The sequence below is a fragment of the Acinetobacter sp. ABJ-A23_2 genome, assembly GCF_044538765.1.
GTDB classification, from domain to species: Bacteria; Pseudomonadota; Gammaproteobacteria; order Pseudomonadales; family Moraxellaceae; genus Acinetobacter; species Acinetobacter nosocomialis_A.
Map to the genome: position 1 here is coordinate 1 of NZ_JBIUCP010000001.1, position 115343 is coordinate 115343.

General features: G+C 38.7%; 115 protein-coding genes, 1 tRNA gene and 3 pseudogenes (1 of these 119 running past the window's edge). 62 read left to right on the forward strand and 57 right to left on the reverse strand.

Going from position 1 to position 115343, the window contains the following annotated elements:
- Positions 1–789: 789 nt before the first annotated feature.
- The gene (locus ACH63V_RS00005) at positions 790–1359 is read left to right on the forward strand and encodes a TetR/AcrR family transcriptional regulator (protein ID WP_233929942.1); all 570 of its coding nucleotides are present in this window, start codon (positions 790–792) and stop codon (positions 1357–1359) included.
- Between the two features lie 70 nt (positions 1360–1429).
- Here ACH63V_RS00005 and ACH63V_RS00010 read toward each other — a convergent pair whose 3' ends face one another.
- On the reverse strand, positions 1430–2293 hold the full coding sequence (locus tag ACH63V_RS00010) for a metal-dependent hydrolase (RefSeq protein WP_016805063.1): 864 nt from the start codon (positions 2291–2293) through the stop codon (positions 1430–1432).
- Between the two features lie 105 nt (positions 2294–2398).
- On the opposite strand from ACH63V_RS00010, the gene ACH63V_RS00015 reads away from it, so the two are divergent.
- On the forward strand, positions 2399–3019 hold the full coding sequence (locus ACH63V_RS00015; RefSeq protein ID WP_396462386.1) for a TetR/AcrR family transcriptional regulator: 621 nt from the start codon (positions 2399–2401) through the stop codon (positions 3017–3019).
- A gap of 116 nt (positions 3020–3135) precedes the next feature.
- On the opposite strand, the gene ACH63V_RS00020 is transcribed toward ACH63V_RS00015, so the two are convergent.
- The gene (locus tag ACH63V_RS00020; protein ID WP_396462387.1) at positions 3136–3741 is read right to left on the reverse strand and encodes a nitroreductase family protein; all 606 of its coding nucleotides are present in this window, start codon (positions 3739–3741) and stop codon (positions 3136–3138) included.
- Between the two features lie 33 nt (positions 3742–3774).
- Positions 3775–4560 carry an SDR family NAD(P)-dependent oxidoreductase gene (locus ACH63V_RS00025; RefSeq protein ID WP_396462388.1) on the reverse strand — a complete coding sequence of 262 codons (786 nt, stop codon included), beginning with the start codon at positions 4558–4560 and terminating at the stop codon, positions 3775–3777.
- A gap of 122 nt (positions 4561–4682) precedes the next feature.
- Here ACH63V_RS00025 and ACH63V_RS00030 point away from each other — a divergent pair, with 122 nt between their 5' ends.
- The gene (locus ACH63V_RS00030) at positions 4683–5249 is read left to right on the forward strand and encodes a TetR/AcrR family transcriptional regulator (protein ID WP_396462389.1); all 567 of its coding nucleotides are present in this window, start codon (positions 4683–4685) and stop codon (positions 5247–5249) included.
- On the opposite strand, the gene ACH63V_RS00035 is transcribed toward ACH63V_RS00030, so the two are convergent.
- Positions 5246–6403 (reverse strand): glycerate kinase, encoded by a 1158-nt coding sequence (locus ACH63V_RS00035; RefSeq protein ID WP_396462390.1) that lies wholly within the window; start codon positions 6401–6403, stop codon positions 5246–5248. The genes ACH63V_RS00030 and ACH63V_RS00035 overlap by 4 nt on opposite strands.
- Positions 6404–6797: 394 nt before the next feature.
- Between ACH63V_RS00035 and ACH63V_RS00040 the strand changes: the two genes are divergently transcribed.
- The 5 genes from ACH63V_RS00040 to epmA all read left to right on the forward strand — a co-directional run bounded on the left by ACH63V_RS00040 (position 6798) and on the right by epmA (position 12731).
- Positions 6798–9206: an FdhF/YdeP family oxidoreductase gene (locus ACH63V_RS00040; RefSeq protein WP_311086754.1), complete on the forward strand. Its 2409-nt coding sequence runs from the start codon at positions 6798–6800 to the stop codon at positions 9204–9206.
- Between the two features lie 78 nt (positions 9207–9284).
- Positions 9285–10076, forward strand: coding sequence for a formate dehydrogenase accessory sulfurtransferase FdhD (gene fdhD / locus ACH63V_RS00045; protein ID WP_263614416.1), 792 nt, complete (start codon positions 9285–9287; stop codon positions 10074–10076).
- Positions 10077–10195: 119 nt separating this feature from the next.
- The gene (locus tag ACH63V_RS00050; protein ID WP_209045448.1) at positions 10196–10588 is read left to right on the forward strand and encodes a YkvA family protein; all 393 of its coding nucleotides are present in this window, start codon (positions 10196–10198) and stop codon (positions 10586–10588) included.
- Positions 10589–10692: 104 nt separating this feature from the next.
- Positions 10693–11760 carry a 4-phosphoerythronate dehydrogenase gene (locus ACH63V_RS00055; RefSeq protein WP_396462391.1) on the forward strand — a complete coding sequence of 356 codons (1068 nt, stop codon included), beginning with the start codon at positions 10693–10695 and terminating at the stop codon, positions 11758–11760.
- Positions 11757–12731: an EF-P lysine aminoacylase EpmA gene (epmA, locus tag ACH63V_RS00060; RefSeq protein WP_343569063.1), complete on the forward strand. Its 975-nt coding sequence runs from the start codon at positions 11757–11759 to the stop codon at positions 12729–12731. Before ACH63V_RS00055 ends, epmA begins: the two co-directional genes overlap by 4 nt.
- 57 nt (positions 12732–12788) lie before the next feature.
- Here the strand turns inward: epmA and ACH63V_RS00065 are convergent, their stop codons facing one another.
- Entirely contained in the window at positions 12789–13775 is a 987-nt protein-coding gene (locus tag ACH63V_RS00065; RefSeq protein ID WP_263614413.1) for a Tim44-like domain-containing protein, read from the reverse strand.
- Positions 13776–13857: 82 nt separating this feature from the next.
- On the reverse strand, positions 13858–15246 hold the full coding sequence (gene radA, locus ACH63V_RS00070) for a DNA repair protein RadA (RefSeq protein ID WP_304402689.1): 1389 nt from the start codon (positions 15244–15246) through the stop codon (positions 13858–13860).
- Between the two features lie 175 nt (positions 15247–15421).
- On the opposite strand from radA, the gene ACH63V_RS00075 reads away from it, so the two are divergent.
- The 6 genes from ACH63V_RS00075 (at position 15422) to ACH63V_RS00100 (ending at position 21745) form a co-directional block, all read left to right on the forward strand.
- A complete protein-coding gene (locus ACH63V_RS00075; protein WP_396462392.1) occupies positions 15422–16840 on the forward strand; it encodes an amino acid permease in 1419 nt (472 codons plus the stop codon).
- Positions 16841–17141: 301 nt separating this feature from the next.
- Complete coding sequence (locus tag ACH63V_RS00080; protein ID WP_263614411.1) at positions 17142–18548, forward strand: amino acid permease; 1407 nt, start codon at positions 17142–17144, stop codon at positions 18546–18548.
- Positions 18549–18688: 140 nt separating this feature from the next.
- Positions 18689–18913, forward strand: a complete 225-nt coding sequence (locus ACH63V_RS00085; RefSeq protein ID WP_396462393.1) for a lipoprotein — start codon at positions 18689–18691, stop codon at positions 18911–18913.
- 22 nt (positions 18914–18935) lie between these two features.
- Positions 18936–20186, forward strand: a complete 1251-nt coding sequence (gene lysA, locus ACH63V_RS00090; RefSeq protein ID WP_396462394.1) for a diaminopimelate decarboxylase — start codon at positions 18936–18938, stop codon at positions 20184–20186.
- A gap of 5 nt (positions 20187–20191) precedes the next feature.
- Positions 20192–21037, forward strand: a complete 846-nt coding sequence (gene dapF, locus ACH63V_RS00095; RefSeq protein WP_263614409.1) for a diaminopimelate epimerase — start codon at positions 20192–20194, stop codon at positions 21035–21037.
- 102 nt (positions 21038–21139) lie between these two features.
- Positions 21140–21745, forward strand: coding sequence for an alpha/beta fold hydrolase (locus ACH63V_RS00100; RefSeq protein WP_396462481.1), 606 nt, complete (start codon positions 21140–21142; stop codon positions 21743–21745).
- Positions 21746–21794: 49 nt separating this feature from the next.
- On the opposite strand, the gene ACH63V_RS00105 is transcribed toward ACH63V_RS00100, so the two are convergent.
- On the reverse strand, positions 21795–22418 hold the full coding sequence (locus ACH63V_RS00105) for a LysE family translocator (RefSeq protein WP_396462395.1): 624 nt from the start codon (positions 22416–22418) through the stop codon (positions 21795–21797).
- Between the two features lie 163 nt (positions 22419–22581).
- On the opposite strand from ACH63V_RS00105, the gene xerC reads away from it, so the two are divergent.
- The 6 genes from xerC (at position 22582) to gyrA (ending at position 30730) form a co-directional block, all read left to right on the forward strand.
- Entirely contained in the window at positions 22582–23469 is an 888-nt protein-coding gene (gene xerC / locus ACH63V_RS00110) for a tyrosine recombinase XerC (RefSeq protein WP_396462482.1), read from the forward strand.
- A 465-nt stretch (positions 23470–23934) separates the two neighbouring features.
- Entirely contained in the window at positions 23935–24684 is a 750-nt protein-coding gene (locus ACH63V_RS00115; RefSeq protein ID WP_000646180.1) for an electron transfer flavoprotein subunit beta/FixA family protein, read from the forward strand.
- A 17-nt stretch (positions 24685–24701) separates the two neighbouring features.
- Positions 24702–25634: an electron transfer flavoprotein subunit alpha/FixB family protein gene (locus ACH63V_RS00120; RefSeq protein ID WP_272409704.1), complete on the forward strand. Its 933-nt coding sequence runs from the start codon at positions 24702–24704 to the stop codon at positions 25632–25634.
- A gap of 78 nt (positions 25635–25712) precedes the next feature.
- Complete coding sequence (locus ACH63V_RS00125) at positions 25713–26555, forward strand: helix-turn-helix domain-containing protein (RefSeq protein ID WP_396462396.1); 843 nt, start codon at positions 25713–25715, stop codon at positions 26553–26555.
- Between the two features lie 90 nt (positions 26556–26645).
- A complete protein-coding gene (locus ACH63V_RS00130; RefSeq protein WP_396462397.1) occupies positions 26646–27605 on the forward strand; it encodes an MBL fold metallo-hydrolase in 960 nt (319 codons plus the stop codon).
- A gap of 410 nt (positions 27606–28015) precedes the next feature.
- Positions 28016–30730, forward strand: a complete 2715-nt coding sequence (gene gyrA / locus ACH63V_RS00135; RefSeq protein WP_396462398.1) for a DNA gyrase subunit A — start codon at positions 28016–28018, stop codon at positions 30728–30730.
- A gap of 54 nt (positions 30731–30784) precedes the next feature.
- Here the strand turns inward: gyrA and ACH63V_RS00140 are convergent, their stop codons facing one another.
- The 8 genes from ACH63V_RS00140 to ACH63V_RS00175 form a co-directional block, all read right to left on the reverse strand.
- Positions 30785–32431: an ArnT family glycosyltransferase gene (locus tag ACH63V_RS00140; protein WP_396462399.1), complete on the reverse strand. Its 1647-nt coding sequence runs from the start codon at positions 32429–32431 to the stop codon at positions 30785–30787.
- Positions 32432–32440: 9 nt separating this feature from the next.
- Positions 32441–32821, reverse strand: a complete 381-nt coding sequence (locus ACH63V_RS00145) for a GtrA family protein (RefSeq protein WP_311069456.1) — start codon at positions 32819–32821, stop codon at positions 32441–32443.
- Between the two features lies 1 nt (position 32822).
- Positions 32823–33803 (reverse strand): glycosyltransferase family 2 protein, encoded by a 981-nt coding sequence (locus ACH63V_RS00150; RefSeq protein WP_396462400.1) that lies wholly within the window; start codon positions 33801–33803, stop codon positions 32823–32825.
- The gene (locus ACH63V_RS00155; protein WP_396462401.1) at positions 33800–34594 is read right to left on the reverse strand and encodes a ChbG/HpnK family deacetylase; all 795 of its coding nucleotides are present in this window, start codon (positions 34592–34594) and stop codon (positions 33800–33802) included. Before ACH63V_RS00155 ends, ACH63V_RS00150 begins: the two co-directional genes overlap by 4 nt.
- A 258-nt stretch (positions 34595–34852) precedes the next feature.
- The gene (locus tag ACH63V_RS00160) at positions 34853–35944 is read right to left on the reverse strand and encodes an ABC transporter permease (RefSeq protein WP_396462402.1); all 1092 of its coding nucleotides are present in this window, start codon (positions 35942–35944) and stop codon (positions 34853–34855) included.
- The gene (locus ACH63V_RS00165) at positions 35941–37071 is read right to left on the reverse strand and encodes an ABC transporter permease (RefSeq protein WP_396462403.1); all 1131 of its coding nucleotides are present in this window, start codon (positions 37069–37071) and stop codon (positions 35941–35943) included. The genes ACH63V_RS00160 and ACH63V_RS00165 overlap by 4 nt, the downstream gene beginning before the upstream one ends.
- Positions 37072–37074: 3 nt before the next feature.
- The gene (locus ACH63V_RS00170) at positions 37075–38196 is read right to left on the reverse strand and encodes an HlyD family secretion protein (protein WP_396462404.1); all 1122 of its coding nucleotides are present in this window, start codon (positions 38194–38196) and stop codon (positions 37075–37077) included.
- 12 nt (positions 38197–38208) lie between these two features.
- Complete coding sequence (locus tag ACH63V_RS00175; protein WP_396462405.1) at positions 38209–39696, reverse strand: TolC family protein; 1488 nt, start codon at positions 39694–39696, stop codon at positions 38209–38211.
- A 377-nt stretch (positions 39697–40073) separates the two neighbouring features.
- Here ACH63V_RS00175 and serC point away from each other — a divergent pair, with 377 nt between their 5' ends.
- Positions 40074–41153, forward strand: coding sequence for a 3-phosphoserine/phosphohydroxythreonine transaminase (gene serC / locus ACH63V_RS00180; protein ID WP_396462406.1), 1080 nt, complete (start codon positions 40074–40076; stop codon positions 41151–41153).
- A gap of 58 nt (positions 41154–41211) precedes the next feature.
- Here the strand turns inward: serC and ACH63V_RS00185 are convergent, their stop codons facing one another.
- Together ACH63V_RS00185 and ACH63V_RS00190 are read right to left on the reverse strand one after the other, a co-directional pair.
- The gene (locus ACH63V_RS00185; protein WP_019457296.1) at positions 41212–41358 is read right to left on the reverse strand and encodes a hypothetical protein; all 147 of its coding nucleotides are present in this window, start codon (positions 41356–41358) and stop codon (positions 41212–41214) included.
- 33 nt (positions 41359–41391) lie between these two features.
- Positions 41392–42333: a hypothetical protein gene (locus tag ACH63V_RS00190; RefSeq protein ID WP_304456461.1), complete on the reverse strand. Its 942-nt coding sequence runs from the start codon at positions 42331–42333 to the stop codon at positions 41392–41394.
- 257 nt (positions 42334–42590) lie between these two features.
- On the opposite strand from ACH63V_RS00190, the gene ACH63V_RS00195 reads away from it, so the two are divergent.
- Positions 42591–43076, forward strand: coding sequence for a YaiI/YqxD family protein (locus tag ACH63V_RS00195; RefSeq protein ID WP_079377047.1), 486 nt, complete (start codon positions 42591–42593; stop codon positions 43074–43076).
- A gap of 10 nt (positions 43077–43086) precedes the next feature.
- Complete coding sequence (locus tag ACH63V_RS00200) at positions 43087–43995, forward strand: DMT family transporter (RefSeq protein WP_396462407.1); 909 nt, start codon at positions 43087–43089, stop codon at positions 43993–43995.
- A gap of 29 nt (positions 43996–44024) precedes the next feature.
- Here ACH63V_RS00200 and ACH63V_RS00205 read toward each other — a convergent pair.
- Positions 44025–44105, reverse strand: a pseudogene (locus ACH63V_RS00205) (PilZ domain-containing protein); the annotation flags it as partial.
- 136 nt (positions 44106–44241) lie between these two features.
- Here ACH63V_RS00205 and ACH63V_RS00210 point away from each other — a divergent pair.
- The 3 genes from ACH63V_RS00210 (at position 44242) to ACH63V_RS00220 (ending at position 48672) form a co-directional block, all read left to right on the forward strand.
- Positions 44242–45477, forward strand: coding sequence for a lipoprotein-releasing ABC transporter permease subunit (locus tag ACH63V_RS00210; RefSeq protein WP_396462408.1), 1236 nt, complete (start codon positions 44242–44244; stop codon positions 45475–45477).
- The gene (lolD, locus tag ACH63V_RS00215; RefSeq protein WP_311069447.1) at positions 45470–46156 is read left to right on the forward strand and encodes a lipoprotein-releasing ABC transporter ATP-binding protein LolD; all 687 of its coding nucleotides are present in this window, start codon (positions 45470–45472) and stop codon (positions 46154–46156) included. The genes ACH63V_RS00210 and lolD overlap by 8 nt, the downstream gene beginning before the upstream one ends.
- Positions 46157–46239: 83 nt before the next feature.
- Entirely contained in the window at positions 46240–48672 is a 2433-nt protein-coding gene (locus ACH63V_RS00220) for a DNA internalization-related competence protein ComEC/Rec2 (protein ID WP_396462409.1), read from the forward strand.
- On the opposite strand, the gene ACH63V_RS00225 is transcribed toward ACH63V_RS00220, so the two are convergent.
- Entirely contained in the window at positions 48625–49608 is a 984-nt protein-coding gene (locus ACH63V_RS00225; RefSeq protein ID WP_311069445.1) for a lysophospholipid acyltransferase family protein, read from the reverse strand. The two genes, ACH63V_RS00220 and ACH63V_RS00225, sit on opposite strands and share 48 nt — an antisense overlap.
- 136 nt (positions 49609–49744) lie before the next feature.
- Between ACH63V_RS00225 and sppA the strand changes: the two genes are divergently transcribed.
- Complete coding sequence (sppA, locus tag ACH63V_RS00230; protein ID WP_233929962.1) at positions 49745–50761, forward strand: signal peptide peptidase SppA; 1017 nt, start codon at positions 49745–49747, stop codon at positions 50759–50761.
- A 19-nt stretch (positions 50762–50780) separates the two neighbouring features.
- Entirely contained in the window at positions 50781–51590 is an 810-nt protein-coding gene (locus ACH63V_RS00235; RefSeq protein WP_311069444.1) for an alpha/beta hydrolase, read from the forward strand.
- A gap of 64 nt (positions 51591–51654) precedes the next feature.
- Here ACH63V_RS00235 and purN read toward each other — a convergent pair whose 3' ends face one another.
- Positions 51655–52284: a phosphoribosylglycinamide formyltransferase gene (gene purN, locus ACH63V_RS00240; protein ID WP_311069443.1), complete on the reverse strand. Its 630-nt coding sequence runs from the start codon at positions 52282–52284 to the stop codon at positions 51655–51657.
- Positions 52281–53351, reverse strand: a complete 1071-nt coding sequence (gene purM, locus ACH63V_RS00245; RefSeq protein ID WP_000071984.1) for a phosphoribosylformylglycinamidine cyclo-ligase — start codon at positions 53349–53351, stop codon at positions 52281–52283. Before purM ends, purN begins: the two co-directional genes overlap by 4 nt.
- Before the next feature lie 135 nt (positions 53352–53486).
- Between purM and cxpE the strand changes: the two genes are divergently transcribed.
- From cxpE to ACH63V_RS00265, 4 genes are all read left to right on the forward strand, one after another.
- On the forward strand, positions 53487–54680 hold the full coding sequence (cxpE, locus tag ACH63V_RS00250; RefSeq protein ID WP_263614386.1) for a chloramphenicol efflux transporter CxpE: 1194 nt from the start codon (positions 53487–53489) through the stop codon (positions 54678–54680).
- Positions 54681–54700: 20 nt separating this feature from the next.
- Positions 54701–55399 carry a DnaA regulatory inactivator Hda gene (hda, locus tag ACH63V_RS00255; RefSeq protein ID WP_396462410.1) on the forward strand — a complete coding sequence of 233 codons (699 nt, stop codon included), beginning with the start codon at positions 54701–54703 and terminating at the stop codon, positions 55397–55399.
- A 328-nt stretch (positions 55400–55727) separates the two neighbouring features.
- On the forward strand, positions 55728–57578 hold the full coding sequence (rbtA, locus tag ACH63V_RS00260; protein ID WP_311069442.1) for a rhombotarget A: 1851 nt from the start codon (positions 55728–55730) through the stop codon (positions 57576–57578).
- Positions 57579–57593: 15 nt separating this feature from the next.
- The gene (locus ACH63V_RS00265) at positions 57594–60032 is read left to right on the forward strand and encodes a CSLREA domain-containing protein (protein ID WP_396462411.1); all 2439 of its coding nucleotides are present in this window, start codon (positions 57594–57596) and stop codon (positions 60030–60032) included.
- Positions 60033–60114: 82 nt separating this feature from the next.
- Here ACH63V_RS00265 and ACH63V_RS00270 read toward each other — a convergent pair whose 3' ends face one another.
- From ACH63V_RS00270 to ACH63V_RS00290, 5 genes are all read right to left on the reverse strand, one after another.
- Positions 60115–60504, reverse strand: a complete 390-nt coding sequence (locus ACH63V_RS00270; RefSeq protein WP_022575263.1) for a DUF3106 domain-containing protein — start codon at positions 60502–60504, stop codon at positions 60115–60117.
- Positions 60494–60814, reverse strand: coding sequence for a hypothetical protein (locus tag ACH63V_RS00275; RefSeq protein ID WP_002052599.1), 321 nt, complete (start codon positions 60812–60814; stop codon positions 60494–60496). Before ACH63V_RS00275 ends, ACH63V_RS00270 begins: the two co-directional genes overlap by 11 nt.
- A complete protein-coding gene (locus ACH63V_RS00280; RefSeq protein WP_000362317.1) occupies positions 60804–61418 on the reverse strand; it encodes an RNA polymerase sigma factor in 615 nt (204 codons plus the stop codon). The genes ACH63V_RS00275 and ACH63V_RS00280 overlap by 11 nt, the downstream gene beginning before the upstream one ends.
- 159 nt (positions 61419–61577) lie before the next feature.
- The gene (locus ACH63V_RS00285) at positions 61578–62354 is read right to left on the reverse strand and encodes a TrmH family RNA methyltransferase (protein WP_396462412.1); all 777 of its coding nucleotides are present in this window, start codon (positions 62352–62354) and stop codon (positions 61578–61580) included.
- A 57-nt stretch (positions 62355–62411) separates the two neighbouring features.
- Positions 62412–63383: a class 1 fructose-bisphosphatase gene (locus ACH63V_RS00290; RefSeq protein ID WP_396462413.1), complete on the reverse strand. Its 972-nt coding sequence runs from the start codon at positions 63381–63383 to the stop codon at positions 62412–62414.
- A 182-nt stretch (positions 63384–63565) separates the two neighbouring features.
- Between ACH63V_RS00290 and ACH63V_RS00295 the strand changes: the two genes are divergently transcribed.
- Positions 63566–63754: an NF038105 family protein gene (locus tag ACH63V_RS00295; protein ID WP_002052586.1), complete on the forward strand. Its 189-nt coding sequence runs from the start codon at positions 63566–63568 to the stop codon at positions 63752–63754.
- Between the two features lie 55 nt (positions 63755–63809).
- Here the strand turns inward: ACH63V_RS00295 and pal are convergent, their stop codons facing one another.
- From pal to ACH63V_RS00350, 11 genes are all read right to left on the reverse strand, one after another.
- A complete protein-coding gene (gene pal / locus ACH63V_RS00300) occupies positions 63810–64373 on the reverse strand; it encodes a peptidoglycan-associated lipoprotein Pal (RefSeq protein WP_396462414.1) in 564 nt (187 codons plus the stop codon).
- A 27-nt stretch (positions 64374–64400) separates the two neighbouring features.
- A complete protein-coding gene (gene tolB / locus ACH63V_RS00305; RefSeq protein ID WP_263614380.1) occupies positions 64401–65681 on the reverse strand; it encodes a Tol-Pal system beta propeller repeat protein TolB in 1281 nt (426 codons plus the stop codon).
- A 90-nt stretch (positions 65682–65771) separates the two neighbouring features.
- Positions 65772–67178, reverse strand: coding sequence for a cell envelope integrity protein TolA (gene tolA / locus ACH63V_RS00310; RefSeq protein WP_396462415.1), 1407 nt, complete (start codon positions 67176–67178; stop codon positions 65772–65774).
- A 3-nt stretch (positions 67179–67181) separates the two neighbouring features.
- Positions 67182–67634, reverse strand: coding sequence for a protein TolR (gene tolR, locus ACH63V_RS00315; RefSeq protein WP_002052868.1), 453 nt, complete (start codon positions 67632–67634; stop codon positions 67182–67184).
- Positions 67634–68332, reverse strand: coding sequence for a protein TolQ (gene tolQ / locus ACH63V_RS00320; RefSeq protein ID WP_311069436.1), 699 nt, complete (start codon positions 68330–68332; stop codon positions 67634–67636). Before tolQ ends, tolR begins: the two co-directional genes overlap by 1 nt.
- 23 nt (positions 68333–68355) lie before the next feature.
- Entirely contained in the window at positions 68356–68763 is a 408-nt protein-coding gene (ybgC, locus tag ACH63V_RS00325; protein ID WP_004699892.1) for a tol-pal system-associated acyl-CoA thioesterase, read from the reverse strand.
- A 211-nt stretch (positions 68764–68974) separates the two neighbouring features.
- Complete coding sequence (locus ACH63V_RS00330) at positions 68975–70309, reverse strand: M20 family metallopeptidase (protein WP_396462416.1); 1335 nt, start codon at positions 70307–70309, stop codon at positions 68975–68977.
- Positions 70310–70514: 205 nt separating this feature from the next.
- Complete coding sequence (gene ruvB, locus ACH63V_RS00335; RefSeq protein WP_002052424.1) at positions 70515–71519, reverse strand: Holliday junction branch migration DNA helicase RuvB; 1005 nt, start codon at positions 71517–71519, stop codon at positions 70515–70517.
- An 8-nt stretch (positions 71520–71527) separates the two neighbouring features.
- Positions 71528–72127: a Holliday junction branch migration protein RuvA gene (gene ruvA, locus ACH63V_RS00340; RefSeq protein WP_396462417.1), complete on the reverse strand. Its 600-nt coding sequence runs from the start codon at positions 72125–72127 to the stop codon at positions 71528–71530.
- Between the two features lie 8 nt (positions 72128–72135).
- Positions 72136–72804: a hypothetical protein gene (locus ACH63V_RS00345; RefSeq protein WP_396462418.1), complete on the reverse strand. Its 669-nt coding sequence runs from the start codon at positions 72802–72804 to the stop codon at positions 72136–72138.
- Positions 72804–74144, reverse strand: coding sequence for a deoxyguanosinetriphosphate triphosphohydrolase (locus tag ACH63V_RS00350; RefSeq protein WP_396462419.1), 1341 nt, complete (start codon positions 74142–74144; stop codon positions 72804–72806). The genes ACH63V_RS00345 and ACH63V_RS00350 overlap by 1 nt, the downstream gene beginning before the upstream one ends.
- Positions 74145–74453: 309 nt before the next feature.
- Between ACH63V_RS00350 and purL the strand changes: the two genes are divergently transcribed.
- The 4 genes from purL (at position 74454) to ACH63V_RS00370 (ending at position 80819) form a co-directional block, all read left to right on the forward strand.
- Positions 74454–78287 (forward strand): phosphoribosylformylglycinamidine synthase, encoded by a 3834-nt coding sequence (purL, locus tag ACH63V_RS00355; RefSeq protein WP_396462420.1) that lies wholly within the window; start codon positions 74454–74456, stop codon positions 78285–78287.
- 618 nt (positions 78288–78905) lie between these two features.
- On the forward strand, positions 78906–80111 hold the full coding sequence (locus ACH63V_RS00360) for a multidrug effflux MFS transporter (protein ID WP_396462421.1): 1206 nt from the start codon (positions 78906–78908) through the stop codon (positions 80109–80111).
- A gap of 199 nt (positions 80112–80310) precedes the next feature.
- Positions 80311–80436 carry a KGW motif small protein gene (locus ACH63V_RS00365; RefSeq protein ID WP_396462422.1) on the forward strand — a complete coding sequence of 42 codons (126 nt, stop codon included), beginning with the start codon at positions 80311–80313 and terminating at the stop codon, positions 80434–80436.
- A gap of 68 nt (positions 80437–80504) precedes the next feature.
- Positions 80505–80819: an NGG1p interacting factor NIF3 gene (locus ACH63V_RS00370; RefSeq protein ID WP_396462423.1), complete on the forward strand. Its 315-nt coding sequence runs from the start codon at positions 80505–80507 to the stop codon at positions 80817–80819.
- Here ACH63V_RS00370 and ACH63V_RS00375 read toward each other — a convergent pair.
- A complete protein-coding gene (locus tag ACH63V_RS00375; protein ID WP_311069428.1) occupies positions 80812–81612 on the reverse strand; it encodes an enoyl-CoA hydratase in 801 nt (266 codons plus the stop codon). The genes ACH63V_RS00370 and ACH63V_RS00375 overlap by 8 nt on opposite strands.
- A 109-nt stretch (positions 81613–81721) precedes the next feature.
- On the opposite strand from ACH63V_RS00375, the gene ACH63V_RS00380 reads away from it, so the two are divergent.
- On the forward strand, positions 81722–82288 hold the full coding sequence (locus ACH63V_RS00380; protein WP_396462424.1) for a nicotinate-nicotinamide nucleotide adenylyltransferase: 567 nt from the start codon (positions 81722–81724) through the stop codon (positions 82286–82288).
- Here ACH63V_RS00380 and ACH63V_RS00385 read toward each other — a convergent pair.
- Entirely contained in the window at positions 82280–83206 is a 927-nt protein-coding gene (locus ACH63V_RS00385; protein WP_396462425.1) for a LysR substrate-binding domain-containing protein, read from the reverse strand. The genes ACH63V_RS00380 and ACH63V_RS00385 overlap by 9 nt on opposite strands.
- Before the next feature lie 97 nt (positions 83207–83303).
- Between ACH63V_RS00385 and gstA the strand changes: the two are divergent.
- The 3 genes and pseudogenes from gstA (at position 83304) to ACH63V_RS00400 (ending at position 84530) form a co-directional block, all read left to right on the forward strand.
- Positions 83304–83923 (forward strand): annotated as a pseudogene (gene gstA, locus ACH63V_RS00390) (glutathione transferase GstA).
- A gap of 12 nt (positions 83924–83935) precedes the next feature.
- Entirely contained in the window at positions 83936–84148 is a 213-nt protein-coding gene (locus tag ACH63V_RS00395; RefSeq protein WP_167563163.1) for a 4-oxalocrotonate tautomerase family protein, read from the forward strand.
- Between the two features lies 1 nt (position 84149).
- Positions 84150–84530 carry a nuclear transport factor 2 family protein gene (locus ACH63V_RS00400; RefSeq protein ID WP_396462426.1) on the forward strand — a complete coding sequence of 127 codons (381 nt, stop codon included), beginning with the start codon at positions 84150–84152 and terminating at the stop codon, positions 84528–84530.
- A gap of 4 nt (positions 84531–84534) precedes the next feature.
- Here ACH63V_RS00400 and ACH63V_RS00405 read toward each other — a convergent pair whose 3' ends face one another.
- The 8 genes from ACH63V_RS00405 to dapD all read right to left on the reverse strand — a co-directional run bounded on the left by ACH63V_RS00405 (position 84535) and on the right by dapD (position 89609).
- Positions 84535–84897: a glyoxalase superfamily protein gene (locus ACH63V_RS00405; RefSeq protein ID WP_396462427.1), complete on the reverse strand. Its 363-nt coding sequence runs from the start codon at positions 84895–84897 to the stop codon at positions 84535–84537.
- Between the two features lie 12 nt (positions 84898–84909).
- Positions 84910–85479 (reverse strand): CAP domain-containing protein, encoded by a 570-nt coding sequence (locus ACH63V_RS00410; RefSeq protein ID WP_396462428.1) that lies wholly within the window; start codon positions 85477–85479, stop codon positions 84910–84912.
- A 120-nt stretch (positions 85480–85599) separates the two neighbouring features.
- Complete coding sequence (locus ACH63V_RS00415; RefSeq protein ID WP_396462429.1) at positions 85600–86061, reverse strand: peroxiredoxin; 462 nt, start codon at positions 86059–86061, stop codon at positions 85600–85602.
- 17 nt (positions 86062–86078) lie between these two features.
- On the reverse strand, positions 86079–86765 hold the full coding sequence (locus tag ACH63V_RS00420) for a diphthine--ammonia ligase (protein ID WP_396462430.1): 687 nt from the start codon (positions 86763–86765) through the stop codon (positions 86079–86081).
- Positions 86766–86856: 91 nt separating this feature from the next.
- Positions 86857–87273, reverse strand: a complete 417-nt coding sequence (locus ACH63V_RS00425; RefSeq protein ID WP_263614363.1) for a hypothetical protein — start codon at positions 87271–87273, stop codon at positions 86857–86859.
- Between the two features lie 13 nt (positions 87274–87286).
- On the reverse strand, positions 87287–87958 hold the full coding sequence (queC, locus tag ACH63V_RS00430; protein WP_001247780.1) for a 7-cyano-7-deazaguanine synthase QueC: 672 nt from the start codon (positions 87956–87958) through the stop codon (positions 87287–87289).
- Between the two features lie 40 nt (positions 87959–87998).
- Positions 87999–88709 carry a 7-carboxy-7-deazaguanine synthase QueE gene (queE, locus tag ACH63V_RS00435; protein ID WP_002052669.1) on the reverse strand — a complete coding sequence of 237 codons (711 nt, stop codon included), beginning with the start codon at positions 88707–88709 and terminating at the stop codon, positions 87999–88001.
- A gap of 78 nt (positions 88710–88787) precedes the next feature.
- Positions 88788–89609: a 2,3,4,5-tetrahydropyridine-2,6-dicarboxylate N-succinyltransferase gene (gene dapD, locus ACH63V_RS00440; protein ID WP_002052807.1), complete on the reverse strand. Its 822-nt coding sequence runs from the start codon at positions 89607–89609 to the stop codon at positions 88788–88790.
- A 285-nt stretch (positions 89610–89894) separates the two neighbouring features.
- Between dapD and carO the strand changes: the two genes are divergently transcribed.
- Positions 89895–90623, forward strand: coding sequence for an ornithine uptake porin CarO type 4 (gene carO, locus ACH63V_RS00445; RefSeq protein WP_396462431.1), 729 nt, complete (start codon positions 89895–89897; stop codon positions 90621–90623).
- Positions 90624–90717: 94 nt separating this feature from the next.
- Here the strand turns inward: carO and ACH63V_RS00450 are convergent, their stop codons facing one another.
- From ACH63V_RS00450 to ACH63V_RS00475, 6 genes are all read right to left on the reverse strand, one after another.
- On the reverse strand, positions 90718–91641 hold the full coding sequence (locus tag ACH63V_RS00450) for a CysB family HTH-type transcriptional regulator (protein WP_263614360.1): 924 nt from the start codon (positions 91639–91641) through the stop codon (positions 90718–90720).
- A gap of 71 nt (positions 91642–91712) precedes the next feature.
- Positions 91713–92774: a sulfate/molybdate ABC transporter ATP-binding protein gene (locus tag ACH63V_RS00455; RefSeq protein WP_002052588.1), complete on the reverse strand. Its 1062-nt coding sequence runs from the start codon at positions 92772–92774 to the stop codon at positions 91713–91715.
- 11 nt (positions 92775–92785) lie between these two features.
- Positions 92786–93670: a sulfate ABC transporter permease subunit CysW gene (gene cysW / locus ACH63V_RS00460; RefSeq protein WP_002052783.1), complete on the reverse strand. Its 885-nt coding sequence runs from the start codon at positions 93668–93670 to the stop codon at positions 92786–92788.
- Positions 93667–94500 (reverse strand): sulfate ABC transporter permease subunit CysT, encoded by an 834-nt coding sequence (gene cysT, locus ACH63V_RS00465; protein ID WP_004707527.1) that lies wholly within the window; start codon positions 94498–94500, stop codon positions 93667–93669. Before cysT ends, cysW begins: the two co-directional genes overlap by 4 nt.
- An 80-nt stretch (positions 94501–94580) precedes the next feature.
- Complete coding sequence (locus ACH63V_RS00470; protein WP_396462432.1) at positions 94581–95189, reverse strand: RBBP9/YdeN family alpha/beta hydrolase; 609 nt, start codon at positions 95187–95189, stop codon at positions 94581–94583.
- 30 nt (positions 95190–95219) lie between these two features.
- On the reverse strand, positions 95220–96227 hold the full coding sequence (locus ACH63V_RS00475; protein ID WP_261487971.1) for a sulfate ABC transporter substrate-binding protein: 1008 nt from the start codon (positions 96225–96227) through the stop codon (positions 95220–95222).
- Positions 96228–96489: 262 nt separating this feature from the next.
- Here ACH63V_RS00475 and pabC point away from each other — a divergent pair, with 262 nt between their 5' ends.
- The 4 genes from pabC to ACH63V_RS00495 all read left to right on the forward strand — a co-directional run bounded on the left by pabC (position 96490) and on the right by ACH63V_RS00495 (position 99536).
- On the forward strand, positions 96490–97302 hold the full coding sequence (gene pabC, locus ACH63V_RS00480; RefSeq protein ID WP_396462433.1) for an aminodeoxychorismate lyase: 813 nt from the start codon (positions 96490–96492) through the stop codon (positions 97300–97302).
- Between the two features lies 1 nt (position 97303).
- A complete protein-coding gene (mltG, locus tag ACH63V_RS00485) occupies positions 97304–98374 on the forward strand; it encodes an endolytic transglycosylase MltG (RefSeq protein WP_396462434.1) in 1071 nt (356 codons plus the stop codon).
- Positions 98375–98383: 9 nt separating this feature from the next.
- A complete protein-coding gene (gene tmk / locus ACH63V_RS00490; protein WP_000470764.1) occupies positions 98384–98983 on the forward strand; it encodes a dTMP kinase in 600 nt (199 codons plus the stop codon).
- Between the two features lie 136 nt (positions 98984–99119).
- Positions 99120–99536, forward strand: coding sequence for a PaaI family thioesterase (locus tag ACH63V_RS00495; protein ID WP_396462435.1), 417 nt, complete (start codon positions 99120–99122; stop codon positions 99534–99536).
- Between the two features lie 56 nt (positions 99537–99592).
- Here the strand turns inward: ACH63V_RS00495 and nadB are convergent, their stop codons facing one another.
- The gene (nadB, locus tag ACH63V_RS00500) at positions 99593–101236 is read right to left on the reverse strand and encodes an L-aspartate oxidase (protein WP_311069419.1); all 1644 of its coding nucleotides are present in this window, start codon (positions 101234–101236) and stop codon (positions 99593–99595) included.
- A gap of 230 nt (positions 101237–101466) precedes the next feature.
- Between nadB and ACH63V_RS00505 the strand changes: the two genes are divergently transcribed.
- The 12 genes from ACH63V_RS00505 to ACH63V_RS00560 all read left to right on the forward strand — a co-directional run bounded on the left by ACH63V_RS00505 (position 101467) and on the right by ACH63V_RS00560 (position 111768).
- Positions 101467–102843, forward strand: a complete 1377-nt coding sequence (locus ACH63V_RS00505; RefSeq protein ID WP_396462436.1) for a Do family serine endopeptidase — start codon at positions 101467–101469, stop codon at positions 102841–102843.
- Positions 102844–102963: 120 nt separating this feature from the next.
- Positions 102964–103416, forward strand: coding sequence for a thioesterase family protein (locus ACH63V_RS00510; RefSeq protein ID WP_016804958.1), 453 nt, complete (start codon positions 102964–102966; stop codon positions 103414–103416).
- 176 nt (positions 103417–103592) lie between these two features.
- Entirely contained in the window at positions 103593–105410 is a 1818-nt protein-coding gene (gene lepA / locus ACH63V_RS00515; RefSeq protein ID WP_004699962.1) for a translation elongation factor 4, read from the forward strand.
- 70 nt (positions 105411–105480) lie between these two features.
- Positions 105481–106308, forward strand: coding sequence for a signal peptidase I (gene lepB / locus ACH63V_RS00520; RefSeq protein ID WP_016804957.1), 828 nt, complete (start codon positions 105481–105483; stop codon positions 106306–106308).
- A gap of 23 nt (positions 106309–106331) precedes the next feature.
- On the forward strand, positions 106332–106706 hold the full coding sequence (locus ACH63V_RS00525) for a DUF4845 domain-containing protein (RefSeq protein WP_311069417.1): 375 nt from the start codon (positions 106332–106334) through the stop codon (positions 106704–106706).
- The gene (gene rnc, locus ACH63V_RS00530) at positions 106678–107370 is read left to right on the forward strand and encodes a ribonuclease III (RefSeq protein WP_004707545.1); all 693 of its coding nucleotides are present in this window, start codon (positions 106678–106680) and stop codon (positions 107368–107370) included. The genes ACH63V_RS00525 and rnc overlap by 29 nt, the downstream gene beginning before the upstream one ends.
- Positions 107371–107381: 11 nt before the next feature.
- Entirely contained in the window at positions 107382–108404 is a 1023-nt protein-coding gene (gene era / locus ACH63V_RS00535; RefSeq protein WP_080593587.1) for a GTPase Era, read from the forward strand.
- A gap of 18 nt (positions 108405–108422) precedes the next feature.
- On the forward strand, positions 108423–108623 hold the full coding sequence (locus ACH63V_RS00540) for an NF038104 family lipoprotein (protein WP_016804953.1): 201 nt from the start codon (positions 108423–108425) through the stop codon (positions 108621–108623).
- A gap of 9 nt (positions 108624–108632) precedes the next feature.
- Positions 108633–109346 carry a DNA repair protein RecO gene (locus ACH63V_RS00545; RefSeq protein ID WP_396462437.1) on the forward strand — a complete coding sequence of 238 codons (714 nt, stop codon included), beginning with the start codon at positions 108633–108635 and terminating at the stop codon, positions 109344–109346.
- 13 nt (positions 109347–109359) lie between these two features.
- Positions 109360–110085, forward strand: coding sequence for a pyridoxine 5'-phosphate synthase (gene pdxJ / locus ACH63V_RS00550; protein WP_396462438.1), 726 nt, complete (start codon positions 109360–109362; stop codon positions 110083–110085).
- A 6-nt stretch (positions 110086–110091) separates the two neighbouring features.
- A complete protein-coding gene (locus tag ACH63V_RS00555; RefSeq protein WP_002052437.1) occupies positions 110092–110736 on the forward strand; it encodes a tRNA-(ms[2]io[6]A)-hydroxylase in 645 nt (214 codons plus the stop codon).
- A 273-nt stretch (positions 110737–111009) separates the two neighbouring features.
- On the forward strand, positions 111010–111768 hold the full coding sequence (locus tag ACH63V_RS00560) for an SDR family oxidoreductase (protein WP_016804929.1): 759 nt from the start codon (positions 111010–111012) through the stop codon (positions 111766–111768).
- A 184-nt stretch (positions 111769–111952) separates the two neighbouring features.
- Here ACH63V_RS00560 and ACH63V_RS00565 read toward each other — a convergent pair.
- Positions 111953–112028, reverse strand: a tRNA-Asn gene (locus ACH63V_RS00565).
- A 25-nt stretch (positions 112029–112053) separates the two neighbouring features.
- Here ACH63V_RS00565 and ACH63V_RS00570 point away from each other — a divergent pair.
- Positions 112054–112222, forward strand: a pseudogene (locus tag ACH63V_RS00570) (hypothetical protein).
- A gap of 41 nt (positions 112223–112263) precedes the next feature.
- On the forward strand, positions 112264–112692 hold the full coding sequence (locus ACH63V_RS00575; RefSeq protein WP_396462439.1) for a hypothetical protein: 429 nt from the start codon (positions 112264–112266) through the stop codon (positions 112690–112692).
- A gap of 14 nt (positions 112693–112706) precedes the next feature.
- On the opposite strand, the gene ACH63V_RS00580 is transcribed toward ACH63V_RS00575, so the two are convergent.
- Positions 112707–113144, reverse strand: a complete 438-nt coding sequence (locus ACH63V_RS00580) for a PaaI family thioesterase (RefSeq protein ID WP_016804927.1) — start codon at positions 113142–113144, stop codon at positions 112707–112709.
- Positions 113145–113329: 185 nt separating this feature from the next.
- Here ACH63V_RS00580 and ACH63V_RS00585 point away from each other — a divergent pair, with 185 nt between their 5' ends.
- A complete protein-coding gene (locus ACH63V_RS00585; RefSeq protein WP_396462440.1) occupies positions 113330–113740 on the forward strand; it encodes a GFA family protein in 411 nt (136 codons plus the stop codon).
- Between the two features lie 50 nt (positions 113741–113790).
- On the opposite strand, the gene ACH63V_RS00590 is transcribed toward ACH63V_RS00585, so the two are convergent.
- The gene (locus ACH63V_RS00590) at positions 113791–115026 is read right to left on the reverse strand and encodes a pyridoxal phosphate-dependent aminotransferase (RefSeq protein ID WP_396462441.1); all 1236 of its coding nucleotides are present in this window, start codon (positions 115024–115026) and stop codon (positions 113791–113793) included.
- Between the two features lie 208 nt (positions 115027–115234).
- Between ACH63V_RS00590 and ACH63V_RS00595 the strand changes: the two genes are divergently transcribed.
- Positions 115235–115343 carry the 5' portion of a hypothetical protein gene (locus ACH63V_RS00595; protein WP_002118942.1) on the forward strand. Its footprint extends 71 nt past the window's final position, so the window shows 109 of its 180 coding nt (coding positions 1–109); it begins with the start codon at positions 115235–115237; the stop codon falls past the right edge of the window.

Consider the following 115343-nt stretch of genomic DNA (forward strand, 5'->3'; position numbering starts at 1 on the left):
ATCAAGAACAGATGTCATATAAGAGTCTCTTTAATATAGGAAATTCTTATATAAATAATTGTGCTATTCAATAGTTTAGTAAGTTTTCTAGTATATTTATATTAGCTAATTTAAAAATTAATATACTACATACATATTGTAAGCAATCCTCCAAGGCTGTTTTTTTCCCCTTTATAAACCCCCATTTAACAATAACTATCTCATTATTTATCCTTACTTTTTAATGATCTAATTTAAAACAAATGTCATTTTGTGTGCTTGACTGCAAAAGGGTTGAGCACTATTCTTTGCCTGCTGGCCACATTGCCAGTCGGTTTTAGCAGACCGTATATTATCTCCCGCATCAGAGCCATTCCTTCTGAGGAATACTCATATGTGGTAGCCACTCGTTCCTTTCCCGTAGCGGTAGGACGGGGAAGGGACACCTACGGGTGTGCTAGTTTGAGATAATACTAGTCTGCTAACCCTTTCTCGTTCTGCCACCATAATTCTATAAATGTCTGGCAGAACTCCCTATAAAAAGGAGTTGGCTTTGCACATCCATTATTTCTTGGCAACCTTTGCCAAAAGCTATAACAACACAACTTAGTTTTTAACAAGTTTGATCGCCATGCGGCAAATCAGGCTTTAAATCGTCACGACTAAAAACTTGCAGCAACAACAAAACTTGAGATGTGCCAAGCACAGCCTTTATAGGCTTTGCTACGCCTTTTTTTCAGCTTTAAAAAATTAAAAGGTTTTTATATCTCATTTATATACAACAAAAATTTAATTTATAACGGTAAAACTATGCCAAATTTAATTCTCCCAACACGTGCTTTTGAGGTGGTCAAAAAAGGGATCGATTTGTTCCACTACGGTGGCTTTCACATGGTCGGTGTCGACAAAATTGTGAGAGAAACCGAAGTGAATAAAATGACGTTTTATAACTATTTTCACTCGAAGGAACGCTTCATTGATATCTGTCTAATTGTGCAAAAAGAACGGCTGCAAGACCAAGTGGTTGCAATGGTGGAGTACGACCATGACACAAGCACAATCGATAAACTTAAGAATCTTTATGAGCTACATACCAACTTAGAAGGGCAGTATTACTTATTATTTAAGGCCATTTTTGAAACTAAAAACAGCTATCCAAACGCTTACCAAACCGCAGTAAGGTATAGAACATGGCTGACCAATGAAATTTATAGCCAACTTAGATTACTCAAAGCTGATGTTTCTTTTACTGATGCCAGACTGTTTTTATATATGATTGATGGCGCAATTCTTCAGCTTTTAATATCAGAACAGGCCGATGAAAATGATAGATTATTAATGCGCTTTTTAAAGCAGTTTAAATTTAGCGAACCTATGTAATCTCTACACTTTTTTTAAAGAGAATTAAGTCTGAAAAAGCCCTCAGATGAGGGCCTTATATATTGCTTTTCTAGCTCAGCGCTTCTTTGAGAAACCCTTGTTGGCCAAAAAGCTTTTCTCGAAATTCAGCTTCTAACTGTTCGGTTTGCATATGTAGAGGATTAAAACCTTCGTCTCTGACATCAAGCATATCTACAAATGCTTTCGATAAAATTCCTAACCGATTAACTCCGCCAAATCCTAAATAAACCCCATCCTTCAATTGTTTGAAGGTGAATTTTATATCTTTTCTTTTTAAAATCTTGATCCAATATTCAAACATAATAGGCATGATAAGTTTTGTGACTCTAGCTAAAGCGAGTTTTCTGTTTTTGCTAGAATTTCCTCCTATCGCATTTAATACATCAAACGCGACCGATTTATGCTCAAGTTCTTCAAGGGCATGCCACTCCCAAAGATTTCTGCTTTCTTGCGTAGTTTTTTCTTTAATTAACTGGTCTGTGAGCAATAGGCGAGCAAGTGTAGCTGTGTAATGTTCCATCACTACGGTAGCAGCGACTTGTTCGACTGCTGAAAGTTTACGTAATTTATCTAAACGGGCTTTGGTTTTAGCCTCAATTTCGACCACTTCAGGATAGTTAGAACGGAGGAAATGATTGTTCAATGTTTTATGTTCACGGCTATGAAAAGCTTCTTGAGCAATAAAAGCTCTTATATCTTCTAATAAGTTTTCATCCTTAATTTGGCTTCGAACGTTTCTAATACTTTCTATAAAAAACATTTCACCCGGAGGAAACATTGCGGAAAGTACAACAAACAAAGAAGTGACGACAGGATTTTCCTCATAATAAAAAGAGTAACTTTTATTCGCATCGTAAGAAAGCTCAACATTACGGCGAACTATTTTTTGATTTGATGCTAGAGCTGTATTCATTTTTCTAACTCATCTTTTAAAAAATAATTGATCAAATTTTGATTTCTATTAGAATTTATCAATGAATTTATACGGAAAAAAGCCGGATATTTATAAGGATAAAAAATGAAGGTAACTACAAGAAAACCAAAACAAAATAGAGCGAAAAATACATTTAAATCTATAGTGAGTGCAGGATTTATCTCTGTTATGAAAAATGGCTTGGAGCATACGACTGTACTTAAAGTTTGTGAGATTGCAGGCGTCGGATCGGGAAGTTTTTATGAATATTTCAAAAATAAAGACGCGCTTTTTATCGAGATGCAGCAACACTTCATTGTGGAGATATCAAAAGCCATTTATGAGGTGATTCCTGAAATTTTAGATTTAGAGATCCCTGAAGCAATCCGAACAATTTTTTTAAAAATTGGTGAACTTTTGGCGAAAGATAATAATAAATATTTTTATTGGCTCAGTGTTTCTTCTAAATACAGTACGGAAGCAAGTCAGGTAAAAGCTGTGAAAGCGATAAATGTATTAGCTATTGAATATGCGATGAAACATCCAGAAGTATTAAAAATCAAAAATTTAAAAATGATGGTTTATATTTTAATTCACTCAAGTATCGCTTTAACAATGAACTTTTTTACGTCTGAAAATATGGGTTTTACTTTTGAAGAGTTAGTTGACTGCTTAATTAATATTACGATGTCATACATAGAAGATGATAGGAATAAAGTCGCTTAATTTTCTATTCGCAAGTTTATAATTTTTAGCGCCTAAATGAATACTAAATTAAAGGCTTCCAGCTATTTATAATAAAAAGAACAAATAGGATGAAAGCCTAAAATTTGAATAACGACTTAGAATGTATTTTGAATAATCACATCGTCGTAAGGAAGTTTACCTACACGTGGGTAAGGCTCAGAAGCTGACTTACCAACAGCAATCATTAAACACACCACATGGTCTTCAGGCAAGTTAACGAGCTTCGCCATAGCGTCAAAGTCAAAACCATCCATCGGGCAGCTATCTAAACCATGTTCTTGAGCAAGTAACATGAGGGTTTGAGCAAAAATGCCCGCACTACGCATCACTTCGTCACGTTGGGTTTGTGGGCGGTCACGATAATACTGGTCAATTGCACCAGCCATAATATTTTGAACTTCTGGAGTCGCGCCATCCCATACACGTTTAGCATCAACTTCCCATGTATTTACTTTTGCACATAACACAATCAGTAAAGATGCTTCTGTAACTTGTGGTTGGTCCCAAGCAATGGCACGAATTTTTTGTCTTAACTCAGTGTCTTCAATAATCACTGGACGCCAATGTTGCAAGTTAAAAGCACTTGGTGCATTTGCTAAAACTTCTTGTAATAACTCTTTCTTGTTATCTTCAGATAATTCAAAAGAAGGGTCGAAGCGTTTAATTGCACGGCGCTTACGGAGAGCATCAATAACATTCATAAGATTTTCCTACTTAAGAGGTGGGTAGCAATACTAGTTAGCTTTATAACGTTGAGCTACTTCAGCCGAAGAAAAGTTTGGTAGTAAAGTGATACGTGATTTTTCAAAATTATTCCATTGATTTTCGTCTTTAAGCACAGGAATTGTAATTGTTTCTTTGCGATCAAAGCCGATTAGAGCAGCATCGACCAAATCATTGACATCCATTAATGGCGGAACTTGGCTTAAATCGATGCCTGAACGTTCCCAAATTTCGGTTTTAGTGGCAGAAGGCAATACGGCTTGCACATGTACGCCATGATCTTTTAACTCTAAATGTAAGCCTTGGCTAAAAAAATGTATGAAAGACTTACTTGCACCATAAATGGTAGAGCCAAATTCAGGGGACAACCCAACCACAGAACCTAAATTAATAATTGAGCCTTTACCTTTACGCACAAGTTGCTCTGAAACTGCATGAGACAATCGAACCACCGCCGTCATATTTAAAGTCATGAGTGTTTCAATTTCTTTAATATCCTGAGCTAAAAAGTTCCCGCTTAGTGTAATCCCTGCGTTATTTACCAAAATTTCAATATCAGCATCGTTTTTGAGTACATCTTCAATTTTACTGATGTCTTGATCCTTTGATAAATCGGCTTGAATGAACTCGACTTGTACACCGTATTTTTCTTGAAGATCTTTTGAGATTTTATCTAAACGGGTTGTGTCTCGTGCAACCAGAATTAAGTTATGACCACGTTGAGCAAATCGGTCTGCATAGACAGAACCAATCCCTGACGAAGCCCCTGTAATAAGTACTTTTGACTGAGCTGACATGTGATGTCTCCACGCTTTAATTTTTAGATGATGATCATAATCTAAAATAACTAATTTTTGATGTCAATCATAATCAATGTATAATTATGACCAGTAGGGTGAATAAAAGTGGGTGCGCCAACATGAAAGTCAGTAAAACTCAGGTAAAAGAAAACCGAGATAAAATTGTTGAAAAGGCGACTCAACTGTTTCGTAGCAAAGGCTACGATGGGGTCGGCATTGCCGAGTTAATGTCTAGCGCAGGTTTTACCCACGGCGGCTTTTATAAACATTTCAGCTCGAAGACTGACCTTGTCTCAATTACCGTTAAACATGGGCTTGAGCAGGTTTTAAAAAGAATCGAAGGTTTAAACTTAACTCAATTTATTCAGCTTTATGTGTCCCGCACTCATCGAGATAATCGAGATTTGGGCTGCACACTAACAGCGCTATCTTGTGATGCCGCAAGACAGCCAGACGAAGTAAAAGTCGAATTTGAAGAAGGCATTGAGCAACTTATTCAGTTCATTATGAACGAACGAGCCAAACAAGTTTCTTTGGAAACACCAGAGTTGAGAAAGCAAGCCATTAATATTCTTGCCCAATCTGTAGGGGCAATTGCCTTGTCTCGCGCATGCCTAGACCAATCAAACCTTAGCGATGAAATATTGGAAAGCTGCAAAGAAAGTCTTTTAAAATTAGCCGATTAAGCTTTGTTATCCGTTAAACTGGTTTGGCTAAACTGAATTAATCTCGCAATATCGACGGTTCTTTCATAAATAAGTTCTGCTGCATATTCGCAGGCCTGTTCTAATGTAATGGGGCCATTGGCGAGTGAAAAAGCAGCCGTAACGCCATGCTCATAAAGCGCTTGGTAACCTTCGCCTAAAGCGCCTGCAATAACAATCACAGGAACATTGTGCGCCTTAGCAATTTGACTCACCCCAAATACGGTTTTACCGCTTAAGGTTTGTTGGTCAAATTTACCTTCGCCTGTAATGACCCAATCTGCGTTAGCAATTTTATGCTCAAGTTGATTCAGTTCGGCTACGACTTTAACACCAGCTTTAAAGTCTGCATTTAAATAACTTTTGGCTGCAAAGCCTAAACCGCCAGCAGCACCTGAGCCTGCTTCATCTCGTTTGTCGAAACCTAAAAGTTGTGCCGTGACATCGGCAAAATGGGCAAGTGCTGCATCGAGTAACTGTACTTGAGCAGGGGAAACCCCTTTTTGTGGGCCAAAAATATGAGATGCGCCTTTTGGACCGCAGAGTGGATTGGTCACATCGGCAGCCAGTAAAAACCGTGTATGCTGAATGCGTGGGTCAAAGTGCGTTAAATCAATTTTGGATAGGTTGCTTAGAGCGAGGCCACCTGCGGGTAAAACGTTTTGATTGGCACCGAGTAAAACTGCGCCCAAAGCACTGAGTAAACCTGTGCCGCCATCATTAGTAGCACTACCGCCCACGGTTAAAATAATGTCTTTTGCGCCTGCGTCTAAAGCATCCAGAATGAGCTGGCCTGTGCCAAAGGTTGTGCTGTGGCAAGCATCCCGCTCAGACGGTGGAACTAACTGTATGCCGCTCGCTTGAGCCATTTCAATGATGGCGATTTTCTGATGCTCTAACCATCCCCATTTGGCTTGAACAGGTTGACCTAATGGCCCGACTACAGTTTTTTCACGCCATTGACCTTCGCAGACTTCTAAAACAGCTTCAATGGTTCCTTCACCGCCATCTGCCATTGGGCATAAAACAGTTTCTGCATGAGGAAAAACCGCTTGCCACCCTTCGGCAATGGCTTGCGCTACCTTCAAAGCAGATAAGCTGTCTTTAAATGAGTCAGGGGCGATCACAACCTTCATAAATGCTCTAATAAGGATAAGTTTCTCATTGTTTTATACTGCTTAATACCAAAAAACCATAGATAAACACATGTAAGTGTCAATTTTAAAACGCTTTCAAACTGTTAAAAATGAAACCCAATAATGTTTTTATCTGTAAAAAACACAGCCATTAAATTTTTAACCCATTGTTTTATATGTTTTTATATAAATAATGTGATTGGGTTGAATGATTGTAATTGTAAATAATATGGCACATATTATAAGAGCAGTTGAGCCAGCTTTTAAAAGATGAGCAATAACATAAAAAGCAGACTCTACTCATGGGTAAACAGCGGGTAGCTTTGATCAAACCATAATTAAATTGTGATTTCACTGAGCCTGTTGAGTGTAAAAAAGATAAGAGGATGAAAAAGTGGATAATTCAGAAGAACAAAAGCACATACAGGAAAATAATAGTTTTGCGCGAATTGAGCCATATACTCATCCTGCTGGCGGGTGGGGCGCACTGCTGAGTGTTGCTCGAAACCTAAAGCGACAAGATATTTTAGGCAAAGGCTCAATTACCTTACTCAACATTAACCAGCCGACAGGTTTTGACTGTCCCGGCTGTGCATGGCCAGAAAAGAAAGACGCTCACGCATTTAACTTTTGTGAAAATGGTGCCAAAGCGGTTGCCTTTGAAGCGACGAGTAAAACCGTTACTCCCGAATATTTCGCAGGACATACCGTCAGTTGGCTGTCAGAACAAAGTGACTTCTTCCTAGAAGACCTAGGCCGCTTAACCGACCCAGTTCGTTATGATGCTGCAACCGATAAATATGTGCCTATTTCTTGGGACGATGCATTTAAGCTCATCGCTCAACATTTACATGCACTAGACAACCCTGACCAAGCGGCATTTTATACGTCGGGCCGTGCCAGTAACGAAGCAGCATTTTTATATCAATTGTTTGTGCGAAGCTTCGGTACAAATAACTTTCCAGACTGTTCGAACATGTGTCATGAAACCACAAGTGTTGGCTTGCTTGACTCAATTGGTTTAGGAAAGGGCACAGTCACCCTAGACGACTTTGATATAGCCGATGCAATTTTTAGTTTTGGGCATAACCCCGGCACCAACCATCCGCGTATGTTAGGTACTTTACGTGAAGTGTCTAAACGCGGCGGCAATATTATTGCGATTAACCCAATTAAAGAACGAGGCCTAGAGCGTTTCCAAGATCCGCAAGCACCGCTTGAAATGATGACCAACGGCAGTACGCCAATTAGTCGTTATTATTTCCAGCCTAAAATTGGTGGTGACTATGCACTCATGTTAGGGATGTTAAAGCATTTAAATGAGTGGGATAAAAAAGCACTTGCCTCAGGTAAACCGAGTGTTTTTGACCGAAACTTTATTGCGGTGAATACGGTTGGTTTCGATGAAATGATTGCTGAGGTGGAAAGAACTGAGTGGGCAGATATTCATAAGCACTCAGGTCTGTCACCTGAACATTTAGAAAAACTCTCTAAACTCTTTTTAGAATCAGAGCGCTCCATTTTCTGTTGGGGTATGGGGATTACCCAGCACCGCCACGGAACCGCTAACGTACATATGTTGGCAAATTTATTGTTGGCGCGTGGTCAAATTGGCAGACCAGGTGCAGGACTATGTCCGGTTCGTGGGCACAGTAACGTGCAAGGCGACCGCACCATGGGGATTAATGAGCTGCCTAGCCCTAAACTACTCGATAGCATTGACCGTGTATTCGGTATTAAATCACCAAGAAAAAATGGGCATGGTGTGGTCGAAACCATTAAAGCTATGGCTGAGGGCGAGGTCAAAGTCTTTATTGGTTTGGGCGGAAACTTTGCGGTTGCAACTCCCGATACTCCATATACCCAAGAAGCACTTAGAAAATGTGATTTAACTGTTCATGTAGCCACTAAGTTAAATCGTAGCCATTTGGTATGTGGTAAAGACGCTCTTATTTTGCCATGTTTAGGCCGTACCGAAATTGATGAGCAGCTTCATGGCCCACAAGCGATTTCGGTTGAAGACTCCATGAGTAATGTTCACTTGTCGGCAGGGCGCAATACACCAATTTCTAAAAATATTTTGTCAGAACCAGATATTGTGGCAAGAATGGCTGAAGCAGTACTTCCAGACAGTCAAATTAAGTGGAAATGGTACATCGAAAGTTATGATCGTATTCGTGACTCAATTGCCGATGTATTTGATGAGTTCCATGACTTTAATTTACGTGTTTATAAACCGGGCGGTTTCCACCTAGAGCATCCAGCCAATCAGCACATCTGGAATACCAAGAGTGGTAAAGCGCAGTTTATGATTACGCCGCTGAGTGAGGTTTATGCCGATAAGGAAAATCAGTACGCTGCGGCATATACCGAAAGTAAGGTCTATACCTTAATGACCACTCGCTCTCATGACCAATACAACACCACTTTATATGGTCTAGATGACCGTTACCGCGGAGTGTTTGGTCAGCGCCGTGTGTTGTTTATGAACCAAGCGGATATTGATGAAGCAGGCTTTGAAGCAAACCAGTGGGTCGATATTGAAAGTGTGTTCTCGGATGGTGTGAAACGTATTGTGCATAGTTTCCGTATTGTGCCGTACAACATTCCACGCGGCAGCTTGGCGGCTTACTATCCGGAAACCAATCCTTTGGTGGCATTAAGCAGTCACGATAAATATGCCAAGATTCCGGCATCAAAAAGTGTTCCTGTGATTTTGCATCCCGGAAATGCACCTGAGCATTTTAACTTGGCAACAGCCGTTGACCCTGAAGATGCAGATAGAAAAGTCAGCAGCCTTTAAATCTAAGACGATATTTAAAATGTAATTCAAATAAATGGCGCTCTAAACAAGCGCCATTTTGAAATAAAGGAAATAATTTTGACACCACATTCTTATGGGGTTGAAACATTACAAGTACAGCGGTTTAACAAAACCGAATCTGAAAATGTTTTAGATCATATTGTGCAAGAGTACCCAATCGCCTTGGTGTATAACGGTATTTCACATGCGGTGATGATGGCAACACCAACCGATGTCGAATTATTTGCCAAAGGTTTTAGTCTCTCAGAAGGTATTTTGACCAGTTTAAAAGAGCTATATGCACTTGATGTACATCAAAATGAATTGGGCATTACGGTGGAAATGACCATTTCATCGAGAGCATTTGCCGCATTAAAAGAACACCGCCGTATGATGGTAGGTCGTACAGGCTGTGGCTTATGTGGAATTGAGAGCTTAGAGCAGTTTCAGTTAGATGTTCCGAAAATTACAACGCATGCATCAAAAAATTGGCTTGAGCAAATTCCGAGTGCCATTTCCCATTTAAAAGCCCAGCAAGAAATTACCGCTTTAACAGGTGGCGCACATGCCGCAGCGTGGGTGGTTGATGGTCAAATCGTGGCATTATTTGAAGATGTTGGCCGCCATAATGCCTTAGACAAACTAATTGGTTATTTGGCGCAAGAAAACTACGACACCAGTTTAGGTTTTGTGGTGATGACCAGTCGGGCAAGTTATGAACTGATACGAAAATGTGCCCAGTTGAATATTAGCTTACTCGCTTCAATTTCAGCACCGACCAGTATGGCCATTCACTTAGCCAAACAATCTGGCCTCACATTGGCAAGTTTCTGTAGGGGAGACAGGTTTGTTTTATATACAGAAATTTAAAATATATCGTTCAATATGATGGGCTTAAAACGAAGCTCATCTGACATTTCTGTTGCTTTTAAGCTAAGGATAGATTTTATAGATTATTATAAAACTCTAAAGGTTCAGAGTCTGTCCAAATGTCTTGGGTACAATCAATAAAAGAATGGGCAAAACGTCTAAAAAAACAAATTATTATGCTTTGGTTCGCATCAAGGCATCCTCAAATGCCGTGGTTACCCAAAGTGATTGCGGTCGTGGCTGTGGCTTATGCTTTTAGTCCCATCGATTTAATTCCAGATTTTATTCCTATATTAGGCTTTGTAGATGATGCCATCATTTTACCCATACTCATTTGGTTAGCGCTTCGTTTTACCCCTCAACAGGTTATTTTCGATGCGGAACAGCAAGCTAATGAATGGCTAGAAGAACATGAAAAAGGGCCACGAAATTATTTGGTTGCTGTACTTATTATTTTAATGTGGCTCACTCTTGCTGTGATGGCTTATTTTTATTTTGGTGGTGGTTTGTAGGTGAACTAACCTTTGAAACCTTGTTGTAATTTAACGCCCCGAACATTGTGCTTTGCTACAACTCAAAGGATAATAACGTTTTTATAAGCTATGAGTTGCAGACAATGAAAATCGTCGCAGATGAAAACTTGGCATTTACCGATTACTTTTTTTCAGAATTTGGCGATATTCAACACCATGCAGGACGCACCTTAACACACGCAGATGTAAAAGATGCTGAAGCTTTATTGGTTCGCTCAGTCACCGCAGTGAACGAAAGTTTAATTCAAAACACCGCTTTAAAATATGTGGGTAGTGCCACAATCGGAACCGATCATTTAGATATTCAAGCCTTAGAAAAACATGACATTACATGGGCCAATGCAGCAGGTTGTAACGCACAAGCCGTTGCTGAATATGTGATTACTGCTTTACTGCATTTAGATACAAACCTTTTAGAACGACAAGAAAAATTTACGCTAGGCATCGTTGGTCTTGGAAATGTGGGTAAACGTTTGGCTTATATGGCTCAGTTACTTGGTTGGAACGTAATTGGTTTTGACCCATATGTACAGTTAGATTCAATTGAAAATGTAAGCTTTAAAACCCTATTGCAACAAGCCAATGCCATTTCCATTCATGTGCCGCTCACCAAAAACGGTGAACATGCGACGTATCATCTTTTCAATGAACAAACTTTTGCACAACTTCAACCTAACACCATTTTAATTAATAGCGCTCGTGGTCCGGTGGTGAAAGAAACTGCTTTAATGCAAGACATTCAACGCACCCAGCGAAAAGTGGTGCTCGATGTATTTGAACATGAGCCAGTCATATCTGATGAGCTTTTAAATATGTTGGCGTTGGCAACACCGCATATCGCAGGTTATAGCTTGGAAGGTAAGGCACGCGGTACACAAATGATTTATGAAGCGTTTTGCCAAAAATTTGGATATGACATTAATAAGCGTTTCGAGACTCAGTTGCCTGCATGTGAAGACTATTTTTCAGGACATGATTTAAAGGAAGTGCTCAAGCAAAAATTAGCTCAAATTTATGATATTGCTCAAGATGATGCCAACATCCGTGCCTGTGTTAAAGACGGCAAAGTAGAGCAAAAAGCATTTGATTTATTACGTAAGAATTATCCGCTGCGCCGTGAATGGGCAGCACACGGGGGACCACAGGCATGAGTTTAAGTTATCAACCTACTTGTTCAATTGATGCTTTAAAGGCTCGTGCTAAGCTTTATACCCAAATTCGCCAGTTCTTTGCAGAACGTGATGTCATGGAAGTCGAAACGCCAATCGTTTCACAAGCAGGCGTTACCGATGTGCATTTGGCTTCGGTTCAGACTTTGCGCCATATTCATGGCAAGTTGCAGACTCAATATTTACAAACCTCGCCAGAGTTTGCCATGAAGCGTTTATTGGCAAGTGGTAGCGGGCCGATTTATCAAATCTGTAAGGTTTTCCGAGACGATGAACACGGGCGTAAACACAATAGTGAATTTACCATGCTCGAATGGTACCGTCCGGGTTTGGACTTAAAAGCGTTAATGCATGAAACAGCAGACTTATTACAAACCTGTTTGCAGCATCGTTTTGGGGAAGTTCGTCCGTTTATTTTAAGTTATAAACATGCCTTTCAGGACCGCTTGGACATTAACCCATTGCAAGCGACTTTAAAGCAACTCAAAGATACTGCAAATCGTGTGGGATTAAATCTTGATTTAGGTGATGACCGCTTAGCTTATATGGATTTGTTGTTCTCTCATTTTGTTGAGCCAAGTTTAGGTTTTGATGCGCCTATCTTTTTAACTGACTTTCCACCAGAAATGGCGTCTTTGGCAAAAGTGAAAGTAGATGAAGATGGGGAAGAGGTCGCAGCACGTTTTGAGGTTTATATTGAAGGCTTAGAGCTTGCCAATGCTTACGATGAATTGCTCGATGCAGAAGTGTTACGTTCACGCTTTGAAGCAGATAATGCAGAGCGGGCTAAGCAAGGGCTGCATGTCATGCCATTAGATGAGCACTTGTTAGCAGCTTTGCCTCATATGCCTGAATGTTCAGGAATTGCTTTAGGAATTGACCGATTACTCATGGTCGCAACCGATCAACTTAAAATTGAAAAAGTCATCGCATTTCCAGCTGAAATTGCCTGAGGGCGAGCAAATAAAAAAGCCACATATTGTGGCTTTTTTATTTGGAGCTTATTTAAATTAAGCTTGTTGAATACCTGCAACAACCCAGTCTTGCTGAGAGCCAACAGGTTTTACAAAGTGCCAGATTTCAGTAAATGGCTGTGGCAAGCTATTTAAATCTTCACTTACTGTACCTGTAAAGCGTACGCTCACAATGTATTGACCATTTTCAGTCGCACTGTCTACAACCATTGCATTTAAGTTACTAAACTCGGCAACGTCCTGATCTTGGTTCTCCATGATGTCGTTATACATAGAGTTATAAAGTTCAGGGGTTAAGTAGCGACGAATTTCTTCGATGTTACTTGCACTGTTAATTGACTGAATGTGGTTAAAACGCTGACGAGCAACACGTAAGAAAGAAGCAGGTTCGCTACCATCTGGTAACTGGTTGCCATTACTTGTTGTTGCACCGCCAAACGGAGCTTGAGTTGCTGTACCACCACCAACAGACTGACCAAAAATATTGGTGTTGTCGTTTGAGTTCGTTGGCGCAGCTGAACGGCCAAATGTGTTTTGACCGTTGCTGTTTGGAGCGTAAGGATTATTTGCTGCTAATTTTTTTTTCCCGCCAAATTTGCGGAATACAAAAAAGGCAACAGCAGCAGCAAGTAATACCCATAACCAACCTGGGATACCACCTTTCTTCTCTTGTTGCTGTTGAGCTTGAGCAGCTTGTTGCTCGTTGTCAGGCTGGGTTACACGTTGTTCAGTTGATGTTGGTTTGTCATCAGCTAAAGCATGTGCTGCAACAGCACCTACGGCAGCACCAGCTACACCAGCTGCAACCATTGAACCAACACCCGGACCAGATCTCTGAGGTGCTGTAGCAGGTTGTTGAACTGGAGCCACTTGACGAGGTTGTTGATATGACTGGCTTGAAGTGGTAGAGCGTGCCATGCCGTGGCTTTTACCACCACCTGCACGTTTTGCTTCAGCAAGAGGAGAAATTGCCAAAGCAGCCATTAAAATACCGGTTATCAAGCCGCGCTGGTGTACTTCCATAGGAAATTCCTGTTTAAAATTAATTTGTAATAGTATTTATGCAGCCATTTACACTAAATTTCAACTATAAAAATATGTTTTTTTATGTCAATTCATCGCTGAGCTGCATCGCTTCGGTCAGCGCTTCATGTAAGCGTGCCACAGCAATCACTTGTACCCCTGGAATCGCTTTTTGTGGGGCGTTGCCTCTAGGTAAAATGACATATTTAAAGCCATGTTTTGCCGCTTCTTTTAAGCGCTCTTGTCCATTTGGTACAGGGCGAATTTCACCTGAAAGTCCAACTTCACCAAAAACTGCAAGTTGCTGAGGCAATGCTTTGGTACGTAAACTCGAAGCACAGGCCAGTAAAACAGCCAAGTCAGAACCTGTTTCAGTAATTTTTAAACCACCAACTATGTTGACATAGACATCTTGTCCTGTGGTTTGTACACCACCATGACGGTGCATGACAGCAAGCAACATGTTTAAGCGGTTTTGTTCAAGACCAAGAGCGACACGTCTAGGTTGTCCTTGGGCATCATCAACTAAAGCTTGAACTTCAACTAAAAGTGGGCGAGTACCTTCACGGCTAATCATAACAATTGAACCGGGAATTGCTTCGTCGTAACGACTTAAGAAAATAGCAGAAGGGTTGGCTACTTCGCGTAAGCCTTTATCGGTCATGCCAAATACACCAAGTTCATTGACTGCACCAAAACGGTTTTTCACAGCACGAATCATACGGTAACGTGAGTCGGACTGGCCTTCAAAATAAAGTACACAGTCCACCATATGTTCTAGAACACGCGGACCTGCGAGTGCACCTTCTTTGGTCACGTGACCAACAATAAATAACGCCGTGCCACTATTTTTTGCATAACGGGTTAATAACGCAGCAGATTCACGAATTTGTGAGACACCACCTGGTGCAGATTGGAGTGTTTCAGTGTAAAGCGTTTGAATCGAGTCCAAAATTGCAACAACAGGTTTTTCTTGCTCTAAAACTTCACAAATTCGCTCAACGCAGGTTTCAGCCATAACTTTTAACTGATCTGTCGGCAGGTCAAGGCGCTGAGCACGTAAGGCCACCTGAGACAACGATTCTTCACCCGTAATATAAAGTGCAGAGCTTTTTGCACTTGCCATGTGGGTTGCGGTTTGCAAAAGAATAGTCGATTTACCAATACCCGGGTCACCACCAATGAGTACCACGGAGCCTGTGACCAAGCCACCGCCGAGCACACGGTCAAACTCGCTAATACCTGTAGGTAAGCGGGTTTCATGAGAAACCGAGACTTTGTTTAGTGTTGTGATATTGGCAACTTGGCCTGCGTAGCCACCAATTTTAGGACGAGCGCGATGCGCTGTAGTAGGTTCGAGTTTGACTTCAGTCAGAGAATTCCATTCACCACACTCTGAACATTGACCGGCCCATTTAGGATGATCAGCACCACATTGTTCGCAACGGTAAACAGTTTTGACTTTGCTCATATTCGACTTCGGTTAGATAACTTCATAATCAGTAAAAACAGAGTATAGCAAAACGACACCCTGAACGTAGGCAGAACCCGATCATTTTTCAAAGGCCTATTTTTCACGCGTTGTCCAAAAATATTGGAATGTATTTTGCTTTAGCTAAGGTGGGAAATTTTTAGGATATTTACCTATGTCTAATCTTCAGCATCATGATCATGCTGGCGACTTACAGCGCAAGCTGACCAATCGCCATTTACAATTGATCGCTATTGGAGGGGCCATTGGAACAGGCCTGTTTATGGGGTCGGGCAAAACTATTTCATTGGCGGGGCCGTCAATTTTATTTATCTATTTAATTATTGGCACCATGATTTTCTTTCTTATGCGTGCTTTGGGAGAAGTTTTACTTTCCAACCTAAATTATAAGTCATTTGTCGATATGGCTTATGATTTGATTGGCCCTTGGGCTGGCTTTTATGTCGGGTGGACCTACTGGGTAAGCTGGGTGCTCGTAGGTATGGCAGATTTAACCGCGGTGACGAGCTATTTGAGTTTTTGGCTACCCAATGGAGTCAGTTTTAGTCCAATAGAACAGGCCATGATTAGTGCGGGCTGTGTTCTCTTTTTATTAGTTTTAAACTTATTAACGGTTCGTCTATTTGGTGAAGTTGAATTTTGGTTTGCGATTATCAAAATTGTTGCCATTATTGCTTTAGTTCTTGCCGGCATCTACATGGTAGTGACCAAGTTCCAATCACCATCTGGTTCTGTTGCGGCAATATCTAACATTTGGAATCATGGCGGTATGTTCCCTCATGGGGTAAATGGTTTCCTTGCTGGCTTCCAGATTGCGATCTTTGCTTTTATTGGGGTAGAACTGGTCGGGACTACAGCTGCTGAAACTAAAGACCCTCATAAACATTTGCCTAAAGCCATTAACGCAATTCCGATTCGTGTCATTTTGTTCTATGTATTGGCATTAATGGTGGTGATGTCTGTAACACCTTGGGATCAGGTAAAAGCAGATCGTAGCCCATTCGTTGAATTATTCTTAATGGCAGGTATTCCAACTGCTGCAATTATTATGAATCTAGTGGTGTTGTCATCGGTAATGTCTTCGATGAACAGCGGTATTTTTTCAACTAGCCGAATGATGTACGGCTTATCGCGTGATGGTCAGGCACCTGAAACTTTGGGTCAGCTGACTAAAAGCGCAGTTCCAGCAAATGGTTTAATTTTTTCCTGTGCCTGTATTATGGGTGGTGCTTTATTACAATATTTTGTGCCCAATACCATTGAAGCATTTACCTTGGCAACAACGTTATGCACCATTTTATTCTTAACGGTATGGATTTTGATTTTGGTGTGTTACATCCGCTACCGTAAGTTATCTCCTGAACTACATGAAAAATCGAACTTTAAAATGCCGGGTGGGGTAGCGATGAGTTATGTCGTTATTGCTTTCTTCTTATTTACGATTGCGATTTTGAGCCTTGAAGCAGATACAGCTAAGTCGCTTATGGTTAGCCCAATCTGGTTCCTTGTACTTGCAATTGGTTACTTTGGTTTTTATAAGTCAAAAATAAAACGTAATTTTGCCCAAGAATAAATAACTTAGAAGCAAAATATAAAAAGGCAATCGATCAGATTGCCTTTTTTAATTGAAAAATCAAGGTGGTTCAAGTCTTATTTGTAGACTGGAAGGTGCGTTGTATTGCTATGTTCTTGTGCGTATTATCGGATTTAATTGTATGTATCTTGAAATTATCAGCCATACAGACAAAAATTGGTTAGCTGAAAAGTTGTCAAAAAATATACATTTAAAAAGATACCTGCAAATGGTGCGATATCGTCTTTTTGATTTGAATTTAGCTAACGGACTAAAAAAATTACTGGAGTGTATTCATAAAATGTCGAATCAAAATCTGAGCGACCCTCATGAACAAGGTGAGCTCCATCGTAGTCTTTCCAATCGGCATTTACAGCTGATTGCAATTGGTGGTGCCATCGGTACTGGTTTATTCATGGGGTCAGGTAAAACGATTAGTCTTGCCGGCCCATCTATCTTATTCATTTATTTGATTATTGGTGTGATGGTGTTTTTTGTCATGCGTGCGCTTGGCGAATTACTCCTGTCAAATCTGACCTATAAATCATTTATTGACTTCACCACAGATTTAATTGGCCCATGGGCAGGTTATTTTGTGGGGTGGACCTATTGGTTGTGCTGGATCACGATTGGTATCGCCGATCTTTCTGCAATTATCTACTACTTACAATTCTTCAATAACGGGCAGCCTTTCTCACCTATGGAAGGTGCAATGATTAGTGTTGCCGCTATTGTATTTATTATGGGTTTGAACCTATTAACTGTACGTCTATTTGGTGAGTTAGAGTTCTGGTTTGCGCTTATTAAGATTCTTGCGATTATTATTTTAATTGCAGTTGGTCTGTGGATGATCTTTACCGGCTTTACTTCTAGTACGGGCGAGGTGGCTTCATTTACCCACTTGTGGGCAAATGGTGGTTTCTTCCCAACAGGGGTGCATGGTTTCTTGGCTGGCTTCCAGATCGCAATCTTTGCTTTCGTTGGTGTAGAACTTGTCGGCACAACTGCTGCTGAGACCAAAGATCCTGAGCGTAATTTGCCTAAAGCAATTAACTCAATTCCAGTTCGTATCATTATTTTCTACGTATTAGCATTGCTTATTGTAATGTCGGTAACGCCGTGGAACAGAATTGATCCGGCAATTAGTCCATTTGTAAACTTGTTTAGCCAAGCAGGTATTGCAGCGGCAGCAATCTTGATGAACTTAGTGGTATTGTCATCGGTTATGTCGTCAATGAACAGCGGTGTATTCTCAACAAGCCGTATGTTGTTTGGTTTATCTCGTGAAGATCAAGGACCGAAAGCTTTTGGTAAATTGAACAGACGTGCAGTACCTGCAAATGCATTGTATTTCTCTGCTGCGTGTTTATTGTTAGGTGCGGCATTACAGTATTTTGTACCAAATACAGTTGAAGCTTTCACACTTGCAACAACGCTTTCAACCATTTTGTTCATTTGCGTGTGGTTACTGATTATCTGGAGCTACATTCGTTATTACACGACGCGTCCTGAACTGCATGCCAAATCAACATTTAAATTGCCGGGTGGTTTATTTACTTGTTGGATCACGATTATTTTCTTTGTGGGCATGATCTACGTGTTGTCTTTAGAGCCAGACACGTTTAAAGCACTGAAAGTCAGCCCAATCTGGTTTGTTATCTTGATCATTGGTTATTTCTTCTTCTATAAACCACGTCATAAAAAGTAATGAAATTGATTTGCTTATGACTAAACGCTGGCTGAAAAGCTGGCGTTTTTTATGCATATTGTTTTTCTATTCAAGTTTACTCTTTAGCCGCCTGCATGATCACGGTATACTGCATCGAATTGTTTAAATCAGGTGCTCAGATGCTTCGTGTCATTTGCCTCATCAGTTTATTGAGCAGCAGTATTTTGCTTACAGCTTGCGGTCAGTCAGGAGCATTACAGCTACCTTCTGATCCAAATTATGACAACCGTGCAAAATACTTGCTCTATCGTAATAAAGAATCAAAACAAGTTGTGCAAAAGGATGAAAAGGCTGAACAGTCAGTCGAGTCATCATCAGCTCCAACCCAAACAACTTCACCTTAAGCTTTGAAATAAGGACACATTCATGAGTTTCACCCGCATTAATGGAGTATTGCATGCAGAGCAATGTTCTTTAGAGCAGCTTGCGCAGCAATTTGGCACACCGTTATATGTTTATTCAAAAACAGCTTTTGAAAAACATTATTTAGATATGGATCGTGCCTTTGACTTTATTGATCATCAAATCTGTTTTGCGGTGAAGTCTAACTCAAACTTGGCTGTTCTTAGTGTCTTGGCAAAACTTGGTGCGGGTTTTGACATTGTGTCTGGTGGTGAGCTGGCTCGTGTTTTGAAAGCGGGTGGGGATGCTTCTAAAATCGTATTTTCAGGTTTAGGTAAAACTGAAGTAGATATTGAAACATCACTCAATGTAGGTATTGCTTGTTTTAATGTCGAGTCTTATGCAGAGCTGGACCGCATTCAAAAAGTAGCTGCTCGCTTAGGTAAAAAAGCACCTGTTTCATTACGTGTAAATCCAGATGTCGATGCAAAAACACATCCTTATATTTCAACTGGTTTAAAAGAAAATAAATTTGGTATTCCAAGTGATACCGTTTATGAAACCTATCAATATGCAGCTTCTTTACCTAACCTTGAAATTGTAGGTATTGACTGCCACATTGGCTCACAGCTCACTGAAACTAAACCATTTGTTGATGCTTTAGACCGTGTCATTGTGATGATTGATGAGTTGAAAAAACTAGGCATCAATCTTAAACATATCGATATCGGTGGTGGTTTAGGGGTTTGTTATAAAGATGAGACACCGCCAAGTGTTGAAGAATATGCAAACTCTATGAAACCTGCTTTAGAAAAGTTAGGCTTAAAAGTCTATATGGAGCCGGGCCGTAGCATCAGTGCAAATGCGGGTGTACTTTTAACCAAAGTTGATTTGCTTAAACCAACGACACATCGTAACTTCGCGATTATTGATGCAGCAATGAATGATTTGATTCGTCCTGCTTTATATGAAGCTTGGATGGATATTCAGCCTGTTGTGCCACGTACCGATACTGAAGAAAAAGTATGGGACCTCGTTGGTGCGATTTGTGAGACAGGTGACTTTATTGGTAAAGACCGCTCACTCGCATTACAAGAAAATGATTTGTTGGCTGTACTCGGTGCAGGGGCTTATGGCTTTGTTATGAGTTCAAATTACAACACGCGTGGCCGTGCTGCAGAAGTCATGGTATCAGGTGAAAAGAGCTATTTAATTCGTGAACGTGAAACGGTTGAGTCGCTTTGGGAAAAAGAACGTTTATTGCCTGAGGAGTAAATGAGATGCTATTAGAATTTACCAAAATGCATGGTTTGGGCAATGATTTCATGGTGGTTGACCTAATTAGCCAAAGAGCTTATTTAGATACAGCAACCATTCAACGTTTGGCAGATCGACACTTTGGTGTTGGTTTTGACCAGCTTTTAATTGTTGAACCACCAGATTTACCAGAAGCTGACTTTAAATATCGCATTTTCAATGCCGATGGTTCTGAGGTTGAACAATGTGGTAATGGCGTACGTTGTTTCGCGCGTTTTGTACATGAACGTCATTTAACTAATAAAACCAACATTACGGTACAAACCAAAGCAGGTATTGTAAAGCCTGAGCTTGGGCAAAATGGTTGGGTGCGCGTAAATATGGGCTACCCAAAGTTTCTACCAAATGAAATTCCATTTGTTGCCGAAGAGCCAGAAGCTTTATATACCCTTGAGTTGGCAAATGACCAAAACATTAGTATTGACGTAGTCAACATGGGTAACCCACACGCGGTCACTATTGTTCCAGATGTACTCACTGCTGATGTAGCAGGTATTGGCCCACAAGTTGAATCACATAAACGTTTCCCTGAACGTGTGAATGCCGGCTTTATGCAAGTGATTGATGATAAACATGTTCGCTTACGTGTATTTGAACGTGGTGTTGGTGAAACACTTGCTTGTGGTACAGGAGCATGTGCTGCTGCGGTAAGTGGTATGCGCCGTGGTTTACTTGCGAACTCAGTTGAAGTTGAACTTGCTGGTGGTAAGTTACAAATTGAATGGCAAGAAGGTGATGTGGTTTGGATGACTGGTCCAACAACCCATGTATATGATGGACGTTTGGATTTACGTTATTTCCAAGGTTAATCGCATGGCCTAAATAGAAGCCTCTTTTCATCAGTTAAAGTGATAAAAGAGGCTTTCTTTTATATGTACAATAATTTTTTAATTTCATTACCTTATAAAAATATGAATAATTTAATTTTCTTACCTGGTGCATCAGGCAGTACTGCATTTTGGCATCCCTTAATTGAAAAATTACCTCAGCAATACCGTACAAAAATTATTGGTTACCCCGGTTTTGGCGATACACCGGAATCCCTTGAAGTGAAGAGTTTTGAAGACCTAACAAATTATGTGGTCGATCAAATTAATGAAGAAGCTATCATTATTGCCCAATCTATGGGTGGGATTTTTGCCGTTGCCGCAGCGCTAAAAAAACCTCATTTGGTGAAAGGGCTGGTCTTAATTGCTACTTCTGGTGGAATCAACCTTAAACGATTTAATGTGCAAGACTGGCGTGAAGCATACCGCCAAACATTTTTAAAATATCCAGATTGGTTTGTTACCACTCATGCTAACTATGAAGAGTTTTTGCCAAGTATAAATGTTGAAACTTTATTAATCTGGGGCGATAACGATCCAGTAAGTCCAGTTCAGGTAGGCCAGTATTTAAATCAAAAGTTTGAAAAATCGACATTATATGTTGTGAAAGGTGGTGACCATCAATTAGCAGAAAAACATGCCGATGAAGTTGCAGTCCAAATAGAAAACTACTTAAAAAACTTCATGTAAAACTTTAACTATTATTTAGCGTGCTATGTGTTAGCACGCTTTTAAAAATTTACCTTTTATTCAAAGCTAATTTCAATGCGAACAATACAAAAATACTGCCTGTAATTCGGTCCATATATTTCACAAATTTAGGTTGTTTTAGGTAACGTGAAAGTGGTTGCATAGCCATAATTAATAGACTTGACCATACTATTCCAATCACCACATGAATCATTACAAGTCCCATTACCCAAGTGACAGCCGAAGCTTGGGCTGGAATGAACTGGGGAAGAAATGAAATATAAAATATGCCAACTTTTGGATTGAGTAAGTTGCCAAAGAAACCTTTAATGAACCAATTCTCTGAGGTAGAACAATTTGAATTATTTTCTTGTATGTCTGCAAGTTGGCTACGTGGTTTTAAAATCATATTTAAACCAAGCCATGCGAGATAAGCAGCTCCCATCCATTTCAATAAATTAAAAGCTAAATCAGATGCCATAAGTAGAGCACCCAAACCGCAGGCCACGACAACTCCCCAAGCAATACAGCCAAGACTAATTCCAAGAGCTGCTTGGAATGCTTTAGATTTACCTTCAAGTGTGGCAGTACGAATAATTAAAGTTGTATCTAAGCCAGGAGTAAGCGTAAGTAAAGTAATGGCAATTAAATAAGGAATGAGTATGGTGGTCATGGCAGCAAGGTCCAATGAATACTTGGTATAAATTGTAATATATAAGTTAGATTCATTATGCTGTGCGATATGAAATTTTCATGATCACATAGTTTTTGGTACACTCAAAAAAATGGGCAAATAAATGGAGAGCAATTTGGATTTTGCATTACAACTGCTCTCGATGTGGTTAAAAGAAAGAAAAATTCAAAACCAGTCTGAGCATACAATCACGGCTTATGAGCGAGATGTGAAAAGCTTTCTTGAGTTCTGTAACTCAAAAAAAATTGATTTAAAAAATGTTGAAGCTTCAGATTTACGTGAATATCTGGCTCAGCGTGTTGAGCAAGACCAGTTAAGCGCAAGTAGCATGCAGCGTCATCTCACTTCTATTCGTCAGTTTATGAAGTGGGCTGAACAAGGCAAATATCTAGAAATTAATCCTACTGACGATTTTAAGTTAAAACGCCAACCTCGGCCCTTGCCGGGCATGATCGACATAGAAACAGTTAATCAAATTTTAGATCAACCCATGCCGGAAAAGCCAATTGATCAGCAATTGTGGTTAAGAGACAAAGCCATGTTGGAACTACTTTACTCAAGTGGTTTACGTCTCGCTGAACTACAAGGCCTCACAATTAAAGATATCGATTTTAATCGTCATCTTGTTCGTATTACGGGTAAAGGAAATAAAACCCGTATTGTCCCATTTGGGAAAAAGGCAAAAGAAAGTCTATTGAACTGGCTTAAAATTTATAAAATCTGGAAAGGTCATTTTGACCAAAATGCTTTTGTTTTTATTTCTCAACGAGGTGGTGTACTCACTCCACGTCAAATCGAGAAACGTGTAAAACTTCAGGCACAACGAGCAGGTGTAAATGTCGACTTACATCCGCATTTACTTCGACATTGTTTTGCCAGCCATATGTTATCAAGTAGTGGTGATTTGCGTTCAGTTCAAGAAATGTTAGGTCATAGCAACTTATCGACTACTCAAATTTATACGCATATTGATTTTGATCATTTGGCTCAAGTGTATGATCAGGCTCATCCGCGAGCGACCAAGCATTAAGTCATTTAAGTTAAATTATTTATCAATACGCGACTTTGATTGCACTGAATAAGATGAATGTAGAGATCATTTGTACTTTTTTACAAATTTGTTTAAAAGAAATATGTGAAATTACCCAATTGACCATTTTGAACTTTGCACATTTTGTCGGCATATATGGCCTGAAAACAACAAAATTTGACTCATTTATAAGGCGCTTATGTTTCTGACTAATAAGGTAAATAAGATAAAAAGATAATAAAAATCAATGTATAAAATAGACTTTAAAAAGAATAAAATAAGGGCGAGTCAGCTGTGAAATTTTTTTTATGAACTGATGATTTCATTTTTTTTGTACTGTTCCAGAAAATTGTGACTTGACCGAAATGCCAAACACATTGCAAGATAGGGTACCTAAAAAATTTGAATTGAAGAGTTAATATACTTTTCTCAACATTTACTTTTGCTAGAACAGCCGAGGATTACATGAAGGCTCTTGTTGCTGTAAAACGTGTGGTTGATGCCAACGTTAAAGTTCGTGTTAAGCCGGACAATAGTGGGGTTGACCTTACCAACGTTAAAATGTCAATTAACCCATTTTGTGAAATCGCAGTGGAAGAAGCGGTTCGCTTAAAAGAAAAAGGAACAGTATCAGAAATCGTTGTTGTTTCTATTGGTCCTAAAGAAGCTCAAGAACAAATCCGTTCTGCAATGGCTTTGGGTGCAGACCGCGGTATTTTAGTTGAAACCACTGATGAAATTGGCGCTCTAGAAGTTGCTAAAATCTTAAAAGGTGTTGTTGACGCTGAGAAACCAGAACTTATCCTTCTTGGTAAACAAGCAATTGATGATGATTCTAACCAAGTAGGTCAAATGCTTGGTGCATTATTAGGTGCTGGTCAAGGTACGTTTGCTTCTGAAGTGAAAGTGGATGGCGGTAAAGTACAAGTGACTCGTGAAATCGACGGTGGTTTACAAACTGTTGAACTTGCGCTTCCTGCAATTATTACAACTGACTTGCGTTTAAACGAGCCACGTTATGCTGCATTGCCTAACATCATGAAAGCTCGTAAAAAACCGCTTGATACTAAATCTCCTGCTGATTACGGTGTTACAGCTGGTACTAAGCTTAAAACTGTTAAAGTTGAAGCTCCAGCAGAACGTAAAGCTGGCGTACAAGTGAAATCTGTAGATGAGCTTGTTGAAAAATTGAAAAATGAAGCGAAAGTGATCTAATACGGAAGGATAAAATCATGAGTATTTTAGTTATCGCTGATCACAACAACCAGACACTTAACGGTGCTACTTTAAACGTTGTTGCTGCAGCTCAAAAAATCGGTGGTGATATTACTGTATTAGTTGCTGGTTCAGGCGCTCAAGCAGTTGCTGACGCTGCTGCTAAAGTTGCTGGTGTAAGCAAAGTATTGCTTGCTGACAACGCTGCTTATGCAAACCAATTAGCTGAAAACGTAGCTGGCTTAGTTGCTGACTTGGCTAAAGGTTACAAATACGTTTTAGCTGCTTCTACAACGACTGGTAAGAACATTCTTCCACGTGTTGCTGCGCTTCTTGATGTAAGCATGATTACAGACATTATTTCTGTTGAATCTGCGAACACATTCAAGCGTCCAATCTACGCTGGTAACGCAATTGCAACTGTTCAATCTGACGAAGCAATCATTGTTGGTACTGTTCGTGGTACAGCGTTTGATCCAGTTGCTGCGGAAGGTGGTTCTGCTGCGGTTGAAACAGTTGGCGAAGTAAAAGATGCAGGCATTTCTAAGTTTGTATCTGAAGAAATCGTTAAACTTGATCGTCCAGAATTAACAGCTGCTCGTATTGTTGTATCTGGTGGTCGTGGTGTAGGTTCTGGTGAGAACTACCACAAAGTACTTGACCCATTAGCTGACAAGCTTGGTGCAGCACAAGGTGCTTCACGTGCAGCAGTTGATGCAGGCTTCGTACCTAACGATTTCCAAGTTGGTCAAACTGGTAAAATCGTTGCACCTGAGCTTTACATTGCTGTAGGTATTTCTGGTGCGATCCAGCACTTAGCTGGTATGAAAGATTCTAAAGTTATTGTTGCAATCAACAAAGACGAAGAAGCGCCAATCAACAGCGTTGCTGACTACTGGTTAGTTGGTGATTTGAACGCTGTAGTACCAGAGTTAGTAAGCAAGTTGTAATTTACAGCTTGTCACTTATTCGAAAAACGCCCTTGTGCTATAAATAGCCAAGGGCGTTTTTTTATTTAGATCATTCTTATGAATATTAATTATTCCGCTTCCATCGAAGCTCATCAATTGCACCAGTCATTGGTGAGATTGGCGCGGGCAGATATGGCACGAGATTATTTATGTATTCGATCTAAAAATCAGCATGGGCTTTCCAATATTAAAGTTAGCCAGTTGCACATGGGATTTATTCTATATGGGCAACAACAATTAAATCTTCAAACAAAACAAATCAATTTTAGTGCTGGCGACCTCTATATTATAAAACCCGATACGGTTATCGATGCAGTTAATCTGCCTGACCCTATAACGGGTGAATATCTCACTATTCTTGTGCCTATGTGTGATGAAGTCATTCAAGCTGCAAAAATGATTTGGGCGAAGCCCGTAGTCGACAAAACTGAAGCAATATTAAAGTTTTCAATTGATGATTTTGCTACCTCTTTAACCGAGTGGCAAACAGCTTTGTTTAATCATGATGTGGTGAAAGCACGTTTATGTATTACCGCTATGCTTGTACAGTTATGCCAACAGCATTGTTCAGATGTGCTAATTGTACCGCCACCTAAATTGACGAAAATCATTCACGATTGGGTAATAGAGAATCCACAGCACCATTGGCAGTCTAGTGAGTTTGAAATGCGACTAGGTTTGAGCAGCGCAACACTTCGCCGCAAGCTTAGCCATGAAGATACGACCTTAAGAGAAACGATTACGCATGCCCGTCTTACTTATGCACTTGAGTTGTTGTATTCGAAAAAACTACCCATGAAAACCATTGCAGCCAAATCAGGATACCAGTCTGTTGCTATTTTTCGTGATCGCTTTGTAGAGCGTTATGGTATAGATCCAGCTGTTCTTGCTGCAGAATAAGTCAATTTGAGCGTTTCTTGTAGTTTATTGAGCGATTTAAATAGATAAAAACCAATAGAGTTAAAGTATGAAAATACCAAGGACTCTATGATGAAATCATTAAAATCACTTGCGATATTATTACTGCTCAGTGCCAGTACAGTTATATATGCAGAACAAAAGCCAAGTGTACATCAGGTTGATGGATACTTTTTACAACCAGTAGGAAACCTTAAAGTAACGGCTTTATTTGATGGGGAACTGGGACTGCCTCGTAGTGATTTACTGGGTATTTCGGCTGAAAAAGCCAATCAACTGTTTGAAGAAAACTTTGTTCCTGTAGATGAGCATAACCAGATTGTCACGGATTTCTCTGCCTATCTTGTGCAAACACCGACACAAAATATTTTAATTGATGCAGGAGCTGCAAAATGTTTTGGGCCTGCCTTGGGCCATGTGCGTGAAAATTTGAAGAAAGCAGGCGTACAGCCTGAACAAATAGATACCATCTTAATTACACATGCTCATCCTGATCATTTATGCGGGATTACACTTGATGGCAAAATGGCTTATCCAAATGCGAAAGTTTATCTGGCGAAAGAAGATGTCGACTTTTGGACATCATCTGCAAATGAAGCAAAAGCCACCGATTTTTTTAAACCAATATTTAAAATGACGCGTGATGCTTTGCAGCCATACCAAAAGGCAGGACAGTTAGTTGCTTTTACCAAAGCCACTTTTAACGTTCCGAATGTTCAACTCATTGTGACTCATGGTCATACGGAAGGTCATTCTTCATACTTAGTAGATGGACAAAACGGTCAAAAGTTCTTAGGTCTAGGCGATGTTGTGCATTACGGTGCAGTCCAATTTCCTTATCCTGAAGCAAACTACAAACCCGATACTCACTCGAATCAGGCTATAGCTGTTCGTAAGAATATCTTTGAACAAGCCTATAAAAACCAATGGTGGGTAGGGGCAGCACATATCGCTTTTCCCGGCATTGGACACATTGGTAAAAGCTCAAAAGGATATCAATGGATACCGGCTCAATACCGTCCTGTAAAATGATAAGTTCAAATTGATTATTCAAAAAAGAGCAATGAATTTGAAAAATGGTCTCGGAATCTTTAGCTCAAATATTGCTAAGTTGGGTTAAGACGAAAAGTTTGATTCTTTAAATAGATGAAATGTGTTCTAAAAAGAGCACTTTCATGCTGTTTATATTTTGGTCGAATAATTGAGTTTTAAGGAATACATTTAAAAGTAGAAACCTATAATTTTAACTTATTAATTCTAATAGAATTTTTATTGTAAAAAAATGCTATTTTCAGATCGCTAAACTCCCAGTTAGCGAGCAATTTATGCTATAGTATACAGCTATATTTTTTTCGATTTTAGTTCACTTTCCGGAACTAAATTTTTTGCAAGATCAAGACATATAAACGGATAGAAATATCTATCTGTAAGAAGGAGTATGCATGAGCGTATCGGAAATCCGACCGATTGCCATTGAGGACGAACTCAAGCATTCATATTTAGATTACGCAATGAGTGTAATCGTATCTCGTGCATTGCCGGATGTGAGAGACGGTCTTAAACCTGTTCACCGTCGTGTGCTTTATGCCATGCACGAATTGGGCAATGACTATAACAAAGCCTACAAGAAATCTGCTCGTGTCGTTGGGGACGTAATCGGTAAATATCACCCGCATGGTGACTCAGCTGTTTACGAAACTATTGTTCGTATGGCACAAGACTTTAGCTTACGTTATTTATTGGTTGATGGTCAGGGTAACTTCGGTTCGATCGATGGTGATAGTGCCGCGGCGATGCGTTATACCGAAGTCCGTATGACTAAGCTGGCACATGAGCTTCTTGCAGATTTAGAAAAAGACACAGTTGACTGGGAAGATAACTACGACGGTTCGGAACGTATTCCTCAGGTACTTCCGACACGCGTTCCAAACTTGTTAATTAACGGTGCTGCGGGTATTGCTGTAGGTATGGCAACCAACATGGCACCACACAACATGACAGAAGTTGTGAATGCATGTTTGGCTTATGCTGATAATCCGAATATTTCGATTGAAGGATTGATGGAATACATTACCGGTCCTGACTTCCCTACAGGCGGTATTATTTACGGTAAATCAGGTATTGTTGATGCCTACCGTACCGGTAAAGGTCGTTTACACATTCGTGGTAAATACCATTTCGAAGAAGATGAAAAGACAGGTCGTACCACTATCGTCTTTACTGAAATTCCATATCAAGTAAACAAAGCAAAAGTGATTGAACGTATTGCTGAGTTAGTTAAAGAGAAAAAACTTGAAGGTATTTCAGAGCTTCGTGATGAGTCTGACAAAGACGGTATGCGTATTGCAATTGACTTAAAACGCGGTGAAAACGCAGAAGTCGTTGTAAATAACTTATTCTTAAATACCCAGCTTGAAAACTCATTCAGCATCAACATGGTTTGTCTAGACAACGGACAGCCAAAATTGATGAATCTGAAAGATATTATTGCGGCATTTATTCGTCACCGCCAAGAAGTTGTGACACGCCGTACCATGTTCGAATTACGTAAAGCACGTGAACGTGGTCATATCTTAGAAGGTTTGACAGTTGCCTTAGCAAATATTGATGAAATTATTGAAACCATCAAAACTTCTGCTAACCCTGCTGAAGCGCGTGAGCGTTTACTTGCTGGTGAGTGGGCAGGTGGTGGTGTTATTTCATTACTTGAAAAAGCAGGTGCTATTTCTGTTCGTCCAGATGAAATTGAAGGTGAAGATCCAAATCGTCCATTTGGTTTAAGCGATTCAATTTACCGTCTATCTCCGACACAAGTAGGCGCAATTTTAGAATTACGTTTACACCGTTTAACAGGTCTAGAACAAGACAAGTTACACGCAGAATATACTGAAATTTTGGGTCAAATTGCTGAACTTACAGCTATTCTAAATGACTTCAACTTGTTGATGGGTGTTATTCGTGAAGAGTTAGCACAAGTATTACAACAATATGGTGATGCACGTCGTACCGAAATTGTTGAATCTCGTGTCGATTTCTGCCGTGAAGATTTAATTCCAGAAGAACAAGTGGTATTAACTGTTTCGCAAACGGGTTATGCAAAAACTCAACCACTTTCAGACTATCAGGCACAGCGCCGTGGTGGACGTGGTAAGTCTGCAACCTCTATGAAAGATGATGACTTTATTCAACATCTGATTGTGGCATCGAACCACGCGACTGTACTTTGCTTTACCAACGTGGGTAAAGTGTACCGTCTGAAAGTATTTGAGGTTCCTCAAGCATCACGTGGGGCAAAAGGCCGTCCAATCGTGAACTTGTTACCTTTAGATGCAACAGAAACAGTTACTGCTATCTTGCCGTTAACAGAGTTCCCAGAAAACCACTATGTGTTTATGGCGACAGCTTCTGGTACGGTTAAGCGTGTTGAGTTAGAACAGTTTGCAAACATTCGTTCAAATGGTTTACGTGCTATTGAACTGAATGAAGAAGATACCTTAATTGGTGTTGCGATTACTGATGGTAATCAGCAAATCATGTTGTTCTCTAACGAAGGTAAAGCAATTCGTTTTGCTGAAACTGACGTACGTGCAATGGGTCGTACAGCGAAAGGTGTACGTGGTATGCGCGTGAGCTTTGCAAGCAGTACTTTAAGTGAAGAAGATGCAGATGTTGAAAACGATGAATCAGATGATAATGATGATTCAGCAGATTCAAGTCTAGTAAGCCGCATCGTATCGCTTGTCGTTGTACCTGAGACTGGTGAAGTCCTGTGTGCGAGTGCCAACGGTTACGGTAAACGTACTCCTGTAAATGACTTCCCGACCAAAAAACGTGGTGGTAAGGGCGTTATTGCAATTAAAACAAGTGAACGTAACGGTGAGCTAGTTGGTGCAGTTTCTATTGATGAAACTAAAGAGTTATTATTAATTTCTGATGGTGGTACGCTTGTTCGTACGCGTGCAGCAGAAGTTGCAATGACAGGTCGTAATGCTCAAGGTGTTCGTCTCATCCGTTTAAGCGAAGAAGAAACTCTTGTAGGCGTAGTTTCAATTGAAGCTGTAGAAGATGAAGAAGAACTTCTTGAAGGCGAAGTAGATACGACTGAAACCGATAGCGAAGAAGTTGTATCTAATAGTGAAGATACTTCTGAAGAGTAAAACGTTTTAAAATAAAAAAGGAAGCTTAGGCTTCCTTTTTTATTTCTGATTTATTTATTTTGCTGAATGGAAAATAAACACATCATAGTTTCTGTAATGCAAAGTTTTTACTGACGGGTCTTTAGTTGCAAAATTATTTGGCTGACTGACCACGATCAAATCTTGCTTTTGAACCAGAGCATCTTTGAGCTGCTGTTCGCTCCACAAATACTTTTTAAGTTGTGGTTCAAATAACAAGCCATCTTTAATTTCTAAAGAAGCGCTATCAGAGTGAACACTGTCCCATTCATTTACAATATAAACAGGCTGTTTAAGCTGTAAAAGGAAAGGCACATCATAAAAATAGTAATTGTAGAAAACTATTTTTGTAGAGGGGGTGATGTACTCAGCAAAGTCTGTTTGGCCCACATTGTTTTTAGTATCTAAAATACGAACAGCGAAAGGAATCGAACTACATAGAACAATTAAACTCATAAAAATATAGTTTAAATAGCTCACTTTCTGCTTTTTATATAAGCATACTAAAACCAGTGGAAGTACAATTAACAGTGTACCAATGGTGTAAATGAATATGGCTTGATGTTGAAAAAATGGTTGATCCGCACGGAGAAAATGTGGGGTAGCCACAATACCAATCCCAAGAATCATAATAAATACAGGAGTACCCCATACCTGTAATTTGGTTTTATAACTGCTTTCAAGAACTTTGTTAATCACAAGCGCCAAGAAAATAGTAAGGGGTGGTACAGCAGGTAAAATATAGCCCGCTAGTTTAGAAGGTGGAATAGAGAAGAAAACCGTAACAGAAATAAACCACCATACAAGCAGGGCAAATATACCCGATTGCTTATAATCTTTAAAGACGGTCTTAATAGATTCAAATCTACTCGCAAAAAACCAAGGCAAAGAACCGACAAACAAAATAAGCAGATAGAAGCACCACGGTTGCTTATTATTAAATTCTTTAGAACTGAAGCGACTAAATTGTTGGTCAATAAAGAAATAATGTAAAAATTGAGGATATTTACTTTGTACTGCGTACAACCATGGGCTAACAATAAGTAAGAATAGCAAGATAGCCAATGGATTAAGAAGTGAAGGTATTTTCTTCCATTGTTTTGTGTAGAGTAACCACGGTAACAGGATCATACCTGGAATGAGAACGCCAATAAGACCTTTACTTAGAAAAGCGGCTGCACCAGCGACATAACCTAAAAATAAAATAGATTTTCGTGCAGAAATGGTGAAATCAGCAAAGCATAAAACGCTTAATGTAATCCCCGATGCTACTAATAAGTCATGGTTAATATACTGGCTACTACCAAAGAAAAGCAGGTTGGTCGCTAAAATAATAACCGTAAGCTGTGCTACGCCTTCCGAAATATGCTTTTTTACAAATAAGAATAGACCCACTAACATGAGGGTACCAGCTAACACAGGTACTAACCGTAACACCCAGACATGTACACCAAAAAGCTCCATAAACATAGAACTTAACCAGTGTAGGAGTGGAGGTTTATGCATGAATGGCAAACCATCGATTCGTGGAGTTAACCAATCTCCAGATTCGACCATAGCTCGGCTAATATCTCCATAGCGGCCTTCGTCAGGTACAGATAGAGGTCTTATCCAGGAAAGAAGAAGTAACCAACACGGTAAAAAAAATAATAAAAATTTGGAATTACGAAGCCATTGCTGCATACACAATCCTTAATGTTGAAATGCAAAAAAACGGTTAAGCAAAAAAGTCACGACAGAGGTCAGAACAATTGCAATACACACTAAGGTTGAAACAGGAATGTTAAAATAGAGGTTTGAGAGTAAAAGAAAACTTTCATTAAATAAAAAACCTAAACCTGCAACCAATGTGAATTTTGGTAGAGTCTGACGATGATCAAGATGCTGTGCTTTAAACGTAAAAATACGATGCCCGAAATAGCTCACCCAATAGGCGACTAAAAATGCAAGTAAATTGGCATATTGCAGTGCAACATGCTTCTGAAAAAGAAGCATGGCTACACTATAGTGAGTAAGTGCTGCTGCGGCTCCAGTAGTGGCAAACCGCGTGAGCTGAAGAATATGAGCAAACATGTTAGAAACTTGAGAAAGTGTTTTCCGGCTTTGTGATAGATTTTTCTTGTTTAATACGAGAATGTTCAGATGCAACAATGTATTTTGGTCTGTTTTTTACTTCCGCGTAAATACGACCAACATATTCACCAACAATACCAAGGAACAACAACTGTATACCACCAAGTAAAGTCATACCAGCTGCAAGTGTTGCCCAACCTGGAACAGAAATTCCTTCAATCAACGTTTTAATGATGATCCATACGCCGTAACCCATAGCACCTAAAGCTAGGATTGCACCTAAATAAATACAGATGCGTAAAGGTAAATCTGAAAACCCAGTTAAACCTGACATAGCCAAGTTAAATAGAGATTTTATGTTGAAGCTAGAACGGCCGTGCTGACGTTCTTGTTCAGAAAAATTAACGCCTATACTTTTGAATCCAACCCAAGCATAAAGACCCTTCATATAGCGGTTTTTTTCTGGCAATTGTTTAATTGCTTCAACAACTTTTGCATCTAGTAGACGGAAGTCGCCCGCACTTTCAGGAATATCGATCGGAGAGCTTAAGTTTAATACACGATAGTAACCTTGGGTTAACACACGTTTAAGCCAAGATTCAGTAGTACGATTGCGAATACCATACACCATGTCATAACCATTTTTCCAAAGGTTAATCATGGTTGGAATTGCTTCAAATGGATGTTGAAAATCAGCATCAATCAGTAGGGTAACTTCACCTGTCACATGATCTAAACCAGCACTTAAAGCTGCTTCTTTACCAAAGTTGCGTGAAAGTTCAAGCACAACCAATGGGTAATCATCAATCATTGTTTGTAGAATAGGAATGGTGTCGTCTTTACTCCCATCATCTACCACAATAATTTCAAAGCTAAGATTTTGCTGTTTTAGACTATTTGCTAAAGCAGGAATAAAAGTTTTTAAATTTTCTGCTTCGTTATAGGCTGGAACAACGCAGGATAAAAATGGTTTTGTGTTCATTGCATTGCCCCTAGTCTAGTGAGCTGGATACCATATTGCTGACAATCAAGTTGGAACTGATCCGAACTGAAATATTCATATTCTTGTATTCGGGCATGTTGAATCGGATCTTGATCATTTGATTCTGCAAGCGCTGGATGGCACATAATCAGTAAATGGTCTTTTGCATTTGCAAGCCAATACTGGTTCAGTTCGCCATAGTCAGTTTGTTTAAAATCATAGATGCCGGCAAATTGGTCATTTTGATTAAAATGATATGTTTGACATGCTTTTGCTAAAGAATTGGAACCCAGTGCAGACAGCACACGAGTCTTAAAACGATAGTGAGGTAAATCTATCGGGTTCTGTAAATTTCGAATCCAACCCGTAAATTTTTTCTCTTTTAACAATTGCAGCAAAATATCGCGTATGAATGGAAATTGATGAATATGCTGATGTCCATCAATAAAATCTGGGTGCTTTCCCATGACTGAAACGAATAAATCCCATTGTTCTTCAATACATTGGGTGATTGATTCACGATTCAGGCTTGAAGACCATGCACGTAAAATCAGCATGGGTAAGGAAAAAACAGTATTACCTGAAGCGAAAGCATGGGTAAGATTTAAATGTAAACCGATATCAACTTGATCGCTAAAGGGTTTTAATTTGGCAGCAGCAGTTTCCCATAGTCCAGATTGGGTCATACATGAGGTTGCTTGAAGTGCACCTTGTTCAATTAAATGAATAATTGCATCAGATATTTCTGCATTCATTGCAAAGTCATCTGCGCAATAACACACTTTTGCCATATCCAGATTCCACCATAGGGCAGGATTGCAGAACTATTCTGCTTAGCTGCTGAAAAACTATACTAATTACTATGGAGAAAATTTCTTAATTTCAACTTAAAGTTTTCTTAAGGTTTCATGACAATTGATACAAATTAATGCTTTGAATTTATTTATTTTTTTATAAATTTTTGGTCAATTATTTAAGAAATAAGCTTTAACTATAAGATTTTATAGTAAATAAAAATATAATTTATACACATTTATGTATCCTTAAATTTACTTGGAATTTTTTAAACGTGAATACGCAATAATTAAAAAAATGATTCCAATTGTTGCAAGAAAAATCAATTTAGGAATCACAACATTTAAAGGAACACCCATTTGATTAAGCTGTACAAACATTTGTACACCGTGTGTAGAAGGTAAGCACCAAGCAAACCATTGTAACCATTCAGGCATGGCATGGTGAGGCCATGCGGTACCAGTTAATAAAAAAAGCGGAACTGAACTAAATACAATGATATGTCCGGCACGTTCAGGCATGTCTAAAAGTGAGCCAATCAACATGCCTAATCCAATCACACAACTAATAAAAATTGGAACCGCGACGAGTAAACCAATAAAATTTCCACCATGTGGATAGTCGTTGAACCACAAGGTAAAACCAAAAAGGTAAAAACTGCTTAAACAACCAATAGTAAACAGACTGGCAAAAATTCCAGCAAAGCGAATGGAGGTAATTTTTTCATGCTGTTCGCGGTAGCTTGCAATCAGCATGGCTAAACCTAATACAATCGTTTGATGAATAATGAGTGTTGCAACTGCTGGAAAAATATAGCTTCCATAACCTGAAAGGGGGTTAAATAAAGGAACCTGATGAATAGAAAGGGCAGGTTGGAAATGTGTACGCTCGCCAAATTTTTCAACATATTCTTTTAATGTGGCCTCAATAGATGTAGCAAGACCTAACCCAATTTCTTTAGTTTTTAAAAAGTTGGTTGTACTTAAGTATAAGCCAATTCCACCAGTTTCCCCGTGGCGTAGACTCTGTGTTAAGTTGTTGGGTAAAAGCAAAATACCATCTGCTTTTTGCTCGCGAACCATTTGTTCGGCTTCGAGAAAATTAGCAGTGACATCAACAATTTTAACGTGCGGACTATTGCTTGTTTGTCCAATAATTTGAGAGCTTAAAAGACTCTGTTCTTCATCAACAATGACAATTGGAATTGATTCGGCACGTTCAGCTTTATAGGCAGTTGGATAAAAAAAGCTATAAAGAATGACTGATAAAATCAGTGTCGTGAAAACCGAACTGTTACTAACAATATCTTTAAATGTTTGTCCGTAAGCCTTTAATAATTCTTTCATTGTGCTGTCCCCCGAACTAATTTTTTAAGCAGCAGGGAACTCAAAATGAAATAAATAAGGCAGTAGCCAATCAGTATTAAAAAGGGCATCACTGAAATAAAAAGTGGACTTCCAATCACCCATTGTTCGGTTTGGAGCTTTGCATAAGGTGTATATGGAATAATTAAAGACCAAAATTTAGTGAAAATTGGTGCATTATTTAAAGGCAGGGTAACCCCTGCAAAGCTTAGAGAAGACCCGCCGTAGACTGCAATAAAACCGAAAGTTTTACTTAAATTTTTGGTCGCAAGAATGACGGTACTACTAATGAGTGCATAAGAAAAATAAAGCAAAAACTGGGCAACTAATAAAAAGCTGAGAGAACCTGCGACAAACCAACCGCGAATCTCAACGAGCCAAAACATCCATAACCAAGTCCAGAGACAAAAAATAAAGCTATAAAGTAAATTTTTAGCCAGTAAGCCGCGAATAAAATTTTCACGGTTAACCCACTGGGTTAATGTGCCACGTTTAAGTTCTTGTCCAATGGCAAAAGCCACACAACAACAGAGTAATAGATGCAAAACAGCAGGAACCATGAAAGGCTCTAAATAAAATTCATAGCTCATACTTGGGTTATAAAGCGTTGAAATTTTGACGTGCGCTGTAGGAATATCTAAATAGGGGATATTATTTGCTAAATAACTCTGGCCTGCGTAGTCTGCTAAAGCATTGAGTGTACTGACTAACATGGCAGATGAAATTGTATTCCCTACGCTAAAAAAAGATTGGTTAAAAGCAATGCTTATTTGAGCATCTTGAGCTTTTACAAAACGTTTTTCGGCACCATCCGGAATAAAAACATACCCCCAAATTTTGGTTTCATTGAGTAGTTTTTCAGCTTCGGTCGAGCTTGCCGTAATTGTTTTAACATCTACCGTATGATTTAACGAAAGATACTTTCCAATATTACGGCTCAGCTCACTTTGATCCTGATCAATAATGGCAATGGGTAAATGTTCAGCCTTACCTGCATAAAACATGCTGCTAAACAAAAAAATGATAAAAGCAGGGATGAGTGTCACCATGCACAAATCCCATTTATTGCTTCTTAGATAGTTTAGTTCACGTAATATACTGGCAAACATGCTTTATTTTTCTTCTTTAATTTTAAATAGAACACTCATGCCAACCTTTAAGTCTTTGACAGGACGCTCAGGCACCAGATGTAATTTAAAGCTACGAATATCATAACCGCCAGTCTGACGAGTGGTTTTAATCGTGGCAAATTCGCCTTCTGCATCAATATTTTTTATTTTAAACATCACGGTTTGATTCAGCGCAGGAATGAATCCTTCTAGCGTTTTGTTTTTATAAACAGAAGCGTATTGATTTTCACCGACATTTAAACTCACCCACAAATCATCATCTTCTAAAATGCTGACAACTGGGACACCCATCGCAACCAGTTCGGAAGGCTTACCATAAGTTTTGGAAACTGTACCCGAAATAGGAGCGAGTAAACGGGTTTCTGCTTCAAGTGCTTGGGCTTCACTGACTGCTGCTTTTGCAATATCAACTTGAGCATCTGCTGTAGATTTTTGTTGGCTGGTACTTCCGCGCTTTGCTCGAGCATATTGTTGATAAGATGCTTCACTTAACTCTTGAGCAGAAGTTTGTGCTGCTAACATCTCATCTCGTCTTTGACGTGAAATGACACCTTGTCTATATAAGTTTTCACCACGTTGATAAGTGGTTTTTGCAAGGTTTGCTTGAGCTTTCGTACTTTGCCAGTTGGCATAAAGAGTATCAATATTTTCTTGTTGGGAGCCTCGGTCTACAGTCGATTGAAATGCTAAAGCCGATTGTAAGGTTGCTAAGGCTTGTTGCTTTTTAGCTTCAATTTCTGGGCTAACTAAACGAACAAGAGGTTGTCCTTTAGTAACTTTTTGGCCCTCTTGGACATAAATTTCTTCAATACGACTTGGAACTTTAGTACTGACGTGAAGAGTTTCAGCCTCAACTCTGCCTTGTAATTCAATAGGCTTAGGTTGATAGCTTTTCCACAAACCGAAAATAATCAAACCCAACAAAGCAATAATGACCACACCAATAACTAGTTTAATTTTCGAATTTTTAGGTGATTGTGTATCACTTTTATTCGATTTTACTTCTTGAGCATTGTCGGTTTGATTACTCTGTTGATCTTGACCTGTTTGCTCTGTATCCGTAACAGGTGAATCTTGCTGAGAAGAAGATGATTCTTGATTCATTTTATGCCCCTATTAACGGATATAGTCAGTGTGTGGTTGAGTCACATAAGCTTTAAACTGGTCCATAGAACCATGGCTTTGCAATAAGGTTGCAAGTGACATGACATATTTATATGCATTTAAAGCCATTTCTGTTTTTAGGGCACTTAATGCATTTTGTGCATCAATGACTTGGGTGGCTGTTCCCATACCTTCACGGAAAGAAAGTTCTTGAATACGTAAGTTTTCTTGAGCTGCACTGATGTTTCTTTGTAATAGCGTGTGACTTTGCTGTGCGGAATTGAGCTCGTTATATGACTTATTTAATAATCCTTCAATTTCCTGTTTCGTTCGTTCAGTCATGAGTTCTGAAGCATAGCGTTTTAACTCGGCAGCATGAATATTCTTATTTTTATCTACACCCGAAAACAGGTTGTATTTTGCCATCACACCTACAATCCAGTTTTCCTTTTCATCGAGTGAATATTCACCAAAAGCAAATAGACTTGGTTTCTTCGCTGCTTGTTGAGCTTGAATATTTGTATTAGCTAATTGAGTATCTAACTGCATTTTTTGTACAAGGCTCGATTTTTGAGCGTAACTACTTAGCAATGCTTCTAAAGATTGGCTACGAATTGTATTTACAAAAAGAGGCGTACTTAAATCAGGATTACTTTGCTGATGCAAAAGATTGTTTAAACTAAATTGACTGGCATTCAGATTTGCTTGTGCATTCTGTAAAGTTCGCTCTGCATTATTACGGGCAACTTCAAATTGCATGCGTTGTCCTTTACTAATAAAACCTTGCTGTTCGAGTTTTAGTGCATTGCTGTAATGTTTTTGCATTGCATTAAAGTTAAATAAACTACTCGCGACCAGTTGTTGCTGTAATTGCACATTAAAATAACTTTGTACCACTTCAAACCGCTGGATATCTTGTTGTTGTTGGCTTGAAAGCTGAGAGCGCTGGGCCTGAATGTTGGCTATCTTTTTTGCACTAGTGGTTAAGCCCCCTGTGTAGAGTGGCATGACAACCGAAATAGACGGGCGTACGACCTGATCTTCTACAGTTAAATTGGCGTAGTCTGGAAAACGATTTATACCGTCATGGATGATTTGATTTGAACCTTCCTGAACTTGTCCTAAAACATCGGATGGAATGACATTGTTCCACTGTGAAAGCTTATCATTGAGCCCTTGGCTTAAATCATTCTCAAGCTTTTGTTTAAAAGCACCCAGCGGCACATCGGTTTCACTGTGAAATGCGTATGCTCGAACGTTTAAATCAACTCTAGGTAACCCTAAACCTTTGACTGCTTCAGCTTCTAATTGAGAGGCTTGTTGTAAGGCTTGGTTGGCTTGAGTGCTATATGAGCTTTTTAAAGCTTGTTGTTCTGCTTCAGCATAACTTAAACTTTGTGCATAAATAGGCGTTGCAATAAATACTCCCAATACCAACGCGAGATAATTGGGTTTAAAGAAAAAAGGGCGTTTAGACTGTCGATACTGATGTGTTGGCATTTTATATAACAATTTTTGATCATCCCTTATAGTTTAAATTTCTTGTTATTAAATTCAATTATCATATTGTTTATTATACAATTGTATAAAAGCACAAAATGATTTTGAGTTTATTTTGCGTGATGGAAAATCATATAGCAAGTTTTTATATATTCAGCACAGTATGGGAAACTCTATTCACAAGTCAAGTTGAACTTTATTTAGTAAAACTTATAAAAAAATAAGTGAAAGCAAACAAATAAATAAAATAGTTATTGAAAAAATAAACCTAAATACGCCCTAGCATTGAAATATTTACTAGAGAAGCTGCTGCAAGCTTAAGCAATCTGTGGTTAAATGCCTTTTTTTATTGTGTTTCACTTTACAAGGGAAAAATCATGCGCGCGTACAATTTCTGTGCTGGTCCTGCTGCATTACCTACTGCCGTTTTAGAAAAAGCTCAACAAGAATTGTTGGATTGGCAAGGTAAAGGTCTATCCATCATGGAAATGAGTCACCGTAGTGCTGACTATGTTGCGGTAGCTGAAAAAGCTGAAGCAGACTTGCGTAAGCTTATGAATATTCCTGAAAACTATAAAGTGCTGTTTTTACAAGGTGGTGCGTCATTACAATTTTCAGCAATTCCTTTAAATCTGCTTGGTAAAAATAACAAAGCAGATTATATCCATACAGGAATTTGGTCTGAAAAAGCGTTAAAAGAAGCAAAACGTTATGGCAACATTAATGCTGTAGAAGCAGGCATTAAAGTAGATGGTAAGTTCGCAATTTCTGATCAAAGCGAATGGAACTTATCTGACGATGCTGCTTATGTTCATTACGCAGATAATGAAACAATTGGCGGATTACAGTTTGCAGGTATTCCTGATGTTAAAGCACCACTTGTTTGTGACTATTCATCAAGTATTTTATCTGCTCCATTAGATGTGACCAAGTTTGGTTTAATCTATGCTGGCGCACAAAAAAATATTGGTCCTGCTGGTTTAACAATCGTTATTGTTCGTGATGATTTACTCGACCAAGCTAAACCAGAAATTCCAAGTATTTTAAAATATGGTGAGCAAGCGAAAAATGGCTCTATGGTAAATACACCATCGACTTATGCTTGGTACTTGTCTGGTTTAGTATTTGAATGGTTACTAGAGCAGGGTGGGGTAGACGCTATTCATAAAGTTAACCTTGAAAAAGCTCAGTTACTTTATGGTTATATCGATTCAAGCGATTTTTATAATAATCCGATTGCTATTCCAAACCGTTCAATTATGAACGTACCATTTACTTTGGCAGATGAAGCTTTAGAAAAGCAATTCTTGAAAGAAGCTGAAGAAAATCATTTATTGAACTTGGCAGGTCACCGCTCAGTTGGTGGTATGCGTGCAAGTATTTATAACGCAGTTCCATTAGAAGGCGTTCAAGCGCTTATCCGCTTTATGGATGATTTTGCTAAACGTAATGGTTAAGTAAATCAAATAAATAAAGCCCTCGAAAGAGGGCTTTATTTATTGTGCAATTTATTCATTAAAAAGGGACAAAACCAAATTGATGGATCATCATCGCGGCTAAGAACATACCTAAAACAAAAAAGCAAAACGCACCAGTATCGACCCTTATACGTGGGTTACTAGTTTGAATGAGGCTGGTGGTTTGTTCAGGTATAATCTTCATTCAATAGCCTAATTTTTAAAATATTAGTGAAATTCAATTAGTTTCACTATTTTTAGCATAAATATTCGCCTGAATCCAGATATTACCGCGAATATATTCACCAATATTAAAGTTTTTGTACAAATCATTTTGGGTCGCAATGCGCACTAATATGGCAGGAAGATCATCTTCCAAAACTAAAGTGACATCATAAAGAGTATATTCTGCACCCATAAATGTCATTGAAGTTTTACCGACAATATTACCTTGGAACCACGCTTCATCTTCTTGTCCAAGATTTTCCCCATATAAATATGCAACCATTTTCGAAAAATCAACCGTTACAGGTTCTTGATCTTCCTCAGTTTTTGGCTGCCATTCATTAATGAGTTCTTGTAGGTTTTCAGGTGCAATTCCATTATGTTCAGTTAAAATTGCATTTAACGCACGGTGATGCTTAATTGATGCTGGATCATCTACAACAATTGTTTCACCAGCAGGGACTGATTCTAATTCATAAGCCCATGCATTAAATTGAACTTGGTAAGTTTGAGTTTTGTCATATTGACAACGATTAACACTAAATAAATTATCAAATGCATAAACAGTCGTATTTTTATTTAATCTTAAACTTAATACTGCCTGAGTTGCTGAGTCACAAGTAATGATGCGTTCAATTTGCGCATTATATTGATAAGGACTTTCAAAACTAGGGAATGCTGTTTTTAAAGCACGAGGTTTTTGATTTTCAACCGCAATAATTTGGTTAATAGTGACATTTTGCCCTTGAGGACCTTGAATCAACCAGAAAGATTGATCCATTTCATCTTCATTTTGGCATAAACCCATTGGCATTACAGGAGCATCAAGCGCCAGTCCAAGCCATTTTGGTACATCTGTCTCTGGATGGGAGGTCAGTAGATTCCAATGCTCTCCATGACTACCAAAATTTTGGTCGTTTACCGTAATAACTTCTGGACTGTTTTGATTTTTCATAAGTACGATTGATGTTGGGTTTATCTCACTTGTTATATTAAATCGAGGGTAATTGCTATTTTTCAAGTCAACATATGTAAATTCTCTTGTAAAAGCACATATTTACTTATTAAAAAGCCTTTTAATGGGGGAAATCACTCATTTTTAAGAGCGAAGATGACTAACTGTTAAGGTATTGTTAAAATTAAATTTAGAAAACAAGTTTTATATTTAGCGCTATTCTCTAGTGAAATGCATCTGTTAGACTTAGATTTTTAGTGGAAATAGAGAATAACGTGCTGCCATTTAAGCTGTGGGTAGACGCAGATGCATTACCTAAAATTTTGCGTGAAGTCATTTTACGAGCTTCAGATCGTTATCAATTAGAAGTGATTTTTGTAGCCAATCAAAATGTCGGAATTACCCCGTCGGTACGTATTAAATCAATACAGGTTTTAAGTGGAGCCGATCAGGCCGATCAGGAAATTGTAGATCGTATGTCTGAAAATGACATTGTCATTACGCAAGATATTCCGCTTGCTGCTCAAGTTATTGAAAAGGGCGGTATTGCGATTCATCCACGCGGTGAAATTTATACCACTGCAAATGTTAAGGCTCGTTTGCACTTACGTGACTTTATGGATACGCTCCGCGGTGCAGGAGTCCAGACGGGTGGCCCACCTCCAATTTCAGAACGAGATAAACGTGAATTTTCGAGTGCGCTCGATCAAACAATTTTAAAGCAAAAACGTAAAACAGCTTAGTGAGCCTCTTATGCCATCTCAGACTAACTTGGCTTCAACTTATGTCTTGCTTGTATTTATTTGGGCAACGACACCTTTAGCCATTGTATGGAGCGTGTGTGACTTACATGTCATGTGGGCCTTACTCTTACGTTTTTATATTGCTTTACCTCTTTCGGTTATAGTTTTACTTATTCTAAAAACGTCTTTTCCCATTCATAAACAAGCTCTCCATAGTTATTTTGCAGGGTCCTTTAGCTTAATTGGCTCTCAAATTTTTACCTATGCTGCGACCCAGTATTTAAGTTCAGGCATGATCGCTTTGATGTTTGGTCTGGCGCCTATTATGGCGGGTTTCATTGGACGTTTTGGATTTGGTCAGCATCTTTATAAATTACAGTGGTTCGGTATGGCGATTGCTGTTTGTGGCCTCGCAATTATTTGCTTAAATGGATCAGGTCAGCACGTGCATCCATTTGGCATTGTTTTAATGTTGATCAGTGTTTTTGTTTATTCATTTTCTATTTTTTGGGTAAAAAAAGTGAATGCCCAAGTTCAGCCCATGGCTCAAGCAACTGGTTCAATCTTGGTTTCATCACTTTTGGCGAGCTGTCTTATCCCATTTATTTGGCAATATGCACCGAGCCACTTACCGCAAGCTAAATCTTTATTTGCTTTAATTTATACAGTTCTGATGGCTTCACTCGTTGCCATGTTCTGTTATTTCAAACTTGTACAAAATATCAAAGCAACTACCTTATCGCTTACAACTGTGATTACGCCTATGTTAGCTATGGTGATTGGCGCTGTTTTAAACCATGAGCATCTTTCAATGATGGTTTTTGTGGGGGCATTTATTATCTTGTTTGGTCTATTCCTGTATTTCTATAAAGACATTCAAGCAAACCGTAATTTTGCCCAACATATTAAATCTAAATAGGAGAAGATGAGGGTAATTTGTTGAGCTTATTCATTAAATTGTTCTAATTCGTAGCTAAATGCATGATCAAATTGATCTCATATCTTAAGTAGTAGAAAATAGCGCAGCAATATAATATTAGGATTGTTAAGGATAGGTCAGAACTTACTGATTTTTAAACCTTAATACAGCATCTAACGATATGGCTAATAAGAAGTGTAGATCACACTTCTCTATTTTCCATCAATCACCTTGGATTTAGAAGGTATGTTTAAACCAATCTCACTGTATATAGGGTTGAGATATACTCGCGCACGACGCAGTAATCATTTTATTTCTTTTATTGCATTGGTTTCGATGGTCGGTTTGACACTTGGTGTCGCTGTACTGATTACGGTACTTTCTGTAATGAACGGTTTTGACCGCGAATTGAAAAATCGTGTTTTGGGAATGGTACCGCAAGCGACAGTTTCATCGACGCAAATTCTTACGGATTGGCCTGAGCTGGTTAAACGAGTTGAAAATCATCCCCATGTGACTGGAGTTGCACCTTTTACCCAATTGCAAGGTATGTTAACTGCTCAAGGGCAAGTGGCCGGTATTATGGTAACGGGTATTGACCCTAAATATGAAAAGAATGTCTCTATCATTCAAAATCATATTGTTGCCGGTAGCCTCGACTCACTTAAAAAGGGTGAATTTGGTATCGTGCTTGGTAAAGACATGGCCGATTCACTTGGTTTACGTTTAAATGACAGTGTGACATTGGTGTTACCAGAAGCAACGCCATCTCCAGCAGGTGTTGTCCCTCGTTTTAAACGCTTTAAACTGGTTGGTATTTTTAGTGTCGGCGCTGAAGTGGACTCGATGGTCGGGTACATTGCTTTATATGATGCATCGACTTTATTGCGTTTACCTGATGGTGCTCAAGGCGTCCGTTTGAAAATGGATGATATCTTTGCGGCTCCTCAAGTTGCCGATGATATTGTGAAAAACTTACCAAGCAATTTCTACGCAACGAACTGGACCTATACCCATGGTAATTTGTTTAATGCTATTCAAATGGAAAAAACATTAGTTGGTTTATTACTCGTACTGATTATTGTGGTTGCTGCATTTAACATTGTCTCGTCTTTGGTCATGGTTGTAACCGATAAAAAATCCGACATTGCAATTTTGCGTACCTTAGGTGCGTCACCCTCCATGATTACTAAAATCTTTATGGTGCAAGGTACCGTGATTGGTATAATTGGTACAGTTGCGGGTACGGTTTTAGGTGTAATTTTGGCACTTACAATTAGCGATATTATTTCTTGGTTTAATAATGTGCTTGGACTTAATTTGTTCGACGCCTATTTTGTACATTACTTACCTTCTTACTTAAGATGGCAAGACGTCACAATTATCGTAATTGTTTCTTTACTCTTAAGTTTCTTGGCAACTATTTATCCGGCGCTTCGTGCAGCTAAAGTTCAACCTGCCGAGGCATTGCGTTATGAGTAAAGTCGTTCTAGAAGCAAAAGATATTTATAAGCATTTTGATGATGGTAAATCTAAGGTTGAAGTCATTAAAGGTCTTTCTTTACAGGTTGAAGCAGGACAGTTTGTATCTATTGTGGGTGCGAGTGGTTCAGGTAAAAGTACTTTATTACATGTACTTGGCGGCTTAGATCAGCCTACACAAGGACAAGTATTTTTAAATGGTCAGCGCTTTGATAACTTAGGTGAAGCGGAACGTGGTTTTCAACGTAACCAGTATTTAGGTTTCGTTTATCAGTTTCACCACTTATTGCCAGAGTTCAGTGCGCTTGAAAATGTAGCGATGCCTTTAATGCTTCGACCAGATAGCCAATATAAGTCGGTCAAGGCACAAGCTGAATATTTGCTAGATCGCGTTGGGCTATCTCACCGTATGGACCATAAACCAGGTGAGCTTTCAGGTGGTGAACGGCAACGTGTTGCTCTTGCTCGAGCATTGGTGACTAAGCCTGCGGTCGTTCTAGCTGATGAACCAACAGGTAATTTGGACCGTAAAACAGCTGTGGGTATTTTCGAGTTACTGACTGATCTTAAGAAAGAACTAAACATGGCAATGCTTATTGTGACCCATGATGAGCAATTAGCTCAAGCAGCAGACTCTATCTTGCATATGGAAGATGGTTTGTGGGTGAATGGTTCTTAAAAAATTGTCATTAAATCACATTGTTAAAGCCCACTCAGTTGGGCTTTAATTTTGCCCCTAAAATGATAATGACAAGATTTTGAATGTTTAAAATTATTCTATTGGGGTGGGTTGGCGGTATTGCATTAATGGGTATTAATTTACCTTTAATCATGCAATATGGAGAAGTAGCTAAGGTTCTACTTTTACTTGGCTTTATTTTTTATCTTTTTAAACGACCAGTATTTGTTGGTCGACCACTTTTAAAGACAATGTATTGCCTGTTATGTACAGTCAGTCTATTTACTGTGGGATATCAATATGCCGAGAAAGAACTGATTAAGCGTTTAGAACAAAGAGAAACGGATTCAAAGAATCTCGATATTATTGTTTATATAAAGCAACTCAGTGAAGAAAAAGACAATAAAGTTCAACAAAATGCACAAGTATTAAATCTGACTAAAGAACCAGTAAATTGGCTGTTGTATTTAAAAAATAATAATCAGGGTGTGTTGAAGGGTAATCCAGAACTTGAATTAGGTCATTACTATCGACTATTTGGAAAAACAAAACCTGCGCATAGTTATGCCACAGCAGGAGCTTTTGATCAGGAAAAGTGGTTTGTTCAGCGAAATATAATGTCTGGTTTTATTGTTCAGCATATTGAGCCTTTAAGCCTTGATGAAATATATCGATTGGGATATCAACAGCATTTAAGAGGACAGCAGTCCTTTTTTAATAGATTTCATTTAAATATAGAAAAGCTTCGCTTAACTTTTAGGCATCTATTACACAATTCTTCATTACAGCAAAAGGGCCTACTTTTAGCTTTGCTGACTGGTGATGAAAGTCTTTTATCAGATGAAACTCAACTACAATTTAAACAATTAGGAATTGCTCACTTATTGGCGATTTCGGGTCCACATGTACTTATTTTTGCCATCATATTGTCTTGGGTGTGTCATCAACTCATCTGCCGTTATTATCCTCAAATTTATTTATGGAAACCGAAACAGGTTTTGATGACTATGCCATGCTGCCTCGGTGTTTTAATTTATACAGCTTTTGTGGGGTTTGAAATTCCTGCACTACGGACATTGTTGTCAGTCTTTATATTTATTTCTTTCCTAGTATTAAAACAACCCCTTAAACCATTTGCATTACTGGTATATAGCGCAAGTCTACTGTTACTAATGGACCCGTTTAGTGTCCTTTCTGCAGGTTTTTGGCTGTCGTATGGGGTATGCTTTATTTTATTAAGAATTTACCAAACTATAGTGCAGTTACCTGAGCAACATTTTTTAAGCTTAAGCTCAAAACTGATTTTTATGAGTAAGGTGTTAATTGAGTCTCAAGGCAAAATATTTATTGCATTGAGTCCTTTAACCTTACTTTTCTTTCAACAAATTTCTTGGGTTGCTCCATTAACCAATATTATTGCTGTGCCTATTGTTGGTAGTGTTATTGTCCCATTAAATATTTTGGCTGCTTGTGCATGGTTTGTAGTAAAACCATTTGGAAATATGCTTTTTCATTTCAATGATATTTTACTCAGTATCTTACTGAGTTGTTTGGGCTTATTAGAAAAAATCTCTTTACCATTACAGGGTATAAGCTTGACGCTACTAGCTCTATTTACAGTTAGTTTAGGTATCCTTATTTTATTTTTGCCTAAAGGCGTTTTCCCAAAAATATGGGGATTACTCTGTTGTTTACCCCTAATTGTAGTGAATAAAACGAACCAGCAAATTCAGCTTCATATTTTAGATGTTGGACAGGGGCAGGCTATTTTCTTAGAACATCCTGAACAAAACTGGCTAATTGATACAGGTGGCTCTTACGATGAAAAGATCTTTAGTATTGGCAAAAATGTTGTAGTCCCATTTTTACGCCAACAAGGTGTAAAACAGTTAGATCGTGTTGTGTTGTCTCATCTTGACCAAGATCATAGTGGGGCTTTTCCTGCCATTCAGCAGGAGATTCCTGTAAAGCAGGTTCTCTCAAATGAGCAATCTTCAAATACTCTCAAGCAGTCATTTCAATATTGCCATCAAGGTCAACAATGGCAATATCCTGAGTTAGATATTCAAGTTTTATGGCCTAAACAAAAAGATTTAGTTTTTGTACCTTCTCAACAGAATCAATATTCCTGTGTGATATATCTTCATTTCAAAGGAGTCAGTGATTACCAAAATTTTCTGATTATGGGAGATGCGGGCTGGGAAGCAGAATACGAGCTGTTAAAAGACTATCCAAGCTTAAAAGTAGATGTTTTGGTATTAGGGCATCATGGAAGCAAACACAGTTCGGCTTATGATTTTCTTGCAACCCTACAACCAAAACTGGCAATTGCATCAGCAGGGTTTGATAACAGTTATGGCCATCCTAGCCAAGAGGTTATCAATCGTTTAAAAACCCTTCATATCCCACTTAAAAGTACAGTAGAGCAAGGGGAGTTAAGTTTTGTTCTGGAAAATCACAAAATGGTTTTACACGACCGACGTTTTGAGCGGATCTGGTTGCGTAGAGTTCTCTAAAGCTTCAGCTTTGAGTCTATTCACAGTTTTAATCGCTTCTGAAGGGTCAACATTATAAACATTATCTAAAGCTGGGTTTGCTTTAAAGCGTTTATAGCTCCAGTGGTAGTGTTCTGGATATTTATGAATGAGCTGCTCAATTGCTTGATGGATGACATAAGTGCCATCGTCAGCAGAGCCTTCATAGATTTTCTCATCCATAGGTTCAATATGCATGGTAAACCCGTCATTTTCATTACGGATCGCATACAGAAATAAAGCTTTCGCTTTAGTTTTTTGGATGAGCTTGGCACTTAAATTACTTGAAGCAAGTGGAACACCAAAATAATTCACCATATCTCCACCTACATTCGGAGTATGATCCGGCAAAATTACTGTAGTTTCACCTTGTTTAAGTGCTTTAAAAATTTGTCTTACGCCAGTTTCATCGGTCGGGACGAGATTCGCCTGTTCACGGCTGCGAGCTTCTCGTACGAAACGGTCAGCATCATCATTTTTGACTGGTTTATATAAAATAGTCATTGATGTGAACTGGGCACACCATGCATTCATTACTTCCCATGTACCAAAATGAGGAACAATGAGTACAACACCTTTCTTCGCTGCTAAAGCATCATGAAAGTATTGTTCGCCTTCTATACGATGAATACGAGAAATATTTTCTTGGTTCGATGAACCCCAAATACTTAAAAATTCAAAATATGAGGTTAATTCATTACGTATAGCCTTTTCTGTAATTGCTATACGTTGTTGTGGTGTTAAGTGGGGTAGAGCAATCCTTAAGTTAAGTTCTATACTTTTTGAGGTTTTAGTAATTTTTAAAGTATTTACAAGACCAGCCAATAGACGAGCAATAGAGCGCCCAAATTGAATAGGTAGTCGGCTAAATGTTTTGAGTAATTGATAGTTCATGCTTTTTGAATCTGGTCTAGTCATCTATAGCAGTAAGGTAAGGAGGGAACAACAAATAAAAAAGACAAAAATATTATAAATGAAATCATATTATTTAGACAGTTTTTATCAAATCAACGTATATAATGACATCATTTCGATTGATTTGGATTGGAATTTTATGTCCGATTGGCCACCAAAACCACAAAATGAACCTATAACCCCTAAACAGAACGGACCAGAATGGCAAATCCTTGAGAAAGCTGTAATGGCTTCTGTAGAAGAACAACGCCGTAGTCGTCGCTGGGGTATATTCTTTAAAACACTTACTTTTATTTATCTATTATTTATTGTTGTGTTAATGGGCAAGGGTTGCTCAACCAGCAAAGAAGGCTCAGCAGCAAGTAGTAGCAGTGCTCATCTGGCTGTAGTTGATATTGTTGGAACCATTGATGCTTCAAGTAATCAAGCAGTAAATAGTGAAGATACGAATAAAGCGCTTAAACGTGCTTTTGAAGCTTCAAATAGTAAAGCAATTGCACTTAATATTAATTCTCCTGGCGGTTCTCCTGTTCAGTCGGATGAAATTTGGCAAGAAATTCGCTATTTGAAAAAAGAACATCCTGACAAGAAAGTCTATGCAGTAATTGGTGATATGGGTGCTTCTGGTGCTTATTATATTGCTTCTGCTGCTGATGAAATTATTGTGAATCCATCAAGTTTGGTCGGTTCAATTGGTGTCATTATGCCGAACTATGGCATTACTGGTTTAGCTCAAAAACTCGGAATTGAAGACCGTACTTTGACAGCGGGCACCAATAAAGACATTTTAAGTATGACAAAACCGATTAATCCTGTACAAAGAGAACATATTCAGTCTGTACTCGATAATGTCCATACTCATTTTATTAATGCAGTTAAAGAAGGACGCGGGAAACGCTTAAAATCGAATGACCCTGCTATTTTCTCTGGTCTTTTCTGGACTGGTGAACAAGCAATCCAGTTAGGTGTTGCTGACCGCTCAGGTAACATTACGAGCTTGATGCGTGAACTGAAGCTTGATAATAAAGTTGACTACACGATTGAACGTAACCCATTACAATCTATTCTTGGTCGAATGGGTGCAGAAATGGGTAAAGGCTTAAGTGAGTCGGTTGCTCAACGTTTAGAGACGAGTCAGAACGCCAAGCTACAATAATTTAAATCAGGATAACGGTATGTCAGTAAAACCGGTTATACACTTTGCGCACGCCAACGGTGTGCCATCTATGGTGTATCAAAAATTGTTTGATCAATTAAAAGATGAGTATGACATCATTTATGTTCCACTCATTGGTCCTGACAAACGTTATCCAATTACCGATCATTGGCCTTTTTTAGTTGATCAGGTGATTGATAGTATTGTACGTCAAGCTAAAGGGAGAAAGGTGATTGGACTTGGGCATTCGCTGGGATCAGTTTTAACCTTAATGGCATCTTTTAAACGCCCTGAGCTTTTTTCACAAGTGATAATGTTAGATCCACCTCTTATTTTGGGTAGATACTCTTTTGCTTTTCATATGGCAAAACTGTTTAAACCCAAGATAGTTGATGACATGACACCTGCAGGTTTATCTGCACGTCGTCGTGAACATTGGGAGTCACGTGAGCAAGCGGCTTCTTTGTTACGTCCAAAAGGTTTTTATAAAGACTTTGATGAAGACTGCTTTCAAGCTTATATTGATTATGCTTTGAAAGAAGATTCGGTACGTGGCGGCGTAACTCTCACTATTTCTCGTGAAGATGAAGTTGCGATTTTCCGTAAAAATCCTTCTTGGTGGTGGCTACCTATGCCAAAACCAAAAATGCCTGTACATTTAGTTGTAGGAAAAGAAAGTGCCTTCTTAAAAAGAGGTTTCCCTCAAATGGCAAAGCGTAAAATGGGAATTCCATTTAGTGTCGTTGAAGGAGGGCATATGTTCCCTCTAGAGCATCCGATTGAGACAGTGAATTATATTAAGAAGCTTATTCATAGCAATTCACACTAATAAGACTTTCATTAAAAAAGGACATGCATGCATGTCCTTTTTTAATTTAAGTTGAGCAAAGCTTTTACCAAGATGCAAAACGTATAGGGTGTTCAAGAATTTGATTACGGAAATAGGCTTGTCCATCTTTCCATGTCAGTTGGCCATTACATAACCACTCTGCAACTTGAGGATAAATGAAATGCTCAAGTTTATGTACACGTTCTGCCAAAGAGGCAACATTGTCATGTTCTTTGACTTCAATCGCAGATTGAGCAATTGCTTGACCAGCATCAAGTTCAGAAGTTACAAAGTGAACTGTACAACCATGCAATCGATCACCTGTATTTAATACACGCTGATGTGTATTAACACCTTTATAAGCAGGTAATAACGAAGGGTGGATGTTGAGCATTTTACCTTGCCATTTATCGACAAAGTTTGCAGTTAAAATACGCATGAAGCCAGCTAAGATAACGATGTCAGCTTGCCACCTCATAAGTTGCTGATGCATCGCTTCATCAAAATCGGCACGACTAGGAAAGTCTTTATGCGAGATTACCGCTGTTGCGATATTGGCATTTTGAGCACGCTCTAGGGCATAAGCATCGGCTTTATTGGACAATACACCTACAATTTGCCCTGATAGACGTGCATCTATCAAGGCCTGTAAGTTACTGCCGTTCCCAGAGACTAGAACAGCAATTTTCATCATTCAAAGATCACACGAATTTTTTCGTCTGCACCTTCCACTGATTCAGCATTTTCTTGGATATGTCCGATTTTCCAAGCTTTTTCACCTTGAGCATTAAGCACTTCAATTGCTTTTTCTGCATCATTTGCGTCAACTGCAATCACCATACCTACACCACAGTTAAAGGTGCGGTACATTTCAAAACGTTCTACATTGCCTTCACGTTGTAGAAGTTTGAATAATTCTGGCCATTCCCAAGAAGCTTCATTAATTACAGCTTGAGCACCATTTGGTAATACACGTGGTAAGTTACCCGGTAAACCGCCACCAGTGATGTGTGCCATAGCATGTACATCAACTTGTTTGCAAAGCTCAAGAACTGGTTTTACATAAATACGTGTTGGTTCCATTGCAACATCTGCAAGAGGGCGGCCATCAATCACTTGAGTTAGGTCTACATTCTTAACGTCTAAAATTTTACGAAGTAATGAATAACCATTTGAATGAGCACCGCTTGATGCAACACCAATAAGTACATCACCAGATTTTACTTTAGAGCCATCAATAATTTTACTTTGCTCAACAACACCTACGGCAAAACCAGCAAGATCGTAATCTTCGCCTTCATACATGCCAGGCATTTCAGCTGTTTCACCACCTACAAGTGCACAACCTGCAAGTTCACAACCTTTACCGATACCAGTAACTACATTGGCAGCTACGTCTACATTTAAGTGACCAGTAGCATAGTAATCGAGGAAGAATAATGGTTCTGCACCACAAACCAAAAGATCGTTAACACACATCGCGACAAGGTCTTGGCCGATTGTGTCATGACGATTAAGGTTAAGAGCTAAACGTAATTTAGTACCTACGCCGTCAGTTCCTGAAACCAAAACAGGTTCTTCGTAACCTTTAGGGATTTTGCATAGTGCACCAAAGCCACCAAGTCCGCCCATTACTTCTGGACGAGTTGTACGTTTAGCGACTGACTTGATACGATCGACCAGTGCGTCGCCCGCTTCAATGTCAACACCCGCATCTTTGTAGCTTAAACCGGTATTTGGGGTAGAAGTTGAGTTGCTCATAAATGAAGTCTCCGCATTGGCGGCAGATTATAACCTGAATATACGAAACTCTTATGTTATTTATGCTCGAAAATGCTATCTTTAATAAAAATATTTTTCCATTTATAACGATTAAATCAAAAAAGGCTATATTTTATGCAAGATCGTATACTGCGCCGTATTTTCTTACTCGCAGGTATTGTATTGCTGGTATGGGTATTATACTTGCTCAAGCCTGTGGTCATTCCATTTCTTGGTGCTTTTTTCCTGGCTTATTTATTTAGTCCACTGGTAGATGTTCTAGTAAAAATTAAGCTACCTCGGTGGTTGGCAATTAGTATTGTTTTTATCGGTATCGGTGTAACTTTAACTGTTGCGTTATGGTATTTGGTTCCACTTATCTGGAAACAACTTGTTTATGCACGAGATAGTATACCGGCGGGAATCCATTGGATTAATGCAGAGCTATTACCGTGGATTTCTTCAACATTCCATGTTCAGCAAATGGAAATTGATACCGATCAAATGTCCAAAGCGGTCATGGATTATGTTCAGACCAATTACAGTGCCGATAGTATTCAAGCTGTTTTATTAAAGCTTGCACAATCAGGTCTGAATTTTATTCAGATTGGTGGAACAATCGTTTTAATTCCAATTATTGCTTTCTATTTCTTGCTCGATTGGGACCGTATGTTACTGAACTTACGTCGTCTCATTCCGCGACCATATGAAGAGACTACTTTACAAATCGTTCGTGAGTGCCATAGCGTTTTAGGAGCATTTGTTAAAGGTCAGTTCCTCGTTATGCTTTTACTCGGCGTAGTCTATGCCGTAGGTTTACAGTTAATTGGGCTAGAGGTCGGGCTTATTATTGGGATGGTGGCTGGCCTTGCCAGTATTATTCCTTATTTAGGATTTGCTGTTGGTATTATTGCAGCTGTTATTGCGAGTTTATTCCAGTTTGGACTGGACTGGACCCACTTACTACTCGTTGGTGTGGTTTTTATGATTGGTCAAGCCGTAGAGGGTTATATTCTACAACCATTCCTACTCGGTGATAAAATTGGTCTTTCGCCTGTTGCGGTCGTATTTGCTGTATTGGCAGGTGCCCAACTTGCTGGTTTCTTAGGAATGCTCATCGCATTACCAGTAGCTGCCGTCATTGTTGTACTCTTAAAACATCTAAGAGATAACTACGAAAAAAGTAGTCTTTATGGCGCGTATTCGGAATTATTTGTACAAGAGGGTAATATTCAGCAAATTCATGTAGAAACTGGAAATACTAAACTTGATCTTGAAGTTAAAACACAGCAAGATACAGATACACCGAATCTTTCAGATCAGAAATAATTTCAAGGCCAATTCATTATATGCGTCAACTCCAACTGGATATAGAACCTCAACTTGATGCCCGAATCAGTGATTTTTCGGGACCAGGTTGGGGGCATGTAGTCGATGCAGTGCGTCAACTACATGCAGGTCTAGTAAATAGATTTTATATCTATGGAGGTGCAGGAACGGGTAAGAGTCATTTGCTTTCGGCAATTTGTGATTCTTATTTGGAAGTGGGTAAGTCTGCAATTAAAGTTTCTTTGCTAGAACTTCTTGATGCTCCCATAGAGGCAATTACCTGTTTAGAGCACTATGACTTAGTTGCTTTAGATGACATTGAATCTATTAGTGGTGTGCCGCACTGGCAAAAGGCGGTCTTTCATTTAATGAATAACCATGAAGGGCAACTTGTATTTTCTTCACGTGTTGCACCGATTGAATTGAAACTGGAGCTGCCAGACTTACAATCACGTCTTACTCAAGCAGTCAGTGTAAAAGTGCCAAGTGGAAGTTTATATGCGGACCGCTATGCTTTAGTCACTTCTATTATGGCGAGACGTGGTATCCATTTCGATCAGCAGATTGTAGATTATTTACTTTTACATGGACCTCATCAGGCTTCTGTATTGTTGCAGACCGTAGCTCAACTAGAGAAACTTCTTAAAGGTGAGAAGACTAAGCTTTCAAATGCAACTTTAAGACAAATCTATGCTTTGATTGATGAATACCAACAATAAACACTTCTTATATTCTGTCTTTTTTGTTGGTTAGACTAAGTTCGGTTTTCTAATATAAAAATAAAATAAGAACTATTAAATACTTATTCTTTAAGTCTTAGAGTGAAATGTTAAATTTTTTCATAAGTAAAATTTCCATATATCAATAGATGCTTAATTGTCCAAATATTTATAAAGCTACTTATCTAAAATGACGCTATAGACCGATCAAAACATCTTGAGAAATTCTGATTCCTGTGACAAAGTACGCACAAAGGATGCGTTTGCAAAAGTGGAAACTTTGCAATATTGACAAAGAAAAATGAAAAAAATAGGTAAGGAGAAGGGTATGCTCAAACGGAGCATTGCTTTTGCATTATTGGCTGCTGCTGGGCACGCTTATTCTGCTGATATTCAAGTCACAAGCTTAGTTGATGAAGATAAAGATGATACGGTATGTACGCTACGAGAAGCTGTACAGTTTCTAAATTATCGTGGTTCATCTAATGCAGCCGATGTAGAAAAATATGCAAATGGTTACCATGGCTGTGGAAATAAAGATGCTTCATCAAATATTATTTTACAGCGTGATAAAGAATATGCATTAAATACCCGAATAACGATTACAGCTCCTCTTACAATTAGTACAGCAAAAAATGATTCTACTTTAGTAGATGATCAACCAGGTTCGCATAACGCGACAATAAAAATGGTGGGTACAGATCAGCTATTTAAGATTGATGATGAGAATGTTGAAAAAGCATCTTTTTCTGTTTCTTTAAGCGATCTTAATTTACAAGGTGCAGGTCCTAACACGACAGCATTAGAAGGCGGGTTGATTTATAACCATGAACAATTAATTATTCGAAATTCACGTTTGATAAATGGTTATGCAACACGAGGTGGTGCAATTTATAACGCAGGTAATTTATCTAATACGACAAATACTGCTGGTGCAGTTACGCTTATCAATAATTTAATTCAGAATAATAAAGCAGCTCAAGGTGGCGTTCTATATAGTGAAATGCCGCTCTATTTTATTACTCAATCTGTAATACGTGATAATGAAGTTACAACGGCAGATAATGCTTTACTTTATACACAAACTAAATTTGCCGATGAAAGTACGGGAGGATATTTAACTTCCAGAGCAATTGGTATAAGTAATAGTACAATTTTTCATAATAAAGGTGGTTTTATTGCGAACATCCGAGACGGAATGTTTGTTAATAACATTACAATGATTAAAAATGATAAAGGGCTATTTCTTGATGCTCCACAAAGTAATGCCTCGGTTTCAAATAGTATATTAGTAGGAAATACTGTTAATTGTCAGGTAAGTACGACTGACAAGGCCGTCATACAAAGTAATTTAGTTACAGCAGAATGTAATCGTAATGCTACTGCAAAGCTCCCTAATATTCTTTATCCCGCGAGTGAGAAGCTGATTGCGGGTGATAGTGATGAAGGTGTATGTGATGTAACCTCTCCGACTGGATTATTATGCCCTTACAATACGCCAAAAGATAGTTTTCTCGGTTTCTTTAGACCACGGTTACTTGAAAGTTATCAAAGTTTATCTGATTCATTAATCATAAATAAAGGACGTCTTTATAGTGATGGTTCTTCAATTGGTTTAGCAAGCTGTGAAAGATATGATCAACGTGGTAAAAATCGTAGTGGTTACGATGAACTTTGTGATTTAGGTGCAATTGAATATATTTTAGATAACCAAATTGCTCCAGTTGGCCAAGATATTAAATATGGTCAAGTTGCAAAATTTAGTATTTTAGGCTCTTTGAGTGAAGCAGATTTGGTCACTCCTGCTACATGTAAACGTTTATTTGGTGACCGTCCTGATGGTAAAGAATGGCAACCTGGATGTCTTAAAGTTATACAAAGTACTGATACACCAATTTCTAAAGGTACTGTTACTTTAGATCAGAATGGAAATGTTGTTTACACACCAAATGGAAATTGGCATGGTGCAGACATTTTTAAAATTCAAGTTGTTACGAGTGTATCAAGATTTAATGATGGTTCAGATTTCCAATATATTACTATTCCTGCAACTGTAGTCCAAGAACCTGTATCTGGCATCGAAGATAAGTCTGTGAGCACAGGTGGAGGGGGAAGTGTTGGTAGTGGATTAATTTTAGGGTTATTTGGATTAATTGCATTACGCCGTTTCAAGTCATAATCAGGGATGAGGACTATGAAGAATTATAAAAAAGCACTAGGTGTGATTGTTGTTATCGCAGCAATGCCTTTAATGGCTCAAACCACAATAAAAGTTACAACATTTGATGATGAAGATAATGAGAACATGAATGCATGTTCTTTACGTGAAGCTATTACAGCAGCAGAAATGCGAAAATCTTATGGAGGATGTGAAGTTCCCGCAATTGATAAGAATTATACAATTCAACTCGAAGCTGGTACTTATACTTTAAATAAAGAGTTAACTCCTAAAGTTGCTTTAAATATCATTGGTAAAGAGGCAACAGATTGGGAGCGAAAAGGGGTCTTAACTAATGACTATCCAGCTCAAAAACCGCTTCAAACCCATATAAATGCTGGTGGAAAATCACGTATCTTTAATACAGCTGTTTCCCAACAACCTTTAGCGTTGACTAATATCATTTTAGAAAATGGCAAAAGTACTGAACAAGGTGGTGCAATTTATGCTGGTGCGGATATAACTCTAAAAAATAGCCAGATTCTAAATTCGCAAGCTCCTAAAGGCGGAGCAATTTATCTTGGAGGAAGTAATTCTAGTTTAACGATGAATCACTCCTTGATCCAAGGCAATGGTAAGTCTTCTATTGAAGGTAGTATTCTTGCAATGAGTTGTATGTTTAATAACACATACAGCGCACGTACTTTATCGCTTGACTCAAATAGCTTTATAGATAATGGGGGAACAGATTCTATAAGTACTTTTGACTTTTGTGGTAGCCCTACAGCGACTTTTACAAATAATACAATTGCGAAAAATATAGCCAGCCTTACTAATGGTAGTATTCTTAAATTTACTGGAGATGCTGATCCATCACAGAATCAAACTAGTAATTTAAGCTCATCTAGTAGTTTAGCATTGCAAAACAATACAATAGTTGAGAACTCTGCAAATACAACTTTCCTATATGATAAATTAGGAAAAAAAGATTTAAATTTTAATATATTAGCATTTAATACTGGTACTTACGCATGTCGATACTTATTAGGAGCGGCGACAGCAGAAAAAGATACTGGATTAAATTTGAAATTTAATGCATTAAACTTAACAGGTAATAGTCCAAAATGTGATGTACCTACAGAATTAATTCCTACAGGCAATACAAATATTGATATAAAAAATGAAGTCTTTAGTACTTTATTAGAGCCTTTAAAAGAAGCTAATGAGAATAATGGTTTTTTACCAATTTATTACCCTAAAAATAATTTCTCAGCAACAGATTTGATCGATGTAGATACGGAAAATAAGGGTACATGTCAAAATCAAGACCAACGTGGATTATCTAGATTAGTAAGTAATACGTATTATTATCAATCGCTAGGAAATATTAAAAATAGTTGTGATATTGGTTCAATTGAATTAATGAAGCTTACAGCAGGTGACTTAGAAGGTTTAGGCAATATCTCATTTACGACTTTATTAGATACTTTTCAGAAAAGTTACGATTTGTATGATGGTTTGCTAAAAGATCCAACTACACCATCAAATTTTATTGTTTATTATAAAGTTCGTTTAGCTGAATTTAAGGATTTACTTGATAAATTTAAGAATGATACTGCTCATGTAAATACAAAATATCGAGCTATCTATATAGATTTAAAAAACTATGGTTTTCCACTGCCAAGTGAAGACGCGAATCATGTATTAAAGTTTTTTAATACGACTGATTATAGTGTTAAAGCAGAACCGCTAGGCGTTGGACAGAAAGTAGAAGATTTAACATCTGATACTGAGACTAAGAAAAATCAGCGGTGTGAGTGGAATCCGACAGTACAGCAAATTCTCTTTTATCGTGTTGATGATGATGTTACTTCAAATACAACATATGAATTTTGTAAATATACAATTACCACTAAGACTGGGGAGGAACTGAGTAGCGGGTTGATTAAAGCGAAATTTGCAAATATTGCCCCTGTTTCAGGAGATGGTACGATAAGCTTTAAATACTTAGCTAATGAAATTATTCCACTAAATTTACTTAAATATGCAAATGATGATGGTGATGGACCCGTTAATACACTTAGTACTAAACCTAATAAACCTTCATTTTGGGTAAATGATCAAGGTGCTGAGCTACCAATTTACTTACCGAGTAAAACATCAAAAGATGGAATTTTTACGGTAATCAAAGCTGATCGGGAAGGTCCATGTCCAGGCAAAGATAGTAAAAATACGTGTTATGGTGGCAACATCTATATTCAAGCAAAAAATGTATTTAATACTTTCAATGATACATTGACTTACTATGTTTATGACGCAGATGGAACCATTTCAGCCAAAGCGGGAACAATTAACTTAGTAAGCACAGCAACTACAACCGATGATTCTAGAAGTGGTGGCGGTGGAGGAAGTATCGGAATCTTCTCTCTTACATCACTGCTAGGTTTGATTGCTTATAGACGTTATCGTAAGTAAAAGCAAAATAAAAAAGCCTCCATCGGAGGCTTTTTTATTTGTTATTAGATGTTTAAATAGCACATTGTTAAAAAGTGATTTTTTAGTGCTCTAAATATTTATTGATATATTCTTCGCGTATAGCAGTTCTTTCATCAGCACTTGCTTTTAACATACGCTGACGTAAATCATTACGCTCTTGTGTACTCATTTTTTGCCAAGCTTCGCGCATTTTTTGCTTTTCTGCATCTGGAAGTTGGTTGAACCAATCCATGCGTTGTTGCAAGTTAGCGCTTTGGTTTGGTGGCAATTCTTTTAAACTTTGATAACGTTTAATTACTGCTCGTTGCTCTTCTTCAGATAGAGCATTCCAAGTATCGTCTACTTGAGTATTGGCATCTTTAGAAAAAATCCAAAAGCGTTCAAAACCCGCAAAACTGGTTTGCAGGAAACTTAATGAACAAAGGATAAGTGCTAACTTTTTAGCTACCATGTTGAACTTTATCCTCACCCAACACCATCAGCATTTCTAAATCTTCCACCATTTGTGGAGATAATTTAGGATTTACAACAACTTGATTTTGTGGCTTATCCATCATATCTACCGAATTGGGTAAAATAACAAAACCAGTAATCGCTGCAGCAAGTGCAAAACCAGTCATTTTCCAGACACTATAAAAAGAGGCTGGTTTTTGTTGGATATGGTCAAGCACATGATTCATCACCACTGTTTTATTTTTATGGTGATGGGCTAAACTATCGAGTTTAGACGTCACCTTTTTAGTGAAATCATCATGATTCATTAGAACCTCCCATGGGATTTAAATGCGCTAAGTACTCTCTAAGTCCCTGAATTGCTCGATGATAATGGGTTTTTACACTACCTTCAGTGCAGTTCATAATTTGTGCTGTAGTATGGGTGTCGAAACCTTCCCACGCACGTAACATGAAAGCTTGTTGTTGACGAACAGGTAGTTTTGCAATCGCTTCCTGAATCTCTTCTATGGTCACTGCTTGATCTAGAAAATCTGCTGGATTGATTGCTTTTTCATCGACAATATCAATGATTTCTTCATCATCATTGTCTAGACTAACTTTTTTGAAGAATGAAAATGGGTTTGCCCGACGTGCTTCTTTGCGGCGCCAATCCTGAAGTTTGTTGTTTAGAATAGTATAAAACAGCGGATACCATTCTTCAGTACTTCGATCGGCGTAAGACTTGTGTAAAGCAATAAATGCTTCTTGAACCAAGTCCATGGCAATGCCTTGTTGACCTTGGGTAGCACTCTCCATCATCACTAAAGCACGACCAGTAACATCTTGCATAAAAACCTTTAGGCGTTGTTCAGCCGTGCTGGCATGAACACTAGATGCTTCCGATCGAGACTTTTTCGGTGCTAAATCCATGGAGATGGAAAATCCTGTCATTGGACGTACCCACCTTATCTTCAATATATCTCTTATATAACGTTGAAAAGAGGTGGGAGGTTGACAACAATCGGCTATTTTTTAGTAGTGTAAATGATTTTTTTCAAAAATATGAGCGATGTAAAATAAATTAACGTTTTATTGGCGTTGGCGAACCATCTCAAAAAAACAAATAGATCCTGCAATTGCTACATTTAATGACTCTTGACCACCTGGTTGCGGTATTGTCACGGATTGTGCGTGTTCTAAAGCATAATCACTTGCGCCTTGTCCTTCATTACCTAAAATCCAAACACATGGCTTTGAAAGGTCTTTTGAATAAAGACTGGTCGAGCGATGAGAACTTGTAACGAAAACAGGAATATCGAATTTAGGAAGAATATCGGTCAATTGGAAGTTTTCAAAACAATGTAAGCTGAAATGAGCCCCCATACCTGCTCTTAAAACGCGTGGCGACCAAAGAGAAGCAGAGCCTTGCGTACAAATAATTTGTTTAATATTTGCCGCGGCTGCTGAACGTAATAATGTACCTACGTTACCTGGGTCTTGTACATTCTCTAGAATTAACGTATCTACGTTATAGTCAATCGTTAACGTAGTTTTAGGCAGATCAATAATAGCTAAGCAAGGAAGGGTATTACCTAAAGTACTTAAGTCTTTATATAAAACTTCACTGATAATAAAGACATGGCCTTGGTGAAGTTCAATGATTTTCTTTAAATCGGGATGTTCTAAGGCTTGTTCAGTTGTAAACAAAGAAAAGAGTTTTTTCTGTTGTTGTAACCAAGCTAGGCAAAGGTGAGTACCTTCAAGAACTGTTTGCTGATGCTTTTTTCGGGCGCTATTGAGTTCAATTAAACCACGCAAATGTTTAATTTTTGCATTGTCTTTTGATTCTAAAAAAATAACCGCCATAAGGATATATCCAAAAGGGCGTCATCATACTATATGACGCCCTCTATAATTTAATTATTAATGATAGCTTGTTACGCGTTCAACTTCGTTTTTAGAACCGATAATTACCGGAACACGTTGGTGAAGCTCTGTTGGTTCAATATCTAAAATACGAACACGGCCTGTAGTTGATGCGCCGCCTGCTTGTTCAATGAGCATACTCATTGGATTAGCTTCATACATTAAACGTAAACGACCAGCTTTTTTCGGGTCTTTTAGATCATATGGATAAAGGAAAATACCACCACGGCATAAAATACGGTGAATATCGCCCACCATACATGCAACCCAACGCATATTGAAATCTTTTTCACGTACAGATGTTTTACCTGCAAGTAACTCTTCAATATATTGTTTTACTGGTTGTTCCCAATGACGCTGGTTAGATGCGTTAATAGCAAACTCTTGAGTATCTGCTGATACTTGAACATTCTCTGAAGTAAGTAAGAATGTTTGAGTTTCTGGGTCTAAAGTAAAGAACGCTACACCATTTCCAACGGTTAAAGCCATCATTGTTGATGGGCCATATAACACATAACCAGCAGCAACCTGTTGAGTACCTGCTTGCATGAAATCTTGTGCTTGTGTTACTGCATTTTTTGCAGGAAGAATCGAGAAGATTGTTCCTACGCACATGTTGATATCAATGTTACTTGAACCATCTAATGGGTCGAATAATACTAAGTATTCGCCGTTTTCTTGCGCAGGTGTAAAGTCATCAAGTTCTTCAGATGCAAGACCACCAACATGAGGATGAACTTTTAACGCATCAATTAAATAATCATTAGAAATCACATCAAGTTTTTTCTGTGTTTCACCTTGAACATTTTCATTACCTGCACTACCTAAAATTCCAGCCAAAGCACCTTTTTGTAGGGCTTGGTCAATGGTTTTACAAGTCGTAGCAATCGTGTCGATGACTTGGGCCAACTCAGGTGTAAGGTTCCCTTTTTCTTGTTGTAAAAATTGGGACAATGTGAGGTTGGACATAAAAAAACGCTCCTGTGCGCAAGCATCAAAATGAGTCAAATAAATACGTGGCATATTCTAGATGAGAATGCCGGAAAATAAAAATTATCTTACTTTATTTGTGTTGCATTTATGCTTACAAGCCCCATTTTACATGGTATGTTGTTTGCATAGCAAAGGAATGTATATTTAGGAGAATCGAAATGACAACTAAGAAGTTTGATGCGACCCCCACGGCAGGTGAACCAATCAATTTAGAAGAAATTTCGAAAGAAAGTGTTCAGGAAGCTTGGAAAGACTATGAAGCGAAACCTGAATATAAAGCTTTTAATAAGCATGATTTGATTGAGTCGATGCAACATTCAGAAGAAGAGGAAAACAAATCTTCTTAAATTAAGAATCAAAAAATAAACGCCCATATGTGGGCGTTTATTTTTTTGGAGTGTCTTATTTTAATAGAGGAGGAACCGCTTCATAGTTAATTTCAACACGGCGGTTTTCTTTCCAAGCTGACTCGTCATGGCCTGGGTTAACAGGAGCTTCTTTACCATAACTTACCGCTTCAAGTTGCTGTGGGTTTACACCATTTGTGATGAGGTAACTTTGAACTGCTTTTGCACGACGCTCACCTAAAGCCATGTTGTACTCACGTGTTCCACGTTCATCTGTATGACCAGTTAATGCAACTTTTGAGTTTGCATTTGCCATGAGGAACTGAGCATGGGCTTGAAGTGTTTGATAATCTTCAGCAGATAAATCACTACTGTCGTAATCGAAGTGAACAACACGTTTAGCTAAAGCAGCTTTATTTGCTTCAGTTACACCTTTTGATGAAGCACCTGCCAAATTTTGGGCATTTAATGCAGCATCTTCACTTAAACCGGTTGTGTTTACTGTACTTGGGTTTGTAGTACCAGTAGTTGTCGTTGTTGCAGGCTTACGGCTCGCACAACCTGTCATGACAAGCGCTACACTAAGTAGAGGAAGGGCCAAATATTTGATTGATTTCATCATCATCTCCATCAATGGAATAAAAAGTTATTTAGGTGCCCAGGCTGGTTCACGTACTTCACCTTGTTCACTCGGTAAATTCATACGGAAACGACCATCAGTGGACATGATAGACAGTAAACCACGGTTCCCTTCACGAGTTGCGTAAACCACCATTTGCCCATTTGGTGAGAAACTTGGTGATTCATCTAAACTCGTTGGGGTAAGAATATTGACAATGCCTGTATTAATATCTTGGATAGCAACCTTATAGTTACTACCACTTGGTCGATGCACCAGTGCAATTTTTTTGCCATCTGCACTTAAAGTACCACGAGCATTAAACGACCCTTTAAATGTTAAGCGTTTTACTGAGCCATCACCAAAATCATAGCGATAAATTTGAGGAGAGCCTCCACGGTCAGATGTAAAAATAAAAGCTTTCCCATCTGGTGTGTAACGTGCTTCTGTATCAATGCCAGAGTCATTTGTCATACGTTTGACTTGGCGAGTTGATAAATCCATTTGATAAATTTCAGGGTTACCATTCATTGATGCTGTAAATAGCATTGATTTGCCATCTGGTGAAAAGCTTGGCGCACCATTTAAGCCTTTAAAGCTGGTAAGTACTTCACGTGTTCCAGTAGATAGATCTTGTAAGTAAATTGCTGGGCGTTTAGTTTCGAAAGAAACATAAGCAATTTTTTTAGCGTCAGGAGTCCATGCTGGAGACAGAATTGGGTCGCGTGAAGAGAGAACAGTTTTTGGTTGCTCACCATCTGTATCGGCAATTTGTAAAGTGTAACGTTCCGCAGGAGTTGCCGGGTTACGTAATACATAAGCGATACGACCGCTAAAATCGCCTGCAATACCAGTCAATGCTTGATAAATAGCATCACTAACCATATGTCCAGCTTGACGGATGCGTGAAGCAGGAACATTCAACAACTCATTGAGAAGATATTGCTGTTTTTGTACATCATAAAGTTGGTAATGGACTTCAAACCCATCAGCTGTTTGCTTAATTTGCCCAGTAACAACATATGGAATACCAGCAGCTTGCCAATCAGATGCTTGAATTTGATTAATGGCAGCATTTGCAGGTAAGTTTTTCGATGAACTTGTGAAACGTCCTGAACGGTTTAAGTCAGTTTCAACAATTGGATAAAGTCCATTGTCATTATTAAAGGGAACAATAGCGATTTTAGGTGCCTGATCAGGTGCTTTTGCAATTTCTAAATGTAGTTGAGCAAAGGCAGCTGTCGGTGCAAGAGGACTTAATGCTGTAAGCAGCGTTAAGGCTAAAAGGTGTTTGCGGCTCGTTTTCATAGGTTTAAAGTCATTGAAGGCATTTTTGTGACTGTGGATTTTGTAACATAGTTACATGCCTTAAACTATTTAAAGCATGTAACAAGATACTTATTTTGCAGTAAATGTTGAACTGAATGATCTTGCTTCGCGTCGAGCATCAGGATCAGATGGCATAGGGTAAGGCGCAGCAGAACGAATCGCTGCTTCGACACTGGCTTTAACATCTGGGTTGCTAGAGCTAACAATAACTGATAATACAGCTCCACTATCACTTAACGTTACACGCGCAGTTGCTTTTTGACCTGATGTTCCTGCTGGAATATCCCAAGCATTTCTAATTTTCTGCTCAAAATCACGCTTCGCTGAAGATGCAATTTTTTTGGCTTCACCCTTTTTCTGAGCAGCTTCTTCCTGTGCTTTTTTAGCAGATGCAGCTTTTGCTTCGGCCTCAGCTTCAGCTTTACGTTTGGCATCTTCAGCAGCTTTTTGCTGTTTCGCTTTTGCGTCAGCATCAGCTTTATGCTTAGCATCTTCAGCCGCTTTCTGCTTTTGGGCCTTTGCATCAGCTTCAGCTTTACGCTTGGCATCCTCAGCAGCTTTTTGGTGTTTAGCTTTTGCATCAGCCTCAGCTTTACGCTTAGCATCCTCAGCCGCTTTCTGCTTTTGAGCCTTTGCATCAGCTTCAGCTTTACGCTTGGTATCTTCAGCTGCTTTTTGATGTTTAACTTTTGCATCAACCTCAGCTTTACGCTTAGCATCTTCAGCTGCTTTCTGCTGTTTAACTTTCGCATCCTCAACAGCTTTGCGTTTAGCATCTTCAGCAGCTTTACGAGCTTCATGTTTAGCTTTTGCCTCAGCTTCAGCTTTACGTTTTGCTTCTTGCTGTGCCTGAAGTTTTGCATTTTCAGCTTCACGTTTCAGTTTTGCATCAGCCTCAGCTTTACGTTTAGCAGCTTCTTCAGCTTTGCGAGCCTCACTTTGTTCATGTTTGTTTTTTGCTTCAGCTTCTGCTTTACGCTTTTGTTCAGCTTCAACTTTTGCAGCTTTTGCCTCAGCTTGACGTTTAGCCTCAGCCTGCTGTTTTTGAGCTTCCTCTAAACGTTGCTGTTCCGCAGCTTGTTTCGCTTTAGCAGCTTCTTCAGCTTTACGTTTTTCCTCAGCTAATTTTGCTTGCTGTGCCTGCTCAGCTTTTTGCTTTTGGGCAACCAGATGTTGTGCTGTTGGCGGAGGAGGTGATGGTATTGCTGGAAGATTTTGAGGAACATTTTCATCCACAATTGGGCTTAAAACTTCTTCCGCCTGATTTTCTGCAGTAGTTTGTTGCTCAACTTCTTTTGCTAAAGGTGGTGGTAAATCTTCTGGCTTAACTAAGATAGTCGTCAGCTTTTTTGGCTGTTCAGGTGGTTTACTCAAACCTAAAAAAAGCAAGCCGACAATGGCAATTGCATGAACTCCAAGTGTGAAGCCCAATGCAATCGCATTTTGTTTAAAAGGAGGCTTTTGATTTTTGTTCATAGCTTATTTTAAAGGCTCTGTCAGAAGGCCAACTTGAGTTAAACCTGCTTCTTGTAAACTTGCCATCAATGATACGACTTCGCCGTAAGGGCGCGACTTATCACCATTCACTAAAACCGTAAGTTGTTTGTTTTCCTGCTCAGCTTGTTTTTGTGCTTCACTTAAAACAGATTCAAGCTTTTCACGAGAAAGTGGCTCGTTGTCTTTATAATCTTGATATTGAAGATAAATATTGCCATCTTTACCAATCGTTACCATGGCTGGCATATCTTTGGATTCAATTGGACGATTATTTGCCTGAGGTAAATCGACTTTGATACCGCTAGTAATCATGGGCGCAGTCACCATGAAAATAACCAAAAGTACTAGCATTACATCGATATAAGGCACGACGTTCATGTCACTTTTTAATGGTTTTTTTATGCGCTCAAAGCGCCCTGAACGTTGAATGGCCATTATGCATCTTCCTGTGATGAACCCACAGATTGACGTTGCAATAAAGCAATCATCTCTTCGGCAAATAGTGCGCGGTCAGAGTAGACGCTTTCGCTTTTAGCCGTAAAGTGGTTAAAAGCTAATACCGCAGGAATTGCAGCAAATAAACCAATTGCAGTTGCAATAAGTGCTTCAGCAATACCCGGTGCAACCGTCGCTAATGTGACTTGATCAACGGCAGCCAAACCAATAAAAGCATTCATAATTCCCCAAACAGTACCGAATAAACCGATATATGGGGCAACAGAACCAATACTTGCTAGAGTGCCTAGACCATATTCAAGAGTACCCTGATCACGACTTAAACCTACACGTAAAATACGCTCGGTGCCTTCAATCGTTTGAGAGGTAGATGCTTGACGTTTTTTAAGTTTAAAAAACTCACTCAATCCTTGATAAAAAATATCCTCAAGGCCTGAACGTTTTGAGTTGAGTTGTGCATTGTTATAGAGAGTATTAAGTTCAGCACCAGACCAGAACATTTTCTGGAAATGTTCATCGCCTTGACGTGCTTTTTTATAACCCATATGTAACTTGGCAATGAGGTACCAACTAAAGATTGATGCTAACAATAAAATCAGCATGACCAATTGGACGACTGGACTTGCTTGTAAGATAAGGTCAGAAATATGCAGGGTTGATTCAATGTTTGTTGCCATAGTTACATATGCCGGTTGTTTTTTTAGTCTTGTTCCAATTCTTTACGAATAAGATCACGTATTTCTTCTGGAAGACGACGAGCTACCAGTTCTTTACTTAAACATGCCAACTCAACCTCGCCAGAAGCAAGCAAGATTTCACCACGATAAATATTTTGTTGCAACACAAATGACGCAGCTTTACATGAAACTACACGTGCTGTAACAGTAATTAGGTCATCCATTAAGATAGGGCGCATGTATTTTACGTCGATTTTGTGGACAACAAAGTTGTAGTCTTTTTGATGCCAGTAATGATCAACGCCAGAAGCACGGAGCCATTCTGTACGGGTACGTTCCATATAGCGAATGTGGTTGGCGTGGTAAACGATACCGCCTGCGTCCGTATCTTCGATATAAACACGAATATTGAATTCAAAATGATTCGCCATGAGAGTATTCCGTTTTAGTTCACTATAGAGCTTTATATTTAAAATATGACTGCTGAATAAAACATCAGTTCTAATCAAAGTCATACATCTGCTTTTAAATACGGGGCAGTTTAGCAGATTGCATACTAAGTCCTATGGCACAACCTTTCAATTGCGATTGCTCTATTTATAATCTAAAAAAGGTACATCTTATGGCTAGCAAGCTTTTGACTTAAGAGGGCTTCCATGAGGTTTGAACTTGTTTTGATATATTCGGATAATCTAATACGAATCTTACATGCAGCTCGGTTCCTATTTTTAAGGCCTTGTCGTCTACAATAAAATAAGGGCTATGATTTGGTGCGGCTTGAGTTAAGTCCTGATTTTCTGGTGTTGCGCCTAAGAAAACAAAGAATGACGGCATTAATTTTCCATAATAGGCAAAATCTTCACTTGCGCTCGCATTATGATCTAAAACATGAAGTTTTGAGTCTCCAGCAACCTTGACTAAAGTTGGCTGAATAAGCTGAGTCAGTGCTTTGTCATTCATGGTCACTGGAGCATAAGGCGCAATTTCAACTTTAGCAGTCACATCATTGGCTTGAGCATCGTGTTCTATCATGACTGGTAAACTTTTTAAGATATTTGCCCGTATTTGTTCGTTATTAGAGCGAATAGTCCCAACCATATTGACCTGTTCAGGAATTACATTTCCTGCTGTACCACCTTGAATATTGCCAATACTCACTACGCCCATGCCTTGGGTAAGGTCGGTTCTCCGGCTAATAAGGCTTTGTAAATTATTAATCATTTGTGCCGATGCATAAATCGGATCTCTACCTAACCAAGGGGTAGAACCATGTACCTGCTTGCCGTTGACCTGAATACGTAAATGGTCTGCACTATTTAAAATGGCACCATCTTTATAATAAAGATGGCCACTTTGCATACCAGAGATGACATGGATTCCAAAAATGGCTTCAGGTTTATAGTCTTTAAATGCTCCATCTGCGATCATTTTTCTGGAGCCGATTTGATCGCCTTGTGTGAAGTTGTCTATATCTGCTCCGCCTTCTTCAGCAGGTTGAAAAACAAAGACAACCGTACCCGATATTTTATCTTTATTGGCAGCCAGAATTTTTGCCGCACCTAATAGCATTGCGGTATGGGCATCATGTCCACAAGCATGCATCACATAAGTTTGTTTACCTTGATAAATTGCTTTTTGTTTACTCGCAAATGGAACACCACTTTTTTCCTCCATAGGTAGCGCATCCATATCTGCTCTAAGCGCAATAATAGGGCCGGGTTTATTACCTTTTAAAATACCTACAACACCTGTTTTTGCATAACCTGTTTTGACTTGAATGCCATAAGACTTTAATTCTTTTTGAACAAGCGCAGATGTCTTAACTTCCATATTGCCCAGTTCAGGATTTTGATGAATATGTTGTCTTAATTGAATGACCTGATTTTCATTTTGTTGTGCGGCATCTTTGACCCAATCTGCTAGGCTCAGTTGACTCATTAAGGCGAGTGGAAAAACTAAAGCGGCTTTCTTATACATGTCCTTATCCTAAAAATATTATTGTTCATAAGATTTAATATCTAGATTTCTTATAATTCAGTTTTTAAAAATATTAAAAAATCAATAAGGTATAAAGAAAGACTTAAAAGGTATGGAGTGGCTAAATTATTGATAAAGCAATTTTTATTTGAGTTGAGAAGAACAGTTAAATTAAAAAAAGGAAGAGAAAATTCTCTTCCTTTGATTAGTTCTTAGGCTCAGGTGGCGTCATGCCAAACTGTAAATAAGACTGATTGGTTGCAATGCGGCCTCGCGCAGTACGCATGACATAACCTTGTTGAATTAAATAAGGTTCAATCACATCTTCAAGCGTCCCACTGTCTTCAGCCATAGCTGCTGCAAGCGCTTCAACTCCAGCAGGTCCACCATCAAAACGTTCTAACAACATACTTAAATAACGTCGGTCTAAGGTATCTAAGCCAGCTTTATCAACATTGAGCATATCAAGCGCACGTTGTGCCATTTCATGAGTCACTTCACCTGTACCTTTCACTTGCGCATAGTCACGAACTCGACGTAATAAACGATTGGCAATACGCGGTGTACCGCGTGAGCGACGAGCAACTTCCTCTGCACCTTCAACTGTAATTGGTACATCCATGAGGTTTGCAGAACGTGACACGATGTGAGTTAAGTCTTCTACAGAGTAGAACTCAAGACGCTGCACAATACCAAAACGGTCACGTAGTGGTGAGGTGAGTAAGCCCGCACGTGTAGTTGCTGCCACAAGTGTAAAAGGTGGTAAATCAAGTTTAATTGAACGAGCAGCAGGGCCTTCACCAATCATGATGTCTAATTGGTAATCTTCCATAGCTGGATACAGAATTTCTTCAATTACTGGTGAAAGACGGTGAATTTCATCAATAAATAAAACGTCACCTTCTTCAAGGTTGGTGAGCATCGCAGCCAAATCACCCGCACGCTCTAATACAGGCCCTGAAGTGGATTTGAGATTGCCACCCATTTCACGCGCAATAATGTTAGCCAGTGTGGTTTTACCTAAACCCGGTGGACCGAAAATCAGTGTGTGATCGAGTGCTTCACCACGACCACGAGCCGCGCCAATGAAGATTTCCATTTGCTCGCGTACAACTGGCTGTCCGATATAATCGGCAAGTGAAGTCGGTCGAATAGCCCGATCAAAATGATCTTCAGGTTTTTCTGTTCCACTGATTAGACGGTCTTGCATAGGTGTGTTTACTTCATCATTGATTTAAGTGCAGCACGAATAATATCGGCTGATTCAGTGTAATCGGCTTTAACCGCAGCTACAGCTTTTTGTGCTTCAAGTGGCTTATAGCCTAAAGATTGCAGCGCAGCTTCTGCTTCTGCAACAGGAGAAGTTGCAGCAAATTGAATTTGAGGCATGGTAGCCGCAGTTGAAGTGCCTTGAGCCAAGGTTTTAAAACGGTCACGAAGTTCAATCATTAAACGTTCAGCTGTTTTTTTACCAACGCCCGGAACTTTGACCAACGTATTAATATCATCATGTTCAATAGTGTGAACCAATAGCTCAACGCTTAGTGTAGATAGAATACCTAATGCCATTTTCGGACCGACACCATTTACTTTTAATAAGGTGCGGAAAATTGTTTTTTCTTGAGCATCGCTAAAACCGTAGAGCTGCTGTGCATCTTCACGCACAACCAAATGCGTCCATAGCGTAACTTTCTGGCCTTTCTGTAATTGGCAAAATGTTGAAAGTGGCGTATCAATTTCATAACCCACACCATTTACATTAAGTAAGACAGTTGGGGCTTCTAGGGCAAACACTTCGCCAATTAAACATCCGATCATTGAATCTTTCACTTATTTGTTAATGGTTGAATAGTAGATGCCATTTGTTCTAAACGCAAAATGGCTTTTAAAATTTCCTTTCGATTTCGTGTGGATTTTATCCATGCAGGTAGACGCGAAAAGTAACTGCTATTACCAGTCTGTTTCATTCGTTCTCTTAGATTAGCTTCAACAAACATTTTTAATTCTTTTAAATGTGTAGGGTTATAAACGTATATCTCTCCATGCCTACTTGAAGTTTTCAAGTAAAGTTCAAGACCATAGTTTGTAAAACCAAATTTTTGGTCTAAAACAAAAGCTATATTATATTTTTCAAATTTTGAAAATTTTTGGCATAGATGACATTTAGCTTGAATATAAGGAGGATATGCTCCTGAATTATTCAGCTTTTGATTTGCTTTGAGCCATGACCCACCACAACTGTGGCAACGCTGGTAAGCTGTGGCGTAAAAACGACCATTGTGACGACTCGATTCTGAACTCTCTTCAGCTTTAATTTGATAACAACAATTTAAACAACTAAAAGAAAAAGTTCCTTGATAAGGCGCATTTACTGGTGACAAAGGACTGTCATATTTCAAGATACTCAGATGAGAACATTTAGGACATTTTATCCACTGATCTGAATACATAAAAGATGATGGATAAAGCCCTCTATCAACATGTCGACTTATCATTAAAACAAACCTATTTTATTACCTTGTAGCTCTTGCGCCAAGCTATAAGCCTGATGATCTGAGAACTTACTAATAATATCGAGTACCTGCATGATATTGTTGTAGTGATTGTTGCTAAAGCGGGCACCGTACAAATGAAGGATAGACATTAAACGTTGCTCTTTAAAACTTAAAGATTTATGTGGCATAGTTAATGGTACAAATGCATCCAGTATCGTCTGTAAACTTTGGTGAGCAATAATTTCTAAACCAGACTTTTGTGGGTGTTCAAAGATTTTTTCACGAGCCAGATTTTTGGCTGTTTCAATACCTTTAGCAATATCAGGTGAACAGTATTGTAAAAGGCTACCTTGCAGCTGACCTGTAATAATTTCATACTGATGCTTAGCAAAAGCGGTAGTGACTTCATCGACCATACGTTTCATAACACGGCCACGTAAGGCCGAAATTTTTTGTTGCCATGTACTGTTTGGCTGTGACAACTCTTCGGGTTGACCATAATCTGCAATTAAGTTGAGAAAAATCGGTTCAACTTCTTGGTAATTCAGCATATTTAAAATAATGCCATCTTCTAAATCAATGAGGGCATAACAAATATCATCGGCTGCTTCTAATAAATAGGTGAGTGGATGGCGGCAGTAATGATATTCACCTAATTGAATGAGTCCAAGCTGTTCAGCAATTTGCTTTAAAATTTCTTTTTCAGACTGATAACAACCAAATTTGGCTCGTTGATGTGATGGGCGATCACCTTGCGAAGCTATTGTTTTTGAAAGCCAAGGATATTTTAAATATGCGCCTAGGGTCGCGTAAGTTAAACGCATACCACCATCGTCTGGATGGTAGTCAATACGGGTTAATAGCCGTAAACCTTGAGCATTACCTTCAAACTGACGAACATCGGCTTCTTCTTCGGGAGTTAATTTTTTTAAAAAATCATTATGTGAGGCATCGTCAAACCATTCACGAATTGCATATTCACCAGCATGGCCGAAGGGTGGGTTGCCAATGTCATGAGCAAGGCAGGCTGCTTGAATGATTGCACCGACATCAGCAGGAGAAATCCAAACGGGCAATTCATCTTTTATTTTTTCGGCTGCAAGCATACCCATGGAACGGCCAATACAGGAAACCTCAAGGGAGTGAGTTAAACGGGTATGGATACCGTCATGCTGAGCCAGAGGGTGAACTTGGGTTTTACGGTTTAACTGACGAAAACTTTGCGAGAATATAATGCGGTCATAATCTTTATGAAATGGGCTACGAGCCAACTCGGTACTACTTTTTTTGCTACCTAAACGAACTGCAGAAAGCAGTTCTAACCAACGCATTTGTTCCATTTATCATTATTCAAAACTATAAAGCCTGATCATGCCAAAAAAAACTTAAAAGCACTAGCGTGGTGCGACATAGTTTGTCTTAGTTCAGGTTTTATTATGTTATTGAATAAACATGAAACAATTTATTTTTACCTATAATGCTTAAAAAAATGATTTTGAACAAAAAACACATCACTTCTTGCAGAATTAGGTTACAGAATACTGATTCTACATCTAGCTGATTTTAGCAAGACACAGTAGAATATGCGCTCTCTCTAAAGTCACATTGCGGTAAGGTTCACAAGACCTGCCCGTGGAGCCAAAATCAACATGTTTATCGTGGCCGGTGCAGCAGCACATTCTTCTTTTAAGAAAGCTCAACTATTAACACGTTTATCGTCAATTAGTTCTGTTCAATCTTTTGACAGCCAATGGGTCTATTTGTTTGATCAAGCGCTCAACGAGCAGCAACATCAATCTGCTTTGCAATTATTAAATGACGGTGAGTCTTTTGAACTTCGTCAACCTGCAAGTGATGAGATTCAGATTTTAGTAACACCACGTGTGGGTACTATTTCACCTTGGTCTTCTAAAGCAACTGATATTTTCAAGAACTGTAATACGCCAGTTCACCGTTTAGAACGTGGTCTTTTATTTACGTTAAAAGGTGTTTCTGAGATTTCTAATGAAGTAAAACAAGTACTTCATGACCGTATGACAGAAACTGTTTTTGCTCAAATTGATGATGCAAAAGCGCTCTTTTCAGAAACAGCTCCAAAACCTTTAAATTCAATTGATATCTTAGGTGAAGGTAAAGAAGCGTTAGTAAAAGCCAACAACGAATTTGGTTTTGCTTTATCTGAGCAAGAAATTGATTATTTAACCGAAGCGTTCACTCGACTTGGTCGTAACCCAAATGACATCGAGTTAATGATGTTTGCACAAGCAAACTCTGAACACTGTCGTCATAAAATCTTCGGTTCTGAATGGACAATTGATGGTGAAAAGCAGCCATTATCATTGTTCCAAATGATTAAAAATACTTATAAAGAATCACCAACTGATGTGTTATCAGCATATAAAGATAACGCTTCTGTAATTGTTGGTTATGACACTATGCGTTTTTATCCAAAAGCAGATGAAAACGGTCATTTTGTTTATAAGTATAAGAGCCAAGCCGCTCATATTTTAATGAAGGTTGAAACTCACAATCACCCAACAGCAATTTCTCCATTTGCTGGTGCTGCTACTGGTTCAGGCGGTGAAATCCGTGATGAAGGTGCAACTGGTCGTGGTGGTAAACCAAAAGCTGGTTTAACAGGCTTTACAGTTTCTAACTTAAATATTCCTGGTTTTGAACAACCTTGGGAAGAAAACTACGGTAAACCTTCACGTATGGCATCGCCATTACAAATTATGATTGAAGGTCCATTAGGTGGCGCGGCATTTAACAACGAATTCGGTCGTCCTGCTTTAAATGGTTATTTCCGTACTTTCGAACAAAACGTAAATGGTGAAGTGAAGGGCTTCCATAAGCCAATCATGATCGCTGGTGGTTACGGTAACATTCGTCCTGACCATGTAGAAAAAGATGCGATTCAACCAGGTGACTTGCTCATTGTATTGGGTGGCCCTGCAATGTTAATCGGCCTTGGTGGCGGTGCAGCATCTTCTGTAGACAGCGGTACAATGGGTGAAAGCCTTGATTTCGCTTCTGTACAACGTGAAAACCCAGAAATGGAACGCCGTTGTCAAGAAGTGATCGATACATGCTGGCGCTTAGAAGACTTCAACCCAATCGTTTCTGTACACGACGTTGGTGCGGGTGGTCTATCAAATGCAATGCCTGAACTTGTAAATGACCATGAGTTAGGTGCAGTTCTTAATCTTCGTAAGATTCCTTCATTAGAACCGGGCATGAGCCCAATGGAAATCTGGTCAAACGAAGCACAAGAACGTTATGTTCTTGCAATTCGTCCAGAGTCTTTAGAGCAGTTCGAAGCAATCTGTGCTCGTGAACGTTGTCCATTTGCTGTCTTAGGTGAAGCAACTGAAGCACGTCATTTAACTGTTGAAGATCCATTGTTCCAAAACAACGCAGTTGATATCCCAATGCAAGTGATGCTTGGTGGTACACCGCGTATGCAACGTTCTTATGAAACAATTGAACGTAAAGGCAACGAATTTGACGCTTCAAAAGTTGATTTGAAAGATGCGATTTTCCGTGTATTGAAAAATCCTACAGTTGCCTCTAAGTCATTCTTGATCACCATTGGTGACCGTTCAATTACTGGTATGGTTGCACGTGACCAAATGGTTGGTCGTTGGCAGATTCCTGTTGCGGATGCAGCAGTAACAACTACAAGCCTACAAGGCTTCACTGGTGAAGCAATGGCAATGGGTGAGCGTCCACCAGTTGCATTGTTAAATCCAGCAGCGTCTGCTCGTTTGGCAGTTGCTGAAGCAATTACTAATATTGCATGTGCAAACATTGAGCAAATTAGCGATATCAAACTTTCTGCAAACTGGATGGCTGCTGCTGGTCAAAAAGGTGAAGACCAAGCATTGTTTGAAGGTGTGAAAGCGATTGGTATGGAAATGTGTCCTGCTTTAGGAATTGCGATTCCTGTAGGTAAAGACTCACTTTCAATGCGTACCACTTGGAACGACAACGGCGAAGATAAAGCTGTAACATCTCCAATGACTGGCGTAATTACTGCATTTGCTCCTGTAACTGATGTTCGTAAGACTTTAACACCAGAACTTAAGAATTTAGAAGATTCAGTACTTGTACGTATTGATTTATCTAAAGGTCAGTTCCGTTTAGGTGGTTCGATTCTTGCTCAAGTATATAAAGCAATTGGTTCAATCACTCCAGATGTTGATAGTTTTGATGATTTCAAAGCGTTCTTTGCTTTAATTCAAGACTGGAATAACCGTGGCTTGATTCAAGCTTACCATGACATCGGTGATGGTGGTTTACTCGCAACTGTAGCTGAAATGATGTTTGCTTCACGTTTAGGTGTGGCATTAGAAAACCAAACTGCTGCGGGTTTATTTGCAGAAGAAATTGGTGCAGTAGTTCAAATCAAAGCAGCTGATTGGGAAGCTTTACAAGCAGAAGTTGCTGCTTCTAGCTTGAAAGATGCAATTGCTGTAGTTGGTCGCGTAAATAACACCGATCAATTATCTGTAAATGGCTTAACACTAGAGCGTGCAGAGTTACAACAGGCTTGGTCTGAAGTATCTCATCAGATCCAACGTTTACGTGATAACGTTGAAACTGCTGACCAAGAATTTGCTTTAATTACTGATAAATCACATCAAGGTTTAATTGCAAAACCTACATTTGATTTAAATGAACCTATCGAAGCGCCGTTTATTAATAGCCGTCGTCCTAATATGGCAATCTTGCGTGAGCAAGGTGTAAATGGTCATATTGAAATGGCTGCAGCTTTTGACAAAGTTGGCTTTAATACGATTGACGTACACATGAGCGACTTACTCGCTGGTCGTGTAAGCCTAAGTGATTTCGAAGGTTTAGTGACTTGTGGTGGTTTCTCTTACGGTGACGTAATGGGTGCAGGCGGTGGCTGGGCAAAATCAGTTCTGTTCAATGTGAAGTTACGTGATCAGTTTGAACAATTCTTCCACCGTGAAGGTACGTTTAGCTTAGGTATCTGTAATGGTTGCCAAATGTTGTCACAATTAGCACCGCTTATTCCGGGTGCTGAACACTGGCCACGTTTCCACCGCAATATGTCAGAAGTTTTTGAAGCGCGTAGCGTAAACGTTCGTGTTGAAAAATCAGTTTCTGTATTACTTGATGGTATGGAAGGTTCGATTTTACCAATTGCTGTTGCACATGGTGAAGGTCGTGCTGTTGCGAGTGAAGCTGATATTGCAAGCTTGAATGCAGCGAATCAGGTTGCATTGCGTTATGTTGACAGCCATGGTAACCCGACTCAACATTATCCATTGAACCCGAACGGTTCACCAGAAGCGATTACTGGTGTAACGTCTAAAGATGGTCGTGCAACGATTATGATGCCGCATCCAGAGCGTACTTTCCGCGCAATTCAACACTCTTGGAGTCCAGAAGAGTGGACTGAAGATGGGGCATGGTTACGTATGTTCCGTAATGCACGTAAGTTTATCGGTTAATATAAAAATTGAAATTATTGAAAATGCCACTCTCGAGTGGCATTTTCTTTATCAGCATATATGAATAAAATCATAGTAATGATTAAAAGAAAAAGTAGATAGGAAATAGATGAAAATGAATAATCTTAAAGAATTAGAGAAATTAAATAACCTAAGTTTCAAGTTGTTAATTTTTTTACCATTAATCAATTTTCTTGGAAGCCTTGTATTGGTGAAGCTAGAGTTCGGCTTTGAAGTGATTTATATTTTTAATCTGGCATTGATTCTCTTACAGATCTTTATTTTTGTAAGAGATAGACAATTTTTGAAGAAAAAGCAAGCCTTTTGTCCTGCATGGGAATGGTTTGTATTGTTCCCAGTGTATGTATACAAAAGACAAAGAAATAACTTTTTAAACTTAAACTATTTTTATATTAGCCTACTATTTTTTATACTTAATGCTGTTATAAATGCATATGCCAGAACCCTATAGCCATCCGTCAGATGAAATGTCTGCTCGATCGTTTGTTTCTCGAAACTACTTGGATAAATACTTATCTAAAAAAAATGAAAAATGATACATAATGATCTATGTAACTTTTTTGCTTTAATTTATGTTGCCCTGCAATTGGAAGAAAAATGAAGTCAAAAATCCATTTCCGTGAGTTTGCACTGTTGATGGCATTACTCATGTCTATCGTGTCTTTTTCGATAGATGCAGTGTTGCCTGCTTTAGGTGAGGTTGGACGAGTTTTTGAATTAAAGAATAATAATCAGACCCAGTGGGTCATTATTGGTATTTTCTCCGGTATGACAATAGGGCAACTTATTGCGGGACCACTATCTGATGCGATCGGACGTAAACGCATTTTATTTGCTGGGATCATCATTTACTTTTTGGGAAGTTTATTGTGCTTTACAACGCAAAGTTTTGAGTGGTTTTTAGTTGGGCGCTTTATTCAAGGTATAGGTGTTTCAGGGCCTTATGTTGCTACTATTTCAATTGTTAGAGATAAATACAGCGGAGCTCAAATGGCTCGCATCATGTCTTTAATCATGATGGTATTTATGGTGGCTCCAGCAGTTGCACCGAGTTTAGGACAGCTCATTATTCATTTCTTTGGCTGGCGTGAGATCTTTGTTTTATATATGGTTTATGCCACAGTGATTGGAGCATGGGTTGCTTTACGATTAGAAGAAACATTACTTCCTGAAAATCGTTTACCTATGCGGTTGCAAGCATTTCAAGAGGGCTTTAAAGAAGTTGTAAGTAATAAAACCACTATGAGTTATTTGCTATGTGCAGGCTTTTGCTTTGGTGGATTCATTGGTTATTTGGGAACTTCTCAACAAATTTTTATGCAACAGTTTGGTAAAACAGGACAAGAATTTAGTGCTTATTTTGCTGTACTTGCTGGTGTGATGGGAATCGCCTCATTTACAAACTCTAAAATTGTCATGAAGTTTGGTATGCGCCCAATCTGTATTTATGGCTTTTTAGGTTTGTGCTTAATTTCTTTAATTTTCTTGGGAATTCAGCTTTTAGGCGTGGCTGTATCATTCTGGATGTTTATGCTTTATGCCTGTATTTTATTTTTATTATTTGGAACTCTATTTGGTAATTTAAACGCGATTGCGATGGAACCAATGGGGCATGTCGCTGGAATGGCATCGGCTATTATTGGTGCAGCTTCCTCTGTCTTGTCACTTATTCTTGCCTCTATTATTGGGCAATTATATAACGGTACATTAATTCCAATGACCTGTGGTTTTGTCATTTTGTGTGGTTTAGCTTTCGCTATGACAATATATGAGAGTAGATATTTAAAGAAATCGGATGCTTAAAATTATAGGGATGAAGATAAAACACTGAATTTTCAAATTTCTTCAAACTAATAGTTGCGTATAGATTGTTGAAGCTCTTGAAGCATTTTAAAAAAACGTATAAGAGTATAGACAGCTTACTATTTAACCCCTTATGCTTTATTTGAGGTTGGTTCAATTTTTGCTTTCTCTGTAACAACGATAAAAATTGGAGATCAAAATGATGAAAAACAAGAATCACATAAGAGCGATGTATACAAAGGACAGAGGCTGGCGCTTATTTGGCTTAGCACTTGCTATTCAAATTCTTTTTATTGGAGCAAACTATTTGGCACTGATGAGCTGACTTTGATTCGTGGTCTTCTTAAAGGGTATGATTTAAAGCAAATTTATTAGTTTTGAGTCATTCTATTCATGTTAAAGCTGATTTATTACGTACCTGAGTCACATCTTGAGTCGACTAAACAGGCCATATTTGCGGCTGGAGCAGGTGGTATAGGTAACTATGAACACTGCGCATGGCAAGTCAAAGGGATAGGGCAGTTTAAACCAGTCAAAGGCGCTGATCCTTATATTGGACAGCTCGGTGAACTCGAACAAATTGAAGAATGGCGCGTTGAAACAATTGTACTTGAAGAAAAGGCAAGTGAGGTTGCGAAAGCATTAAAGGCAAGCCATCCTTACGAAGAGCCTGCCTTTGAATTTATCCAAATTTTGGATATTAGTTAAATTGTGAGAAATCTGGTTTACGTTTTTGCATAAATGCCTGTACAGCTTCTAGCATTTCAGGTGATTGAACGCGTTGCATAAAAATTTCAGCTTCATGATCAATACATGCAATGATCTTATCCAGATCATGCTTCATTAATGCTTTTGTTTGTTTTAGTGAAGCAAGCGGTAATGCTGTTAAGTGCTGAGCAGTTGCCTGAGCGGATGCATAAGAATCTTCAACGACTTCATTCACTAAGCCTGCTTGTAGAGCAGTTTCTGCATTGAATTTTTTTGCAGTAAACAGTAATTCAGCTGCTTTGTGATAACCTGCTTGCTTAACCAATAATTGACTTGCACCACCTTCAGGGGAAAGACCAAGACTTACAAATGGAATTTGGAATAGGGCAGTGTTGTCAGCAAAAACCAAGTCTGCATGTAATAAAATCGTAACACCAATACCAATTGCTACACCTTTTACTGCGATAATAAGTGGCTTTGATAATCTGGCAGCAGATTTAAGGAGTACAAATGGAGGAACTTGACCTGCTGGACCTGCATTAGGATTTTGTACAAAACCCATAAAGTCTTTCATGTCATTACCAGCGGTAAAATCTTGCTCTACACCGCGTAAAACGACTACTCGTACATCTTTATTTTGGTCGGCTTCATCAAGTGCTTGAGCAATCCATAAATAAAGTTCGCCATATAATGCATTTTTTGCTTCTGGGCGATTTATGGCTAAGGTGAGTACGCCACCTTCTAAATTTGCTTGTAAATGTTGATGAGGTTGTTGAATACAGCTAAGTGTCATCGTACTATCCTTGCTTTAAACCACGTTGTTGATTTTTAGGTTCTCATTATGGCGCATATTTTTTGTAATAAGCGTAACTGGTGAGTTCATAAAAAGTGAAAAACTCATTATGTATACATTTGACTATCTTGTTTTTATAGGGCGTTTTCAACCATTTCATTTGGCTCATATGCAGACAATTGAAATTGCTTTGCAGCAAAGCCATTATGTCGTTTTAGCATTAGGCTCTGCTCAAATGGAGCGCAATATCAAGAATCCGTTCTTAGCAGTAGAGCGCGAGCAAATGATCTTGTCAAATTTTTCACCAGAAGAGCAAAAGCGTATTCGATTTGTACATGTCGTCGATGTTTATAATGATGAGAAGTGGGTAAAACAAGTCAAATCATTAGTAAATGGTGTAATAGAACCGAATTCAAAAGTTGGTTTGATTGGGCATTTTAAGGATGAGTCTTCTTATTATTTGAGACTATTTCCTGAGTGGATTATGGTGGAACTGGATAGCTTAAAGGATTCTATTTCAGCCACTCCAATGCGTGAAGCTTATTATCGTGGTGAAATCCAAACGGAATTTTTTCCTGTAGGAACGATTAAATTTCTAGATGAATTTAAAGAAACTGAAGTTTATGCTGAACTACAACGCAAATATCTTATCGATGATAAAAGTAATTTAAATTAACTCAGTTTGTGGCTTTAATTCTTGAATCAAAAAATCAATAAAAACACGAATATGAAAAGATTCGTGTTTTTTATGTGGGTAGAGGAGAGAAAAAGGACGTGAAGTTCCTGAAAGTTTTGTAAGAACCTCAAGCAACTCTCCATTTTTAAGCTCTTTTTCTACTATAAAACGGTAGGTTTGTAATAATCCTGCACTATGTTTTGCTAAGGTGACACTACCTAAAATATCATCTAAACAACGAATCTTACCTGTGCTTTGATATTCAATAGTTTGATGATTTGAATTGAATAACCAAGGTACATTTTTTCCTGTACTAGGTAACACAAATTGAATGCATTGATGATGCTGTAAATCGTCAAGGATCTGCGGTGTGCCGAAATTTTTTAAGTATTCTGGTGAAGCCACCACAATTAGCTCAGCTTGTTCAAGCTGACGTGCAATTAAATTCGAATCAGCAAATTGTCGTCCACGAATTGCTAAGTCGTATCCTTCTGCAATGAAGTCCACATTTTTATTGGTTAGTTGAACATCAACTTCGATGGCGGGATATTGTCGTGAGAATTTTGCTAATAATGGCAATATTCGGTAATGCCCATAAGGTGTTGGTACGCTGATGCGAATCAAACCTGAGGGTTGTTGCTTTTGGTTTTTAAGTTGTTGCTCAGCTTCTAAAATTTGATTTAATGCTTGTTTACATTCCTCAAAATACATTTTTCCTTGTGGTGTCAAACGTACTTGTCGAGTCGTTCTCATAAAAAGTGGTGTTGCTAAATGTTTTTCTAATCGGGCAATTGAACGGCTTACCGCTGCTGGACTAACACCTGCATGAAGTGCTGCTTTGGAAAAGCTTTCGTTTTCTGCGACTAAGCAAAATAGCTCTACGCTACTAAACATCATTCTTTTTAGCTGTTGAGCCATTTATTACACCATGTAAAAAATGATTTGAGTTCTGGGCTATTTAAGCACATATAAGTAAACAATAAGATGATTTTCATACCTTGTATGGAGTTATTTTATGAAACTATATTATTCACCAAATGCCTGTTCTTTAGCGCCACATATTGTTTTAAGAGAGTTAGGATTTCCATTTGAATTAATCAAAGTCGATTTACACCAGCATTTAACAGAAAAGGGCGAAGACTTTTACCAACTTAATAAAAAAGACAAGTACCTTTATTACAGCTTGATAATGGTTCATTGTTAACGGAAGGCGCTGTAATTAGCCAATTTCTTGTTGACCAATCGTCACGAAAAGACTTATTAGCTGAAATAAATACCGCCGATCGTTACAAGACTCTCTCATGGATGAATTTTATTGCTTCTGAAATTCATAAAGCGTATTCGCCATTTTTCAATGACTCTTATAATGAACAATGCAAAAGTGTATATAGCATCATTCTCAATAAGCACTATTCACGTATTGATGAACAACTAAAGGGGCAGAATTATTTAACAGGAAGCAACTTTACGATTGCTGATATTTATCTTTTTGTCGTTACTCGCTGGGCTGATTTTATTGGGCTTGATCTAAAGCACTTTATGCATTTAGCAAGTTTTATGCAGAGAATTGCCGAGCGTCAAACGGTTCAAGATGCTATTGCAGCCGAATCTCCTTGTAATGAAAGAAAATTATAAAAGGAGGTGAATATGCCTTATATCTTAATTCAAATTACTAAAGAAAATGTCTCGCTACAGCAGAAACAACAGTTAATTCGAGAAGCAACGGAGCTTATGGTTCGTATACTTGATAAAGATCCTGCAACTACATTTGTGGTCATTAATGAAGTTGAAACCGATAACTGGGGTGTTGCAGGTGAAACTGTTTCTGCGATACGAAAAAGACAAAGTTTGAGTACTTAAAATGCAAAATAACGCTATTAGTGAAATTCAGCAGCAACTAGAACAATATTTTGACGGTCTGTATTTTTGTGATGTGCAACTTCTAAATAATATTTTTCACTCTGATGCTATATATATCAATGTAACCGAGCAGCCTGTACTACGACTTAGTATGGCCGAATATTTTCCAATTGTTGCAAGTAGGATTTCTCCAGCTTCAAAGCGACAAACACGACAGGATAAAATCAGTTCAATCAACTTGGTTCATGAACGGTTGGCACTAGTACATGTTGAATGCGTTATCCACCCTAAATATTTTTATGATGCACTTACATTTGTGTTCGAAGATGGGAAATGGAAGATCATATCGAAAGTATTCCATTATCAAATTTTATTGGACTGAATGATTAAGCATCTGCCCAAAAGATTATTCGGTTGGAAAAAGGATCGGTGATGCTGAGTTCAAGTGTTTCCCAATCTGTTTTTTCAACCTGAGATTTAGAAAATTTATAATCTTTTTGACTGAGTTCACTATGTAACTCATAAATATGTTCCCAATAAATACGGATCGCGCTATGCGGACTGGCATCTCCAAAATGCTCAGAGAGATGAATGATGCAATCGTCTTTGGAGACTTGTAAATACAACGGAAAGTTATCTTCAAATTGGTGTTGCCAATCAAGCTGAAAGCCTAAGAAATCAAGATAAAATGACTGAGCTAACTCGACATCAAAAATTCTGAAAATAGGGGTAATCGAACCAGATTGCATCATTTTTCCTTTTTAGCGTGTACCAAATTGTTGTGTCCAATAGCTCTTTTGTTTAGCGGACTGATCAGAAGCACAAGCGATTGCATAAGTTGTGAATTTGGGATTCATTAGGTTGCTACAATGTAGAGGGCTTGATAGCCATTTTGTCATTACTTCATTTAAAGTTTTCTGCCCACTCGCGACATTCTCACCGTTGGCTTTACTAAGCGTATTGTAAAGTTTTAAACGTGATTTTAAGTCCAGACCCGTTGAGCTAACATGACTCAAAAAGTTATGTGTCGCCATATCTTCGCTATGAGAAAGTGCGCCTTGGTATAAATTATTATTCCAACTTAAAGGTTGAGCGGCAGAAAAATATTGCTGACCGCACTGGCGTGATTGCTGGCGAATCTGGTTAATTGTATTGAGTATGGCCTGTTGATAAGCAGGATTTTGTAAGTCTTGGCAAGTTATTTCAATAGATGAGTTTTGAAGTTGTGGGGTAGAAGAGCTAAGTGTAGGAGGCGTGCTTGATGAGTTAACGGAGCAAGCAGCAATAACAAGGCTAGAAGGTAATAAAGTACAAACTTTTAGTAGATTCATCGCTATGCCATTATTCGAATTATTTTAATATTTTTATCATACGCCAAATTAAAATGACTGAGCAATTTATGTGCGTGTAAAAAAGCGAGTATTCAACTCGCTTTTTATTACTTAAGTTTATTAAGCTGATTGTAATGCTTTTAAGTCCTCTAGAACTTGTTCTGCATGGCCGGCAGCTTTTACTTTACGGTAGCTTTTAACTAAAGTTTTGTTATGGAAAATGAAAGTAGAGCGCTCAATACCCATTACTTTTTTTCCATACATGTTCTTTTCTTTAATCACATCAAAGTGTTTGCAAAGTACTTCTTCTTTATCACTAATGAGATCAATGGTTAGTGCTTGCTTTTCTGTAAAGTTTTGGTGGGCTTTCACTGAGTCGCGCGAAACACCGTAAATACGAGCACCTAATGTATCAAACTGGTCTTTTAAACAAGAAAAACCGACAGCTTGTGTAGTACAGCCTGGAGTTGAATCTTTAGGGTAGAAGTAAATAATCAGCCATTCATTATCGACTTCAGCTAAATTAACTTCGCCATTTGTAGTTGGGAAAACCCGATTTGGCAGTTGAATATTTTCAGACATTTCTTATCCTTTAAAAGTTAAATTTGATCTAATTCAAGTGGTAGAAAAGCATATTCCTCATGATAAACAATATCGAGTTTTCTTACAGGAATAGCTTTGTTAAAAATTGGACCATCAATGACAGTGGTATGAAATTCACCGCCTTCACCGCATGGATCAATGCCACGGTTCTCAAGCTCTTGAATATATTCTAAAGATAAAACTTGACCTAAATCTTCTACTTTCATTCCTAGTTTAAGATTAACAGTGACAATTACACTTTTAAATCCAAGTTGAATAAACTCTTCAACAACTTCACGGTGCGGACGCAGCCAGAGTGGCATGCCTAATTTAAGCCCCACTGTTTGAGTGACACGGTCATGCCAACAACCATGTTCAGGCATATCTAAGTCACCTGTAACCAGTACCTCTGCACCTTTTTGTTTCGCTTCATTCAGTAAGCTAATGAATTTAGTTTCATAGTCATTCCAACTAGACGAAGCCATAAATACAGGTAAGCCAATTGCTTGTGCTTGCGCCTGAATAATATCAAGTGGCATTGCATGTGAACGAGAGCGTTGACCATGCTCTTCTAACATAACGATTAAACCAATTACCTTGCCAGTTTTCACAGCATGGTAGAGAGCAAGAGAACTGTCTTTGCCTCCACTAAATGAGACAATAGATCGTTTATTTGTTGCGTTGGTTTTCCATTGTTCTTGCATGGCTTATTTCGAATGACGAGATCAGTTTCATTTTAGCAGAGCTATAAAAAAAGCCTGCATAAATGCAGGCTTAATTTGAAGCAACAAAAGCTTATTTTTTAGGAGCTTGTTGTTGAGCTGCTTTCATCGCTTCTTCAGTTAGTTTTTCAAGCTTAGTTGTTAACTGAGGACCGAAACATGCTTTAAGATCACGGTTCTGTTGTTGTACAAAAGCTAAAGAGCTTGGGCTTTTCTTCGCATTGATTGCACTTTGGATTTCCCACTTTTGTGCTTCAGTCACTTTACCTTGAGCATCAACTTGGCAGCTACAGAATTTGCTAACTTCAGCTGAGCTTAATTTACCGCCTTTTGCAGTTTGGTCTTTACAAACGTTGATTAATGCACCTTTAACGTTAGTGCTTTTATATGCTGCTTGAACTGGGTTTTCAGCTGCTTGAGCTGAACCAGCCATAAGTGCAGCTGCTGAGAATAAAGATGAAAGAATAAGATTTGATTTTAACAACTTCATAAATTTTACCTACTTATTGCGGTATATAGCGTGTTGGATCGGTAACGCCGGCATCGATAAAGCCTTCTTTACGCAAACGGCAACTGTCACACTTGCCACACGCACGTCCTTGAGCATCTGCTTGGTAGCAAGATACCGTTTGGCTATAGTCTACGCCATGTTCAATCCCTAAACGTATAATATTCGCTTTGGATAAATGTAACAGGGGTGTTTCAAATTTAAGTGGTTTTCCTTCAACGCCAGCTTTGGTCGCTAAACGAGCCATATTGGCAAAAGCATCAATAAATTCTGGGCGACAATCAGGATATCCTGAATAATCAACAGCATTGATACCAATCACAATCGCTTCAGCATTGAATACTTCAGCCGCAGCTAAGGCATATGAAAGGAAAATTGTGTTACGTGCTGGTACATAAGTTACAGGAATGCCTTCTTGTAATTGTTCTGGTACAGCAATGTTATGGTCTGTAAGTGCAGATCCACCTAAATTGGCTAAATCGATATTGATTACACGATGTTCAACACCTGCACGCTGAGCTAATGCTTTGGCTGCATCAAGTTCAGTGGTTGAGCGTTGACCATACATAAAACTAATAGCGATACATTCATAGCGCGCTTGTGCCCAAGCTAGGCAAGTGGTTGAGTCTAAGCCGCCTGAAAGTAAAACAATGGCACGAGGGCGCATATTTTTCTCCATATTCGGAATGATTTATTTTATTGAGCGATTAACGACCTGATTCATCATTCCAGAGCAGTTTATGTAACTGTAGCTGGAAACGTACAGGCAGTTTATCGTCCAGTATCCACTGTGCCAGATCACGTGCTAAACGTGGCAGGCCAACAGCACCTTTTTCAACTGCAAAGGCAGGGGAGAACCAAACAGTACTGACTTTGGTCTGCAGTTGATATTGTTCAACTTGTTGTTTTGACCACTCATAGTCTTCACGATTACAAATCACAAATTTGATTTGGTCATGTGAAGTTAAGTAGTCAAGATTACTGATGAGATTACGGTGTTCTTCACCAGAAGTTGGAGTCTTTAAATCGAGAACTTTAGAAACACGTGGGTCCACTTTTGATACATCAAGAGCGCCACTGGTTTCTAAAGAAACATCAAAGCCAGCATCACATAAACGTTGTAATAAAATTAAGCAATTTGGCTGTGCGAGGGGTTCACCACCAGTCACACAAATATAAGGCGTTTGATATTTTTCAGCCGTTTCAATAATGTGCTCGAGTGATAAACGCTCGCCACCTTCAAAAGAATAGGTGGTATCACAATAACTACAACGTAAAGGACAGCCTGTGAGACGAATAAATACAGTCGGTAAACCAGAGGCATTTGCTTCACCCTGCAACGAGTAAAAAATCTCGGTAATGCGTAAACCAGACGCAGGGTCAGAGACAGGAATCGCAGAGGAACGTAAGGAAGCCATTCTAGAAATACCACACTATATAAAAAATAAAATCTCTACGATCAGTGTTGACCGTAGAGATGCTTGATCAAACTGAAATTAGTCAGCGCGTAACAAATCGTTCAAACTTGTTTTTGCACGTGTTTGCGCATCAACTTTTTTCACGATAATTGCAGCGTATAAGCTGTATTTACCGTCAGCAGATGGGATGTTACCTGGTACAACAACTGAACCAGCAGGAACACGACCATAATGGATTTCGCCAGTTTCACGGTCATAAATTTTGGTTGATTGACCAATGAAGACACCCATTGAAATGACTGAACCTTCTTCAACAATAACGCCTTCAACGATTTCAGAACGCGCACCGATAAAGCAGTTGTCTTCAATAATGGTTGGGTTAGCTTGTAATGGCTCTAAAACACCACCGATACCAACACCACCAGACAAGTGAACGTTTTTACCGATTTGAGCACATGAACCTACAGTTGCCCATGTATCAACCATTGTGCCTTCATCTACATAAGCACCAATGTTGACATAAGATGGCATTAACACCACATTTTTAGCTTGGAAACTACCACGACGAGCCACAGCAGGAGGAACCACACGAACGCCCGCAGCTTTAAATTGTTCTTCAGTCCAACCAGAAAATTTAGTTTCAACTTTGTCGTAGAAACGAAGATCACATGACTCGATTGGTTTATTGTCATTTAGTTTAAATGATAATAAAACAGCTTTTTTTAACCATTGATGAACAACCCATTCACCATTGATTTTTTCTGCAACACGAAGTGTACCGTTATCTAATCCAGCAATTGCTTCTTCAACAGCTTGGCGAATTTCGCTTGAGCAATCTGCTGCAGTAAAGTTTGCGCGGTCTTCAAATGCTTGCTCAATGATCGTAGAAAGCTGAGACATGATCTTCCTTCCATAAAAAATTTTAAAGATTTTACACTAATTTGTGACAAGAATCTTTGAAAAAACGTGTTACGTTTAAAGCGAGAGTTAAAGTGGAAAAGCTTATTAGATAATCAAGTGTTTTTTACACAAAAATGATTTGAAAATAAAAATTTAACTCAATTTGTATCAAAAAATAACAGAAATCTAGCAGTTTTTGTATAAAAAAGAATCTATGCTCTTGAATATAATTTTTGTCACAAGCTGAATAAATTAAAAACAGAGCCTTTTCTTGAGGAGAAAACGATGAAAGTATTACGTGTTTTAGTGACAACTACAGCTTTACTTGCTGCTGGTGCTGCAATGGCAGATGAAGCTGTTGTTCATGACAGTTATGCATTCGATAAAAACCAATTAATTCCAGTAGGTGTTCGTGCTGAGGCTGGTACTACAGGTTACGGTGGTGCTTTATTATGGCAAGCAAACCCATATGTTGGTTTAGCATTGGGTTATAACGGTGGTGATGTTTCTTGGCGTGATGATGTGTCAGTAAATGGCACTAAGTACGACTTAGATATGGACAATAACAACGTTTATTTAAATGCTGAAATTCGTCCATGGGGTGCAAGTACTAACCGTTGGGCTCAAGGCGTATATGTAGCTGCAGGTGCTGCTTACATAGACAATGATTATGACTTAACTAAACGTTCACAGGACGGTACTATTAAAGTAAATGGTAATAATTATAACTTTAATGGTTCAGTGGATGGTAAATTAAGTTATAAAAATGATATCGCTCCTTATGTAGGTGTAGGTTTCTCACCTAAAATCAATAAAAACTGGGGCGTATTCGGTGAAGTAGGTGCTTACTATACTGGTAACCCAACAGTAAATCTTAAATCAAATGGTACTTTTGTTAATGTTAACGGTGCTGACTTTGATAAAGATTTACGTGCCGAAGAAAACAAAATCCGTAACGATGACAAATACAAATGGTTACCAGTGGGTAAAGTTGGTGTGAACTTCTTCTGGTAAGATCCTAAAGAAAAAACGAGCTTCGGCTCGTTTTTTTTGTACTTAATAAAATAAATAAAAGAGCTATTTAGCTCTTTTATTTTGTACTTAATTTTTATTCATCTGGATAAGCAATTTTTTTCAATGCTTTAATGTCGGCGTCAGGTGAGCATAAAGAAATAAACTCATAACCGTAACCACGTAAGAGATGGCCTTTACGAACAGCAATCCATGTGGTGTTAACACCAAAGATATCAGTTTTAATTTGCTTTAAACGATAGTCACGTTCTGCATCGTAAGCAACATCGTTGACAATTCCGACGCCCATACCAAGTTCTACATAGGTTTTAATAACATCGGCATCAAGAGCGGACATTACGATATCAGCATCGATTTGAGCATCTTCAAATGCTTTATCAATTTTAGAACGACCTGTAAAACCACCATGATAAGTAATCAGTGGATATTCAGATAAAGCATCAAGATCAATCTTATCGAGTTTGGCAAGTGGGTGCTCTTGCGGTGTAATAATACTATGCTGCCATTGATAGTAGGGAATGCTTGCTAAATTTTCTTCAGTTGTTAAAGATTCTGTCGCAATACCAATATCGGCTTCACCTTGTAAAAGCATCTCTGCAATTTCCACTGGGCTGGCTTGTTGCAAAATCAAATGTACTTTAGGGAACAGCTTTTTAAATTGATTGACGATTGGTGGTAGTACATAACGTGCTTGAGTATGCGTTGTCGCAATTGTTAACGTACCTTCATCCACTTTATTAAAGTCATCGGCAAGACGTTTAATATTTTCCGCATCTACAAGCATACGCTCTACAATGCTAAGTAGTGATTGGCCCGGTTCAGTTAAACCAAGTAAACGTTTACCTTTACGAACGAAAAGTTGTACACCTAATTCATCTTCTAAATCTTTAATATGTTTACTTACACCTGATTGAGAGGTGTATAACGCGGCAGATGCTTCCGTTAAATTAAAGTTTTGGCGTACTGTTTCTCGGATAATTCTTAATTGTTGAAAGTTCATTTACACTTTTCCTCGAAAGAGGTGAGGAACGGCTTTAAATTCCGCGAGATGGCTCCTCACCAAATAATTCCTTAAGCAACTTGATCTGCAAATAGATGAAGTTGAGATGCACTCACCCAAACAGTTTGATTTGGTTTAAATGCATGTTGTTTTGCAGCTTCACTGCTCAGAGCAATCTCAATTAAACGTCCATTACGATCTTGTAATTCCGCCACTACTTTTCCAGCAATCCAGACTTCACGTACAAAAGTTGCTTCAATTGTATTTGCCTGTGGTTGCGAATGAATATGTAACTCATCCGGACGGGCAAAAGCAATCACTTTTCCTTGCGGTGCCTGAACTGTAGTCGGTAATTCGATCCGATCATTGCCAATACGGATAATACCGCCGGCATGTTCACCTTCAAAACGATTTGCTTGACCCAAGAAATCAAATACAAATGGTGTTGCAGGTTTTTCGTAGACTTCACGTGGTGAACCAATTTGTTCGACGTTACCTTTATTCATCACAATAATCTGGTCAGCTACTTCAAGAGCTTCTTCTTGGTCATGGGTTACGAAAATTGAAGTGATATGCAATTCGTCATGCAAGTTGCGTAACCAGCGACGTAATTCTTTACGGACTTTGGCATCAAGTGCGCCAAATGGTTCATCAAGTAATAAGACTCGTGGCTCTACTGCCAACGCACGGGCTAAAGCAATACGTTGACGTTGACCACCAGAAAGCTGAGCAGGGTAACGGTCTGCTAAAAAGCCCAGTTGAACTAGGTCAAGCAGACGAGTAACACGTTTTTTAATCTCAGCTTCCGAAGGACGGGTCGCACGAGGGCGAACACGTAAACCAAAGGCAATATTGTCAAATACAGTCATGTGACGGAATAAAGCATAGTGCTGAAATACAAAGCCGACTTGACGTTCGCGAACATGGACATTAGTTGCATCTTCGCCTTCAAGTAACACTTGACCGCCATCTGCTGACTCTAAGCCAGCAATAATACGAAGTAGTGTCGTTTTACCGCAGCCAGATGGTCCGAGTAGCGCAACCAGTTCACCCTCTGGAAAGTCTAGGGAAATATTTTTAAGCGCATGGAATGCACCAAAGTGTTTTTCAATATTCTTAACTTGAATACTCATGATTTCATTCCTTACGAATCAGTTGAATGCGGTTCTGGTTTGTCTTGATGTAGTTCTAACCAAGTTTTCAATACCAGTGTTAATAAGGCTAAGAAAGCAAGTAATGAGGACACGGCAAAGGCTGCACTAAAGGTGTACTCGTTATATAAAATTTCAACATGAAGTGGCAGGGTATTGGTTTCACCACGGATGTGACCAGAAACTACCGATACTGCACCGAACTCACCCATTGCACGGGCATTACACAAAATCACGCCGTAAATCAGGCCCCACTTAATGTTAGGCAGAGTGACTTTCCAAAAGGTTTGCCAGCCTGAGGCACCAAGTACAATCGCGGCTTCTTCTTCTTCTGTTCCTTGAGCTTCCATAAGAGGAATTAACTCACGTGCAACAAAAGGAACGGTAATAAAGATGGTCGCTAAAACAATTCCGGGCACCGCATATAAAATCTTAATGTCATGGTCCATTAACCAGCCGCCTAGCCAACCTTGAGCACCAAAAATCAGTACAATCATTAAACCTGCAATAACAGGTGAAACTGAAAAAGGCATATCAATAATGGTGGTTAAAATGGCTTTGCCTTTAAACTGGAATTTGGAAACAGCCCATGCAGCGGCAACACCAAATATCACGTTAATCGGTACGGCAATCGCTGCGGTGAGTAATGTTAATTTCACCGCTGACAACGTATCTGGATCAATTAAAGCCTGAACATAGACTTCAAGGCCTTGTTTAAACGCTTCAACAAAAACCAGAATAAGTGGCAGCATTAAGCAACTAAGAAAGAAAATCAGTGCAACTGTAATCAGCGTATAACGTACCCAAGTCGGTTCACGAGTTGCATCACGAGACTGTAGTTTCAAAGCAAGTGCATTGCTGTCGGTATGTAGGTTCATGTGATATTTCTCCCTGTACGACGGTTTGCCCATGCTTGAAGTAAGTTAATGACAAATAAAATAATGAAAGAGAGAACTAACATAACCGCAGCAATAGTGGTTGCACCTGCATAGTCATACTCTTCAAGGCGAGAAATGATCATGAGCGGGGCAATTTCTGTTTTAAATGGCTGGTTACCTGCGATGAAAATTACAGAACCATATTCACCCACGCCACGGGCAAATGCTAAAGCAAAGCCTGTAAATAGCGCAGGTAGTAATATTGGCAAAATAATTTTAGTAATGGTCTGCCAGCGATTTGCCCCAAGTGCAGAAGCAGCCTCTTCAAGCTCGGTTTCGATATCGCTTAGTACGGGTTGAACAGTTCGAACAATAAAAGGAATACCAATAAATACTAAAGCTAGCGTAATCCCGATAGGTGTATAAGCAACATGAATACCGAGTGGTTCTAAATATTGACCAATCCAGCCAGTAGGGGCATAAAGCGAAGTAAGCGCAATACCTGCAACTGCTGTTGGAAGTGCAAAAGGTAAGTCTACTAAGGCATCAACCAGACGTTTTCCGGGAAAGTTATAACGGACAAGGCACCAAGCTAAAAGTAGTCCGAAAACAACATTAATAAACGCCGCAATTAAAGCTGAACTAAAGCTGAGTTGAAGCGATTTTAAAATACGTTCAGAGGTTAAAATTTCCCATAGTCCGTCCCATCCGATTCCAAATGATTTGATAAAGACTGCGGCTAATGGAATAAGCACAATAAAAGAAACGTAGGCGAGGGTGAAGCCCAATGATAGACCAAACCCAGGCAGCACTCGGGATCGCTGCGACATGATATTTCCTCAAAGAGAAAAGCCTGCTGAAACCAGTAAGCGAATAAATAAAGATAAACGGCGCGGTATAAAGCTGGGTATTAAGCAAATTTCAAAGAGAAATGTGTCTTTACCGGATCAATAGATGAGTGGCTACACATCGAGTCTTCAGGAAGTAGATAGTTCAGTAAGTCAGGGAATGGGCCAAAACCAGAAGCAACATTGATATGACCGACTTGGCCAAGATTAATTGGGTTTAATTGCCAAGATTTCGCAAGTTGTAAAGCATCAAAAAAATCTAACCAAGGATCATTTTCACTAATCAGTAGTGTTGTAGGCACATTAATTTTTAACTGATGAAAATAATCTTTGTAGTCAGTCAAGCTATGACGGGCAAAACCTGCTTCACCAAAACGTGCCGGATTTGCAGGAGCAACCAAAATTAGTTTTTTAACTTGAACTTGTAACTCAGGATGCTCAGCCAAAGCAGCAACACTTGTTAAGCAACCGAAACTATGCGCAACAATTTGTACTGGTGCTTGTACTGCTTGAACAGTTTTAACAAATTGCTCAATCCATTCACTTAATACGGGTCTATCCCAGTTTTTTTGCTCAACACGAGAACTAGACACGAGTTGACGCTGCAACCAAGATTGCCAATGTTGATGTTCACTTCCACCTACACCTGGAACAATTACAGAGTGAGTCATGTCTGTTCTCCTTATCGTTAGTACAAAGAATTATTTCTCTGTACTATTGATTTTCACGATTTGATCGAAAACACCACCATTATCAAAGTGTTGTTTTTGCACTTTTGTCCAACCGCCAAACTCTTTATCAATCGTCACGAGTTTCAATGGCTTAAATACATTGCTGTATTTTTTGAGTACAGCTGCATTACGAGGGCGGTAGAAGTTACGTGCTGCAATTTCTTGGCCAGCAGGTGAGTACAAGTAGTTGAGGTAACCTTTAGCGATGGTGAGGTTGCCTTTTTTAGCAGCGTTTTTCTCAACAACAGCAACTGGTGGTTCAGCTAAAATCGAAAGAGACGGGGTAATAATTTCAAATTTGCCCGGTTGTTCGCGAACAGCTAAGTGAGCTTCATTTTCCCAAGCAAGTAATACGTCACCAATGCCACGTTCAGCAAAAGTCGTGGTTGCACCGCGTGCACCCGAATCTAGAACTTTAGTGTGCTTATAAATTTGGCGGACATATTCTTGTGCTTTAGCATCGTTACCACCTGGTTGATGTTTTGCCCAAGCCCAAGCTGCAAGGTAGTTCCAGCGAGCACCGCCAGAAGTTTTCGGGTTTGGTGTAATAATTTCTACACCTGGTTTGATTAAATCACCCCAGTCTTTAATTTGTTTAGGGTTACCCTTACGTACCAAAAACACGATTGTTGATGTGTATGGTGTAGAGTTTTGTGGTAACTTCTTCTGCCAATCAGTAGGAAGCAATTTTGCTTTTTCTGCAATTTCATCGATATCAGCTGCAAGAGCTAATGTCACAACGTCAGCATTTAAGCCATCAATCACTGCACGAGCCTGTTTACCAGAACCGCCGTGTGATTGTTTAAACTGAATATCTTGTCCAGTACGCTGTTTCCAGTAAGTACCAAACTGTTTATTAAAGTCTGTATATAACTCGCGAGTTGGATCATAAGAAACGTTTAAGAATTCTTGAGCTGCAAATGATGAAACAGAAAGAAGTGCAGCAATAACCCCGACTTTTAATTGAGAAAAACGCATGAGATAACCCCTCAAAAATACGAAATGTTCAAAACATGAACGCAGAATAGCGCTAGTCTTTATTCTAAAAAAATAATAAAAAACGAATTTAATATGAAAAATATAGAAATATAAAAAATGGATAAGCTATTCTTAAATCTTGATATATAACAAGTTTCAAAAGTGCTGATGAAATCGGTATAATTTTTTAAAATCAGTCATTTATTAATTAAATGAAAGGTGTTGTATTGTTGGGCGGTTTTTAAGAAAGGACGGATTAAGCATGTGGTGTTTTAAAAATGGGCAACCTGTTGAAACCATTCCGTTACTAGACCGAGCATTTCATTATGGAGATGGATGCTTTACCACAATTCGTGTTTTTCAAAATAAGATTGAGCTTAAAGCACGTCACTCGGAACGTCTAAAACTTGCCTGTCAAAAACTAGCATTAACTGCAAACTTTGAATTAATTGAACAGAGTTTGCAGCATCTATATAAACAAAACCTTGTACTCAACGGCACTTTAAAAATTGTGATTAGCCGCGGTGAAGGTGACCGTGGTTATAGTTTGCCAAAGCATGAAGCAGATATTTATGTCTGGTTCTATCCAAAAGCATTGGACCAGTTCCGACCAGATTTTATTGAGTGTGGGGTTTTAAATCAGGCCTTAGGTTTAACCATGCCGAGTTTAGTTGGACTTAAATCTTTAAACCGTCTTGAACAGGTACTGCTAAAAAAAGAAGCAGATCAACAAGGCTGGGCAGAAGCATTAGTATCTGATGTACAAGGTTATATTGTTGAAGGGGTAAGCAGTAATTGTTTTATTCGTTTAAATGATAGATGGATTACACCGGAACTTCGCTATAATGGCGTCCACGGTGTGATGCGTGCAGAAATTTTAGCACGTATGCAGCACCATGGAATTGCCTGCGAAGTCAGAATAATTGAGCTAGATGAAGTACCACAAATACAGAGTCTATTCTTTTGTAATGCTTTACATCCAATGCGAGTAGTTACTCAAATCGGTGAACAAACTCTAGATTCACAGGCGTGCCTAAATTTATTTCATACTCTTAACTTGAATCAGATTCATTAATATGCCGAAGCCACCTGTGAACGCGAAAGCAAAAAATGCTAAAAAAAAGGGCAAGAAAACAGCATCTCATTTTCCTAAAAAGTTGGTGCTCATTGGCTGTTTTATCGTTTTAATTTCTATTTTTGCTATTTTATGGTCAAGTTTATTTAAAGCTTATCCTATTGAAGGGAAAAAGCAGATGCTATCGATCACTTCAGGTGAGACCTACTCTGGTTTTATCGATCACTTAGCAAAAGAAAACAAAATCCATTTCCCTATTGTACTTAAGCTTTATCAAAGATTTATGATTCATGACAGCATGAAAGCTGGTGTATATGAAGTTGAGCAGGGAATGAGCGTAAGACAAGTATTAGAGATGTTGTCTAATGCTGATAATGCTCAAATGAACCGTATTTTGGTGATTGAAGGTACGACTTTTAAACAGCTTATTACTGCACTCAAAAATGATAAAAATGTAAAAAATACAATACTTGACTTACCTGATGATCAGCTGATGAAGGCGCTTGGGATTCCTTATCATCATCCGGAAGGTTTATTTGCGCCTAACACTTATTTCTTTGCAAAAGGTGAAACTGATAAAAAAATCCTGATGGATTTATATCATCACCAAATGAAAGCATTAGATGCAGCTTGGGCGAATCGTGCACCAAATTTACCTTATAAAGATAAGTATGAAGCTTTAATTATGGCTTCAATTGTTGAAAAAGAAACAAGTTTAGATAGTGAGCTTGAGCAGGTATCTGGTGTATTTGTACGCCGTCTGAAAATTGGTATGCGTCTACAAACTGACCCAACCGTAATTTATGGTATGGGTGCAAACTATAAGGGAAACATAACTCGCGAAGACTTACGTACACCAACGCCATATAATACTTATACAATTAATGGCTTACCTCCAACACCAATTGCTTTACCTAGTCAAAAAGCAATTGAAGCTGCATTACATCCAGATGACTCAAATAATATTTATTTTGTGGCAACTGGTAATGGTGGTCATAAATTTACTGCAGATTTGCAGGCTCATAATCAAGCGGTGCAGCAGTATTTATCCGTGTTGAGATCGAAGAAATAAGGAAAAGAGATGTTTATTAGCTTTGAAGGCACGGAAGGGGTAGGTAAAACTACACTCATTCGAAAAATTCATCAGCATTTTGAAGAGCAAGGTAAACAAGTTGTTTTAACCCGTGAACCGGGTGGTACGCCATTAGCAGAACAAATACGTTCAATGCTTTTGGCGGTGAATCATGATGAAAATATGAGCCATGATACTGAACTACTCTTAATTTATGCGGCACGTGCTCAACACTTACAACAAGTCATTTTGCCGGCTCTAGAGTCTAATAAAATTGTTTTAAGTGATCGCTTTACCGATGCAAGCTTTGCTTATCAATGTTCGGGTCGTGGTTTAAGCCAAGATAAATTACAGCTTTTAAATCAGAACTTTGTTTCACGCATGCCTGAGGTGACTTTTTGGTTAGATGCACCGATTGAACTTGGTATGAACCGTGCACGTGAACGAGGAGCTTTAGACCGTTTTGAACAAGAAAAGTTAAGCTTCTTTACTAAGGTTCGTGAAGGCTATGAAACCTTATGGAAAGCTGAACCAGAACGTATTAAACGTTTAGATGCTACTCAAAGTCCAGATCAGGTATTTGAGCAAGCTTTGCAATATTTAGGATAAGTAATAATAAAAGCCACTCTCATATCTCTGGGAGTGGTTAAAAATAATAATAAATCTGGTTTAAAAGGTCATAGAAAATATGAGTCAGTATTCTATGCTATTTTGAATACTGTTCTGAAATCGAAGAAAAACAAGGATGAAAAGTTCAAAAGAAGAAATTGTAGCGTTTCTTGAAAAAGAATTTCCCCCAAGTCTTGAACATTGCACGATTGAATCAGTTACGCCTAAAGCTGCTGTCGTTTATTATCACGTCGATCAAAGACATCAACGACCAGGTGGTACCATATCTGGGCCTACCATGATGACTTTGGCAGACTTTGCTTTGTATATTGCAATACTTGGTGAAATCGGAATTGTTGGTTTAGCTGTCACGACTAATTTTAATATTAATTTTTTAAGAAAACCCGCAGGTGATAAAGATCTACGCAGCGAATGTAAGCTCATGAAAGTAGGGAAGAGTCTAGTCGTGGGTGAGGTATGGATTTATTCAGTAGGGCAAGAGGAACCGGTGGCACATGTGACCGCGACTTATTCAATTCCTCCTCGATCATAAATATTAACCTAAATAAAAAGCACAGCCAGAGCTGTGCTTTTTTGTAGAAAAACAGTTTAAATTTCGGTATTAACCAATGGTTGTTCTACTGCAAAATTTGGAGGAGTTAAAACAGTTTTACGAATCTCGTTCGAAGTTTCCGGATAATCGAGCGTGTAATGTAGACCACGTGATTCTTTGCGGTGCATGGCACAGCGCACAATCATTTCCGAAACGAGTACAAGATTACGTAGTTCAATCAGGTTTTTACTGACACGGTAGTCTTGATAATATTCAGTGATTTCACGCTTTAACATTTCAATACGGTGTAAAGCACGTTCTAAACGTTTCGTGGTTCTGACAATACCAACATAGTTCCACATGGTCGAACGTAACTCATCCCAGTTTTGTAAAATCACCACATCTTCATCTGGGTTGGTTACTTGAGAGTCATCCCAAGTGGGTACTTTCGGTAGTTTGAAATTCTCATCAAACTTATTTTCGATATCTTTTGCTGCGCTCATACCGTAAACGAAGCACTCAAGTAATGAGTTACTCGCCATACGGTTTGCACCATGTAAACCTGTATAAGAGGTTTCACCAATTGCATAGAGACCTTCAATATCGGTCTGGCTATTTGAATCAACTACAACCCCACCACATGTATAGTGTGCTGCCGGCACTACTGGAATCATGTCTTTAGTAATGTCGATACCTAACTCAAGCAAACGTGCATAAAGTGTAGGGAAGTGCTCTTTAATAAACTCAGGTGATTTGTGTGTAATGTCTAACCACACATGGCGAATACCGAGACGTTTAATTTCATGGTCAATGGTACGTGCCACAATATCGCGAGGAGCCAATTCGGCACGATCATCAAAACGAAGCATGAAACGTTCGCCATCAGGCAAGCGTAAGTAAGCACCTTCACCACGCATGGCTTCAGTAATTAAAAAAGATCGCGCTTGTGGGTGGTACAGACAGGTTGGGTGGAATTGGTTAAATTCCATATTGGCAACACGGCAACCTGCGCGGTAAGCCATAGCAATACCATCGCCTGTAGCAATATCAGGGTTAGACGTATAAAGGTAAGCTTTCATCGCACCGCCGCAAGCAAGTGCGGTAAATGGTGCAAGGAAGGTATGAACTTTTTCTGTATTTTCATCTAAGGCATACAAACCAATAGCGCGATTCGCCTGATCTGTATGGCCCAATTTATGCGACGTGATTAAATCAATCGCAATGTAGTTTTCAAAAATAGTAATATTCTTGCGTTCTTTAGCACGTTCAACCAATGTAGTTGAAATGGCTTTGCCTGTAGCATCAGCAGAATGGATAATGCGGCGCTGTGAGTGGCCACCTTCGCGAGTTAAGTGAAGTTGCTCATCTTCATCTAGGGTGAACTGAACACCTTGCTTTAAAAGAAAATCAACAGAAGGACGGCCACCTTCTACGGTATGTTGTACCGCATCCATTTCACATAAATGAGCACCAGCAATCATCGTGTCATTAATATGTTGTTGAATAGAGTCAGTTTCATCAAGAACAGCAGCAACACCGCCTTGTGCATAGAAGGTACTTGCTTCAGTTAAAGCAGCTTTGGCTAAAACTGCAATATTAAAATGACTTGGTAACGATAAAGCCAGACTTAAACCAGCACCGCCACTGCCCACAATAATCACGTCAAAGTGGTGAATTGTCTGTTGATTAGGCATGTCCATTCGCATCAATTTAAAACGTCCGCTAATGACACCCCTTTTTACCTAAAAAGGCAAGAGCTTAAGCGCTCTAAGTCACAGAAAAATTGCAATTAGCTTAAAAAATTGCAATGCGTAAAATAAACGTGATGATGATGTCTTACAAATAAACATATTGTTACGCACAATTCCAAAGCATTGTGATACAAAAGTTTTATTCTTATTCTCGTAGACCAATTGTGGGTGAGCACCGAATGAAATCTCGCTATTTACAACAAGGAATGTATGCAGCGGTATTTACAGTTGCCGCTGTTCAAGCAAATGCTGCTGTTGATTTTTCAAACCTCGTTGAACAAGTTAGTCCGGCTGTGGTGAGCGTAAACGTCGTAAAAAAAATGACTCAGGATGAACTGTTACAACAGCAAGTTCCTGAAATTTTAAAACGTTTCTTTGGTAATCAGGTCATCATTCCACAGCAACAAGGTCCTCAAGAAAAAACAGCATACGGTAGTGCATTCTTTATTAGTAAAGATGGTTACTTACTCACAAATCATCATGTGATTGAAAATGCTTCCCGCATTAGTATTACTTTAAATGACCGTCGTGAAATTGATGCAACTGTTGTTGGTAGTGATGAACGTACCGATGTTGCATTATTAAAAGTCAATGGAAGTAATTATCCTGCTTTAAAAGTTGGTAATGTTGACCGCTTACGAGTCGGAGAGCCAGTATTGGCAATTGGTTCTCCATTTGGTTTTGACTACTCCGCTTCAGCAGGTATTGTCAGTGCCAAGTCACGAAACATGAGTGGTGAAACTTCTGTACCATTTATTCAAACTGACGTTGCACTAAACCCTGGTAACTCAGGTGGTCCATTGTTTAATCAAAATGGCGAAGTGGTCGGGGTAAACTCACGTATCTTTAGTGGTACTGGCGGTTATATGGGTTTATCTTTCTCTATTCCAATCGATGTTGCGATGGATGTAGCTGAACAGCTTAAAACAAAAGGGAAAGTTACTCGTTCATACCTAGGTGTTATGATGCAAGATATTGACCGTAACCTTGCCGATGCCTACAAATTGCCTAAACCGGAAGGTGCCCTCATCACACAAGTAACGCCAAATTCACCTGCTCAAAAAGCAGGGCTTAGAGCTGGTGATGTGATTTTAAAACTTAATGGTGCTTCTGTGCTGCGTACAAGTGATTTACTCTATGCATTAAATAAAGTTCAGCCAAACCAAACCGTTCAGTTTGAAGTGTTACGTGATGATAAAACTCGTAATATCACTGCAACTTTAGCAACAGCACCAGATGAAACACCAGCTACAGGTACTCAGACCTCTGCTTCTAAAGGTCCAGTGTTAGGCATGAGTATTCGTGATTTAGCTGAACCAGAGAAAAATACGTTAGGTGTAAAAGGCGGTATTTATGTTCAAGATGTCCGCCGTGGTGGGTTGGCATCATTGTCAAATATCATTCCGGGTGACGTGATTGTTCAGGTCAATAATACTCAAATTTTAAATAGCCAAGATTTTGCGAAAGTTGTTTCTAACCTACAAAAAAATACGGTTGCACGTGTTGGAATCATTCGTCAAGGACAACGAGCAATGCTTGGTTTACGCATTCAGTAAAATGATATAAAACTAAACCACCCTGAAAATGGGTGGTTTTTTATTATTTGTATTCGGCATAATGTTCGATCTAGCTAATCTAAATATAGCTTTGGATTTAATGATTAAGGTGAGTGTTTTGTGAGCAGTATTTTCGATTTACATATTCAGGTTCAGCCACAGCATATTGATGCTTTAGGTCATGTTAACAATGTAATGTATGTCCAATGGATGCAAGATGTTGCTGCTGCTCATGTTGAAACATTAGGGGTAGGCGTAACCAAATACCTTGAGCTTAAGCATGCAATGGTTGCTGTTGAGCATCATGTGCAATACCGTAAGGCTGCGTTTGAAGGCGAAGAAATTATATTGCGGACATGGCTAGACGATATCAATGCGCTTTATTCATTTCGCCAGTATGTTTTTTTCCGTCCGTCTGATCAAGCAGTCTTATTTGTTGGGAATACCAAGTGGGCATGTATTGAAATTGCATCGGGTCGACCAAAACGAATGTCGCCAACTTTTACACAAGCTTATAAGCCCCTTGATTCAAGCATAAATCCTTTAGATTTTACTATTTCATATGCTCGATAGTCGGAAGTATTACATGTGCTTTGAATTGTCATTTTTTAGAACATAAGTACAAAGCTCATGATTATTTTGGATACTTTAAAATATCCATCTGCTATAATCTCTCGCAATTTGTTAAACCGCTTTGGCTGTGTATTAAAACAAGCTACATAGCACTTTATATTTTCTCAAGGTAGCCCATGGCGCAAGCTAAAAAATCAGTTGATATCAAAAATATCCGAAATTTCTCGATTATCGCTCATATCGATCATGGTAAGTCTACTTTGGCTGACCGTTTTATTCAGATGTGTGGTGGCTTACAAGATCGTGAGATGCAAGCTCAGGTCTTGGACTCAATGGAGCTTGAGCGCGAACGTGGGATTACCATTAAAGCAGCCTCAGTGACATTGTATTACACCCATCCAAATGGACAAGAATATCAGCTTAACTTTATTGATACTCCGGGGCACGTTGACTTCTCGTATGAAGTATCTCGCTCATTAGCTGCATGTGAAGGTGCATTGTTGGTTGTCGATGCTGCGCAAGGTGTAGAAGCACAATCAGTTGCAAACTGTTATACCGCGATTGAACAAGGTCTCGAAGTTCTTCCTATTTTAAATAAAATTGATTTACCGCAGGCTGAACCTGAACGTGTAATTCATGAAATTGAAGAAATTATCGGGATTGAAGCGACAGATGCACCGACTTGTTCAGCAAAAACAGGTTTAGGTGTTGAAGGTGTATTAGAGCGTTTAGTTGACGTTATTCCGGCGCCAGAAGGTGATCGTGAAGCTCCATTACAAGCTTTAATTATCGATTCATGGTTTGATAACTACTTAGGTGTAGTGTCTCTTGTTCGTATTAAACAAGGTCGTATCCGTAAGGGCGACAAAATGTTGGTTAAATCGACAGGACAAACTCATCCGGTAACTTCTGTAGGTGTATTTAATCCTAAGCATACTGAAACAGATATTCTTGAAGCTGGTGAAGTAGGTTTTGTTATTGCGGGTATTAAAGACATTTTTGGTGCGCCAGTAGGCGATACCATTACACTTGCAACAACACCAGATGTTGCAACATTACCTGGTTTTAAAAAGGTTAAACCGCAGGTTTATGCAGGTCTTTTCCCAATCGATTCAAGCGACTTTGAACCATTCCGCGAAGCATTACAGAAATTACAAATTAACGATTCTGCCTTGTTCTTTGAACCTGAAAGTTCGGATGCACTTGGTTTCGGTTTCCGCTGTGGTTTCTTGGGCATGTTGCATATGGAAATCGTACAAGAGCGTTTAGAACGTGAGTACGATCTCGATTTAATTAGTTCGGCACCAACGGTAGTTTATGAAGCTGTTACCAAAAAAGGTGAGACGATCTATATCGACAGTCCGTCTAAAATGCCAGATGGTTCAGTTGTTGAAGATTTACGTGAGCCAATTGCTGAATGTCATATTCTTGTGCCGCAAGAATACTTAGGTAATGTCATGACCTTATGTATTGAGCGTCGTGGTGTCCAAAAAGACATGAAGTTCTTGGGTAATCAAGTTTCGATTACTTTTGAAATTCCAATGGCTGAAGTCGTAATGGATTTCTTTGACAAGCTTAAATCATGTTCACGTGGTTTTGCATCACTAGACTATAACTTCGTACGTTTCGAAAGTTCATCTTTAGTTAAGGTTGATGTATTAATTAATAGTGAAAAGGTTGATGCCTTGGCTATGATTTGTCACCGTAACGATGCTCGCCATCGTGGTATTGCTTTAGTTGAAAAAATGAAAGACTTGATTCCACGTCAAATGTTTGATGTTGCAATTCAGGCTGCCATTGGTGCTCAAATTATTGCTCGTTCGACCGTTAAGGCGATGCGTAAAAACGTTCTAGCAAAATGTTATGGCGGTGACGTGTCTCGTAAGAAGAAATTACTTTCTAAACAAAAAGAAGGTAAGAAACGTATGAAACAAGTGGGTAGTGTAGAAATTCCACAAGAAGCGTTCTTAGCTGTTTTGAAAGTAGAAAGATAAAAGAAAGGGCTGGGATGAACTTATATTCTCCCAGCCATAAAACAAGCAGCTAGGCTGCGAGTGAGGTCATGTGGATTTTGATTTTAATTTAATTCTTGTTCCAGTTACGCTGATTTTATTTGCAGTGTGGTTGTTAGATAAACTTGTTTTTAAACAGCGTGCGAATAAAGGCCGAGAGAACGAAAATTTTGTTATTACATGGGCCTATGACTTTTGGCCAGTTTTAGCTGTTGTACTTGTACTTCGCTCATTTCTTTATGAACCATTTAACATTCCATCAGACTCGATGGTTCCAACTTTAGAGACTGGCGATTTTATTTTAGTTAATAAATTTGACTATGGTGTGCGTTTACCTATCGTAAATAAAAAAGTGATTGATGTAGGTGAACCAAAACGTGGTGATGTCATCGTATTCCGTTACCCACCTCAACCAACCATCAGCTATATTAAGCGTGTAATTGGTTTGCCGGGTGACCATATTGTTTATGATCATGGACAATTGATTATTAATGGTCAAAAAGTTCCTAAAGTAGCAACACAGTTTAGTCGTGAAAAAGATGCTTTAGATACACCAACGTCTATTTATCATAAAGAAACGATTGGTGATCATACCTTTACGATGCGTGAGCTTGAAGGCGTAAACGTTGCGCGTCAGGCACCATTTATCAACTATGTTGATAATGGCAAATATTCAAACCAAGACGGTTTATATTGGGAAGTAACCGTTCCGAAAGGACATTACTTTGCAATGGGGGACAACCGCGATCAAAGTGCTGATAGTCGTTTCTGGGGTTTCGTTCCTGAAGAAAACTTAACAGGCCGAGCTTTCTATGTCTGGATGCATAAAGAACCTGGTTTCCACCTGCCAAGCTTTAACCGAAATGGGAAAATAGATTAAAAACAACCATTAGGAAAACAAAAATGCGTAAGGCACAACAGGGTACTTCGTATTTAGCAATTTTATTTGGGGTGGTCATATTTGCAATTGCAGTGAAAGCTGTACTTGCAGTTTGGCCAGCGTATTGGGATGATCGTGTGATTAATAATCAGATTACCGAGCTTATGCAACAAAGCTCAGCTGATACGACACCCCAAAAATTTATGGCACAGATGGATCAAAGACTGGAAATGAATAATATTCGTGATCTCCATTTTGAAGAGATTGCCGAAGTGTTTAACCAGTCTGGTCTAACGGTCAAAAAGAAATATGAGGTAAGAAAGCCTTTCTTACTGAATATTGATTTAGTTTTAACATTTGAGAAGAGTTTTGACAAAACATCAGTTCAAACTAAGTGATCCTCGCTTACTCAGTCGAATCGGTTATCAATTTAAGCAGCCTGAATTGCTACAGTTAGCTTTGACTCACCGTTCGGTGAGTCATAAGTATAACTATGAGCGTCTGGAGTTTTTAGGCGATTCGCTGTTGGGCATGATCATTGCCAATTATTTATACCATGCTTACCCACATGAAAATGAGGGACGCTTAACACGTATGCGAGCAACTTTGGTTCGCCAAGAAGCATTAGGTAAAATTGCAACCGATTTGCAACTTAGTCGGTGTTTAATATTAAGCACGGGCGAGTTGAAATCTGGCGGTCATCATCGTGAGTCAATATTAGCAGATACGGTAGAAGCGATTATTGGTGCAATTTATCTTGATAGTAGTGATCTGAACCTACTCAAAGATATTGTGTTAAAATGGTACGTACCTTATTTAGATCATATTGAGCCAACAGATCAACTCAAAGATCCAAAATCACGTTTACAAGAGTATCTACAAGCACGTAAAAAACCTCTCCCTGTTTACGAGGTTGTAGATATTCAGGGTGATGCACCTCATCAACACTTTAAAGTCGAATGTTTGGTAGATGGTTTGCCAAAGATTTATGGTGAGGGGTCAAGTCGTCGTTTTGCCGAGCAGGCAGCAGCGGCGGAAATTTTAAAGTTATTGGAGCAATAACCTGCATGTCGATGCATTCTGATCAAATCAATCCAGATTCAAATGAAAACCAAGATCCAAACAATCTGATTGATCAATTTTTTAGTTCCAAAGGCGTTACAATTCCTTCGGATTTTAAGAGCGGATTTGTGGCGATTGTGGGACGTCCAAATGTGGGTAAATCTACCCTCATGAACCATTTATTGGGTCAAAAACTCTCAATTACTTCACGTAAACCTCAAACGACACGCCATAAAATTATTGGCATTGACTCACGTGAAAAAATGCAAGCGGTCTATGTAGATACACCGGGGATGCATAAGAAAGAAGTACGCGCGATCAATAAAATGATGAACCGTGCTGCACATTCTGCATTACGTGACGTTAACTTAGTATTATTTGTTATCGATGCTTATAAGTGGACTCAAAATGACGATTTAGTGCTTGAGAAACTCAAGAACGCTGAAATGCCAGTTATTTTGGTAATTAACAAAGCTGATACTTTTGAAGATAAAAGAGAGATTCTTCCTTTGATTCAAGAGCGTACCAAGCTTATGAATTTTGCTGAGATTGTTCCTGTCTCTGCTCTTCGTGGAGCAAACTTGGAGCATTTAAGTGAAACGATTGAAAAATATCTTCCTTATCAGCCACCACTATATTCATTCGATCAAATTACGGACCGTTCTGAGCGCTTCTTGGCAAGTGAAATCATTCGTGAAAAAATCATGCGTCAGTTGGGTGAAGAGCTACCATACGATTTAACAGTGCAAATTGAATCTTTCAAAACGGAAGAGGCAACTGTTAATGAGAAAACTGGTCGATTAAAGCCAGCTTGTACCTATATTGATGCAACTATTTTTGTAGATCGTCCTGGCCAAAAAGCAATTGTGATTGGTGAAAAAGGTGCCAAGCTTAAAACGATTGGTATGGATGCTCGTAAAGACATGGAGAAAATGTTCGAACAAAAGATCATGCTTACCTTATGGGTTAAGGTTAAAGGTGGTTGGTCTGATGATGAACGTGCTTTAAAAAGTTTAGGATATAGTGATATCTAATAAGCAGGGAATACTGGTATGAAAGCAATTACATCAATATTGGCTATTGTTGGGTGTACATTGATGTTACAAGGTTGTGTATATAAGCTTGTAACCGTACCAGTAGGTATTGCTTATAAAACAACTAAAGGTGTAGTGAAGGGTACAGCTGCTGTTGTGGGAGCTGTAATTCCTGATGGTGATGATGACGATAAGAAAGAAAAAGAATCTAAGGAATAGTTTCTTTTTATGATGCGCAATGAAGTCCTACACGGATATATGATTCACCATCGTAAATATCGTGAAAAAAGCCATATTGTGCATCTCTTCACTCAGGAATACGGGCGGGTCGATGGTATTTTAAGACAGACTCCGCCTCCTCAATATCAACCAATTCGGTTGCAAGCCACAGGTAAAAGTGAACTTAAAAATTTTACGAAGCTGGAAATATTAAATCAGCCAGTTTTCTTTTTTGGTGATGCTTTTTTTGCTGGCTTTTATCTTAATGAAATTGTTTTAAGACTTTGCCCATTAGAAGAGGCAATGCCACAAACTTTTGAACAATATCAGTTAACTTTGCTTCAGTTACAACAATTATCTTCTCACGAAAATCCAGATCTCTTTCTCAGACAGATTTTGCGCCAGTTTGAACATGTCTTACTTCCAGAGCTAGGCTATGCGATTGATTTCTCAGTTGATAGCGCACAGAAAGAAATTTTGCCTCATCAGTTTTATCAGTTTCAAGTGACTGAAGGTTTTGCTCCAGTCGTTCAGGCAGGCCGTTCATCTTTGTCGGGAAATGCGATTTTATCTATGCTGGACTATGAGCAAGGGCAGGATTTTTCTCACGAACAATTGCAATTATTAGGTAAACTATACCGTCAAATGATTACATCGCTTTTAGGTGACCGTCCCCTAAAAAGTCGACAATTGTGGATTCAAAATACTCAAACTCAATCGTAATTAGGATTTATTTATGGCTGCATTGCTTGGTGTAAACATAGACCATGTTGCTACTTTAAGACAGGCGCGCGGTACTACTTACCCAGACCCTGTAGAAGCTGCGCTTATTTGTGAACAAGCTGGTGCAGAAGGTATTACTTTGCATTTGCGTGAAGACCGTCGCCATATTCAAGATGATGACGTACGTCGCATGCGTCCATTGTTAAAAACACGTATGAATTTAGAGTTGGCTGTTACTGATGAAATGGTCGAGTTTGCAAAAGAAATTCAGCCACAACATGTATGCTTCGTTCCTGAAAAACGCCAAGAAGTAACAACTGAAGGCGGCTTAGATGTAGTCACTAACTTTGAAAAAGTTAAGGCTGCAACTCAGGCCTTAGCTGCTCTCGGGTGTGACGTATCATTATTTATTGATGCGGATTTTGCTCAAATTGATGCTGCAGTGGCATGTGGAGCACCTACTATTGAGCTGCATACAGGCGCATATGCGGATGCGGCAACAGAACAAGAACAGCAAGAAGAACTTGCTCGTATTGTAAAAGGTGTTGAGTACGCAGCGGCAAAAGGTTTAGTTGTAAATGCAGGTCATGGACTTAACCTAAAAAATATTGCACCAATTGCAGCAATTCCCCAAATTCATGAATTAAACATTGGTCATTCAATTATTGCAGATAGTGTTTTTGTAGGTCTGGCACAAGCTGTTAAAGATATGAAAACAGCGATTCAGGCAGCAGGATAATTAGTAATGTCGAGTATCAATTACGATGAATTAATGCAGCCAGTGTTAGCATTTTTGGGGTGTCAAACTCCAAATGAATGGTTAGATGAGGCCGTTAATAATTTAGATATCTTGATGCAAGATCATGCCAATTGTGAAAAAAAAGCAGCTGGTACGGCAATGAACTTAATGTTCCGCTATAGTTTTTTTACAGATCTACAAGTCAAACTTGCTCAACTTGTACGTGAAGAAATGCTTCATTATGAACAAGTCCTCGAATTTATGACGAAGCGTGGGCAAGAGTGGAAAGGTTTAAGTGCAGGCCGCTATGCAGGTGGTTTACGAAAAGAGATACGCACATATGAGCCAGAAGCTTTAATTGACGTACTGGTTATTGGAGCTTTTGTAGAAGCACGTTCATGCGAACGTTTTTATGCACTTGCTCCGCGTGTAGATGACGAACTGGGACGCTATTATCGTTACCTGCTTAAGTCTGAATCTCGTCATTTTGAAGACTATTTAGCACTAGCGCTTGATGTCGCAAAAACTGCAAAAATGAAAGATCCTGAAGAGGATATTCAGCAGCGTATTGAACACATCCGTGAAGTTGAAAAAAATCTGATTTTGACTCCGGATGATACTTTCCGGTTTCATAGTGGTATTCCTGCATAATTTTGAATGCTTCAGTTAAAAAAGTTTACCTTTCACGGTAAACTTTTTTATTGGGTGAGCTTTATCTTTTCGGCTGTAGCCATGTTCTGCTTTTAGTTGTTAAATGCATATAATTATTTAATAAATATATTTTTTATAGATTTTAATTTCTCTTAAAATTTTTAAAAAAACTTTTATTTTTTTAGGCTAATAATAAATATTATGTAAATATAAAGGCTGATATGTTCATCATGAGTTCAACTGAAATAGTTGATCATTTCTAAGGATATAAAAATGTTAGCATTAGTTACAGGTGCATCAGCAGGTTTTGGTTATAGCATTTCAAAAAAGCTGATTGAGTTAGGCTATAAAGTTATTGGTTGCGGAAGACGGGCAGAAAAACTAGAAGAACTAAAACAAGAACTTGGTGAAAAATTCTACCCATTAGTATTTGATATGACGGATACAGCAGAAAATATAAATAAGATATTTAAAGAATTACCAAATGAATTTCAAATCGATCAAATTGATTTGCTCGTAAATAATGCAGGTTTAGCATTAGGTTTAGAATCGGCAGACAAGGCTGAATTAGATGATTGGTACACGATGATTGATACCAATGTTAAGGGGCTTGTTACTGTTACCCGACTAATTTTGCCAAGCATGGTAAAGAAAAAATCTGGCTTAATCATTAATATGGGCTCAATTGCAGGTACATATCCATATCCTGGTGGTAATGTGTACGGTGCAACCAAAGCTTTCGTGGAGCAATTTAGTCTAAATCTTCGTGCTGATTTGGCTGGTACTGGTGTGCGTGTAACTAATGTTGAACCAGGGCTGTGTGGGGGGACTGAGTTTTCTCTTGTGCGTTTTAAAGGGGATCAGGAGAAAGTGAGTAGTCTCTATGATAAGAAAAACCCAATTTTGCCTGAAGATATTGCAAATACGGTAGCCTGGATTGCATCGCAACCAGCTCATATTAATATTAACCGTATAGAAATGATGCCAACAACGCAGTCTTTTAACCCATTAAAAGTTGTAGAAGCGGAATAATAGAATTTTAAAAATGATCTAAAGATGGGGATATATTCTTTAAATTTAGATCTGATGATTAAATCTAGTAAATATCAATTCATGAAAAGCAAATCCTCTACAGGTAGGTAGGGGATTTTTTATAGGTATTCAAAATAAATGGCAATAAAAAAGCCCGCTTTAATGCTGCGGGCTTTTTAGTATTTGGCTCTCCCACCTGGGCTCGAACCAGGGACCTGCGGATTAACAGTCCGTCGCTCTACCGACTGAGCTATGGGAGAATCTGCATGCGATTATAAGGAGATTTTGACAAGGGTCAAGTTAAAATCGTCATGTTTCCTTCATTTTTGTGTTGTATGCTTCTTATTTGATCAAGTTGAGTAGCGAGGATATAAATTACTTGCACTTTAAAAACTCAATTGCTAGATTCAAAAAAGAACAAGCGTTTGGAGTAATCCAAACAGTGTGGATTTAAACCAACTTGCCAGCACTAAAATGGCTAAATCGGAGATAAGTATGAAAACACTTACTGTTGCTTCTATTTTTTCTAATTTTGATTTTTATCAACGCAATTATCTCAAAATTTTAAATCAACCAGAATCTTATTACACACTTGTAGAAGATGCATGGATCAATGCTTTTCCATTTAAAAAGCAGGACTTGTACTTAGGTGACTTATTACAACTCTGGTTTAGTTCAAAATGGGATGTGCATACTTCACTGAAAGTTTTAAAGTCTTCCAACATATTAGATCAATCTAAACCCCTCTATATTTTCCAGCTCGAAGGCGAATTATTACTAGGTAAAAATAAAGTTTTAGCTTGGTCTACTCAGTGTCATAAAGTGATAGAGCTTCAACTTAAGAATATTTGGGCACCTTATGTGGTTGCACAAACTTGTGACCGTCCAGATCTTCCTGACTTAATAAAAAAGGCAGCCCTTTAAAGCTGCCTTAGTTTTTATGGTCGAATAATCATACAAGTCGCTGTTGCATAAGCATAAAGTTTACCTTCTTCATCAATAATTTTTCCTTCGGAAATACCCAAATTTTTACTTAAATTAATGACTTTACCAGTGGCAATTAAAGCCTGATTTTGAGGAATAGGGCGGCACATTTTTACATTAAGGTCGATGGTGCCATAACCTACACCTGCAGGTAACATCGTATGGACAGCACAGCCAGTCACCGAGTCTAGGACTGTTGCTGCAAAACCACCATGTACACCACCTAATGGGTTTAAGTGATTATGATCTGCTTGTGCTTTGAAAGTCACACATCCTTCAGAAATTTCAGTAGGTTGCATTGGAATAGTTTTGCTTATACTGGCAGGTGGAATGTGACCTTCAATCATGGCTTGTAAAAATTCGAGGCCTGTCATTTCCATAGGATTTTTCATTTTTTGAGTCCTTCAGTAATTAAGTTCTAAAATGGAACTTGATGTTAAATTAGGCGTTAAAATGCATATTGTCAAGTTGGCGAGTATAAGAAATATGACTATTTTATAGTTTATGAACTTGTAAAATGTGGTTGAGTAGAATATTTTATAACCCTAAAAATATAAACTTCTTGTGGAAAATAATAATGAACGGTCAGTGTCTATGCGGTGAAACAACTTTTGAAGTTGAATTAAAAAATCATGATGTACATGCTTGCCATTGTTCGATGTGTCGTAGACAAACTAGTGGTGTCAATATGACAGTTGATGTGGTCAAAGGCAGTTTAAAGTTTATTCAGCAAAAGCATCTTAGTGTATTTAACTCTTCTGACTGGGGAGAACGAGGCTTTTGTAATGCTTGTGGAACAACAATTTTTTGGAGAACGAAAGATCAAAGTTACTGCAATATCAATGCATTTTCTTTAAATGAGCCAGTAGAAGGCTTGAATTTGGATATGGAAATTTTTATTGAATCAAAACCCGATTTTTACACTTTTCAAAATCAAACAAAAAAACTAACTGAAGCTGAGGTGTTCGCATTGTTTAACCCAGAATAATTTTAATTATAAAAAAGGCCTCAATTTTGAGGCCTTTTTAATTTTACAAATTATTTAGTAGCTTTTTCAGCTTCGATAGATGCAATTGCAGCATCAACACCTTCGATTGATTCAGCAGCTTTTTTGATACGCGCTAATGCATCAACAAGTACTTCATCAGCTGTTGCATATGAAATACGCATGAAGCCGCCTAAACCAAATGCATCACCAGGAACAACTGCTACGCCAGTTTCTTCTAGTAACCATTCAGAGAATTCTGTGCAAGACTTTAAGCCTTTTGCACGAATAAGAGGGCGAATGTTTGCATATGCATAGAATGCACCATCAGCAGGTAAACAAGAGATACCTTTGATGTCATTTAAGCCGTTTACAACTAAGTCATGACGACGTTTAAACGCTTCAATCATTGGCTCTAAAACATCTTGCGGACCATTCAATGCAGCTTCAGCAGCAACTTGTGAAATTGAAGTTGGGTTAGAAGTTGATTGAGACTGGATTTTTTTCATTGCACCAATGATTTTTGCTGGGCCGGCTGCATAGCCAATACGCCAACCTGTCATTGCATATGCTTTAGAAACACCATTTAAAACAATCGTGCGGTCATATAAATCAGGTGCAACAGTTGCAATATTGTAGAACTCATCTTCCCAACGAATTGGTTCATACATGTCATCAGAAGCAACAAATACTTGTGGATGACGACGTAAAACTTCTGCTAAAGCTTCTAATTCAGCTTTGCTATAAATCATACCTGTTGGGTTAGATGGGCTGTTTAATACCACTAAACGAGTGTTTGGCGTAATTGCAGCTTCTAATTGTTCAGGTGTAATTTTGAAACGTTGGTCTTCACCACATTTCACAATAACTGGCGTACCTTCAGCAATAATCACCATATCTGGATAGCTTACCCAGAATGGAGCAGGGATGATCACTTCATCACCTTTGTTTAATAATGCAAGTGCCAAGTTAAAGAAGCTTTGCTTACCACCACATGAAACCAAAATCTGGTTTGGCTGATAATCAAGATTATTATCACGCTTAAACTTAGCAATAATTGCTTTTTTTAACCCAGGAGTACCATCTACAGCCGTATATTTGGTGAAACCATTATTAATTGCTTCAATTGCAGCATCTTTAATGTGTTGAGGGGTATCAAAATCTGGCTCGCCAGCACCTAAACCAATCACATTCTTGCCAGCAGCTTTAAGCTCAGCAGCTTTGTTAGTTACAGCAAGTGTAGGGGACGGTTTGATAGCATTGACACGATCAGAAAGACGTACGTCCACGGCAATATTCCTCTTATGGGATTAAAAAATAAAAAGCATACTATCTTATCGCAAAAATTAGGCAATTTGCGGATGTGGGTATTTTTAGATGTAAAAAAGTTTAATTTAAGAAAGATCTTGTTGTGGTTTTACTCAATTGAAGCTTTTTTCGAAAGAAATGAGAAAAATCCTTTATAATAAGTCGCAATCGAAATATCGAGACTGAATCATGACTGAGCAACAGCCAAAACAGAAAAAGGCTTTGGTGAAATTGCCATTCCCAATGCCGAATGAAAGCAATCAAGCAGATGATGCTGTACACAACCAAGTGCGTCCGA

Excerpts from the sequence above, each read along its gene's own strand:
- ACH63V_RS00005 (WP_233929942.1), top strand. The coding sequence starts at position 790 with ATGCCAAATTTAATTCTCCCAACACGTGCTTTTGAGGTGGTCAAAAAA.
- ACH63V_RS00010 (WP_016805063.1), bottom strand. The coding sequence starts at position 2,293 with ATGAATACAGCTCTAGCATCAAATCAAAAAATAGTTCGCCGTAATGTT.
- ACH63V_RS00015 (WP_396462386.1), top strand. The coding sequence starts at position 2,399 with ATGAAGGTAACTACAAGAAAACCAAAACAAAATAGAGCGAAAAATACA.
- ACH63V_RS00020 (WP_396462387.1), bottom strand. The coding sequence starts at position 3,741 with ATGAATGTTATTGATGCTCTCCGTAAGCGCCGTGCAATTAAACGCTTC.
- ACH63V_RS00025 (WP_396462388.1), bottom strand. The coding sequence starts at position 4,560 with ATGTCAGCTCAGTCAAAAGTACTTATTACAGGGGCTTCGTCAGGGATT.
- ACH63V_RS00030 (WP_396462389.1), top strand. The coding sequence starts at position 4,683 with ATGAAAGTCAGTAAAACTCAGGTAAAAGAAAACCGAGATAAAATTGTT.
- ACH63V_RS00035 (WP_396462390.1), bottom strand. The coding sequence starts at position 6,403 with ATGAAGGTTGTGATCGCCCCTGACTCATTTAAAGACAGCTTATCTGCT.
- ACH63V_RS00050 (WP_209045448.1), top strand. The coding sequence starts at position 10,196 with ATGTCTTGGGTACAATCAATAAAAGAATGGGCAAAACGTCTAAAAAAA.
- ACH63V_RS00055 (WP_396462391.1), top strand. The coding sequence starts at position 10,693 with ATGAAAATCGTCGCAGATGAAAACTTGGCATTTACCGATTACTTTTTT.
- epmA (WP_343569063.1), top strand. The coding sequence starts at position 11,757 with ATGAGTTTAAGTTATCAACCTACTTGTTCAATTGATGCTTTAAAGGCT.
- ACH63V_RS00065 (WP_263614413.1), bottom strand. The coding sequence starts at position 13,775 with ATGGAAGTACACCAGCGCGGCTTGATAACCGGTATTTTAATGGCTGCT.
- radA (WP_304402689.1), bottom strand. The coding sequence starts at position 15,246 with ATGAGCAAAGTCAAAACTGTTTACCGTTGCGAACAATGTGGTGCTGAT.
- ACH63V_RS00075 (WP_396462392.1), top strand. The coding sequence starts at position 15,422 with ATGTCTAATCTTCAGCATCATGATCATGCTGGCGACTTACAGCGCAAG.
- ACH63V_RS00080 (WP_263614411.1), top strand. The coding sequence starts at position 17,142 with ATGTCGAATCAAAATCTGAGCGACCCTCATGAACAAGGTGAGCTCCAT.
- ACH63V_RS00085 (WP_396462393.1), top strand. The coding sequence starts at position 18,689 with ATGCTTCGTGTCATTTGCCTCATCAGTTTATTGAGCAGCAGTATTTTG.
- lysA (WP_396462394.1), top strand. The coding sequence starts at position 18,936 with ATGAGTTTCACCCGCATTAATGGAGTATTGCATGCAGAGCAATGTTCT.
- dapF (WP_263614409.1), top strand. The coding sequence starts at position 20,192 with ATGCTATTAGAATTTACCAAAATGCATGGTTTGGGCAATGATTTCATG.
- ACH63V_RS00100 (WP_396462481.1), top strand. The coding sequence starts at position 21,140 with ATGAATAATTTAATTTTCTTACCTGGTGCATCAGGCAGTACTGCATTT.
- ACH63V_RS00105 (WP_396462395.1), bottom strand. The coding sequence starts at position 22,418 with ATGACCACCATACTCATTCCTTATTTAATTGCCATTACTTTACTTACG.
- xerC (WP_396462482.1), top strand. The coding sequence starts at position 22,582 with ATGTGGTTAAAAGAAAGAAAAATTCAAAACCAGTCTGAGCATACAATC.
- ACH63V_RS00115 (WP_000646180.1), top strand. The coding sequence starts at position 23,935 with ATGAAGGCTCTTGTTGCTGTAAAACGTGTGGTTGATGCCAACGTTAAA.
- ACH63V_RS00120 (WP_272409704.1), top strand. The coding sequence starts at position 24,702 with ATGAGTATTTTAGTTATCGCTGATCACAACAACCAGACACTTAACGGT.
- ACH63V_RS00125 (WP_396462396.1), top strand. The coding sequence starts at position 25,713 with ATGAATATTAATTATTCCGCTTCCATCGAAGCTCATCAATTGCACCAG.
- ACH63V_RS00130 (WP_396462397.1), top strand. The coding sequence starts at position 26,646 with ATGAAATCATTAAAATCACTTGCGATATTATTACTGCTCAGTGCCAGT.
- gyrA (WP_396462398.1), top strand. The coding sequence starts at position 28,016 with ATGAGCGTATCGGAAATCCGACCGATTGCCATTGAGGACGAACTCAAG.
- ACH63V_RS00140 (WP_396462399.1), bottom strand. The coding sequence starts at position 32,431 with ATGCAGCAATGGCTTCGTAATTCCAAATTTTTATTATTTTTTTTACCG.
- ACH63V_RS00145 (WP_311069456.1), bottom strand. The coding sequence starts at position 32,821 with ATGTTTGCTCATATTCTTCAGCTCACGCGGTTTGCCACTACTGGAGCC.
- ACH63V_RS00150 (WP_396462400.1), bottom strand. The coding sequence starts at position 33,803 with ATGAACACAAAACCATTTTTATCCTGCGTTGTTCCAGCCTATAACGAA.
- ACH63V_RS00155 (WP_396462401.1), bottom strand. The coding sequence starts at position 34,594 with ATGGCAAAAGTGTGTTATTGCGCAGATGACTTTGCAATGAATGCAGAA.
- ACH63V_RS00160 (WP_396462402.1), bottom strand. The coding sequence starts at position 35,944 with ATGAAAGAATTATTAAAGGCTTACGGACAAACATTTAAAGATATTGTT.
- ACH63V_RS00165 (WP_396462403.1), bottom strand. The coding sequence starts at position 37,071 with ATGTTTGCCAGTATATTACGTGAACTAAACTATCTAAGAAGCAATAAA.
- ACH63V_RS00170 (WP_396462404.1), bottom strand. The coding sequence starts at position 38,196 with ATGAATCAAGAATCATCTTCTTCTCAGCAAGATTCACCTGTTACGGAT.
- ACH63V_RS00175 (WP_396462405.1), bottom strand. The coding sequence starts at position 39,696 with ATGCCAACACATCAGTATCGACAGTCTAAACGCCCTTTTTTCTTTAAA.
- serC (WP_396462406.1), top strand. The coding sequence starts at position 40,074 with ATGCGCGCGTACAATTTCTGTGCTGGTCCTGCTGCATTACCTACTGCC.
- ACH63V_RS00185 (WP_019457296.1), bottom strand. The coding sequence starts at position 41,358 with ATGAAGATTATACCTGAACAAACCACCAGCCTCATTCAAACTAGTAAC.
- ACH63V_RS00190 (WP_304456461.1), bottom strand. The coding sequence starts at position 42,333 with ATGAAAAATCAAAACAGTCCAGAAGTTATTACGGTAAACGACCAAAAT.
- ACH63V_RS00200 (WP_396462407.1), top strand. The coding sequence starts at position 43,087 with ATGCCATCTCAGACTAACTTGGCTTCAACTTATGTCTTGCTTGTATTT.
- ACH63V_RS00210 (WP_396462408.1), top strand. The coding sequence starts at position 44,242 with ATGTTTAAACCAATCTCACTGTATATAGGGTTGAGATATACTCGCGCA.
- lolD (WP_311069447.1), top strand. The coding sequence starts at position 45,470 with ATGAGTAAAGTCGTTCTAGAAGCAAAAGATATTTATAAGCATTTTGAT.
- ACH63V_RS00220 (WP_396462409.1), top strand. The coding sequence starts at position 46,240 with ATGTTTAAAATTATTCTATTGGGGTGGGTTGGCGGTATTGCATTAATG.
- ACH63V_RS00225 (WP_311069445.1), bottom strand. The coding sequence starts at position 49,608 with ATGACTAGACCAGATTCAAAAAGCATGAACTATCAATTACTCAAAACA.
- sppA (WP_233929962.1), top strand. The coding sequence starts at position 49,745 with ATGTCCGATTGGCCACCAAAACCACAAAATGAACCTATAACCCCTAAA.
- ACH63V_RS00235 (WP_311069444.1), top strand. The coding sequence starts at position 50,781 with ATGTCAGTAAAACCGGTTATACACTTTGCGCACGCCAACGGTGTGCCA.
- purN (WP_311069443.1), bottom strand. The coding sequence starts at position 52,284 with ATGATGAAAATTGCTGTTCTAGTCTCTGGGAACGGCAGTAACTTACAG.
- purM (WP_000071984.1), bottom strand. The coding sequence starts at position 53,351 with ATGAGCAACTCAACTTCTACCCCAAATACCGGTTTAAGCTACAAAGAT.
- cxpE (WP_263614386.1), top strand. The coding sequence starts at position 53,487 with ATGCAAGATCGTATACTGCGCCGTATTTTCTTACTCGCAGGTATTGTA.
- hda (WP_396462410.1), top strand. The coding sequence starts at position 54,701 with ATGCGTCAACTCCAACTGGATATAGAACCTCAACTTGATGCCCGAATC.
- rbtA (WP_311069442.1), top strand. The coding sequence starts at position 55,728 with ATGCTCAAACGGAGCATTGCTTTTGCATTATTGGCTGCTGCTGGGCAC.
- ACH63V_RS00265 (WP_396462411.1), top strand. The coding sequence starts at position 57,594 with ATGAAGAATTATAAAAAAGCACTAGGTGTGATTGTTGTTATCGCAGCA.
- ACH63V_RS00270 (WP_022575263.1), bottom strand. The coding sequence starts at position 60,504 with ATGGTAGCTAAAAAGTTAGCACTTATCCTTTGTTCATTAAGTTTCCTG.
- ACH63V_RS00275 (WP_002052599.1), bottom strand. The coding sequence starts at position 60,814 with ATGAATCATGATGATTTCACTAAAAAGGTGACGTCTAAACTCGATAGT.
- ACH63V_RS00280 (WP_000362317.1), bottom strand. The coding sequence starts at position 61,418 with ATGGATTTAGCACCGAAAAAGTCTCGATCGGAAGCATCTAGTGTTCAT.
- ACH63V_RS00285 (WP_396462412.1), bottom strand. The coding sequence starts at position 62,354 with ATGGCGGTTATTTTTTTAGAATCAAAAGACAATGCAAAAATTAAACAT.
- ACH63V_RS00290 (WP_396462413.1), bottom strand. The coding sequence starts at position 63,383 with ATGTCCAACCTCACATTGTCCCAATTTTTACAACAAGAAAAAGGGAAC.
- ACH63V_RS00295 (WP_002052586.1), top strand. The coding sequence starts at position 63,566 with ATGACAACTAAGAAGTTTGATGCGACCCCCACGGCAGGTGAACCAATC.
- pal (WP_396462414.1), bottom strand. The coding sequence starts at position 64,373 with ATGAAATCAATCAAATATTTGGCCCTTCCTCTACTTAGTGTAGCGCTT.
- tolB (WP_263614380.1), bottom strand. The coding sequence starts at position 65,681 with ATGAAAACGAGCCGCAAACACCTTTTAGCCTTAACGCTGCTTACAGCA.
- tolA (WP_396462415.1), bottom strand. The coding sequence starts at position 67,178 with ATGAACAAAAATCAAAAGCCTCCTTTTAAACAAAATGCGATTGCATTG.
- tolR (WP_002052868.1), bottom strand. The coding sequence starts at position 67,634 with ATGGCCATTCAACGTTCAGGGCGCTTTGAGCGCATAAAAAAACCATTA.
- tolQ (WP_311069436.1), bottom strand. The coding sequence starts at position 68,332 with ATGGCAACAAACATTGAATCAACCCTGCATATTTCTGACCTTATCTTA.
- ybgC (WP_004699892.1), bottom strand. The coding sequence starts at position 68,763 with ATGGCGAATCATTTTGAATTCAATATTCGTGTTTATATCGAAGATACG.
- ACH63V_RS00330 (WP_396462416.1), bottom strand. The coding sequence starts at position 70,309 with ATGTATAAGAAAGCCGCTTTAGTTTTTCCACTCGCCTTAATGAGTCAA.
- ruvB (WP_002052424.1), bottom strand. The coding sequence starts at position 71,519 with ATGCAAGACCGTCTAATCAGTGGAACAGAAAAACCTGAAGATCATTTT.
- ruvA (WP_396462417.1), bottom strand. The coding sequence starts at position 72,127 with ATGATCGGATGTTTAATTGGCGAAGTGTTTGCCCTAGAAGCCCCAACT.
- ACH63V_RS00345 (WP_396462418.1), bottom strand. The coding sequence starts at position 72,804 with ATGATAAGTCGACATGTTGATAGAGGGCTTTATCCATCATCTTTTATG.
- ACH63V_RS00350 (WP_396462419.1), bottom strand. The coding sequence starts at position 74,144 with ATGGAACAAATGCGTTGGTTAGAACTGCTTTCTGCAGTTCGTTTAGGT.
- purL (WP_396462420.1), top strand. The coding sequence starts at position 74,454 with ATGTTTATCGTGGCCGGTGCAGCAGCACATTCTTCTTTTAAGAAAGCT.
- ACH63V_RS00360 (WP_396462421.1), top strand. The coding sequence starts at position 78,906 with ATGAAGTCAAAAATCCATTTCCGTGAGTTTGCACTGTTGATGGCATTA.
- ACH63V_RS00365 (WP_396462422.1), top strand. The coding sequence starts at position 80,311 with ATGATGAAAAACAAGAATCACATAAGAGCGATGTATACAAAGGACAGA.
- ACH63V_RS00370 (WP_396462423.1), top strand. The coding sequence starts at position 80,505 with ATGTTAAAGCTGATTTATTACGTACCTGAGTCACATCTTGAGTCGACT.
- ACH63V_RS00375 (WP_311069428.1), bottom strand. The coding sequence starts at position 81,612 with ATGACACTTAGCTGTATTCAACAACCTCATCAACATTTACAAGCAAAT.
- ACH63V_RS00380 (WP_396462424.1), top strand. The coding sequence starts at position 81,722 with ATGTATACATTTGACTATCTTGTTTTTATAGGGCGTTTTCAACCATTT.
- ACH63V_RS00385 (WP_396462425.1), bottom strand. The coding sequence starts at position 83,206 with ATGGCTCAACAGCTAAAAAGAATGATGTTTAGTAGCGTAGAGCTATTT.
- ACH63V_RS00395 (WP_167563163.1), top strand. The coding sequence starts at position 83,936 with ATGCCTTATATCTTAATTCAAATTACTAAAGAAAATGTCTCGCTACAG.
- ACH63V_RS00400 (WP_396462426.1), top strand. The coding sequence starts at position 84,150 with ATGCAAAATAACGCTATTAGTGAAATTCAGCAGCAACTAGAACAATAT.
- ACH63V_RS00405 (WP_396462427.1), bottom strand. The coding sequence starts at position 84,897 with ATGCAATCTGGTTCGATTACCCCTATTTTCAGAATTTTTGATGTCGAG.
- ACH63V_RS00410 (WP_396462428.1), bottom strand. The coding sequence starts at position 85,479 with ATGAATCTACTAAAAGTTTGTACTTTATTACCTTCTAGCCTTGTTATT.
- ACH63V_RS00415 (WP_396462429.1), bottom strand. The coding sequence starts at position 86,061 with ATGTCTGAAAATATTCAACTGCCAAATCGGGTTTTCCCAACTACAAAT.
- ACH63V_RS00420 (WP_396462430.1), bottom strand. The coding sequence starts at position 86,765 with ATGCAAGAACAATGGAAAACCAACGCAACAAATAAACGATCTATTGTC.
- ACH63V_RS00425 (WP_263614363.1), bottom strand. The coding sequence starts at position 87,273 with ATGAAGTTGTTAAAATCAAATCTTATTCTTTCATCTTTATTCTCAGCA.
- queC (WP_001247780.1), bottom strand. The coding sequence starts at position 87,958 with ATGCGCCCTCGTGCCATTGTTTTACTTTCAGGCGGCTTAGACTCAACC.
- queE (WP_002052669.1), bottom strand. The coding sequence starts at position 88,709 with ATGGCTTCCTTACGTTCCTCTGCGATTCCTGTCTCTGACCCTGCGTCT.
- dapD (WP_002052807.1), bottom strand. The coding sequence starts at position 89,609 with ATGTCTCAGCTTTCTACGATCATTGAGCAAGCATTTGAAGACCGCGCA.
- carO (WP_396462431.1), top strand. The coding sequence starts at position 89,895 with ATGAAAGTATTACGTGTTTTAGTGACAACTACAGCTTTACTTGCTGCT.
- ACH63V_RS00450 (WP_263614360.1), bottom strand. The coding sequence starts at position 91,641 with ATGAACTTTCAACAATTAAGAATTATCCGAGAAACAGTACGCCAAAAC.
- ACH63V_RS00455 (WP_002052588.1), bottom strand. The coding sequence starts at position 92,774 with ATGAGTATTCAAGTTAAGAATATTGAAAAACACTTTGGTGCATTCCAT.
- cysW (WP_002052783.1), bottom strand. The coding sequence starts at position 93,670 with ATGAACCTACATACCGACAGCAATGCACTTGCTTTGAAACTACAGTCT.
- cysT (WP_004707527.1), bottom strand. The coding sequence starts at position 94,500 with ATGTCGCAGCGATCCCGAGTGCTGCCTGGGTTTGGTCTATCATTGGGC.
- ACH63V_RS00470 (WP_396462432.1), bottom strand. The coding sequence starts at position 95,189 with ATGACTCACTCTGTAATTGTTCCAGGTGTAGGTGGAAGTGAACATCAA.
- ACH63V_RS00475 (WP_261487971.1), bottom strand. The coding sequence starts at position 96,227 with ATGCGTTTTTCTCAATTAAAAGTCGGGGTTATTGCTGCACTTCTTTCT.
- pabC (WP_396462433.1), top strand. The coding sequence starts at position 96,490 with ATGTGGTGTTTTAAAAATGGGCAACCTGTTGAAACCATTCCGTTACTA.
- mltG (WP_396462434.1), top strand. The coding sequence starts at position 97,304 with ATGCCGAAGCCACCTGTGAACGCGAAAGCAAAAAATGCTAAAAAAAAG.
- tmk (WP_000470764.1), top strand. The coding sequence starts at position 98,384 with ATGTTTATTAGCTTTGAAGGCACGGAAGGGGTAGGTAAAACTACACTC.
- ACH63V_RS00495 (WP_396462435.1), top strand. The coding sequence starts at position 99,120 with ATGAAAAGTTCAAAAGAAGAAATTGTAGCGTTTCTTGAAAAAGAATTT.
- nadB (WP_311069419.1), bottom strand. The coding sequence starts at position 101,236 with ATGGACATGCCTAATCAACAGACAATTCACCACTTTGACGTGATTATT.
- ACH63V_RS00505 (WP_396462436.1), top strand. The coding sequence starts at position 101,467 with ATGAAATCTCGCTATTTACAACAAGGAATGTATGCAGCGGTATTTACA.
- lepA (WP_004699962.1), top strand. The coding sequence starts at position 103,593 with ATGGCGCAAGCTAAAAAATCAGTTGATATCAAAAATATCCGAAATTTC.
- ACH63V_RS00525 (WP_311069417.1), top strand. The coding sequence starts at position 106,332 with ATGCGTAAGGCACAACAGGGTACTTCGTATTTAGCAATTTTATTTGGG.
- era (WP_080593587.1), top strand. The coding sequence starts at position 107,382 with ATGCATTCTGATCAAATCAATCCAGATTCAAATGAAAACCAAGATCCA.
- ACH63V_RS00540 (WP_016804953.1), top strand. The coding sequence starts at position 108,423 with ATGAAAGCAATTACATCAATATTGGCTATTGTTGGGTGTACATTGATG.
- ACH63V_RS00545 (WP_396462437.1), top strand. The coding sequence starts at position 108,633 with ATGATGCGCAATGAAGTCCTACACGGATATATGATTCACCATCGTAAA.
- pdxJ (WP_396462438.1), top strand. The coding sequence starts at position 109,360 with ATGGCTGCATTGCTTGGTGTAAACATAGACCATGTTGCTACTTTAAGA.
- ACH63V_RS00555 (WP_002052437.1), top strand. The coding sequence starts at position 110,092 with ATGTCGAGTATCAATTACGATGAATTAATGCAGCCAGTGTTAGCATTT.
- ACH63V_RS00560 (WP_016804929.1), top strand. The coding sequence starts at position 111,010 with ATGTTAGCATTAGTTACAGGTGCATCAGCAGGTTTTGGTTATAGCATT.
- ACH63V_RS00575 (WP_396462439.1), top strand. The coding sequence starts at position 112,264 with ATGAAAACACTTACTGTTGCTTCTATTTTTTCTAATTTTGATTTTTAT.
- ACH63V_RS00580 (WP_016804927.1), bottom strand. The coding sequence starts at position 113,144 with ATGAAAAATCCTATGGAAATGACAGGCCTCGAATTTTTACAAGCCATG.
- ACH63V_RS00585 (WP_396462440.1), top strand. The coding sequence starts at position 113,330 with ATGAACGGTCAGTGTCTATGCGGTGAAACAACTTTTGAAGTTGAATTA.